The organism is Pleomorphomonas sp. T1.2MG-36 (assembly GCF_950100655.1).
Lineage (GTDB): Bacteria > Pseudomonadota > Alphaproteobacteria > Rhizobiales > Pleomorphomonadaceae > Pleomorphomonas.
Map to the genome: position 1 here is coordinate 283,368 of NZ_CATNLY010000023.1, position 115,343 is coordinate 398,710.

At 64.9% G+C, this 115,343-nt stretch carries 96 protein-coding genes, 2 pseudogenes and 1 riboswitch (1 of these 99 only partly in view); of the genes and pseudogenes, 54 read left to right on the top strand and 44 right to left on the bottom strand.

Annotated features, from left to right (window positions below; all coding sequences use genetic code 11):
• The 6 genes from QQZ18_RS12790 to QQZ18_RS12815 all read right to left on the bottom strand — a co-directional run.
• On the bottom strand, window positions 1–249 hold the 5' portion of the coding sequence (locus tag QQZ18_RS12790) for an allophanate hydrolase-related protein (RefSeq protein WP_284541307.1). 141 nt of this gene lie to the left of the window's left edge; 249 of the gene's 390 nt are visible here — the first part of the coding sequence; it begins with the start codon at window positions 247–249; the stop codon falls past the left edge of the window.
• Window positions 250–340: 91 nt separating this feature from the next.
• Window positions 341–1,291, bottom strand: a complete 951-nt coding sequence (locus QQZ18_RS12795; RefSeq protein ID WP_284541308.1) for a carbamate kinase — start codon at window positions 1,289–1,291, stop codon at window positions 341–343.
• Window positions 1,288–2,691: a DUF1116 domain-containing protein gene (locus QQZ18_RS12800; RefSeq protein WP_284541309.1), complete on the bottom strand. Its 1,404-nt coding sequence runs from the start codon at window positions 2,689–2,691 to the stop codon at window positions 1,288–1,290. The genes QQZ18_RS12795 and QQZ18_RS12800 overlap by 4 nt, the downstream gene beginning before the upstream one ends.
• Window positions 2,688–4,250, bottom strand: a complete 1,563-nt coding sequence (gene fdrA, locus QQZ18_RS12805; protein WP_284541310.1) for an acyl-CoA synthetase FdrA — start codon at window positions 4,248–4,250, stop codon at window positions 2,688–2,690. Before fdrA ends, QQZ18_RS12800 begins: the two co-directional genes overlap by 4 nt.
• Window positions 4,234–5,085 carry a DUF2877 domain-containing protein gene (locus QQZ18_RS12810; protein WP_284541311.1) on the bottom strand — a complete coding sequence of 284 codons (852 nt, stop codon included), beginning with the start codon at window positions 5,083–5,085 and terminating at the stop codon, window positions 4,234–4,236. Before QQZ18_RS12810 ends, fdrA begins: the two co-directional genes overlap by 17 nt.
• 7 nt (window positions 5,086–5,092) lie before the next feature.
• Entirely contained in the window at window positions 5,093–5,755 is a 663-nt protein-coding gene (locus QQZ18_RS12815; RefSeq protein ID WP_284541312.1) for a cysteine hydrolase family protein, read from the bottom strand.
• Window positions 5,756–6,122: 367 nt separating this feature from the next.
• On the opposite strand from QQZ18_RS12815, the gene QQZ18_RS12820 reads away from it, so the two are divergent.
• Together QQZ18_RS12820 and QQZ18_RS12825 are read left to right on the top strand one after the other, a co-directional pair.
• A complete protein-coding gene (locus QQZ18_RS12820) occupies window positions 6,123–7,100 on the top strand; it encodes a sugar-binding transcriptional regulator (RefSeq protein WP_284541313.1) in 978 nt (325 codons plus the stop codon).
• A gap of 8 nt (window positions 7,101–7,108) precedes the next feature.
• Complete coding sequence (locus QQZ18_RS12825; protein WP_284541314.1) at window positions 7,109–8,680, top strand: FGGY-family carbohydrate kinase; 1,572 nt, start codon at window positions 7,109–7,111, stop codon at window positions 8,678–8,680.
• A 99-nt stretch (window positions 8,681–8,779) separates the two neighbouring features.
• Here the strand turns inward: QQZ18_RS12825 and QQZ18_RS12830 are convergent, their stop codons facing one another.
• From QQZ18_RS12830 to QQZ18_RS12850, 5 genes are all read right to left on the bottom strand, one after another.
• Window positions 8,780–9,331: an SIS domain-containing protein gene (locus QQZ18_RS12830; protein WP_284541315.1), complete on the bottom strand. Its 552-nt coding sequence runs from the start codon at window positions 9,329–9,331 to the stop codon at window positions 8,780–8,782.
• A 145-nt stretch (window positions 9,332–9,476) separates the two neighbouring features.
• On the bottom strand, window positions 9,477–10,592 hold the full coding sequence (locus QQZ18_RS12835; protein WP_284541316.1) for an ABC transporter permease: 1,116 nt from the start codon (window positions 10,590–10,592) through the stop codon (window positions 9,477–9,479).
• Between the two features lie 13 nt (window positions 10,593–10,605).
• Window positions 10,606–11,685, bottom strand: coding sequence for an ABC transporter permease (locus QQZ18_RS12840; RefSeq protein WP_284541317.1), 1,080 nt, complete (start codon window positions 11,683–11,685; stop codon window positions 10,606–10,608).
• Window positions 11,686–11,745: 60 nt separating this feature from the next.
• Window positions 11,746–13,236, bottom strand: a complete 1,491-nt coding sequence (locus tag QQZ18_RS12845) for a sugar ABC transporter ATP-binding protein (RefSeq protein WP_284541318.1) — start codon at window positions 13,234–13,236, stop codon at window positions 11,746–11,748.
• A gap of 430 nt (window positions 13,237–13,666) precedes the next feature.
• A complete protein-coding gene (locus QQZ18_RS12850; RefSeq protein WP_284541319.1) occupies window positions 13,667–14,629 on the bottom strand; it encodes an autoinducer 2 ABC transporter substrate-binding protein in 963 nt (320 codons plus the stop codon).
• A gap of 436 nt (window positions 14,630–15,065) precedes the next feature.
• Here QQZ18_RS12850 and rpiA point away from each other — a divergent pair, with 436 nt between their 5' ends.
• The gene (gene rpiA, locus QQZ18_RS12855; protein WP_284541320.1) at window positions 15,066–15,788 is read left to right on the top strand and encodes a ribose-5-phosphate isomerase RpiA; all 723 of its coding nucleotides are present in this window, start codon (window positions 15,066–15,068) and stop codon (window positions 15,786–15,788) included.
• Between the two features lie 29 nt (window positions 15,789–15,817).
• On the opposite strand, the gene QQZ18_RS12860 is transcribed toward rpiA, so the two are convergent.
• Window positions 15,818–17,338 carry an MFS transporter gene (locus QQZ18_RS12860; RefSeq protein WP_284541321.1) on the bottom strand — a complete coding sequence of 507 codons (1,521 nt, stop codon included), beginning with the start codon at window positions 17,336–17,338 and terminating at the stop codon, window positions 15,818–15,820.
• A gap of 88 nt (window positions 17,339–17,426) precedes the next feature.
• Here QQZ18_RS12860 and QQZ18_RS12865 point away from each other — a divergent pair, with 88 nt between their 5' ends.
• On the top strand, window positions 17,427–17,963 hold the full coding sequence (locus QQZ18_RS12865; RefSeq protein ID WP_284541322.1) for a TetR/AcrR family transcriptional regulator: 537 nt from the start codon (window positions 17,427–17,429) through the stop codon (window positions 17,961–17,963).
• 75 nt (window positions 17,964–18,038) lie between these two features.
• Here QQZ18_RS12865 and QQZ18_RS12870 read toward each other — a convergent pair whose 3' ends face one another.
• A complete protein-coding gene (locus QQZ18_RS12870) occupies window positions 18,039–18,464 on the bottom strand; it encodes a VOC family protein (RefSeq protein ID WP_284541323.1) in 426 nt (141 codons plus the stop codon).
• Window positions 18,465–18,532: 68 nt separating this feature from the next.
• Between QQZ18_RS12870 and QQZ18_RS12875 the strand changes: the two genes are divergently transcribed.
• Window positions 18,533–19,114: a TetR/AcrR family transcriptional regulator gene (locus QQZ18_RS12875; protein WP_284541324.1), complete on the top strand. Its 582-nt coding sequence runs from the start codon at window positions 18,533–18,535 to the stop codon at window positions 19,112–19,114.
• A gap of 33 nt (window positions 19,115–19,147) precedes the next feature.
• Here the strand turns inward: QQZ18_RS12875 and QQZ18_RS12880 are convergent, their stop codons facing one another.
• Window positions 19,148–20,188 carry a threonine aldolase family protein gene (locus QQZ18_RS12880; protein WP_284541325.1) on the bottom strand — a complete coding sequence of 347 codons (1,041 nt, stop codon included), beginning with the start codon at window positions 20,186–20,188 and terminating at the stop codon, window positions 19,148–19,150.
• Window positions 20,189–20,232: 44 nt separating this feature from the next.
• A riboswitch (SAM-I-IV-variant riboswitch) is annotated at window positions 20,233–20,339 on the bottom strand.
• Window positions 20,340–20,701: 362 nt separating this feature from the next.
• Here QQZ18_RS12880 and QQZ18_RS12885 point away from each other — a divergent pair.
• Both QQZ18_RS12885 and QQZ18_RS12890 read left to right on the top strand, forming a co-directional pair.
• Complete coding sequence (locus tag QQZ18_RS12885; protein WP_284541326.1) at window positions 20,702–22,207, top strand: pyridoxal-phosphate dependent enzyme; 1,506 nt, start codon at window positions 20,702–20,704, stop codon at window positions 22,205–22,207.
• A gap of 3 nt (window positions 22,208–22,210) precedes the next feature.
• On the top strand, window positions 22,211–23,494 hold the full coding sequence (locus tag QQZ18_RS12890) for a PLP-dependent lyase/thiolase (protein WP_284541327.1): 1,284 nt from the start codon (window positions 22,211–22,213) through the stop codon (window positions 23,492–23,494).
• A gap of 69 nt (window positions 23,495–23,563) precedes the next feature.
• Here QQZ18_RS12890 and QQZ18_RS12895 read toward each other — a convergent pair whose 3' ends face one another.
• The 3 genes from QQZ18_RS12895 to QQZ18_RS12905 form a co-directional block, all read right to left on the bottom strand.
• Window positions 23,564–25,318, bottom strand: coding sequence for an NADH-dependent [FeFe] hydrogenase, group A6 (locus tag QQZ18_RS12895; RefSeq protein WP_284541328.1), 1,755 nt, complete (start codon window positions 25,316–25,318; stop codon window positions 23,564–23,566).
• A gap of 26 nt (window positions 25,319–25,344) precedes the next feature.
• On the bottom strand, window positions 25,345–26,979 hold the full coding sequence (locus QQZ18_RS12900; protein WP_284541329.1) for a NuoF family protein: 1,635 nt from the start codon (window positions 26,977–26,979) through the stop codon (window positions 25,345–25,347).
• Between the two features lie 62 nt (window positions 26,980–27,041).
• Window positions 27,042–27,587 carry an NADH-quinone oxidoreductase subunit NuoE family protein gene (locus QQZ18_RS12905; RefSeq protein WP_284541330.1) on the bottom strand — a complete coding sequence of 182 codons (546 nt, stop codon included), beginning with the start codon at window positions 27,585–27,587 and terminating at the stop codon, window positions 27,042–27,044.
• Between the two features lie 484 nt (window positions 27,588–28,071).
• Between QQZ18_RS12905 and QQZ18_RS12910 the strand changes: the two genes are divergently transcribed.
• Complete coding sequence (locus QQZ18_RS12910; RefSeq protein WP_284541331.1) at window positions 28,072–28,461, top strand: hypothetical protein; 390 nt, start codon at window positions 28,072–28,074, stop codon at window positions 28,459–28,461.
• 16 nt (window positions 28,462–28,477) lie between these two features.
• On the opposite strand, the gene QQZ18_RS12915 is transcribed toward QQZ18_RS12910, so the two are convergent.
• Together QQZ18_RS12915 and QQZ18_RS12920 are read right to left on the bottom strand one after the other, a co-directional pair.
• On the bottom strand, window positions 28,478–28,714 hold the full coding sequence (locus QQZ18_RS12915) for a thioredoxin family protein (RefSeq protein WP_284541332.1): 237 nt from the start codon (window positions 28,712–28,714) through the stop codon (window positions 28,478–28,480).
• A gap of 56 nt (window positions 28,715–28,770) precedes the next feature.
• Entirely contained in the window at window positions 28,771–29,898 is a 1,128-nt protein-coding gene (locus tag QQZ18_RS12920) for a permease (RefSeq protein WP_284541333.1), read from the bottom strand.
• Window positions 29,899–30,007: 109 nt separating this feature from the next.
• Here QQZ18_RS12920 and QQZ18_RS12925 point away from each other — a divergent pair, with 109 nt between their 5' ends.
• From QQZ18_RS12925 to arsN2, 4 genes and pseudogenes are all read left to right on the top strand, one after another.
• A complete protein-coding gene (locus tag QQZ18_RS12925) occupies window positions 30,008–30,385 on the top strand; it encodes an ArsR/SmtB family transcription factor (RefSeq protein WP_284541334.1) in 378 nt (125 codons plus the stop codon).
• Complete coding sequence (gene arsB / locus QQZ18_RS12930; protein ID WP_284541335.1) at window positions 30,382–31,437, top strand: ACR3 family arsenite efflux transporter; 1,056 nt, start codon at window positions 30,382–30,384, stop codon at window positions 31,435–31,437. The genes QQZ18_RS12925 and arsB overlap by 4 nt, the downstream gene beginning before the upstream one ends.
• Window positions 31,437–31,823, top strand: a pseudogene (gene arsC / locus QQZ18_RS23710) (arsenate reductase (glutaredoxin)); the annotation flags it as partial. The gene arsB and the pseudogene arsC, both read left to right, overlap by 1 nt.
• A 48-nt stretch (window positions 31,824–31,871) precedes the next feature.
• Window positions 31,872–32,264 (top strand): annotated as a pseudogene (arsN2, locus tag QQZ18_RS23715) (arsenic resistance N-acetyltransferase ArsN2); the annotation flags it as partial.
• A gap of 18 nt (window positions 32,265–32,282) precedes the next feature.
• Here the strand turns inward: arsN2 and QQZ18_RS12940 are convergent.
• The 14 genes from QQZ18_RS12940 to QQZ18_RS13005 all read right to left on the bottom strand — a co-directional run bounded on the left by QQZ18_RS12940 (window position 32,283) and on the right by QQZ18_RS13005 (window position 48,430).
• Window positions 32,283–34,514, bottom strand: coding sequence for a methyl-accepting chemotaxis protein (locus QQZ18_RS12940; protein ID WP_284541337.1), 2,232 nt, complete (start codon window positions 34,512–34,514; stop codon window positions 32,283–32,285).
• 323 nt (window positions 34,515–34,837) lie between these two features.
• On the bottom strand, window positions 34,838–36,061 hold the full coding sequence (gene chrA / locus QQZ18_RS12945) for a chromate efflux transporter (protein ID WP_284541338.1): 1,224 nt from the start codon (window positions 36,059–36,061) through the stop codon (window positions 34,838–34,840).
• A 240-nt stretch (window positions 36,062–36,301) separates the two neighbouring features.
• The gene (locus QQZ18_RS12950) at window positions 36,302–37,996 is read right to left on the bottom strand and encodes a flotillin family protein (protein WP_284541339.1); all 1,695 of its coding nucleotides are present in this window, start codon (window positions 37,994–37,996) and stop codon (window positions 36,302–36,304) included.
• 2 nt (window positions 37,997–37,998) lie between these two features.
• Window positions 37,999–38,649 carry an OB-fold-containig protein gene (locus QQZ18_RS12955; protein ID WP_284541340.1) on the bottom strand — a complete coding sequence of 217 codons (651 nt, stop codon included), beginning with the start codon at window positions 38,647–38,649 and terminating at the stop codon, window positions 37,999–38,001.
• Entirely contained in the window at window positions 38,649–39,758 is a 1,110-nt protein-coding gene (locus QQZ18_RS12960) for a PspA/IM30 family protein (RefSeq protein ID WP_284541341.1), read from the bottom strand. Before QQZ18_RS12960 ends, QQZ18_RS12955 begins: the two co-directional genes overlap by 1 nt.
• Before the next feature lie 136 nt (window positions 39,759–39,894).
• Window positions 39,895–41,151 (bottom strand): hydantoinase/carbamoylase family amidase, encoded by a 1,257-nt coding sequence (locus QQZ18_RS12965; RefSeq protein WP_284541342.1) that lies wholly within the window; start codon window positions 41,149–41,151, stop codon window positions 39,895–39,897.
• Window positions 41,148–41,990, bottom strand: a complete 843-nt coding sequence (locus QQZ18_RS12970) for a BtpA/SgcQ family protein (protein ID WP_284541343.1) — start codon at window positions 41,988–41,990, stop codon at window positions 41,148–41,150. Before QQZ18_RS12970 ends, QQZ18_RS12965 begins: the two co-directional genes overlap by 4 nt.
• The gene (locus QQZ18_RS12975; RefSeq protein ID WP_284541344.1) at window positions 41,987–42,883 is read right to left on the bottom strand and encodes a ribokinase; all 897 of its coding nucleotides are present in this window, start codon (window positions 42,881–42,883) and stop codon (window positions 41,987–41,989) included. The genes QQZ18_RS12970 and QQZ18_RS12975 overlap by 4 nt, the downstream gene beginning before the upstream one ends.
• Before the next feature lie 3 nt (window positions 42,884–42,886).
• Complete coding sequence (locus QQZ18_RS12980) at window positions 42,887–43,654, bottom strand: glutamine amidotransferase (protein WP_284541345.1); 768 nt, start codon at window positions 43,652–43,654, stop codon at window positions 42,887–42,889.
• A gap of 36 nt (window positions 43,655–43,690) precedes the next feature.
• Complete coding sequence (locus QQZ18_RS12985; RefSeq protein WP_284541346.1) at window positions 43,691–44,779, bottom strand: phosphotriesterase family protein; 1,089 nt, start codon at window positions 44,777–44,779, stop codon at window positions 43,691–43,693.
• A gap of 2 nt (window positions 44,780–44,781) precedes the next feature.
• Window positions 44,782–45,783 (bottom strand): ABC transporter permease, encoded by a 1,002-nt coding sequence (locus QQZ18_RS12990; RefSeq protein ID WP_284541347.1) that lies wholly within the window; start codon window positions 45,781–45,783, stop codon window positions 44,782–44,784.
• Window positions 45,780–46,577, bottom strand: a complete 798-nt coding sequence (locus QQZ18_RS12995) for an ATP-binding cassette domain-containing protein (protein ID WP_284541348.1) — start codon at window positions 46,575–46,577, stop codon at window positions 45,780–45,782. Before QQZ18_RS12995 ends, QQZ18_RS12990 begins: the two co-directional genes overlap by 4 nt.
• Window positions 46,578–46,721: 144 nt before the next feature.
• The gene (locus QQZ18_RS13000) at window positions 46,722–47,657 is read right to left on the bottom strand and encodes an ABC transporter substrate-binding protein (protein WP_284541349.1); all 936 of its coding nucleotides are present in this window, start codon (window positions 47,655–47,657) and stop codon (window positions 46,722–46,724) included.
• Between the two features lie 212 nt (window positions 47,658–47,869).
• Window positions 47,870–48,430, bottom strand: coding sequence for a cupin domain-containing protein (locus QQZ18_RS13005; RefSeq protein WP_284541873.1), 561 nt, complete (start codon window positions 48,428–48,430; stop codon window positions 47,870–47,872).
• 368 nt (window positions 48,431–48,798) lie between these two features.
• On the opposite strand from QQZ18_RS13005, the gene QQZ18_RS13010 reads away from it, so the two are divergent.
• The 12 genes from QQZ18_RS13010 to QQZ18_RS13065 all read left to right on the top strand — a co-directional run bounded on the left by QQZ18_RS13010 (window position 48,799) and on the right by QQZ18_RS13065 (window position 62,421).
• On the top strand, window positions 48,799–49,512 hold the full coding sequence (locus QQZ18_RS13010) for a FadR/GntR family transcriptional regulator (RefSeq protein ID WP_284541350.1): 714 nt from the start codon (window positions 48,799–48,801) through the stop codon (window positions 49,510–49,512).
• On the top strand, window positions 49,509–50,678 hold the full coding sequence (locus QQZ18_RS13015) for a PLP-dependent transferase (RefSeq protein ID WP_284541351.1): 1,170 nt from the start codon (window positions 49,509–49,511) through the stop codon (window positions 50,676–50,678). The genes QQZ18_RS13010 and QQZ18_RS13015 overlap by 4 nt, the downstream gene beginning before the upstream one ends.
• Window positions 50,679–50,856: 178 nt before the next feature.
• The gene (locus QQZ18_RS13020; RefSeq protein WP_284541352.1) at window positions 50,857–52,119 is read left to right on the top strand and encodes an ABC transporter substrate-binding protein; all 1,263 of its coding nucleotides are present in this window, start codon (window positions 50,857–50,859) and stop codon (window positions 52,117–52,119) included.
• A 196-nt stretch (window positions 52,120–52,315) separates the two neighbouring features.
• The gene (locus QQZ18_RS13025) at window positions 52,316–53,200 is read left to right on the top strand and encodes a carbohydrate ABC transporter permease (RefSeq protein ID WP_446728658.1); all 885 of its coding nucleotides are present in this window, start codon (window positions 52,316–52,318) and stop codon (window positions 53,198–53,200) included.
• A 1-nt stretch (window position 53,201) separates the two neighbouring features.
• Window positions 53,202–54,035: a carbohydrate ABC transporter permease gene (locus tag QQZ18_RS13030; RefSeq protein WP_284541354.1), complete on the top strand. Its 834-nt coding sequence runs from the start codon at window positions 53,202–53,204 to the stop codon at window positions 54,033–54,035.
• A 10-nt stretch (window positions 54,036–54,045) separates the two neighbouring features.
• Complete coding sequence (locus tag QQZ18_RS13035) at window positions 54,046–55,113, top strand: ABC transporter ATP-binding protein (protein WP_284541355.1); 1,068 nt, start codon at window positions 54,046–54,048, stop codon at window positions 55,111–55,113.
• Between the two features lie 402 nt (window positions 55,114–55,515).
• Window positions 55,516–56,406: a substrate-binding domain-containing protein gene (locus tag QQZ18_RS13040; protein ID WP_284541356.1), complete on the top strand. Its 891-nt coding sequence runs from the start codon at window positions 55,516–55,518 to the stop codon at window positions 56,404–56,406.
• Between the two features lie 108 nt (window positions 56,407–56,514).
• Window positions 56,515–58,029: a sugar ABC transporter ATP-binding protein gene (locus tag QQZ18_RS13045; protein ID WP_284541357.1), complete on the top strand. Its 1,515-nt coding sequence runs from the start codon at window positions 56,515–56,517 to the stop codon at window positions 58,027–58,029.
• Complete coding sequence (locus tag QQZ18_RS13050; protein WP_284541358.1) at window positions 58,026–58,997, top strand: ABC transporter permease; 972 nt, start codon at window positions 58,026–58,028, stop codon at window positions 58,995–58,997. Before QQZ18_RS13045 ends, QQZ18_RS13050 begins: the two co-directional genes overlap by 4 nt.
• Window positions 58,997–59,944, top strand: coding sequence for a tagatose kinase (locus QQZ18_RS13055; RefSeq protein WP_284541359.1), 948 nt, complete (start codon window positions 58,997–58,999; stop codon window positions 59,942–59,944). The genes QQZ18_RS13050 and QQZ18_RS13055 overlap by 1 nt, the downstream gene beginning before the upstream one ends.
• Window positions 59,945–59,948: 4 nt before the next feature.
• On the top strand, window positions 59,949–61,226 hold the full coding sequence (locus QQZ18_RS13060) for a D-tagatose-bisphosphate aldolase, class II, non-catalytic subunit (RefSeq protein ID WP_284541360.1): 1,278 nt from the start codon (window positions 59,949–59,951) through the stop codon (window positions 61,224–61,226).
• Window positions 61,227–61,251: 25 nt separating this feature from the next.
• The gene (locus QQZ18_RS13065; protein WP_284541361.1) at window positions 61,252–62,421 is read left to right on the top strand and encodes an aldose 1-epimerase family protein; all 1,170 of its coding nucleotides are present in this window, start codon (window positions 61,252–61,254) and stop codon (window positions 62,419–62,421) included.
• 78 nt (window positions 62,422–62,499) lie between these two features.
• On the opposite strand, the gene QQZ18_RS13070 is transcribed toward QQZ18_RS13065, so the two are convergent.
• A complete protein-coding gene (locus QQZ18_RS13070; protein WP_284541874.1) occupies window positions 62,500–63,516 on the bottom strand; it encodes a LacI family DNA-binding transcriptional regulator in 1,017 nt (338 codons plus the stop codon).
• Between the two features lie 521 nt (window positions 63,517–64,037).
• Here QQZ18_RS13070 and QQZ18_RS13075 point away from each other — a divergent pair.
• The 14 genes from QQZ18_RS13075 to QQZ18_RS13140 all read left to right on the top strand — a co-directional run bounded on the left by QQZ18_RS13075 (window position 64,038) and on the right by QQZ18_RS13140 (window position 78,244).
• The gene (locus tag QQZ18_RS13075; RefSeq protein ID WP_284541362.1) at window positions 64,038–65,018 is read left to right on the top strand and encodes an ABC transporter permease; all 981 of its coding nucleotides are present in this window, start codon (window positions 64,038–64,040) and stop codon (window positions 65,016–65,018) included.
• Window positions 65,019–65,146: 128 nt separating this feature from the next.
• Window positions 65,147–66,178: a sugar ABC transporter substrate-binding protein gene (locus QQZ18_RS13080; protein ID WP_284541363.1), complete on the top strand. Its 1,032-nt coding sequence runs from the start codon at window positions 65,147–65,149 to the stop codon at window positions 66,176–66,178.
• Between the two features lie 152 nt (window positions 66,179–66,330).
• Complete coding sequence (locus QQZ18_RS13085) at window positions 66,331–68,493, top strand: ABC transporter permease (RefSeq protein WP_284541364.1); 2,163 nt, start codon at window positions 66,331–66,333, stop codon at window positions 68,491–68,493.
• Window positions 68,494–68,495: 2 nt separating this feature from the next.
• Window positions 68,496–69,575, top strand: coding sequence for a hypothetical protein (locus QQZ18_RS13090; protein ID WP_284541365.1), 1,080 nt, complete (start codon window positions 68,496–68,498; stop codon window positions 69,573–69,575).
• Window positions 69,572–71,059: a sugar ABC transporter ATP-binding protein gene (locus QQZ18_RS13095; RefSeq protein ID WP_284541366.1), complete on the top strand. Its 1,488-nt coding sequence runs from the start codon at window positions 69,572–69,574 to the stop codon at window positions 71,057–71,059. Before QQZ18_RS13090 ends, QQZ18_RS13095 begins: the two co-directional genes overlap by 4 nt.
• Before the next feature lie 34 nt (window positions 71,060–71,093).
• The gene (locus QQZ18_RS13100) at window positions 71,094–71,939 is read left to right on the top strand and encodes a branched-chain amino acid aminotransferase (protein ID WP_284541367.1); all 846 of its coding nucleotides are present in this window, start codon (window positions 71,094–71,096) and stop codon (window positions 71,937–71,939) included.
• A gap of 9 nt (window positions 71,940–71,948) precedes the next feature.
• Window positions 71,949–72,353, top strand: coding sequence for a carboxymuconolactone decarboxylase family protein (locus QQZ18_RS13105; protein ID WP_284541368.1), 405 nt, complete (start codon window positions 71,949–71,951; stop codon window positions 72,351–72,353).
• 13 nt (window positions 72,354–72,366) lie between these two features.
• Window positions 72,367–73,341, top strand: a complete 975-nt coding sequence (locus QQZ18_RS13110) for a quinone oxidoreductase family protein (protein ID WP_284541369.1) — start codon at window positions 72,367–72,369, stop codon at window positions 73,339–73,341.
• A gap of 71 nt (window positions 73,342–73,412) precedes the next feature.
• Window positions 73,413–74,336: a LysR family transcriptional regulator gene (locus tag QQZ18_RS13115; RefSeq protein WP_284541370.1), complete on the top strand. Its 924-nt coding sequence runs from the start codon at window positions 73,413–73,415 to the stop codon at window positions 74,334–74,336.
• Window positions 74,337–74,441: 105 nt separating this feature from the next.
• Window positions 74,442–75,104 (top strand): amino acid ABC transporter permease, encoded by a 663-nt coding sequence (locus QQZ18_RS13120; RefSeq protein ID WP_284541371.1) that lies wholly within the window; start codon window positions 74,442–74,444, stop codon window positions 75,102–75,104.
• On the top strand, window positions 75,104–75,775 hold the full coding sequence (locus tag QQZ18_RS13125) for an amino acid ABC transporter permease (protein ID WP_284541372.1): 672 nt from the start codon (window positions 75,104–75,106) through the stop codon (window positions 75,773–75,775). The genes QQZ18_RS13120 and QQZ18_RS13125 overlap by 1 nt, the downstream gene beginning before the upstream one ends.
• Window positions 75,775–76,509: an amino acid ABC transporter ATP-binding protein gene (locus tag QQZ18_RS13130; protein WP_284541373.1), complete on the top strand. Its 735-nt coding sequence runs from the start codon at window positions 75,775–75,777 to the stop codon at window positions 76,507–76,509. Before QQZ18_RS13125 ends, QQZ18_RS13130 begins: the two co-directional genes overlap by 1 nt.
• 3 nt (window positions 76,510–76,512) lie before the next feature.
• A complete protein-coding gene (locus QQZ18_RS13135) occupies window positions 76,513–77,430 on the top strand; it encodes an isoaspartyl peptidase/L-asparaginase (protein WP_284541374.1) in 918 nt (305 codons plus the stop codon).
• A 16-nt stretch (window positions 77,431–77,446) separates the two neighbouring features.
• Complete coding sequence (locus tag QQZ18_RS13140) at window positions 77,447–78,244, top strand: transporter substrate-binding domain-containing protein (RefSeq protein WP_284541375.1); 798 nt, start codon at window positions 77,447–77,449, stop codon at window positions 78,242–78,244.
• Window positions 78,245–78,334: 90 nt separating this feature from the next.
• Here the strand turns inward: QQZ18_RS13140 and QQZ18_RS13145 are convergent, their stop codons facing one another.
• Entirely contained in the window at window positions 78,335–79,327 is a 993-nt protein-coding gene (locus QQZ18_RS13145) for a LacI family DNA-binding transcriptional regulator (protein WP_284541376.1), read from the bottom strand.
• A 182-nt stretch (window positions 79,328–79,509) separates the two neighbouring features.
• On the opposite strand from QQZ18_RS13145, the gene QQZ18_RS13150 reads away from it, so the two are divergent.
• Both QQZ18_RS13150 and QQZ18_RS13155 read left to right on the top strand, forming a co-directional pair.
• On the top strand, window positions 79,510–81,204 hold the full coding sequence (locus QQZ18_RS13150; RefSeq protein ID WP_284541377.1) for a hypothetical protein: 1,695 nt from the start codon (window positions 79,510–79,512) through the stop codon (window positions 81,202–81,204).
• Between the two features lie 141 nt (window positions 81,205–81,345).
• Entirely contained in the window at window positions 81,346–82,296 is a 951-nt protein-coding gene (locus QQZ18_RS13155; protein ID WP_284541378.1) for an aldo/keto reductase, read from the top strand.
• A gap of 99 nt (window positions 82,297–82,395) precedes the next feature.
• Here the strand turns inward: QQZ18_RS13155 and deoC are convergent, their stop codons facing one another.
• On the bottom strand, window positions 82,396–83,070 hold the full coding sequence (deoC, locus tag QQZ18_RS13160; RefSeq protein WP_284541379.1) for a deoxyribose-phosphate aldolase: 675 nt from the start codon (window positions 83,068–83,070) through the stop codon (window positions 82,396–82,398).
• 138 nt (window positions 83,071–83,208) lie between these two features.
• Window positions 83,209–85,437 carry an EAL domain-containing protein gene (locus tag QQZ18_RS13165; RefSeq protein WP_284541380.1) on the bottom strand — a complete coding sequence of 743 codons (2,229 nt, stop codon included), beginning with the start codon at window positions 85,435–85,437 and terminating at the stop codon, window positions 83,209–83,211.
• A 554-nt stretch (window positions 85,438–85,991) separates the two neighbouring features.
• Here QQZ18_RS13165 and QQZ18_RS13170 point away from each other — a divergent pair.
• The gene (locus QQZ18_RS13170) at window positions 85,992–89,627 is read left to right on the top strand and encodes a PAS domain-containing sensor histidine kinase (RefSeq protein ID WP_284541381.1); all 3,636 of its coding nucleotides are present in this window, start codon (window positions 85,992–85,994) and stop codon (window positions 89,625–89,627) included.
• Window positions 89,628–89,897: 270 nt separating this feature from the next.
• The gene (locus QQZ18_RS13175; RefSeq protein WP_284541382.1) at window positions 89,898–90,191 is read left to right on the top strand and encodes a (2Fe-2S)-binding protein; all 294 of its coding nucleotides are present in this window, start codon (window positions 89,898–89,900) and stop codon (window positions 90,189–90,191) included.
• A 60-nt stretch (window positions 90,192–90,251) separates the two neighbouring features.
• Here QQZ18_RS13175 and bfr read toward each other — a convergent pair whose 3' ends face one another.
• The 5 genes from bfr to QQZ18_RS13200 all read right to left on the bottom strand — a co-directional run bounded on the left by bfr (window position 90,252) and on the right by QQZ18_RS13200 (window position 95,060).
• Window positions 90,252–90,737, bottom strand: coding sequence for a bacterioferritin (bfr, locus tag QQZ18_RS13180; protein WP_284541383.1), 486 nt, complete (start codon window positions 90,735–90,737; stop codon window positions 90,252–90,254).
• Window positions 90,738–90,958: 221 nt separating this feature from the next.
• Window positions 90,959–91,780: an ABC transporter permease gene (locus tag QQZ18_RS13185; RefSeq protein WP_284541384.1), complete on the bottom strand. Its 822-nt coding sequence runs from the start codon at window positions 91,778–91,780 to the stop codon at window positions 90,959–90,961.
• 10 nt (window positions 91,781–91,790) lie between these two features.
• Window positions 91,791–92,675 carry an ABC transporter permease subunit gene (locus QQZ18_RS13190; RefSeq protein WP_284541385.1) on the bottom strand — a complete coding sequence of 295 codons (885 nt, stop codon included), beginning with the start codon at window positions 92,673–92,675 and terminating at the stop codon, window positions 91,791–91,793.
• A gap of 35 nt (window positions 92,676–92,710) precedes the next feature.
• Window positions 92,711–93,862, bottom strand: a complete 1,152-nt coding sequence (locus tag QQZ18_RS13195) for an ABC transporter ATP-binding protein (RefSeq protein WP_284541875.1) — start codon at window positions 93,860–93,862, stop codon at window positions 92,711–92,713.
• A 106-nt stretch (window positions 93,863–93,968) separates the two neighbouring features.
• Complete coding sequence (locus QQZ18_RS13200; RefSeq protein ID WP_284541386.1) at window positions 93,969–95,060, bottom strand: polyamine ABC transporter substrate-binding protein; 1,092 nt, start codon at window positions 95,058–95,060, stop codon at window positions 93,969–93,971.
• A 364-nt stretch (window positions 95,061–95,424) separates the two neighbouring features.
• Between QQZ18_RS13200 and QQZ18_RS13205 the strand changes: the two genes are divergently transcribed.
• From QQZ18_RS13205 to QQZ18_RS13245, 9 genes are all read left to right on the top strand, one after another.
• The gene (locus QQZ18_RS13205) at window positions 95,425–96,840 is read left to right on the top strand and encodes a glutamine synthetase family protein (protein ID WP_284541387.1); all 1,416 of its coding nucleotides are present in this window, start codon (window positions 95,425–95,427) and stop codon (window positions 96,838–96,840) included.
• 155 nt (window positions 96,841–96,995) lie between these two features.
• The gene (locus tag QQZ18_RS13210) at window positions 96,996–98,381 is read left to right on the top strand and encodes an aspartate aminotransferase family protein (protein ID WP_284541388.1); all 1,386 of its coding nucleotides are present in this window, start codon (window positions 96,996–96,998) and stop codon (window positions 98,379–98,381) included.
• Between the two features lie 207 nt (window positions 98,382–98,588).
• Window positions 98,589–99,884 (top strand): NAD(P)/FAD-dependent oxidoreductase, encoded by a 1,296-nt coding sequence (locus QQZ18_RS13215; protein ID WP_284541389.1) that lies wholly within the window; start codon window positions 98,589–98,591, stop codon window positions 99,882–99,884.
• Window positions 99,885–100,067: 183 nt separating this feature from the next.
• Window positions 100,068–100,358 carry a DUF2849 domain-containing protein gene (locus tag QQZ18_RS13220; RefSeq protein WP_284541390.1) on the top strand — a complete coding sequence of 97 codons (291 nt, stop codon included), beginning with the start codon at window positions 100,068–100,070 and terminating at the stop codon, window positions 100,356–100,358.
• A gap of 14 nt (window positions 100,359–100,372) precedes the next feature.
• Window positions 100,373–102,028, top strand: coding sequence for a nitrite/sulfite reductase (locus QQZ18_RS13225; RefSeq protein ID WP_284541391.1), 1,656 nt, complete (start codon window positions 100,373–100,375; stop codon window positions 102,026–102,028).
• Complete coding sequence (locus QQZ18_RS13230) at window positions 102,018–102,770, top strand: phosphoadenylyl-sulfate reductase (RefSeq protein ID WP_284541392.1); 753 nt, start codon at window positions 102,018–102,020, stop codon at window positions 102,768–102,770. Before QQZ18_RS13225 ends, QQZ18_RS13230 begins: the two co-directional genes overlap by 11 nt.
• A 3-nt stretch (window positions 102,771–102,773) precedes the next feature.
• On the top strand, window positions 102,774–103,319 hold the full coding sequence (locus QQZ18_RS13235; RefSeq protein ID WP_284541393.1) for a DUF934 domain-containing protein: 546 nt from the start codon (window positions 102,774–102,776) through the stop codon (window positions 103,317–103,319).
• Window positions 103,320–103,457: 138 nt separating this feature from the next.
• Complete coding sequence (locus QQZ18_RS13240) at window positions 103,458–104,657, top strand: efflux RND transporter periplasmic adaptor subunit (RefSeq protein ID WP_284541394.1); 1,200 nt, start codon at window positions 103,458–103,460, stop codon at window positions 104,655–104,657.
• Window positions 104,654–107,806: an efflux RND transporter permease subunit gene (locus tag QQZ18_RS13245; protein WP_284541395.1), complete on the top strand. Its 3,153-nt coding sequence runs from the start codon at window positions 104,654–104,656 to the stop codon at window positions 107,804–107,806. The genes QQZ18_RS13240 and QQZ18_RS13245 overlap by 4 nt, the downstream gene beginning before the upstream one ends.
• 6 nt (window positions 107,807–107,812) lie before the next feature.
• Here the strand turns inward: QQZ18_RS13245 and QQZ18_RS13250 are convergent, their stop codons facing one another.
• The gene (locus QQZ18_RS13250) at window positions 107,813–109,102 is read right to left on the bottom strand and encodes an ROK family transcriptional regulator (RefSeq protein WP_284541396.1); all 1,290 of its coding nucleotides are present in this window, start codon (window positions 109,100–109,102) and stop codon (window positions 107,813–107,815) included.
• A gap of 377 nt (window positions 109,103–109,479) precedes the next feature.
• On the opposite strand from QQZ18_RS13250, the gene QQZ18_RS13255 reads away from it, so the two are divergent.
• Window positions 109,480–110,499, top strand: a complete 1,020-nt coding sequence (locus QQZ18_RS13255) for a substrate-binding domain-containing protein (RefSeq protein WP_284541397.1) — start codon at window positions 109,480–109,482, stop codon at window positions 110,497–110,499.
• A gap of 15 nt (window positions 110,500–110,514) precedes the next feature.
• Here QQZ18_RS13255 and QQZ18_RS13260 read toward each other — a convergent pair whose 3' ends face one another.
• Window positions 110,515–111,123, bottom strand: a complete 609-nt coding sequence (locus tag QQZ18_RS13260) for an NUDIX domain-containing protein (protein ID WP_284541398.1) — start codon at window positions 111,121–111,123, stop codon at window positions 110,515–110,517.
• A 230-nt stretch (window positions 111,124–111,353) separates the two neighbouring features.
• On the opposite strand from QQZ18_RS13260, the gene glmU reads away from it, so the two are divergent.
• Together glmU and chvE are read left to right on the top strand one after the other, a co-directional pair.
• On the top strand, window positions 111,354–112,721 hold the full coding sequence (glmU, locus tag QQZ18_RS13265) for a bifunctional UDP-N-acetylglucosamine diphosphorylase/glucosamine-1-phosphate N-acetyltransferase GlmU (RefSeq protein ID WP_284541399.1): 1,368 nt from the start codon (window positions 111,354–111,356) through the stop codon (window positions 112,719–112,721).
• A 1,431-nt stretch (window positions 112,722–114,152) separates the two neighbouring features.
• On the top strand, window positions 114,153–115,214 hold the full coding sequence (chvE, locus tag QQZ18_RS13270; protein WP_446728646.1) for a multiple monosaccharide ABC transporter substrate-binding protein: 1,062 nt from the start codon (window positions 114,153–114,155) through the stop codon (window positions 115,212–115,214).
• Window positions 115,215–115,343 lie beyond the last annotated feature (129 nt).

Here is a 115,343-nt window from a genome sequence, read left to right on the forward strand (position 1 = left end):
CGGCTCGCGCATCAGGATGCTCGCCAGGCCCTCGGGCGGCACCGCCCAGAGCTCCAGAGCGACGGTACCCGACGGTTCGCGGGTTCGGACCATGCCCGGATGACGGTCGCCGATCGACCACGCCCGGTAGCAGGGGGCGGTATTGGCTTCGGCGACAAAACTGGCACCAGCCGCGATCATGTTGGGATTGAGTTCCAGTCCTCGCATGAGCGTGCCGTTGACAGCGAGCAGCACGGTTTCGTTCGGCATCGGTTGTTCTCCTCTTTATCGTTGGTGCGACCGGTTCGGGTCGTGAGCGGGGGTGGTGGGTGTTGTCGCTGTTCGCATCTCGAAGGGGAGCTCAGCGGACGAAGCGGGTGCCTGCCTCTCCGGCCACGGCACGCCCCATGGCCTCGGGCGTCGTGATGAGGCCGGTGCCGTCGGGACAGCGATCGAGATAGGCGAGCATGGTTTCGATCTTCGGCGCCATGCTGCCGGCACCGAAATGGCCTTCGGCCAGAAAGGCGCGCGCCTCGGCGACGGTCATCCGATCGAGCCAGCGCTCGGACGGGGTGCCGAAATGCACCGCGACGCGCTCGACGCCGGTCGGGATCAGCAGCATCTCCGCGTCCAGACTTGCAGCGAGCAGCGCCGAGGTCCGGTCCTTGTCGATGACGGCGTCGATGGCGTCGAGGCTGCCGTCGGCATTGCGCGCAACGGCAATGCCGCCGCCTCCGCAGGCGATCACCACCACGCCCTCGCGAACGAGGCGCTCGACCAGCGGCGCCTCGACGATCTCGCGCGGCGCCGGAGAGGCGACGACGCGACGCCAACCGCGGCCTGAATCCTCCGCGACGCTCCAACCCAGTTGGGTGGCAAGGCGCTCGGCCATCTCGCGGTCCATGTGGGCGCCGATCGGCTTGTCGGGAGCGGCAAAGGCGGGGTCGCCACGATCCACCACGGTCTGCGTCACCAATGCGACCACCGGACGGTCGAGCCCGCGCCGGCGCATGGCGTTGCCGAGCGCGTTCTGGAACATGAAGCCGATCGCGCCCTGGGTATCGCCAACGGCGTAGGGCAGACCGACGGCCGGCACCTCACCTTCGGCGATCTCCGACCGGCGCAGGATGAAGCCCACCTGCGGCCCGTTGCCATGGGTGACCACCACCGACCAGCCGGCGGCGATCAGGTCGACGACATGATCGGCCGTGGCGATCACCGCCCGATGCTGGTCGCCCAGCCCACTGGTTTCGCGCGAGCGGATGAGGGCGTTGCCGCCGACGGCAACCACGGCGATGCGGCGTTGGGTCATGGCGTTCTCTCCAGATCGGTCGCAAGGGCGGTGAGCGCGTCGATGAACGCGACGAGCGGCGCAGTCGTGATGCCGGCACCGATCTGACCGATACCGGCGCGACGGTGAGCAATGCCGGTGTTGATCACCGGAAGCATGTTGCGGTCGACCACAAGCCGGGCATCGATACCCGCCCCCGAGCCGGCAAAATCGAGAGCCGGCAGGGTGAAGGCCGGATGACGGGTCAGAGTGATCGCCTGCATGGCCCGGCTATGGGCGAGCGCGTCGGCCGGGGAGCCGCCCACGAACTTGACGATGGCCGGCGAGGCGGCCATGGCAAATCCACCGACGCCGGCGGTCTCGGTGATCGCGCTGTCGCCGAGATCGGCAGCCGCGTCCTCGACGCCGTAACCGGGGAAGAACAGTCCTTCGACCGGGTTGGCCGGCGCTTCGAACCAGCGGTCTCCGGTTCCCGAGAGACGAATACCGAAGTTGACGCCGTTGCGCGCCATCACCGTCACCATCGACGATCCCGGCACGCCGGCCGCGGCGTCGAGCATGGCCTTGCAGGCCGCCATCGACAGATTGAGGAAGAAGTGGTCGTTGGCCGCGATGAAGGCGAGTGCGTCCGCCCCGGCCGGGAGGCGGGCGAGAGCCGGCGCAAGACGGCGGATCAGCAACCCCGAGGCAGCCACGTTGCGATTGTGAATCTCGTCGCCCATGTGCAGCGCCTGGGCCATCAGCGGCTTCAGCTCGATCGGCCCGGTTGCATCGAGCGCGGCCGAGAGCGCCGGAGCCAGGCTGTCGCGCATGAAGGTCAGCCGCTCCAGAACCTCCGGTCCGTTGGCGCCGAAGCGCAGCACCTTGCCAAGACCCTCGTTGAGGTTGGAGAAAGCGCGATTGCCGCCGCTGCGATTTTCGACCACGAACACCGGCATGGATGGCGAGATGACGCCGGCCATGGGGCCGACGGCGCCATGATGGTGGCAAGGATCGAGCGCGATGTCGCCCCGCGCGGCCATGGCGACCGCTTCCTCGACCGACGCGGCCCAGCCCTCGAAGACGATGGCGCCGGCGATGGCTCCCTGCACCGGGCCGCACATGTCGGCCCAAGCGATGGGCGGGCCGGCATGCAGCAGGCGACGCCCTTCGGCGAGGCCGGCGATGGCGTCACGGGCCTGCCGAACGGCAACGAGCACCGGCTGCGCATCGAGATAGGCGGCGAGCGCCTTGGCGTTGGCGATATCGACGCGGGGATCGGACATGAGGCGCGCAAGGACGGCACCAACCTCGCTGTCCCCACGTCCGGGCGGTGTCCAGTCGACGTGGTGGACGGCGCATCCGGCGGCGGCGAGGGTTTCGGAAAAGCCCGATAGACCGAGGCCGATCACCTCCAGCGGTTCTGCGAAGAGCTGGTTCATTGTTGTTCTTCCCGAATGCAAGCGACGACATGGGCGGCGAGGTTGGCCGCCTCTGCGTTGGAACTGGCGACAAGGACGCCGGCGGCCTCCAGCGCGGCGACAAGCGGCGCGCGCGGTTGAGGATCGAGTTCCGTGCCGCAGACGTGGGCGATGATGGCGAGCTCGCGCCCTTCGGACCGGGCGGCCGCCCTCGCTCCTTCGACGATACCGAGAAGACCGCGCCCAGGATCGGCATCGGCGCCGTGACCGAGAACGACGTCGAACAGCAGGACGGCGGTCTCCGGATCGGCGGCTTCGGCGAGGAGGCGTGCGTCCCGCAGCGACGGGTCGATCATCGGATGGGGACGCCCTTCGGTGAAGGCGTCGTCGCCCATGTCGACGAGACTGTTGCCGTGACCTCGGGCGAGCTCGACCAGAGGCGTGGCACCGGGAGCCGGCGCGTTCGACTCGCAGGCATTGCCGCTGGCGAGGAGGATCAGTTGCGCCTCATAGCAGAATGTGCCGCCGGCAAAGACGCCGCGTACCCACCGTTGACAGGGAGCAAGGCTCCGGGCTGCGGCAGCGGCCGCCGTCTTGAGGTCTGGGGACAGCGCGGCCGGTGCGGGCGGCGTTTCGCCGGCCAGAAGGGCACCGGCGACCTCGGCCGCATGCCGCAGACTGTGAGCGCGGACCACGCCGTGGTCGGTTGCTCCGGCCGTCTCGCCGAGGAAATGAACGACGACCGGCTTGCCGCAGGTCCGCGCCGCATCCAGGACCTTCCTGGCAACGGCTGGCTCGGGAGGCTTGGAAATCAGCACGATCAGGCTGGTCTCCGGGTCGTCGGCCAGCATGCGGATCGCCTGCCGCATGGTGCGGCCATCGACCCCGGCATGCAGATCCCGACCGCCAGTACCGATCGCCTGGGAGATCCCGGTACCGAGATGGTGGAGCGCGCAGGTCACTTCCTGAAGGCCGGTGCCGGACGCTGCGACCACGCCGACGGGGCCTCGGCGGACGACGTTCGCAAAACCGAGCGGCATTCCGTTGATGATCGCCGTGCCGCAATCGGGGCCCATGAGCAGGCGATCGTTCGCTTCCGCCAACCGCTTGAGGTCGATTTCGTCGGGCTCGGCCACGTTGTCGCTGAACATCATGACGTTGAGCCCGGCAGCCAGAGCCTTCCGGGCCTCTGCCGCGGCATAGCGCCCCGGAACGGAAATCAGCGCCAGGTTGGACCCTGGGTGACGCTCGACCGCCATGCCGATGCTTTTGAGCGGCAAGGGGCGCATGCCGTCACTGCTGCCGTCGTCGCCCTTGGGGCTTAGCGCCGCGTCCGCGGCTGCAAGGGCAGCTTCTGCGACAGCCTCGTCGGCGGCGGTCAGCGCGATGACGAGATCGCCCGGTGAAGGCGCCATATCGAGGGCGAGACCCGCCTCTCGCATGCGCGCCAGATTGGCTTCCGTTGCCATGGCGACGGTCACCTCGCCGATGCCTTGCGTTCGACCGAGCACGGCCGAGATCTGCATCAGGGACACCGAGTCCTTGTAGAGGTTCGGGTAGCGTTTACTGAATAGAGCCATGGTCCGATCCGGTTGATCTGTTGAAGTCCGATCGGGCTGCGGCAAGCAGCCCGGCAATTCCGTCGGCGCCGGAGCTTGCGCCGATCACAAGGGCCGCCTCGACGGCCTTCCAGACCGGCAAGACCGGGCATGGGGCGTCGAGAGCATCGGCAAGCAACGCCATCGGCTCCGAGAAACGCCCCGCCAGCGCCTCGCGCAAATAGTGGCGGCTCACCGGCGTCGTGGTCGCGAGACGGGGCCGAAGCGCCTCGGCGAGGCCGTCGCGCCAAGCGCGCGCTTCCGGTCGGCGAGACAGCCAGGCGAGACAGCCGACCAGCAGGTCGTCGCCCGATGGCGTCAGGCCCTGCCCGAGGCCGACGAGGGTGGTCGCCGCGCGCTTGAGCCCATCGACATTTCCTCCTGTCAGCGCCAAGCCGAGACGCGTCGCAAGGGTTTCCACCTCGGGCGGCAGGCGCTTTTGCGGCCACCGGTCAAGATAGGTCTCAAGGTGGGCGGAAGCCGCCTCGACCCGAGCCCGCCGTCGGTCGTCCGACACCCTTTCGCCGATCGGAGGCGGCTGCCAGACAGAGGCTTCGAGAAATGTTCCGCTCACTCCTCCGCAGCGCCAAAGCCCACCGGACAGATGGAAGGCGGTACCCGGCTGGAACAGTTGATCGAGCGGCACGGAGACGCGCAGCTTCAGGGCGCGTGGAAGATGCGGTAGGTCGGCCGTCGTCAGCACCAGAAGGGTGCCGTCGTCCACTTCCACGTTACAGACCCGTCGGAAAACGGGGCCGATCCGCCCGTCGACCGAAGCCGGCCAGGAGGAGCCGAGCGACAAGCCCGGCAGCAGCATGATGGCGTCACCCGGCGAGAGCGCTGGAAACGGCCGCCGATCGGGCTACCCAACCGACAATTGCGCCCTGCGCTCGGATCATCTCGAGAGCGACACGATGGAACTCGGGGAAGTAGGAAGCGACGGCGTCTTCGACCACCAGCACCTCATAGCCACGGTCGTTGGCCTCACGCGCGGTGGTGTTGACGCAGACCTCCGTGGTCACGCCGCAGAGGATCAGTGACCGGATGCCGTTCGCCTCGAGAATGAGGTGCAGGTCGGTCTCGTAGAAGGCGCCTTTGCCCGGCTTGTCGAGGATCGGCTCACCCTCGATCGGATAGAGCTCGGGAATGAAGTCGTGGCCCTTCTCCCCTCGGACCAAGATGCGACCCATTGGCCCATCGGTGCCGATGAAGGTCTTGCCGCCGCGCGTCCGCTTGGCGGGATGCAGATCGGCGAGATCGGGACGGTGGCCCTCGCGGGTATGGATAACCAGAAGCCCGGACCGGCGCGCAGCGTCAAGCACAGCCTTGCAAGGAGCGATCGCAGAGCGGAGCAACGACACATCGTTCCCAAGCATCTCTCCGAAGCCGCCCGGCTCAATGAAGTCCCTCTGCATATCAATCATGATTAAAGCAGTTGACTTCAGGTCGAATTTGAAAGAAAAAGGTTGGGCGTCGAGGGTTTTCATCGGGGCAAATCCAGGGTGCCGTGTTGAGCGAATACGCTGATTGCCCTGACTATAGTAACGTCGGCAAAATTATCAAAATACAATGTTTTGACGCAGATCCGCAAACAATTTGCGGGTAAGGGCCACCTGCGGCGCGGAGTTCCGGCTCTCCCGTTCTGCGACGCGACCTCTTCCGGCATCGCAGACGCCCCGCGAGCCAAGTGGCAACTCGGTGCGGTCCGGCTTCGGAATGCAGTCTGCGTCCGCTCGGCTGCCGCGAGGCCGGAAAGACGGCGCGTTTCGTCCGATTGAAGATGTTTCGGACTTGAAACGGCCGCTCCCTTGCGGGATCACTGACACACGGGAGCTGCAATGAGCGGGGTTGGACGTGGGGCGGATCAACGAAGGGCCGGGGGATAATGATCGCGACATCCAGGAAACGGACGCCATGCGGGCGCGTGTCGCCTGGTATTATTTTGTCGGCGGCCTCACGCAGCAAGAGATAGCGCGCAAGTTCGAGATCACGCGGACGCGCGTCAACCGTATCGTCGGGCAACTCCGGGCCGAGGGTTCGGTTCGTACCGAGATCAAACTCCCCCTCGTCGGCTGCATCGAGCTCGAAAACAAGCTGGAAAGCCGGTTTGGCCTGCAATCGGCCCGGGTCGTGCCTCACCTGGAAGATGACCACGAGCAACAAAGGGTGCTTGGCGAAACCGCCGGAGAGCTCCTGGACTCGCTGCTCGAAGACGGGTCCAGGCTTGGCGTCGGCTGGGGCCGCACACTCGCCTCCGCCTTGCCGCGCATAACGCCGCGAAGCCAATCCAAGGGCTGGGTGGCGACCCTGATGGGCGGCATGACGCAGGGGCTCGGAACCACGACGTTCGAGCTGGCCACGGCGTTCGCCAAGGTCCTCGGGTCGGAGTGCTTCTATCTGGCCGTCCCCATCTACCTGCCGACGGCCGACAGCCGCCTTCTGCTCGAAGGCCACTACGGCATTGCCGACGTCCTGGCCCGCATCAAGCAGCACATGGACATCGCCTTCGTCTCCTGCGGCGACATGTCCCCGCGTTCCCAGCTCGTGGGTACGCGCGTGGTATCCGAGCACCTCGAGTCGCTTCTGGCGGCGGGCGCCGTTGGCGATCTGCTCGGTCTTTTCATCGACGAGAACGGCCGGCCGGTGAAGCACCCCCTCAACGAGCGGCTCATGGCGCTGGATCTCGAGGACCTGAGGGGCGTCCACCAATCCATTCTTGCATCCGGTGGCGTTCACAAGATGCCGATCATCAGGGCCGTGTTGCGCGCCGGCTATGTCAAGCATCTGGTGACCGACGAGCGCTGCGCAGATCTGTTGTTGCGTTCAGTCTGAGGGAAGCCATGCCGAAGGGAGTGATCGCGGTCGACGTCGGTTCGCGTCAGGTTCGGGCCGGACTTTTCGATCTCGCGGGAACGCTGGTGGCGCATGCCCGACACGACATCGCGCTCGGCCAGCACAGCAATGCCATGGCAACCTACCGGATGGAGGAAATCTGGGCGGCGGTTTGCGCCACCGTGGCCGACTGCGGCGCCCAGGCCCGCACCCACGACCTCACCGTCACCGGGCTCGCCTTCGACGCGACATCGTCCCTGTATGTCGACAATGCCGGATCACCGATCGCCGACGGGCAAGGGAATATCTTCGGATGGATGGATCATAGGGCTCAACAGGAATCGGCCGAGATCAACGCCACGCGGCACCCATACCTTCGGTTCTTCGGCGGAGCGATTTCCCCGGAAATCCACCTGCCTAAAATCGTCTGGTACGAGCGTCACCGCTCCGATGACCGGACCGGCACGGTCTGCTTTCGCGATGTCTGCGACGAGCTTGCCCGTCGCGCCACGGGGGTGGACGCCAGGTCGAGATCGGCGCTCGTCTGCAAATGGCCCTTCGTGCCGTCCGAGGACGCCCCCTGGCAACGGGACCTGCTCGCGGCCCTCGGGCTTGGGGGGCACGGCGGCCCGGATCTTGTCGAGGGGGCGGTGCGCGACCTTGGCGACGTCCATGGCCGACTGACAACCGCGGCGGCGCGTCAGCTCGGCCTGCCCGAGGGCGTGGTGGTCGGAGTTGGGGCGATCGATGCCGAGGCCGGCGTGCTCGGCAACGTCGGGGCCAATCTGGACGCCATCATCGGTCGCACGCTGCTGATGACGGGCGGAACCTCCACGAACTTCATGGCGTTCTCGGCCGATCCGCACTTCATTGCCGGCGTCTGGGGGCCGTTCCGTGATGCCGTCTTTCCCGGCTTATGGATGCATGAAGGTGGACAAAGCTTCTCCGGTGGCGCGCTCGATGCGGTACTGAGGCAGCATCCGGCCAGTCCGGGCGAACCGGCGGCCGACACTCACCGCCAAGCCGCCGCCGACATTCTGGCTCTGCTCGCCGAGGAAGGGCGGCAGTTCGCGGCCCAGAAACATCTGGTCCCCGACTGGCTCGGCAATCGCGCTCCGCTCAATGATAGCCGCGTGCGGACGATCATGAGCGGTCTCGGACAGGAGCTCGACTACCGGTCATTCCTGGAAAGCTACTACGCCACCGCCCGTGGGCTCGCACTGCAGATGCGGCAGGTCGTCGATCATCTCAATGCCCACGGATATGCGATCGACACGATCCATCTGTCCGGCGGGCACAGGCACAACCCCCTGCTCGTCCAGCTTTACGCGGACTGCTTCGATGGCGCACTCCATCTCTGCGAGGCGCCCGAACCGGTGCTGTCAGGGACGGCAATGATTGCCGCAGTGGCGGCCGGTCACTATCCGACCTTGCGCGCCGCCACCGCCAGGATGTCGACAAAAACCAGACTGGTGGAGCGGAATGCAGCCCGCGCCGCCCAGCTCGACGCCGACTACGGCGTGTACCTTCGCCTCTACGAGGTGAGAAACGAGATCTTTCGGGCCAGCCTTCCCATGTGATAGCAGGACGCCGGCAGCAGTCAGATCCGAACACGCTGTTGAACGGATCGTTTCGTCGGCCCAAGCCGCACGACCGGACCGCTCTACTCCAGAACCGGCCTATTCCAGATTGGTGTGATTGGCGCGCATAGCCTCCGGCGAAACGCCGAGATGGTCGCGCAGCTTCAGGATCATCACCTCGAACAGCACAAACTGCGCACCTTCATAGAGCGAGCCCATCGGCAGCACGGAGGCGGCGGCGCCATGGTCGTTGGCCATGGTCTGGGCGGGAAGCGTCAGAACGAGATCGGCCGCCTTGGCGCACCGGCCATCCGGTTGAGCGGTGATGAGCAGCGTCTGGGCGCCCGCCGACTTGGCGACCCCCATCAAGGCCTCCACGGTGGAGAAGAACCCCGGCCCTGCCGAGACGATCAGGAGATCGCCCTTCCCCACCGGCGGCGTGGTCATGTCCCCGACCATCGCGGCGTGACAGCCGAGATGGAACAGGCGCATGCAGAAGCCCTTGATCTGCAAGCCCTCGCGGCCGACGCCATAGAGCGCGATGCGCTTGGCCGAGGCAATCTTCCGGACCGCGAGATCGACTTGCTTGTCGTCCAGGCGTTCGAATACCCGCTCGAGATCGGTAATGGCGTCACGATAGAGAGTGGTCATGTTCCAGTTCCACAGTTTGCCGAAGGGTCAATGGCTTGGAACCCCGAGCCGGAAATCAGGCCCCGGAAGGAGCCGTCGGCGCCTGGAGCAGCCGCTGTTCGGCCTGATTGAACGAGATGCAACCCAAGTGTTCTTTTCATAAGCGTCATCCCGCCGGTCCTCGCTCCGCTCCGGCCGGAGGAGGAGCTGAAGAGGCGCGCTGACGCTTGACCGCAAGGGCCGTCAGATGCCGGACGACGATGCGGCGGAAGAAGAAGTTCAGGGCCATGAACAGCAGGAGCATGACGCCCCAGATCATCTTCTTGGCAAAGGGCGACAGGCTGGCGATGGTGAAGGCGTTCTCGACGCACTGCAGCAGCAACACCGTCGGCAATATGTTCAGCAGTCGGCCACGGCCGCCGTCAGGATCCATGCCAGCCAGTACCGCCACCAGAATGGCTTCCAATTGGAAGGTGTCGCCGAAGCCGACCTTCATGGAGTTGAAGCGAGCCAGCATGATCAGCCCGGCAAGCGATGCCAGGACACCGCAGACGGTGTAGGAGATCAGGATGGTGCCTTCGAGCCTTAGGCCGCCGAACAGAGCAGCCACCTTGTTCTCGCCGTAGAGATACAGGCTCTTGCCGAAGACCGAGCTGTTCACGACGAACGCGATGACGACGAAAATGACGAGCACCAGGCAGAACGACGTGGGAATGACGCCGAAGATGGTGGACGACATGACGTTGACGTAGGCCTCGGGCATGCCCGTGATACCGGCGCCGCCGGTCAGGCCGGTGCCGAGGCCGGCGAACACCATCATCGAGCCGAGGGTGGTCAACAGCGGCGGAATGCCGAAGCGGACGATGACGATGCCGTTCAGCAGCCCGGCTCCGGCACCGACGCCGAGCGCCACCAGACAGGCCAGCGCGATCGCCGCGTCCTGGCCGAGGGCGGCCAGCACCGGCTCGGAGGTCATCAGCCGGGCGGCGAAAATGCCGGCGAGGTTGGCGACGGCGATGATCGACAGATCGATGCCGCCCGACACCATCGACAGCCCCATGGCAAGGGACAGGAGGGCGAACTCCGGCGTCTGCTGGAGAACCGAGACGAGGTTCGTCGGGTTGAAGAACGCCGTTCCCAGGCAAAGGAAGATGAGAGCCAACACGCCGGCGATCATCGCGTAGAGAACGCTCTGGCTGAGGCCCTCCTCGTCCAGACGGGCCGGGAGGAGCCATCGCCAACTGATGCCGAGGGGCGACGTGGTGTGGTATTCGCCATTCATCGCGGCGTTCCCCCTAAATGTTTTCGAAGTTGATCTGGCGAAGATTGCGCTTCTTCGCCCGGTAGTGCGAGATGGACGCGATGAGCACCAGCGCACAGCCGATGAAGAACCGGTTCCACGACGCCGAAAGACCGATGGTGACCAGCGTGTTGTTGAGAAGGGTGACCAGCGTCATGCCGAGCAGCACACCGGAAACCGACCCGGCGCCACCACTGAGCTTGGCGCCACCGATAACCACCGCCGCGAGAACGAGCAACTCGTTGCCAACCAGCGTGACCGGATCGACCAGACGAATGTCGGAGACCATCATCACGCCCATCAGCCCGGCGAGCGCTCCGGCATAGGCGTAGATGACGAGGTTGACCTTCAGCAGATTGACGCCGCAGCGCAGCGCGGCCAGCCGGTTGGAGCCGATCGCGTAGGTGGCGCGACCGATGGCGGTCCGGTTCAGCAGGTACCAGGTGGAGACGACGGCAAGAACCAGCGGTACGACGAACACCGACAGTCCGACGAAGCCCGGCCCATCGGGAAACTCGAACAGAACGTCGGTGCCGAAGTAGCGCAGGGACACCGGCATGCGGCCGGCGGTGATCGGGCCGGCGCCGAGGAAGACCATCAGAACGCCCTGGATGACGCCCTGCATGGCCAGCGTGGTGATCAGCGTCGGCAGGGAGAACAACGAGATGATCAACCCGTTGACGGCTCCAACCAGCGCCCCGAGCGTCATCGCCACCAGTAGGGCAAAGGCGAGGCTGTCGAGGCCGGTCCATTTGGTGATCACGGTCGCGACGTAGGCGGACAGGATGGCGTTGGCCAGGAACGACACGTCGATGCCGCCGGAGACCATGACGACCAGCACGCCGAGCGCGACCACCGTCCAGGCCGCACCGCTGCGGATCAGGTCGAACAGGGAAGCGAGCGACAGGAAGTCGGGCGACCGCAAGGCAACCATGATGACGTAGACGACAATGAGGAAGGCGAGCAGGGACAACCCTCCCTGACGCCCGTCCTCCCGGCCCAGGAGACGGGCCAGCAGCCCGGTTCTGTTCGGCTCGCCCGCCTCGACTGTCTTATCGTTACCGTGCGGCTTCATGTTCACACCTTGTTGGTTCTCTTGTCTTTTCTTGTGCTTCGGCGCCCAGCCCGAGAGGCCTCAGCTTGCCTGGCGAAGGCCGCTGGACAGCATCTCGACGGTCAGCGTCTCGCCGGAGAATTCGGTGGCCAGCGTTCCGGCCTGCATCATGAAAACCCTGTTGCAGCTCATGACGAGCTCTTCGAGGTCGTCGGAGATCATGATGACGCCGCGCCCCTGGCGAGCCAGTTGGCGAACGATGTCGTGGATCTCCATCTTCGAGCCGACGTCGATGCCAACGGTCGGGTTGTCGAGGATCAGGATCTTGGGATCGGTGGCGAGCCACTTCGCCAGCACCACCTTTTGCTGGTTGCCGCCCGAGAGACTCTGAACGGGCTCCTCGCCGGATGGCGTCTTCACCCGGACCTTGCGGATCCAGGTGTCGCCAATGGTGCGCTCGACCGTGCGCGACAGCAGGCCGAACCTCCCCTTGCTGACCTCGAATGTCGAGGATGCGATGTTCGTCATGATGGGCTTGCGGGCGAACAGACCCTGGCTGTGCCGATCCTCCGACACCAGGACGACGCCGTTGCGGATCGCCTCGCGGGGGGATTGGGGGCTGAGCTGGCGTCCGGCCAGGGTTATCTTGCCGGCGTCCGCCGGGTTCAGGCCAAACAGCGTCAGGGCGATCTCGGTACGCCCCGCCCCGGTCAAGCCGGCAAAGCCGACGATTTCGCCCGGCCGCAACGAAAACGACACGTCGTGGTACTGATCGCGGCGGCACAACCCCTCGACGACGAGCAGGGGCTCGCCGGCCCGATGGTACTCCTGCGGCGCCTTCTCACCCTTGAACTCGATGCCGGTCATCAGATAGCTGAGTTTGGTGGTGGTCAGGTCGGCGGGGGCATATTCACCGATTTTCCGACCGTCTCGCAGCACGTAGAAGCGATCGGCGATCTCGAACAACTCATCGAGCTTGTGGCTGATGAAGATGATCGCCATGCCCTTGCTCTTGAGGCGACGAACCATGTTCAGCAGTTGGGCGACATCCCGGCTTGGCAGCGCGGTCGTCGGCTCGTCCATGACCAGAAGGCGGCAATCCTGCGTGAGGGCGCGGGCAATGGCCGCCGTCTGCCGTGCACCGATCGGCAGATCGCCCAGCCGGGCGCGCAAGGGAAGGTCGGCGCCGAGCTCGTACAGCGCTTTCGCAGCGATCCGGTCCACCTCGCTCCAGTCCACCCAGCCGCGACGCCGGGATTGCACGACGTGGAAGGCGATGTTCTCCGCCACGGTCAGGTCGGGGAAGATGGACAGGTCCTGGTAGATGATCTCGATGCCGAGCGCCATGGACTGCGCCGGCGTCAGTCTCTCGAACGCCTGTCCCTGCCAGATGATCCGGCCGCTGTCCGGGGCCTCGCCACCGGCGATGCATTTCATCAATGTCGACTTGCCCGAACCGTTGGCGCCTGCCAGGCACAGGACCTGTCCGGCCTCGATGGTCATATCCACGGCATCGAGAGCCTGGGTGCCGATGTAGCGCTTGCTCAGCCCCTCAAGACGTAGCAGTTCCATTGTCTGGTTCTCTCCAACGAATCCGAACAGGCCAAGCTACGCCCGGAATGCCCGGCCCGCGACCATCATCGGTCCGGCACGGCCCGTCCATTCGGAGCGCGCCAGTTGCCGGACACCGGTATGTTTCGTATCGATTTTCCGGAGCCCTGCCGCTGAAAGCCGGATCTTCCGAAACGCCCCCGCATTTTCGGTCCAAGCACCTTCGGACGAGCCTCGCCCCCGGAAGTCGGAGACGAGGCGCGGCGTTCGATGCGAGAACCTTGCTGGCTCGTTTTGTCACGAGGACGCAAGTCGGCGACCAACCGTCTGGTCAGGTTCGAGACCTAGAGCGCATCCGGCGAACCTTGGTTCGCCAACGTGCTCTATCTATTTGTTTTTACGCAACTCCGGACGCAAAACCGGTTCCCACTTTTGCTGGAATTGCTCTAAATCAGAACGCGTATTCCTGATAGTTTTCCTTGGTCAGAACCAGGGTCGCGTTGCCGTAGATGACGCCGTTCTCGATGGTCACCTTCTCGTAGCCGGGCCGCTTGAGGTCGATACCAGCCTCGATCGCTTCGCCCTTGAGCGCCTTGTAGGCGACGTGGGCAGCTGCATAGCCGGCGTCGGCGGGGCGCCAGCACTGGGCTTCGGCCTGGTAGCCTTCCTCGAGGTAGACGCCATTGATGCTCGGCAGGCCAAGTCCGACCACCTTGATATCCTTGCGGCGCAGCTTCTCGACCGCGAGGGCGGCCATCGACGAACCGGAGACGGAGCAGCCGAAGAAGCCCTTCAGGTCGGGATACTTCTTGAGCGTCTCGTTGACCTTGTCGAGCGCGGTCTTCTCGTCGTTGTTGTCCTCGAGCGGTTCGGACAGCACGAACTCGAGCTTGGGGTAGTTCTTCTTGGCGTGTTCGAAGCCCGCCTTGAACCACTGCATGTGGGTTTCCATGGTCAGGGCGCCGACGATGCCGGCATACTTGCCTTCTCCGCCCATGGCCTTGGCGAGGTTCTCGAACATCAGGGCGCCGAAGTCCTCGTTCTTGAACGCTTCCACGTCGTAGTTGGAGACGCCGGCGAGGCTTTGGGCCTCGTGACTGATGACGATGATGCCGGCCTTGCGCGCCTTTTCCAGGATCGGCTTGATCGACTGGGGATCGTTGGGCACGACCAGAATGGCGTCGACGTGCTTGGCGATCAGGCTTTCGACCATCTGGGCCTGCTTGGCCGGATCGCCGGTCTCCGGCGCGATCTGGTAGGCGTTGACGCCGAAGTCGGCGGCGAACTGCTCGACGCCCTTACGCATGTCATCGAACCAGGAGATGCCCTCCTGCTTGGCGCACATGACGATCTCGAACTTCTTGCCGGACTCAGCGCCGAAAGCCGCCCGTCCTGCCGATCCCAGAGCCAGCATGCCGGCTCCTCCAACGAGGACAGCTCTTCTCGTGATCATTCTAGGTCCTCCCTATGCACATATGTGCTTCGAAAAACACATGTGTGTTACGCCTCCGTTCGGGGAGGTGTCAATAGGCTCTCCAAGGGTCCGAAATGATGCGCAACAACCCGTAGTTTCGGGGTGAGACGACACCCATCCGAAGGATGCGGAGGCGTCCATATGGAACCGGGTAAAGACATCGATCGACCGAGAGCGGTACCGCCCGTTGCGCGTCACGTGAGGATGCGGGCCGGGCTGCGGCGTCACCCCAGGGCACGCCCCTTTCCGCAGGCACCGGACAAAATGGTGGCTTCGCCGACCTTGTATTTTCTGCGCATCCGGCTTTCCCTCGTTTCCCGGACGAGACTCAGACCGGCAAACCAAGACAGCGTTGCGACAAGGCGCGGAGATCCCGATGACATCCACTCCTGCCGATCCCGAAGCGCATTTCAAACAGCAGGCCGGGGAGTACGCGGCCTCGCTAGTGCTGCCCGGCATGGTGGTCGGTCTCGGCACGGGGTCGACGGCAATCTTTGCCACTCGCAAGATCGGCGCTCGCCTCAAGGCGGGCGATCTCCGGGACATCGTGGCCGTCGCGACGTCGCGCGCCACCGACGCTGCCGCTCGGGCGCTCGGACTCCCCATGTTGACGGACGACATTCCACGCGAGATCGACATCACCATAGACGGCGCCGATGAGGTGGATCCCGAGGTGAATCTCATCAAGGGCGGTGGCGGCGCCTTGTTGCGCGAGAAGATCGTGGCCCAGTCCAGCCACCGGGTGGTCATCGTCGTGGATGCGGAGAAGCTGTCGCCCCGGCTCGGCACACACTGGCCGCTGCCGGTGGAGACGCTCGCGTTCGGTTGGCGGTCGCAGGTGCGCTTCCTTGAAAACCTTGGCGCGACGGTCGTGCCGCGACCCGGTCAGGGCGATCTCTTCCGCACCGACCAGGGCAACATCATTCTCGACAGCCGCTTCGGCCCGATCGACGATCCGCAGGCCCTGGCCGGCACGCTCGACGCGCGGGCCGGGCTCGTCGGGCACGGCTTGTTCATCGGCATGGCCACCGACCTCGTCGTGGCGGGAGAGGATGGGGTGCGCCACATCGAGCGCAGCCCACGGCAAGCCACACCTTGAGCCGTCATGGGACGGGAGGGCACCGCCCCCTATCGATGCGTACCGCCCTTGTTCCGATAGGTCTTCAGCATGAAGAAGACGACCACGCCCAGCATCCCGATCAGGCCTGAGGCGGTGGACAGCAAGACCGAATGGGTCGCGGAAAAGGCCGCCTTGCCGGCCTCGATCAGCGCCGCGCCGTGCTCTTCTGCAAGCTGACCGGCCACCAGATAGGTATCGCCGATCGAACGCGCAGCCTGGTCGGCAAGCGGTTGCGCCAGCCCCGGCGGCACCTTCATAGTGTGTCCATAGACGCTGGACATGAAGACGCCGAACAGCGTTATTCCGATGCCGGTGCCGAGCTCATAACCGGTTGCTTCGAGCGAGCCGGCCGCCCCGCCCTTGCTGGCCTCGACCGACCCCATGATCGCGATGGACGACGCCGTCAGCCCCGTGCTGAGCGTCAGGCCCAGAACGGCCAGCATCGCGGGGACGACCACGCCGGGGCGGCCGAAATCGCTCCAGGCAAGACAGCCAAGGGCTACGGCAGCGACGACCAGCGACAGGCTCGCGAGAAGGCGCAGGCCGAGCAGGTTCGACATGTAGCCGGCCACCGGTCCGCCGACCGCCGACGCCGCCATGATCGGAATCATGAACATTCCGGCCTGAAGCGGCGTCTTGCCGAGCACGTATTGCAGCTCTTGCGCCAGCGTCAGCTCGACACCGGCAAGCGCGCCCGTCGCCAGAACGGCCATGACGATGCCGGCCAGGATTGCCGGGTGCGAAAATAGTGACAGATCGAGCATCGGATCGCTCGACCGAAGCTGCTGCCTGACAAACAGCATCAGCATGACCAGGCCGAAGGCGAGAACAAGCGCGGCAACGGCAAGCGGCTGCTTGGCGCCGAAGCCGGCCTTGACGGCATAGACGACCGAAATCATGCCCACGATGAGCAGGATCGCCTGGCCGATGGCCCACTTGCCGGGAATGGTCGTCTCGGTGCGCGGCAGCAACAGATAGCACGCCGGCACGATGGCCAGCATGACCGGCACGTTGATGAGAAAGACCGAGCCCCACCAGAAGCGTTCCAGCAAGGCACCGCCGACCAGCGGGCCGACCGCCGCGCCGGCCGCGCCCACCATGCTCCAGAGGCCGAGCGCCATTGCCCGTTCGCCCTCGTCCTCGAACGTCTTGCGAACGATGCCCAGAACGCAGGGCATGATCATGGACCCGCCAAGGGCCAGCAGCATGCGCGCGCCGATCAGCATCGTCGCACTTTGGGCGAAGGCGGCCAGACCGGAGGCAAAACCGAAAACGGCGAGGCCGACGAGCAGAATCCGTCGATTGCCGATCCGATCGGCGAGCGTTCCCATGGGAACCAGCAAGCCCGCCATCAGCAAGGGATAGATATCGATGATCCAGAGCACCTCGGTGCTTGTGGCACCGAGTGCCTGGGTCAGGGTCGGAATCGCGACGTGCAGGATGGTCATGTCGAGCACGACTGGCAGAAAGGCCAGAATGACGGCGATCAGAACGAGCCAACGCTTCGGAAAGACAGGGATAAAGGACATGACAAACCCAAATGACGCATTGCGCGTCCTCATATAAATACATACGTATGGATTTCAATCATATGTCCATCAAACTTGGTTGAAGCACATGGGCAGGAAACCGACGATCACCCGCAATCTCTTGCTCGACATTGCCGAGGATATCGTCCGCAGCGACGGCGCGAAGGGGCTGACGATCGAGGCGTTGGCGCGGTCGGCCGGCGTGTCCAAAGGCGGCGTGCAATACTCCTTCGCATCCAAGGACGACCTGGTTCGTGCGCTGATCGATCGTTGGACCAATCAGTTCGATGAGATGCTGAAGGAGGATGAACCGACCACGGCGGTGGCGTTCGTTCGCCGCTACATCCAGGCGATGCGCGCCTCGCAAGAGGCGATGAATGCCAAAATGGCCGGGCTGATGATCGCCTACATGCGGAACCCCGAAAACCTGCGGGAAGTTCGAGAGTGGTACCACGCCATGTTCGAGCGGCTTGGAGCCGGAACGCCGGACAAACAGGCGGCCCGCGTCGCCTTCCTGGCGGTCGAGGGGCTGTTCCTGTTGCGCATCGTCGGCGTCGATGACGATGACACCTGGATGACCCTGCTGGATGACGTAGAATCCACGCTGGCGCGCCTGGCTGGCTGATCAGACCACCCGTCGCCGGCTTCGCTTGCCGACGACCGGTGTCGAGTGGGATGATCGGGCATCGGTCACGGACGATCAGCCCGGCAGCGCATCCGGCTGATAGAGGGCGGCGAACTCGCCCTTGGGCGGGATCGGCGTGATGATGTCGATCAGGACGCCATTCGGATCGGCCGTAATGAAGTGACGCTGCCCGAAATCCTCATCGCGCAGCGGCAGCAGAACCGGCAGGCCGGCTGCGGCAAGTCGGGCATGCTCCGCATCGACGTCCTCTACCTCGAAGTTGAGGATCATCCCGGAAACGCGCCCCCGACCAACCTCCGGAATCGTTGCATGGTTGCCGTCGAGAATGGCGAGATTGACGGATGGGTCGGTCGCCGACTGGAGATGGACGTACCAGTCGGCCGAGAACATCGGCTGGAATCCGAAATGATCCTGATAGAAGGCGGTCGTCGCCGCAACGCGATCGGTCATCAGGACTGGATAGACGCTGGTCGTGTGCATGGGTTGCCTCCAAGTTGGAACAGACATACAGTCTGTATGTAAATTGAAATAACATACAGGCTGCATGTATGCAAGAGCGGCGTACGAACAGAGAGCGGAGCGAAGGCACCACGGCCACCCTGATCGCCGTTGCACGGCAATTGTTCGTGGATCGAGGCTACGCGGAAACAGGCACGCCCGACCTCGTCGCGGCGGCCGGGATGACACGCGGGGCGCTCTATCATCACTTTGCCGACAAGCGGGCCTTGTTCCGCGCCGTCGTGGTTGCCGAGAGTCGAGCCGTGGCGGACGCTGTCGAGCGCTCGGCTCCAGGAGGCCATGACCCGGTGGCCGATCTCGTGACGGGCGGCGAGGCCTATCTCGACGCCATGGCCGAGCCGGGCCGGTCGCGGTTGCTGCTGATCGAGGCGCCAGCGGTGCTGGGGCCGGCGGATGCGGCGGCGATCGATGCCGAGCACGCCGGACGGACGCTGCGCGAGGGGATCGAGGCGGCGCTTGCCGCCGGGGCAATCCGGCCGCTGCCGATCGCAGCCCTCGTGACGCTGCTCGGCGCCACCTTCGATCGCGCCGCGCTGGCCGTGTCCGAAGGCATGTCCCGGTCCGACTGCGCCGCCGTTCTCGCCGAGGTGCTGAACGGCCTGCGGAGTTGAGAGCCGCGTCCGCGCAGCGAGGAGGACCAAGCCTTAACCGGCGGCTGTGGCGGATCGAATATCGGCCGCCAGTTCGTCGACCCGCGCCGGATCGGCATCCCAGGCGAACATGAAGCGGGCGCCGCCGCCGATGAAGGTGTAAAAACGCCAACCTCTCGTGCGCAGCTCGTTCAGCACGGCCTCGGGAGCGCTCAGGAACACCGAGTTGGCCTCCACGGGAAAGAGAAACTGGATGCCGGGCTCAGCGGCGATGGCCGCCGCCAGGCGCGCCGCGCAGGCATTGCCGTGCTGGGCGTTGCGAAGCCAGGCGCCGCTTTCCAGCATGCCGACCCACGGAGCCGACAGGAACCGCATTTTCGACGCCAGTTGCCCGGCCTGTTTGCAGCGATAGTCGAAGTCTTCTGCCAGAGCCTTGTCGAAGAAGATGACCGCTTCGCCGACCGCCATGCCGTTCTTGGTGCCGCCGAAGCAGAGCACGTCAACGCCCGCTTTCCAGGAGAGATCGGCCGGCGAGCAACCGAGCGCCGCGCAGGCATGGGCGAAGCGAGCGCCGTCCACGTGCAGCTTGAGCCCCAGTTCCCGGCAAGCCGCCGCAATGGCCCGCACCTCTTCGATGCTGTAGACGAGGCCGGTCTCGGTCGGCTGGGTGATGGTCACCACCCTGGGCTTGGGGAAGTGAATGTCGGAACGGCTGGTGGCCATGGCCCTGATGATGGCCGGCGTCAGCTTGGTCGCCGTAGGCGGCGCAACGAGCAGCTTCGATCCGTTGGAGAAGAACTCGGGAGCCCCGCACTCGTCGGTTTCCACGTGCGCCGACGAAGCGCAGATGACGCTGTGGTACGACTGGCAGAGGGCCGAGAGCGCCAGCGAGTTGGCCGCCGTGCCGTTGAACACGAAAAAGACCTCGCAGTCCTTTTCGAACAGGCGCCTGAAGGCGTCGGCGGCGCGTTCGGTCCATTCGTCGTCGCCATAGGCGATGGCCGACCCGCCATTGGCGCGCTCCATCTCGGCCCAGGCCTCGGGGCATATGCCGGCGTAGTTGTCGCTTGCGAACTGCTGGGCGGAACTGGTCACGTCAACGTCCTCTCTTCCCGATGAAGCGGAGCGACGCGCGTGGCTGATGTCCCGTTGGTTGCCGGTCGGCCACATCCCCCTCTTGCGAGGAGCACCACCTTGCCCGGGAGCAGGTTGGTGTCGGGCGTCTCCCCGACTCTTGATGCATCAATGGCAATTAGCACCCTGCCCTGAGCTCGGCAACTGCTTGTCGGTGCCTGAAGACAAACGGATGGCATCTGCACTCGCTTTTCCGTCCGGCGGCTCCCATACGGGACACAGCGTAGGCCGTTGCGCGCGCTGAGCTTCCAGCCTATTCCATGTTCGTGTCGCGACGGCCGGCCTCCTAATTTCTGCGCTTTCCGTGAGGAACAGGGCTTGCGGCATATCATGTCGCCGCTTGCGGAACTGCGCCATTGTGGACCGTGACAGGCATGGTTTGCCGAGGGCATTGCCATCGGCAGACGGAACACGTGGCTCGGCACTGCCAAAGCGCGCAGTCGGCCATCAAGAACGAGCAAGGGGACACAGAACATGGCGCGGTTAGGTTTGGAGCGGAATGTCGTCGATACTCAGGTTCTGGACCGGACCATCGCCCGTCTCGGACAGGAGGGCGTCCTGCTGCCCACGCTGGGACAGCTTGCCAACCCGGCGGCCATTCCCGACGGAATCCGCGCGCGTCTCGCCGGCGTCGACCCCGATGTCGCCGATCCGCTCAACCTCTTCCGTGTCCACTGGTTCAACGACGCGGCCCGCAGCGGGCTGACCGACGTGCCCGTCCACGTCGAGCTCCCGAGCGAGCTTACCGGCGTCAAGGCGCGCATCGTGCTGGCGCTGGGCAACCGCTTCCCGATGATCCGCGCCCACAAGGTGCTCGCCGCCTATGGCTGTCTGGTGCCGCGTCTCGTCACCGGACAGTTCGACCCGAGCCATCACAAGGCAGTCTGGCCGTCCACCGGCAACTACTGCCGCGGCGGCGTCGCCATCTCGCGCATTCTCGGCTGCCATGGCGTGGCCGTGCTGCCCGAGAACATGAGCCGCGAGCGCTTCGACTGGCTCGACAAGTGGGTGGTGGACAGCTCCGACGTCATAAAGACGCCGGGCTCGGAGAGCAACGTCAAGGAAATCTACGACGAGTGCGCCCGCCTCGACAGCGACGCCGACAACATCATCTTCAACCAGTTCTGCGAGTTCGGTAACTATCTCGTCCATCGCACCTGCACCGGCGCGGCGCTGGAGACGCTGTTCAAGGCCCTCACCAAGGATCGTCCGGGCTCGAAGCTGGCGGCCTTCGTGTCGGCGTCCGGGTCGAGCGGTACGCTGGCGGCCGGCGACCACCTCAAAGAGCATCACGGCACCAAGATCGTCGTCGTCGAGGCGACCGAGTGCCCGACGCTCCTGGAGAACGGCTTCGGCGAGCACAACATCCAGGGCATCGGCGACAAGCACGTGCCCTACATCCACAACGTCATGAACACCGACATGGTGGCCGGCGTCAGCGACAGCGACACCGACAGGCTGATCGTGCTGTTCAACACCGAGGTTGGCCGCAACTATCTGATCGAGCGGCGCGGCATCGACCCGAAGCTGGTCGCCGACCTCAGCAATCTCGGCCTGTCGTCGATCTGCAACATGCTCGCGGCGATCAAAACCGCCAAGTATTACGACATGGGGCCGGACGATGTCATCGTCACGCTGGCCACCGACGGCGCCGCCATGTATGGCAGCGAGATCGACAAGGTGGTCAAGCGCGACTTCGGCAACCGCTTCGACGCGGTCGCCGCCGGTGAAACCTGGGGCCGCTCGCTGGCCGCCGCGTCGACCAGCGACCTTCTTGAAATGACCTATGTCGACCGCAAGCGCGTGTTCAACCTCGGCTACTTCACCTGGGTGGAGCAGCAAGGCGTCTCCATCGAGGAGTTCAAGGCCCGCGCGAAGCAGTCCTACTGGGACGGTCTGCTCGATCTCGTGCCCGCCTGGGACGAGATGATCGCCGACGTCAACGCCAAGAGCGGCGTCGCCAAGACGCTGGGCCTCTAGGCCATGGTCGGGTTTCGTTGCCACGGCTGTGGCGCCAAGGTCGACGCCGGCCTTCAGCTGGCGTTTCGCTGCCCGAACGACCGTGTCGGCGGCGATGACATCGACCACGTTCTCGTGGTCGACAGCGAGGCGGTGTCGCCCTCGATCGGCAGCGAAACCGACCCGTTCCTGCGCTACCGCGCCTGGCTGTCGCCCTATCGGCTGGCGCGGGAAGCGGGCCTGCCCGACACGGCCTGGATCGATCTTGTCGGCCAGCTCGACCACGCGCTGACGGCCGTCGACGGACACGGCTTCCGCGTCACGCCGATGGCCGAACGGCCTGCTCTCGCGGAGGCCATAGGCCTTTTGGGACCGCTCTTCGTTAAAGACGAGACCGGCAACGTCTCGGGCTCCCACAAGGCGCGCCACCTGATGGGCGTCATGCTCTATCTGCGCGTTCTGGAAGCAGCCAGGCTGCCGGCCGGCGAGACCCTCAGGTCCAGGCGTCTGGCGATCGCCTCTTGCGGCAACGCAGCGCTCGCCGCCGCCGTCGTGGCGCGGGCCGCCGACTGGCCGCTCGACGTGTTCATCCCCCCCGACGCCGATGCGTCCGTGAGGACGAGGCTCGGGGAGCTCGGCGCCCAGATCACCATCTGCGAGCGACGCCCCGGCGAGACCGGGGATCCCTGCTATCTGCGCTTCCGCGAGGCGGTGGCCGCCGGCGCCATCCCCTTCGGCGTGCAGGGAACCGACAACGGGCTGGCGATCGAGGGCGGCCGCACGCTGGCCTTCGAAATGGCGGAAGAGTTCCATCGGATCGGCACGGTGCCGGATGCGCTGTTCGTCCAGGTGGGCGGTGGCGCTTTGGCCAGCGCGCTGGCGCAGGGCTTGGCGCTCGCCCGCGCGAACGGGCTGCTGTCCTCGCTTCCCAGGCTGATCGCCGTCCAGACGGCTGGATGCGCGCCTCTGGCCCGCGCCTGGGAGCGCCTTGGGGGCATCGACCTCGCGGTGGCGGCGAAGACGCGATCCAGGTTCATGTGGCCATGGGAAACGACCCCGGCCAGCCTGGCGCACGGCATCCTCGACGACGAGACCTATGACTGGTGGGCGATCGCCGAGGGCTTGCGGGCAAGCGGCGGATCGACCGTGGTGGTCGACGAGACGCAGGTCGCGGCGGCGCACAGGGCCGGCCGCATGCACACCGATATCGCGGCTTCGGCGACCGGCACGGCCGGCCTTGCCGGCGTGATCGCGAAACCCGAAGCCGGCAAGCGGATTGCCGTTATCTTTTCGGGCAAAGAGAGATAGACGAAAAACAGAAGACTGCCGCGCCAGTCCCTTGTGGCGCGGCAGTCGATGCAAGCTTGGGCACCCAACCTAGCGTTTGTACTCCGGCAGAACCTGATAGCCGGTGTGAAGAAGATCGTGGGCCTTGTGGCCGCCGATCTCGCCAAGGAACTCGGCGTAGAGCTCCTTGATGTAGGGATTGTGGTGCGAACACCGCCACAGCCCGGCCTGATCCTCCTGATACAGCCCGGCGGCCCGTTTGGTGCGCAGTTCGTTGGTGGCGCCATAGGGCTGTCCGCCACCGCCGACGCAGCCACCGGCGCAAGCCATCACCTCGATGAAGTGATAGGGCAGCTCCTCGCCGGCCTCGCGGGCGGCCCGCACCTTTTCGATCACCTGCTCGACGTTGGCGAGGCCGTGGGCCACCGCGACGCGGATCTCCTTGCCGGCCACGTTGAGCTTGCCTTCTTTGACGCCTTCGAGACCGCGCGTCATCTCGAAGTCGACGCGCGGCGCATCATGCCCGGTGACGTAGTAATGGGCCGTGCGAAGCGCCGCCTCCATGACGCCGCCGGTGGCGCCGAAGATGGTGCCGGCGCCGGTGTAGGCGCCCAGCATGTGATCGGGCTGCTCTTCGGGAATGGTCACGAAGTCGATGCCCGACTGCTTGATCATGCGGGCGAACTCGCGCGTGGTCAGCGACACGTCGACGTCCTGATAGCCCGAGGAACTCATCTCCTTGGAGCGGATGATCTCGGACTTCTTGGCCGTGCAGGGCATGACCGACACCACGAAGATCCTCGCCGGGTCGACACCCATCTTCTCGGCGTAGTAGGTTTTCGAGAGAGCGCCGACCATTTCGTGCGGCGACTTGCAGCTAGAGAAATGGTCGATCATGTCGCCATGGAACTTCTCCATGAAATCGACCCAGCCGGGGCAGCAACTGGTGATCAGCGGCAGCGCACCCGTTCCCTCAAGCAGGCGGTTCTTGAACTCGGAGGCCTCCTCCATGATCGTCAGGTCGGCGCCGAAGTTGGTGTCGAACACCGCCTTGAACCCCATCCGGCGCAGCGAAGCGTAGATCTTGCCGGTCAGGTTGGCGCCGATCGGGAAGCCAAAGGCCTCGCCGACCGCGACACGAACGGCCGGCGCGATCTGCACCACGCAGTAGGTCTCCGGATCCTGCAGCTTGTTCCAGACGACGACCGTCTCGTCGTATTCGACGATGGCGCCTGTCGGGCAATGGGCCGAGCACTGACCGCAACGCACACAGGGCGAGTCGGCCAGCGGAATGTCGCCTGCCGCCGCGATGCGCGTCTTGAAGCCGCGATTGAGGAAGCTCAGCGCCCAGACGTTCTGGTGCTGCTGGCAGACGGTGATGCAGCGGCCGCACAAGATGCACTTGCGCGGATCGAGCACGATGCTCCGGGTTGAGGTGTCGAGCGGCAGGTCGGGCACGATGTTCGGCAGCTCGGAGGCGGCCATGCCGAAGTCGGCCGCGAGGGCCTGCAGTTCGCAGTTCTGATTGCGAAGGCAGGTGAGACACTCGTTGGGATGACGCGACAGCGTCAACTCCAACACGCCGCGCCTCACATCGACGATTTCCGGCGTCTCGGTCAGGATGTCCATTCCCTCGTCGAGGGGGGTACAGCACGAGCGCAGCATCTTGCCGGTGTTCTTCACCTTGACGATGCAAATGCCGCAGGCACCGGTCGCCTCAAGGTCAGGATGCTTGCAGAGCGTCGGAATTTTCACGTGAACCTTGCGGGCCGCATCCAGGATGGTGGTTCCCGGGGCGACCGCGACAGGCACGCCATTAATCGTTGCGTTGATCATATCTGTCATTTCGACCACTTTTCGATCTCGGGACGTCAGGCTTCCGCGGCCGCGGGCTGCTTGAGACGCTCGGTGAATTCCGACGGGAAGTGCTTGAGCGCCGACAGCACCGGGTTCGGCGCGGTCTGTCCGAGCGCACAGAGCGACCCCTTCTGCATGGCCTGGGCGATCTTCCTGATGTTCGAGATATCCTTCTCGGTGCCGTCGCCGGCGACGATCTTGTCGAGCAGATGCAGCATCTGCGTTCCGCCGATGCGGCAGGGCGCGCACTTGCCGCAGGACTCATCGACGCAGAAGTCGAGGTAGAAGCGGGCGAGTTCGACGACGCTGTCGTGATCGTCGATGACGATGAGACCACCCGACCCCATCATCGAGCCGAGCTGCTGCAGGTGCTCGTAGGAGATCGGCGTATCGAACTGGCTCTCCGGGATCATGCCGCCGGAGGGCCCACCGGTCTGCACGGCCTTGACCCTGCGATCGGTGCCGGTGCCGCCGCCGATCGTCTCTACGATGTCGCGAATGGTAGTGCCCATCGGCACCTCGACGAGGCCGTTGTGGGCGATCTTGCCGGTCAGTGCGAAAACCTTGGTGCCCTTCGACTTCTCGGTTCCCTTGGCGGCAAACCACGCCGCCCCCTTGAGCAGGATGCGCGGCACGTTGGCGAGCGTCTCGACGTTGTTGACGCAGGTCGGCTTGTCCCAGAGGCCCTTGACGGAGGGGAACGGCGGGCGCGGACGCGGCGTGCCGCGCTTGCCTTCCACCGAAGCGATGAGAGCGGTCTCCTCGCCGCAGACGAAGGCGCCGGCGCCGAGGCGGACGTCGAAGTCGAAGCTCCAGCCCGAGTTCAGGATGTTGCGACCGACCAGACCGGCCTGACGGGCCTGCCGGATGGCCTTCTCGATGCGATCGACGGCCAGCGGATATTCCGCCCGGATATAGAACACGCCATTGGTGGCGTTCATGGCGCGGGCGGCGATCATCATGCCTTCGAGGACGGCGTGTGGGTCGCCTTCCAGCACCGAGCGGTCCATGAAGGCGCCAGGGTCGCCCTCGTCGCCGTTGCAGATGACGTACTTGACGTCCGACTGCATGCGGCGGGCAAAGTCCCACTTGAGGCCTGTCGGATAGCCGGCGCCACCGCGACCGCGCAGGCCGGAGGCCAGCACTTCCTGGCAGATCTCCTCGGCAGACATGGTCAGGGCCCGTCGAAGGCCCTGGTAGCCGCCATGCACGAGATAATCGGCGAGCTTCTCCGGGTCGGCATGCCCATTGTTGGAGAGGACCACGCGCTCCTGCATGGCGAAGAAGGCGGCGTGCAGATCGACGACGTGCGCACCCAGCGGGCCGACGGGATCATGGACCTCGGCACCATTGGCGACCGGAGCGACGACCTCCTCGATGAGGCACGTTGCGAGAGCGGGCGTCATCTCGCTGAACAGCACATCCTCGTGCCCCTTGCAGGTCATGCGCACCAACGGCCCCTTGCTGCACAGGCCCATGCAGCCCGTGCCGCCAACCTGAACTTTGGCGTCCAGGCCTCTTTCGGAAATATCGGTCTTGATACGCGCGACGATATCCGCCGCACCGGACGACTGACAGCCCGTGCTCGAGCAGCAGACCAGGCGCACGTCCATTGCTTGCTGTTTGGCAAGCTCGGCGGCGGCTTTCACTTCAAGCTCTTCCGGCTTCATAACGGTCCCACTTGTGTCTGGAATTGTTCGATTTCGGCGGCCTACTCGGCGTCGGAAGACTCGGCGGCAACGTGCATCGGCCGATCCTGCGTGACGTGTTCGAGCAACCCGTGGGCGTCGGTTACGTCCTGCTTGCCGTAGACCTTGCCGTTAACGGAGGCGAGAGGCGCAAGGCCGCAGCAACCGAGACAGCGCACGCCCTGAAGGTGATACTCGCCGTCCGGTGTGCTTTCGCCCTCCTTGATGCCGAGTTCGTCCTCGACGCCATGCAGGAGTTTCGGTGAACCCTTGATGTGGCAGGCCGTGCCGGTACAGACGGAAATGATGTATTTGCCGGGGCTTTCCAGCTTGAAGTAATTATAGAAGGTCAACACCTCGTAGATGTTGGCCAGCGGAATGCCCATTTCGCGACCGAGCTTCATGGCCGACTCGCGCGGCACATATCCCAGGCGCCCCTGAAGCTCGTGCAGCGCCATGATGAGGCTGCCCCGCTTCTTCTTCCACTTTTGAGCCAGGACGATTATTTCATCCTCTGGCGCCTCTTCGACCTCCGCCTCAACATCGTCCACTGCGGTTTGTTCGCTCATCGTCTTTGCCCGTATAGCTTTTATTGCGCTTCAATCGATTTAGAAGGCATGCGTGTTATTTTGATTTCGGCCTGTTTCCAACGCTGCATGAGTTTTCCAACCGACTCGGCTTCCGGTCGCGTCCGAATATTTAGATTTTTGCTTTCATATTTTCGGAGCCACCAAGTATTCGATCGCACCAAAGCTTTCACATGAGCGGCTGCTCATCAAGAAGTAGAGTTCCCTATGTGACGATATAAATGTTCGATCCGAAACGTTTTCAGGATTGTGCGTTCTATTTCTGAACCCAACATCGGACTTGGGCGGTCTTTTCAGGGCCACGCCCATCCGGGAAGGCCCTTCCGGTCATCGGTACGGTGCGGGCCGTCCGGCAGGCTGCCCTACGACGCGCAACCATGATGACGATTCAACGGTTGGGAAGCGGTCCCGCAGAAATGCCGCAAACGCCGGGTATCGAGCTCCCCGGAAACGATAAGGTCACACGATGAACCAGCATGCGCGCGACATCGAGCCGGATCTCGGCCCACTCCTCGACATGACCGACGATCTGCCGGATCAGGATGGCTCGGGATACGGCAAGACCGAGCCTAGCCTGGATGGCGAGACTCGGAAAAAGCCCGGACTGACGCTTGGGCCCATGGACCGCATCGGTCCGGTGGCCGCTCCATCCATGGAGCGATCGCCCAAGCGAAATGCCAAGACGGCCCCCTCCTCCACGCCGGGGGTCTGGGGCGGGTTCTGGCGCGCCGTCGTCATCGGCGTCGTCTCCGGAACCATCGGCGGCATGGTCGGCGCCTTTACCCTCGTCTGGCTGACAGGCGAGGGCTGGAGTGTTTTCGCCAAGCTGCTCGTCGACGCGATCGGGCATCTCTGAGCTTGTCGAACAGGTTTCAGGCTCGAAGCCAACCGTCGACGTCGGCCGCCTTCGGCAGCCCTCCGGCGTGCACCACCCTGCCATCGACCACGACGCCGGGCGTCGCCGCGATGCCGTAGCCGGCGATGACGGCGTAGTCGGTGATCTTCTCGACCGTGACGGGCACACCGAGCTTTTCGGCCTCGGCCTTCAAAAGATCGGCAGTGAGCTGGCAGGTTTTGCAGCCGGAACCGAGCACCTTGATATCTTTCATGATTGTCTCCGGATCGCGTTCAGGTGGGCGAAGAACCCTGCTGATGGTCGCGCCCTTCATGCGAACAGCAGGTTGAACAGGTAGCCGACGGCCAGGATGCCGAGACCGACGATGCCGACGAAGACGGCGATCAGCTTCATAGTGAGCACCTTCTTCAGGATGATCATTTCCGGCAGCGACAGGGCGATCACCGCCATCATGAAGGCGAGCACCGTGCCGAGCGCCGCGCCCTTGTCGATGAGCGCCTCGATGATCGGCAGGATGGTGGAAGCGCCGGCATACATGGGGATGCCGATCACCACGGCGGCCGGTACCGACCACCAGGCATCCTTGCCCATGATGGCGACGAGCAGTTCGGTGGGCGCATAGCCGTGGATCAGAGCGCCGACGCCGATGCCGAGCGCCACCCATAGCCAGACCTTGGCGACGATTTCCCGGACCGACGACCAGCCCGCTTCCAGACGGTCGGCGAGCGTGAGGCGGCGATCGGGCAGAACCGCGACGCCCATGCGCACGTCGCGCACCCAGGGCTGCAGCCAGCCTTCAAGATGCAGTTGGCCGAGGATCAGGCCGGAGAGGATGGCGATGGTGAGCCCGAAGGCGAGATAGGTGAGCGCCACCTGCCAGCCGACCAGTGCGAACAACAGGCCGAGGGCTACCTCGTTGACCATCGGTGCGGCGATCAGGAAGGAGAAGGTGACGCCGAGCGGCACGCCGGCCGAGACGAAGCCGAGGAACAGCGGCACCGCCGAACAGGAGCAGAAGGGCGTGGCGACGCCCAGCGTGGCGGCGGCGACGTTGCCTAGCCCCTCGCGCTTGCCGGCCAAGAGGCGGCGGGTATTCTCCACCGAGAAGTAGCTTCTCAAGAAGCCGGTGGCGAAGACGATGGCGACGAGCAGCATCATGACCTTGGGCAGGTCGTAGAGCACGAAGGCCAGAGCGTCGCCGAGGTGGCTTTGCCTGTCGATCGGCAGTTGAGCGACGATCCACTCCGCAAGGGTCTCGAGCCAGGGATAGACAGCAACCCAGACGATGGCGGCGAGCGCCGTGGCAATGAGCCGGCGGGTCGGCGACGCGACGATAGGGACCGGTTCGGCCTTGCCGCAACCGCAGGCGACGCCGGATGTCGCCTCATCGCAGCCGGACGCTGCCGGGCGGGCTTCTTCGGAACAACATGCGCTCATCACGAGCCGTCCTTGAATGTCATATTCGATAATTCGACGAATATCGATATATTGGGGCGCCGGCTATCCGGATGTTGCCTGATATCCATATTTCGTCTAACGTCGATATATGGAAAAACTCCAAGCCCTCGATGCCCTCTCCGCCCTGGCGCAACAGACGCGCCTTGATGTGTTCCAGCTACTGATCCGCCATGAGCCCGAGGGTCTGGCGGCTGGCGACATCGCCGAAAAGCTGGGCGTGCCGCAGAACACGCTCTCCACCCACCTTGCCATCCTGGTGCGTGCCGGCCTTGCGGCATCCGAGCGGCGCAGTCGGCAGATCATCTATCGCGCCCTCGTGCCGACGGTGCGCGACCTCGTGCACTATCTCGTCGATGACTGCTGTGCCGGCCACCCGGAGCTCGGCCGCCGGTTCGACTATGGCGGCGGCACCTGCGCGCCCAGCGCTTGCAAGACCTCCCCAGTTCCTGAAAGCGAGCATAAATGACCTCGGTTGCCAGCCGCCTTTCCTTTCTCGACCGCTATCTCACCCTCTGGATCTTCGCGGCCATGGCCGTGGGCATTGCCATCGGCTACGCCTTTCCCGCCGTCGAGGCGGGGATCAACGCGGGCACGGTGGGCACCACCAACATTCCCATCGCCGTCGGCCTGATCCTGATGATGTATCCGCCGTTCGCCAAGGTACGCTACGAAGACCTGCCGAAGGTGTTCGCCGACGGCAAGGTGCTGGTGCTGTCGCTCGTGCAGAACTGGCTGATCGGGCCGGTGCTGATGTTCGCGCTGGCCATCATCTTCCTGCCCGACAAGCCCGAGTACATGGTCGGCCTGATCCTGATCGGCCTTGCCCGCTGCATCGCCATGGTGGTGGTGTGGAACGAGCTGGCCAAGGGGTCGACCGAGTATGCCGCCGGCCTCGTCGCCTTCAACTCGATCTTCCAGGTGCTGTTCTATTCGGTATTCGCGTGGTTCTTCATCACCGTGCTGCCGCCAGTGTTCGGCCTGACGGGCTCGGAGGTGGACATTTCCATCGGCGAGATCGCCAAGAGCGTGTTCATCTACCTCGGCATTCCAGCCATTGCCGGCGTCATGACGCGGGTGATCATGCTGCGCTTCGTCTCGAAGGACTGGCACCACGGCCATTTCGTGCCGAAGATCGGGCCGATCACCCTCATCGCGCTTCTCTTCACCATCGTGGTCATGTTCTCGCTGAAGGGCGAGCTGATCCTCACCATTCCCGGCGACGTGGTCCGCATCGCCATCCCCTTGCTCATCTACTTCGTGGTGATGTTCGCGCTGAGCTTCGTGCTGTCGCTGAAGGCAGGCACCGATTACAGCCGCTGCACCACGCTGTGCTTCACGGCGGCCAGCAACAACTTCGAACTGGCGATCGCCGTGGCGGTGGCCGTCTACGGCATCAACTCCGGCGCGGCGTTTGCCGCCGTCATCGGGCCGCTGGTCGAAGTGCCGGTGATGATCGGCCTCGTCAACGTGGCACTGTGGACCCGCGGACGCTACTTCCCCAATGAGAAGGTGGCCTGATGGATGTCGTCATCTACCACAATCCCGCCTGCGGTACCTCGCGCAACGCGCTGGCGCTGATCCGCCACGCCGGCATCGAACCGCATGTGATCGACTACCAGAGGTGCCCGCCGAGCCGGGAGTTGCTGGCCGAGATGATTGGGCGCATGGGCATGGCGGTGCGCGACGTGCTGAGGGTAAAGGGCACGCCCTATGAGGAACTGGGGCTCGGCAATCCGGCGCTCACCGACGACCACTTGCTCGACGCCATGGTGGCGCACCCCATCCTGATCAACCGACCGATCGTGGTGAGCCCGCTTGGAGTCAAGCTGTGCCGCCCCTCCGACATGGTGCTGGATCTGTTGCCGGAGAAGCCACTGGCAGACTTCGTCAAGGACGACGGCGAAATCTGCTTGCGCGATCAGGAGATTGCCGACACCGACGCCGGGCTCGCCGCCGCACTTCGTGACGAAGGCCTGCCGACCGGCGATCTCTCCGACCCAGGCCGGCGGTTCCATGCCTATCGCACGTTATCCGGCGAGATCGTCGGCTATGCCGGATACGAACTTTATGGCGAGGCAGCATTCCTTCGCTCGCTGGTGATCCTGCCGGCGTGGCGGGGCAAGGGCGCGGGCAAGGCCATCGTGGCGCGGCTCGCCCGCCGCGCGTTCGACGAGGGAGCACGGACGGCGTGGCTGATGACCACGTCAGCGGCCGCCTTCTTCGAGGCGATCGGCTTCAAGCGCACCGAACGAGCGATGGCGCCGCAAGCCATTCTCGACACGCGGCAGGCCAGGGAGCTGTGCCCGTCGTCGGCCGTCGTTCTTTCAAGGCCGATCAGGCTTTAGGCACTTCGGGGGCGCTCGTCACGCGGCAAGCCGGCGGGCAACCAACTGGTCCACTTCGTCGTCCGTCAGCATGCGATCGACCAGTTGGACGCCCATCACCTGATCGTTGCACCAGACAACCTTGACGTCCAGCGGGCCGAGGACGGGATGATAGATCCGCCCCTCGGTGCCGGCGTTCAAGCCATCGAGCCTTGCGAACCGCATGCCGGACCGCGAGGCGTCATGCAGGCGAAGCGCGCGCCTGGCACCGTTGGCGAAATCCACCGTCACAGTTACGTCCGCCTGTTTGCGCGGGTGCCGGCGCTGGTCCATCAGGTCGTGAACGAGCGCATCGACCTCCCGTTCCAGGCTCTGCACCTGCCCGACGAGCGTGCCGCTCATGTCGGCCAGCTTCGCCGCCGCCTGCTCGGTCTGGGAGGCGAGCGTCGGCAGGCAGTTGAGGCTTTCGACCACGTCATGGTTAGCCGCCGTGGAGCGGTCCAGGCTTTCGTTGATGGCCGAAGTTGCGGCGCTTTGCTGCTCCACCGCACCGGCGATGGTCGAGCTCAACGACGATATCGCCTCGATCGATCCCGTGATCTCGTCGAGCGAAGAGGCGACCTCCTGAGCGGCGGCGCGGATGTCCTCGACCTGACGCGTGATTTCATCGGTGGCGCCCGCCGTCTGATTGGCGAGTTGCTTGACCTCGGCGGCCACCACGGCGAATCCCCTGCCCGCCTCGCCGGCCCGCGCCGCCTCGATGGTAGCGTTGAGGGCGAGAAGGTTGGTCTGCTGGGCGATGGCCGAGATCAACGTCGTAACCTGGCCGATTTTCTCCGACGCCTGGGTGAGCTTGCCACCGAGCGCTCTGGCCGCCTCCGAGTAGGAGCGGGCCGTCGCCGCATCCTTGGCCGAAACGGCGGTCTGCTGGGATATCTCGGACAGGGACGTTGCGAGCTCGGTAACCGCCGACACGACGCCGTTCATGTCCTTGTTGGTGAGGTCGAGGCGCGTCAGCGACGTGTCCAACTCGCTGCGCGTCGTCGACGCATTGGTCGCGACGGCATCGATGACCACACTGACGTTGTTGGCGAGACCGTTGATCGCACCCACCACGGAGTGGACCGACAGACGCAGGCGATCGGCGACGCCGGCAAGAGCCGCCCGCTTGTTTTGCAGGATCTCGCGCTGCCGTTCCTCGGAGTTGGCCTCGTTGAGCTTCTCGATGGTCCGGTCGCGGAAATAGGCGACGGCTCGTGCCAGCTGACCGACTTCATCGGTGCGGTCGGCCTCAACCAGATCGCTCGATATGTCGGCATCGCCGAGTTCCCGGATATGGGCGTCGAGGCTCGATATGCTGCGGACGATAGAGCGGGACAAAAGCGCCGCCGCCGCGATGGCCAAAACGGCTATGCCAAGCGCGAGGCCGAGCATCATGAACATGCGCGCCCAGAAGCCTCCGACGCGCACGCCAAGCAGTTCGTCGAGCTGATCGGTCGACTGCCGCCAGTAGTCATCCGCCGCCACGACGAGCATTCTGTTCGCCGTAGAAAGACCGGCCGTGTCGGCGTTCGCCCGCTTGGCATCGTTGCGGAGATCGGCGGCCACCTTGTTGGCTGTCCGGGCGAAGTCCTCGACCTTGGCGACGAAGGCAGCGGTCGGGCCTTCGAGCGCGGCAGCCACCGAACCGGATGCGTTACTCTTCTTGGAGACCTCGACCGACGCCTTGATCGTGCTCATGTCGGTTTCGATCTGCCCGAGAAGCACGGTGAAGGCTGCACGAGCCTCATCATCGAGCGCTTCGAGCGTCGACTGGTGGCGAGCCAGCATGTCCAGTTCGGCGGCGCGCGTAATCAAGTCCGGCAGCCGTACCACCACCGTGTCCATGACGTAGAAGCTGTCGAGGTCGGGATCGAGGATCAGGTTGCTGTCATTGCCCGCCGCCGTCGCCAGATCGCGGAACAGCGCCCCCACTTCGGCCGGGCTTTTGCCGGACAGCGAAAGCCGTCCGGCCGCTTCACGGACGGACTGCGGATACTCCGGCGAGGTCAGCGCCTTGGCGGCTCCGAGTGCCGTCTCGTCCCCGCCATCGGGCTCCGACGCCCAGGAAATGACCGACGGCCACATCTGTCGAAGCCAACCGGTTCCAGCCAGTTCCGCGTCGGAAAAGGCAATGTCTTTCTGGCTTTGGAGCACGAACAAGCCGGACATCAACCCGAGAGGCAAAAGCAGCATGACAACGACGATCGCCAACTTTCCACGAATGGACATACGACTGCTCCGTCCCGTGTATACGCGCTCGCGACTTTTCTACGTTGACGGCCCACTATTTAGGCAAATGCATCAATAATGGGCCGATACAGTCACTAAGTCGCAAATACGACTCCAATTTATGCCGGTATATTTTCAATCAAAGTCGTTAATGGCGTATTTATTCCGTATTAATCGAACTCAACATGTTCATATTGTTTATTGCATATGTTGACGCTCAGGTTTTCTTTGGCAAAGCATCGGATGATTGGCGACGTCTGGCGCAACGACACTTGGGACCTGCGGTGGCGCAGCTCTTCGCAGTCGTCATCTCGTCGTTGGTCTCAGCCAAGCAGCGCCACCACGATGCCCACTACGGCGGACAGGGCAACGACGCTCCATGGCGGAGCCTTCCAGACCATGAGAGCCACGAAGCCCGCAGTCGCCAAGGCAAAGTCGCGCAGATCGGTTACCGCGCTGGTGAAGACCGGAGAATACAGGGCCGCGCCGAGAATCCCCACCACGGCCGCGTTGGCGCCCCGCATCAACGACTGGGCGACGGGCTTGGCGCGGAACCGGTCCCAGAACGGCAGAACGCCGACAAGCACCAGAAAACCGGGAAGAAAGACCGCCAGCAAGGCAATGGTCGCGCCGAGAAAGCCATTCGGCTCCGGCCCCAGGATCGCGCCGAGATAGGCGGCAAAGGTGAAGAGCGGCCCCGGAACGGCCTGAGCCGCACCGTAGCCGGCCAGAAAGGCGTCCGGCGTCACCCAACCGCTTCGCACGACTTCGGCATCGAGAAGCGGCAACACCACGTGGCCACCGCCGAACACCAGCGCGCCTGCCCGATAGAAGCTGTCGATCACCGCGAGCGTCTGCGAATGACCGGCCAGCAATGGTAGCACGGCCAGCAAAGCGACAAAGGACAGGATGGCGCCGCCGGCCATAGGACGCGACACCGATACGGCAAGACGGCCGCCGGTGGGCTTGGTCTCACCCTGCCCCAAGGCCAGCCCGACCACCGCCCCCATGACGATCGCCGCCAGCATGCCGCCGCTGCCCGGCACCCAGGCCAACAACGCAACAGCGGCCACGGCGATCGCCGAGCGGCCACGGTCGGGACACAGATTTCTGGCCATGCCCCACACCGCCTGGGCCACGATGGCGACGGCAACGATCTTGAGGCCGTGCAGAGCGCCGCCACCCACCGTCCCACCGATCGCCGGGGCGAGCAGAGCGAACGCCGTCAGGATCAGGGCCGAAGGCAAGGTGAAGGCCAGAAAGGCCGAGAACGCGCCGAGCCAGCCGGCCCGCATCATGCCGAGAGCAAAGCCGACCTGGCTGGAGGCAGGACCGGGCAGAAACTGGCAAAGCGCCACCAGATCGGCATAGGCGTGATCATCGAGCCAGCGCCGACGAACCACCAGCTCGTCCCGAAAATATCCCAGATGGGCGATCGGGCCGCCGAAGGAGGTCAGGCCGAGTTTGAGAAAGGCGAAGAAGACTTCCGACGGCCTCCCACGCGGCACATCTCCATCAGAACCGGCAGCCTGCTCCGTCATCGCCATTCGCCCCCTCATGTCGGCATAGTGTCATGGTGACGGGGGATGACAAGTTCATGACAGCGGCCAGCAGGGCGAATGCGCTCTGAATGACGGAGATGACCGACAGCGCCAGTTTGCGGCTCTCCGATCTTCCGCGAGAGACTGACGATTGCCGAGGCAATCGCCAGTCTCAACGCGGCAATGTCACTCATTCCGGATTGCAGTCGCAAGCGGCACGGGGCCGCTTACACCCGTCGCTCCGGCTCAGGACCTCGGCTTCGCGGCCGCCTCGGGCCTCAGGGCTTTATCGACCGAAGCCTCAAGGGAAGCGGCGAGCAAGGCCTGTGTGGGGTCGGCGCCCTTGAAACCGGCCTGAGCCAGGATCTCGTCCAGGATCGGCTTCTGCGCGGTGAAGCTCAGCAACTGACCGGCCAGGTCGTTCATCGGGTTGCCCCCCTGATCGCCGGGCCTGCCCCCGAGTGCGCCGGACAACCCGCCGGTGCTGAAGATCCTGATGTCGGAGATCTTCTCGATCGGCTTCATTGCCTCGGCAAGGGCCTGCGGGATGATCTCGACCCTTGCCTTCGCCAACTCGAAGTCGATGATGCTGGCGGCAAGCGCGTTGCGGGCCTCATTCTTGGCCCGCTCCGCCCGCGCCTCGGCCTCGCCGAGCTCGATGACGCCGGCAGCGCGAACCTTGGCGGCCTCGGCCTCGGCGTTGGCCTGGATGTTCAAGGCAGCGGCAAGGTTCTCCGCAGCCTCTCGCTCGGCCTCGGCCTTCACGGTGATGGCCGTCGCCGCCTGCTCAGCCTCCTGGCGGGCGGCGATCACGGCAATGCGCTTGGCGCGTTCGGCGATCTCCACCTCCCGCGCGGTCACCACCTGCTCCTCCGCCGTGATGGCGCCGGCCTTGGCCTCGTCGGCCCTGGCGCGCGCGGCCTGCTCTTCCTCGGTTTTCTGGGCAACGGCAATGGCGGCTTCGATGCGCGCGGTCTCGGTGACCTTGCGAGCCTCCGCCTCACGCTCGGCAATGCCGCGCTCGGCCACGATGCGGGCGGATTCGCGCGCCTGACGCGCTTCGGCGTCGCGCTCGGCAATGCCGCGCTCGGTGTCGAGACGGGCCGTCTCCTCGGCAAGACGCGCCAGCTGTTCGGCCTTGGCCGCCTCGGCCCGCGTCTCGGCGGTCTTGTTGGCGATGTCGCGTTCCTGCGTCAGCTCGGCGTCGCGCTGCTCGCGTTCGATGGTCAGTCGCCTCAGGGAGGCCTCACGATCCTTGGTCGCGATTTCGACCTCGTTGTCACGAACGATCTGGTTGCGCTCGCGCTTGCGCTCCTCGGTGATCTTGGTGAGGGCGGTCAGGCCCTCCGCGTCGAAGGTGTTGTTGGGATTGAAATGTTTGATGTCAGTCTGGTCGAGCCTCGTCAGCGAGACCGACTCCAGCTCCAGGCCGTTCGACTGGAGATCGTGGGCGACTGCGGCCTGCACCGACTTCACGAATTCGGCGCGCTGCTCCTGCAGGTCGCGCAAGGTCATGGTGGCGGCCACCGAGCGCAGACCGTCGACGAACTTGGCCTCGACCAGCGCCTTGAGGGCGTCGGCATCGTTGGTGCGGTCGCCGAGGGTTTGCGCCGCCAGGGCGATGTTTTCGAAGTCCGGCTTCACGCGGACATAGAACTCGGCGGTTATGTCGGCCCGCATGCGGTCCTTGGTGATCAGGGACTCGTTCTCGGCGCGCTTCACCTCAAGCCGCAACGTGCTGAGCGACACCCAGGAATACGAATGGAAGACCGGCAGGATGATGGCGCCGCCATCGAGCACGACCTTCTTGCCGCCGAAGCCGGTCCGCACATAGGCCTTGTCCCGCGTCGACCTGATATAGAGCGACGAAATGATGATACCGATGACGGCAACCGCCATGACGATGACGCCGGCGATGATGCCGAGAGAAATGAACTCCATAGTCAGCCCCTCTTGATATCCACGTCGCCGAGTTCCTGTGGCGCCGGAATGGCCTGAAAGAGACCGTCAGAACCGTCAACGACGATGACGAGCGTTCCGGTCTCGATAACGTATCCCGGCGCGGCCTGGGCCCGCAGGGTGTGAATGTTGTCGTGTACGTCCTTCACGCGCACGATCCCGGGATTTCCCTGGTCGAGCGGTCCGATCGTGACCGTGCCCACAAGACCGATGAAGCCGGCTTCGCTGAGGACGGACGTCTCGTCGCGCGGCATGATCCGGGCGATGCCGCGGCTGAGCCATCGCGTGGCCGGAACGGCCAAGACCAGCGCCACCGAACCGGCCGCCAATGAGGGCAGCGGCGAAAGCATGCTGGAGGCCATCGCCTGAAGGGCGAACCCCAACACCGCAAAAGCCGAGAGCAGCAGGACCGCTAGAACCAGGATCGGCACTCCGCCCGCATTGAGCCACGACATCCAGGCGCCAAGCAGCCCGGCGTCATGGTCGCCGAGGCCGTGATAGCCGAGGCCGTCATCCAGCAATCCGGAAGCGGAAACGCCCAGAAGCAGGGACACGAGCTCGACAAGCCCAAGGCCGGCCACCACCAGAAGCGCCACCCAGAAGAGTTCCGTTCCGGGCTGGATGAACGAGTCCATCAGCGCTGCCCCTCGCGAAACACCTTGAGACGCGCCTCGATGGCATCCTCGCGCTGCATCTTGCCCAGTTCCTCGATCTCCGCCGTGCCCTGGATCGGCGGCCTGGCGGGAACGCCGGTCACCCTCTCGACCGCCGAGAGGGCCGCCGCAAGTCGCTGATCGTTGCGCTGCGACGGCGTCGCGGCCTGGACGGCCGTCCGCTCGGCGCGTTCGGCATCCTCGAGGCGCTTCTTGGCGTCGGAGCGAGCCGAGGCAATGCTGCGCAACGTGGCCTCGGCCTCGGCAATCTCGCTGGCATTCTCGGCGATCGCCTTGTCGATGGCGTTACGCTGAGCCTCGAGGTCGATCTGCACGCCGGTCGCCACGCGAGCGAGATCCTCACGCCCCTTGGCAAGGCCGGTCTTGATCTTCTCGTCGAGGTCGCGGATCTCGGCATCGAGATCCTCGGCCTTGGCCTTCAGGCGATGCCCCGACGCAATCGCGACGCCCAGCACGGCGCGCGCCTCGTCGGTAATCTTGTCGATCTCCCTCAGGGCCTGCTGGGCCACGGCGATCGGGTTGGAGCTTTCCGCCGCGTCGACCGCGTTGTTGACCACACCGGCGATGACGCGCCCGAGACGGGCCAGAATACCTTCGTTGGACATCGTGATCTCTTTCTGGAGTTGAGGGCTGGTCTGGACTCCGACGAGGACGCTGATCAGCCTTTCACCAAAGCTGAGCCGCGCCTCCGCGAAATCGCTCCAACCATTGCGATAGCCATCCACAGAATAGGGAACAACAACCCGGCCACTGATCGTGGCGATGCTTAGGCTGTCCGGGCCCTTCAGCGAAAACAGTTTGGAATCGAGGGGAATATCGTCGATCGAGACCGCGGCGTTACGCCGGCTCCGATCACGCAGCGCCAAGGTGACCATGCGCGAGGGCAAGCCAGTCCTGGAGCGGATTTCCTCGTAAGCCTCTTCATGGAGTGCAACCAGATTCGCGCCTTTGGTTCCGTCGAGGATTTCCATCGCCCGGCGATAAGCGTCGAGCGTTCCAAGAAGCGCTTCAAGGCTTTCCGACGACGGCGACAGCGTGAGAACCATCGCAAATTGTGGTTTGTCGACCATGCACGATCAGATAAGTCACTTCTTTGGTGCTTTCAAGGTTGCACAACCACCCCTTCGACCAAAGGTTGAGACTCCCTGTCTCAAAAGACAAGGGCATGACAAGACGGGCGTTCGATGCTTTCCAACTGCGCTCGGTCTATCGATGCTTGCCGAGTTGCATGGCCTCGAGCGTGGCGTCGCACAGGACCTGTGTGCCGGCTATCGCCTGGTGCGGCTCGACATACTCGGCCTCATTGTGGCTGAGGCCATTGCGACAGGGCACGAAGATCATTGCCGCCGGGCCGAGACGCGCCATGAAGAGCGCGTCATGGAAGGCGCCGGAGAACATGCGGCGCGTTGGAAAGCCACGCTTCTCCGCAACGCTTTGGATGATGCCGGTCAGCCGATCGTCAAAATGGGCCGGCGCCACGTCCATGCTGCGACGCAAGGACACCCGGCAGCCCCCGCTCGCGGCCGTCTCGGCGGCCAGGGCGCCAATCTCGGCCTCCAGGCGATCGATTTCACCGCCGTTCGGATGGCGGAGATCGATGGAAAACGTCACTTCGCCGGGAATGACGTTGACGGCGCCGGGCACAAGGGTCAGGCGGCCGACGGTGAGGCGCGCGTCCGAGTCGGACGGCATGACGGTTGCCTGCAACCGGGCGATGATGGCTGCCGCCACCGCCATGGCGTCGCGGCGATCGGCAAGCGGCGTCGTACCGGCGTGCGCCACCTGTCCCTCGATCACAACCTCCAGCCAGCGCGTGCCCTGGATGCCTTCGACGACGCCGATCAGCGCACCCTGGCGTTCGAGCAAGGGGCCTTGCTCGATGTGCAACTCGATATAGCCGGCGGCCGGAAGGCCAAGCGGCCGCTCGATCGCTTCCGGCAGAGCCGCCAGCGTCGCGGCCAGTTCGTCGGCAAGGCGGATGCCATTGCCATCCACCGTGTCTTGCCAGCCGTCCGGAAAGACGCCGGTCGCATGGACCTGCGAGCCAAAGGCGCCGGGCGAGAAGCGGCTGCCCTCCTCATTGGTCCAGGCCACCAGTTCGACCGCGCTGGCGGTGACGATGCCGTTGTCCTCCAGCGTTTCCAAGACTTCCAGCGCCGCGAGCGTGCCGAGCGCGCCATCGTAGCGTCCGCCGGTCGGCTGACTGTCGAGATGGCTGCCGATCATAAAGGGAGGACGGTCATTGTCGGCACCGGAGCGCCGCAGGAACAGGTTGGCGGCCGCATCCTGGAAAACCGAAAAGCCGCGCGCCGCACCGAGACGGGCCAGCAGCGCCCGCGCCGCCCGGTCCTCGACACTAAGTGCCGGCCGGTTGACGCCACCTGCCGGCGTGCCGCCGATCGCCGCGAAGGCGTCGAGCCGGGCGAGCAGGCGGCCGCCATCGATCGTGGGGCCGAGGGTCATGGGCGCAGCCCGGCCATGAACGCCTTGACGCGATCGGGATCGACCGTGTTCCACCAGACCCCGTCATGCTTGAGAGCGCTGGCGACGATAACGCCGTCGACGATGCCGAGAATGTCGCGCGCGTTGTTCGGCGTGACGCCACTCCCCACCAGCGTCGGCAGATGCGACGCCTCCTTGATCAGCCGGATATAGCCGAGGTCGGCGGCGTGCCCGGTCCGCTGGCCGGTGGCGATCACGGCGTCGGCGTCGAAGAAGACGAGATCACGCACCAGTTCCTCGACCGGCCGGTCGGCGACGATGGCGTGTGCCCCATGCTTGACGTGAGCGTCGGCGAAGATGCGAATGCCGTTCGCCCGGAGACGGGCGCGATAGCGCATGGCGCGCGCCGCCTCGCCTTCCATGAAGCCTTCGTTGGCGACATAGGCGTTGGCCCACTGGTTGACGCGGATGAAGCCGGCGCCGGACGCGCTCGCCACGGCAAGCGCCGGCAGGGCGGCGTTGGCCAGCACGTTGATGCCGATGGGACGACCGAGCTCGCGGCGGATGCGGTCGGCGACCACGGCCATGTGGGCGGCCGTCTCGGGACCGATATCGTCGGGCTTGGAAAATGGCACGTCGCCGTGGTTCTCGACGATGACGCCATCGCAACCGCCGGCGAGATAGGCGCGAGCGTCAGTGAGACCGCGCTGATAGATGTCCTCGACGGGTTCGCCGTCGTGGCGCGGCGCGCCGGGCAACGGCGCCAGGTGGACCACGCCGATCACGACCTTGGTGCGGCCGAACAGATGCTGCAGGGCGTCGCCGGCCGTCTGGCCAACCGGTTTTGCGGCTTCGGTCATGAAAGATCCCTCGATATCCCTGCAAGCAGGGCATTGATTTCCGAACGGCTCGGGCAGGCGGCGAGCGTTCCGCGCCGGGTCACGGCGATGGATGCCGCCCGAACGCCGACGGTCGTGGCGACAACGAGCGGCATTCCGCCTGTGAGACAGCCGCTCAGCACCCCGGCAAACACGTCGCCCGCCCCGCTGCTGTCGACGGCCGCGACCGCCGGAGCGACGATGCGGTCGACATCCGTCGTGCCCCTGTCGAGACAGATGGCCCCGGCGGCACCGAGCGTGACGACCACGGACGTAGTGCCGCCCCGCGACAGGCGGCGAGCGGCCTCGGCCGGATCGGAGCAACCGGCCATCGTCTCGGCCTCGCCGGCATTGACGACAACGACGTCGGCCTCCGGCAACGGCCCCTCGCCCAGCGGACTGGGGTTTAGGATGGTGGTGGCGCCACCGTCTTTCGCCCTCGCAAGGCAAACCCTGGTGACATCGGCACGAAGGTTGCCTTGCATCAGCAGGTAATCTCCCCGCCCAGGCCAGGAAGGCTGCCCTGTCGGATCGAAAGCCGTGGCCGAGGACGCCGCCGTCACGATCAGGTTCTCGCCCGTCCGGTCGACCAGAATGGTCGATTTGTCGGTCGGCGTGTCGAGCACGACCAGCCCGTCGATAGGCAGTTCGGCGCCAAGCGCCGCCCGCAAGAACATGGCATCGGCATCATCCCCGAGCGCGGCGCGGAAGACCACCTCGGCGCCGGCGCGCGACGCCGCCACCGCCTGGTTGGCTCCCTTGCCGCCGACGCCACGGACCGTCGCGACGGCATTCACCGTCTCGCCGGGCCGCGGCAACCGTGCGACATAGAAGGTGTCGTCGACGCAGATGTTGCCGACCACGTGGAGCGCCATCGCTCAGTCCCGTCCGGTCGCCCAGGCCAGCATCTGCTCGAACAGCGTCTTGTAGCCCTTCCAGGCGACGAAATCGGGCGACAGCCAGTGCGGCCCGACGTCGGACGTCCAGGCGACCGTGCGCCCCTTGCCGTAGGTGCCGGTGACGAGCAGCGGCAGGGAGCCGTATTCGGACGATACGGTCGCGAGCACCTCGGCGCCCGGCTTGACCTCGACCTCGTTGAACCCGAGGAGCACCGGCCAATCCTTGCCGATACCCTTGAGGATCGGATGATCGGGCTTGCCGGTGATCTCGGCGGTAAACCCTTCAGGCACCTCGACGCGGTCGTCATAGGGAAGGCAGGCGACCGGCAGCACCTCCTCGACGGCGGTCTTGCGGTAGCGAGCGCCACCGTTGATGCCCTGGAAGGAGTAGTAACCGCCGAACATCAGCAGGCCGCCACCGCTCCGAACGTACTCGCGGATCAGCTTCAGCCGGTTGGGCGTGGTCTGCGACTTGATCCAGGTATCGGGATGCAGCAGCAGCGTGTTGGCGCCGATGTCGGAGAGCACCACCGCGTCATAGGCCGATAGCGCATCCATGCTCTGCGGAAAGTCGCGCTGCGCCTCGTGCGAGGGCATGAAGGTGACATCGAAAGGCCCGCCCTTCAGCGCCTTCAGGAGTTCGTCGGCGCCGGTATGATAGGTGACGGTGGCGAACTGGTCGAACCCCTTGATGTGGGTGGCCGTAGAAACCCAGGATTCGCCGGCCAGCAGGATTTTCTTGGTCATTTTGCTTTCCTTGCCCGTGTGGCTTGTGACCGCCGTTCAGGCGGAGAACACCGATTTGGGATTGTCCGTGAGCATGCGCCGGATCACCGACTCGTCGAGGCCGTGACGCTTGAGGCGTGGCACGAAATGGCGCAGCACGTGAGCGTAGCCGAAGCCGCCGTAGCGGGTCAGCATCATTTTGAGGAAGACGTCCTGCGACATCAGGATGCGGTCGGCATATCCCTTCTCGACCAGCGTCAGGATGCCGCGGGCATTGTCCTCGTCGGAGGGCGATTGGGCGTCCTGGTCGGCGTAGTAGTAGTCCATGCCGATCATGTCATATTCGATGAAGGCGCCACGGGCGGCGAGCGAGGTCTGGTAGGCCGTGTCGCTCCAGCTCGGATTCATGTGGCAGAGCACGGTATGGCTGAGATCGGCCCCCTCGGACTCCACCACGTCGAGCACCTCGTGGGCCAGGCGCTCCCAGCCGGGCAGATGAATGGTCAGCGGCACGCCGGTGCGGGCGGAGGCTCGCGCGGCGCCCCTGAGCGAACGTCGTTCGGCCTCGGTGAAATCCTTCGAGACGCCAATCTCGCCGATGATGCCGGCCATTACCGGTGGCTGCGTTTCACCGCCGCCGACGTCGTCGACGATGAACTGGGCAATGGCCTCGACGTCCATCGTCTTCATCCAGTCGGGATGGCTGAATTCGAGATAGAAACCGGTCCCCATGACGATCTTGAGGCCGGAGAGGCGGGCGATGCGGGCAAGCGCCTCGGGGTCGCGACCAATCCCGATGGTGGTGGCGTCGACCACCGTGTTGCCGCCGAAGCTCCGGTAGCGCTCCAGCTCGCGCAGGGCGACGTCGGCATCGTCCAACGAGACGTTGTCGCGATTGAGATAGGGGTTCATTCTGAGCTCGCCGATGATCTCGATGTTCACCGGCTGCTCGGACACGCGGCGCCCCTCGTCGTCGATGTCGCAAGGGCAGCGCCACGCCTTGCCACCGTCGAGCAGGATGTGCTCGTGCATCAGCGTGACGCCCATCTCCTCGACCGGAATGGGGCCGGTAACGGTCATCACCGTGCCCGATCGGACGCCGATGGGCGAACGCTCGCCCTTTTTGCCTGCGAACAGGTGCTCCATGGTCAGCGCCCCCTCGATCCGCCCTTGAACAGGCGGAAGTTCAGCCAGATGGCGATGAGGATGATCGAGCCGGTCACGATCGGCGTCAGGAATGGCGACAGGTGGGCGAGGATCAGGCCGTTGGCGATCACCGCCACGGTCAGGGCGCCCAGGACGGTGCCGACCACCGAACCGCGACCGCCGAACAGCGACGTACCACCCAGCACGACGGCGGCGATGACATCGAGCTCGAAGCCCTGGCCGGAGTTGGACGAGCCGGAGCCGAGCCGCGAGGCGAGAATGATGCCGGCGAGCGCCGCCGCCGAACCGGTCAGCACGTAGACCATCAGCGTGACGAGGCGCGTGTTGACACCCGCCCGCCGCACCGCCTCGGCATTGGCGCCGACGCCCGTGACGTAGCGGCCGAACGTCGTCTCGTTGAAGGCAATATAGGCAAGGACCAGCATGACGACGGCGATCAGTGCCGGCACCGGCATGCCCATGAACCAGGCGCGGCCGATCATGTTGAAGCCGCTCGCCGGATCGACGGGGATGGAGTAGCCGCCAGTGATCAGAAGCGCGATGCCGCGGATCACCGACAGGCCGGCCAGGGTGACGATGAAGGCGGGGATACCCTCGTAGGCGATGAAAAAGCCCTGCAGCGCGCCCACCGCGGCGCCGAGGCAGAGGAGCACCAGCACCACGACCGGCCAGGGCACACCCCATTGCAACAGCACGGCCGACAGCGTCGCCGTCAGCGCCAGCACCGAACCGACGGACAGGTCGATGCCGCCGGTGGTGATGACGAAGGTCATCGCCGAGGCGACGATCAGCAACGGGGCCGACTGGCGCACGATGTTGAGAAGATTGGGGGTGGTCAGAAAGGCATCGGTCGCCAGCGAGAAGACGATGCAGACCGCCGCGAAGAACAGGGCGATGGACACGACGCCGCCCCGGGCAATGGCCTTTTCGTGCCAACTGGCCTTGACGAGCCGCGAGGAGGCATCCGTTTTGACGGCGCTCATGCCGGAACTCCCGTGCTTGCAGCCGCCCCGGCCGAACGGGCGGTGAACTTGCGCCCGACGATCAGGTTGACCACTTCCTCGATGCTGGTTTCGGACACGTGGCGTTCGGCGACATTGCGCCCCTCGTACATGACCTGGATGCGATCGCAGACCAGGAACAGGTCCTGCAGGCGATGGGTGATCAGGATCACCGATACGCCGCGGGCGCTGACGGCGCGGATCAGGTCGAGCACGGCCTCCACTTCCGCGACGGCCAATGCCGCCGTCGGCTCGTCCATGATCAGGACGCGCGGATCGAAGGAGGCGGCGCGACCGATGGCGATCGACTGCCGCTGTCCGCCCGACAGGTTCTCGACCTTGAGGCGGGTGTCGGCAATGACGATGCCGAGGCGATCGAGCATAGCGCGTGCTTCGGCATGCATGCGCGCCTTGTCGAGGAACGACAGCCCGGCGATGCGGCGGCGCGGCTCGCGGCCGAGAAACAGATTGCCGGCGACGTCCACCGTGTCGCACAGGGAGAGGTCCTGATAGACCATCTCGACGCGAGCGACGCGCGCATCGGCGGGCGAGGCGAAGGTGACCGGCTCGCCATCGATCTCGATGATGCCGGAATCCGGAATGATCGCGCCCGACAGGACCTTGCTGAGCGTCGACTTGCCGGCGCCGTTGTCACCAACCAGGCCAAGCACTTCGCCCGGCTTCAACGTCAGCGACACGTCGTCGAGCACCTGAATGGGATGGTAGCGTTTGGAGATGCCGGTCATCCGCACGCGATAGGGTAAACTGTCCGTCATGCTGAAATCCACTCGGGAGCGGCCAAGGCACACCCCATGGGCATGGCATCCCGCCGGCAGGTCGATAAGACGGCCGACGGGACGCAGCGACGCACGGAGACGCCGAGGATCGCCTCGACGTCCCGACCGTTCACAGAGCTCGGCTCACTCGAACATCGACTTGAAGCCGGCCACGTTGTCCTTGGTGACGATGGTCACGGGAACGTTGATGATCGGGTCGACGGTGCCACCCTTCTTGAGCGTCATCAGCGCGTCGACGGCGGCCTTGCCCTCGCCGGCCGGATCCTGCTGGACGACGGCGACGACCCAGCCTTCTTCGATGCCCTGCGCGGCCTGCTTGGTCAGGTCCCAACCGAACACCTTGACGCTGTCGGTATGGCCCTGGGCGGTGACGGCCGAAACCGCGCCGATCAGCGCCGGCTCGCCGGTGGCGTAGAGCGTGCCCATGCTCGGGTTGGCGGTCATCAGGTTCTCGGCGGCCGACAGCGCCACATCCTGAACATTCTGGCCGTCGACCGTGTCGAGGAAGGTCACATCGACGCCGCTGGCCGTGACAGCCTTCTTGAAGCCGTCGAGGCGCTGGTTCTGAATGAACGAGTTGAGCGCGCCGACGACGCCGACCGTCGCCTTGCCACCCATGCTCGCCTTGACGTAGTCGGCGTAGAACTTGCCGATGTCCTCGCCAGCCTTGGTGTTGTCGACACCGACGAAGGCGACGTTGTCGCCATCCGGGATCTGGGCGTCGATGGCGATGACCGGGATGCCGGCGGCCTTGGCGGCGGTGATGGCCGGCTTCACGCCGTTGACGTCGATGGCCACCAAGATGATGCCGTCGACCTTTTGCGTGATATAGTTCTCGATGGCGTCGTTCTGCGCGGCCGGCACGTTGTTGGCGTTGAAGATGACAAGGTCGACGCCGGCCGCCTTGGCGGCTGCCGTGGCGCCGTCGTTGATCTGGTTGAAGAACAGCGCCTGCTGATTGATGTTGACGAGCGCGAAGGTTTCGGCGGAGGCCGGCGACAAGCCGGCTACGAGAGTGGACGCGAGAAAGCTGCCCGCGAGAATCCTGGAAAGACGCATTCGGAATCCCCTTTGGTTTATGTGCCCCTTTGGGGCTTGTTGGCGTCGGATGACACGGCGCGATGATTCAAGATTGTTGATTTTGTGTCAAGTAACTTGAATGACGATTTCGGCGGCAATTCGGCCATTTCGCAGGCGTTCGCGCGGGCCGGCCATGTCGGCAGGTACCGACAGCCACCCAACATGCGGATCGAGTTCGACGATCGACGGATCTAGAAAGTCGCGGGCGTGTTGACCCAGAAAATGCTGGCTCGACGATCGCCGGCATTGCGGTAATGGTGCGGCAGATCGGAGTTGAAGGCGAAGGCGTCGCCCTCCACCAAGTGGAAACTCCGCTCGTCGACGATCAGCTCGACCTCGCCGGCAATGACGTAGCCGACCTCCTCGCCGACGTGCTGGATGGGACCGGCGCTCTCCCCACCTACCTCGACGTGGTGAATGTTGCACTGCAACAGATGGCCGGGCGAATAGGGAATGATCCGTTCGAGCGCGATGCCCTTGCCACGGCGCAACGGATCGAGCGTCAGCACGGGCCGCGTGCCGGCCCGGAAGATCATCCCTTCCTCGCCGTGGGACTCCTCGAAGAACCAGCCGATGTTCTTGTCGAGCACCTTGATGATCCGGTGGAGCATGGGCAGGGAGGGCGAGGCCTTGCCGTTCTCGATCTTCGACAGCAGGCTTTCCGAGCAGTTGGCAGCATCCGCCAGCGCCTTCAGCGTCATGCCGCGCGTCTGACGCGCCAGCTTGAGGCGCGTGCCGAGCCCGGCCGGCATGCCATGACGGATGTCTTCGGGCTGTGCGCCGGCGGCATCAACAACGACCGTGTCGTCCGTCTTCATAAAACACTTTCCTGGACAGGCAGCTCATCCCGCTGAAGCCAGCATGGAGCGAACTCGGGCGTGACGAGCCGGCCCGCGCCCTCGGGTCACCCCGCAGGCTAAGACCGTTCAGATTGAGACTCAACTCGCGGCATTCGTCAATGTGGCGGCCTGCCACCATCGAGGGAGAGATTGCCACGGCAATGCATTGGCCCATGCGCCGATCGAGCGCAAGCGGCTTGACAGGCTTCTGCCCCGTCCTCTTAATGTCAGATGTCAGACCAATTTGCCGGATGGGCTCCGGCGGTCAAAATGGCGGGCAGATGGCGGGCGACACTTCCTCCTTCGAGCGCATTCCTCGCGTCGATCGCGTCCGCAGCGTCATGAGTGCGCTCGCCGATCACATCGAGCGCGCCGGCATGAAGCCGGGTGACAAGCTGCCGACCGAGCGCGAGCTATCGCTGGCGCTTGGCGTGGGCCGGTCGACCGTGCGCGAGGTGATCCGGCAGTTGCAGGCGCTCGGCGTCGCCGAACCGCGCGTCGGTTCAGGGACCTTCCTCATCCGGACGATCACGCCGGGTACGGTCCACATGCCGCTGTCGCTGGACATGTCGCATCTGAGAGATGCGCTGTTGCAGACGTTGGAAGTGCGGCGCGGCATCGAGGTGGAGGCATCGGCGGTCGCCGCCCTGAAGCATACCCTTGAGGACGTTCCGCTGATGGAGGCGGCGCTGGTCGAGATGGAACGCGTCCACCTCGACAAGGGCACCGCCGGCCGGGAGGACCTCGCCTTTCACCTGTCACTCTACGACGCCACCCACAACCCGCTGTTTCCCCGCCTGCTCGAGCAGATGCGCGAGACGTTCGAGGGGTTCTTCGATCAACCGTTCGACCGGCCGGATTTCGCCCGGCGGTCCTTCCCGTTCCATCGCGAGCTGTTCGAGGCGATCGTCGCCCGCAACGTCGCGCTGGCGCGCGAGAAGACTTACGCGATCCTCGAAATCGTCGAGGAAGACATCAAGGACATGTCCAGATGAGTGAGGAAGCCGACCCGATCAGGCGCGCCAGCCTGATCGTCGCCCATGACGAGGCGAATGCCTACGACGCCGTGGTGCCCCCGATCGCCCAGACGTCACTGTTCACCTTCTCGTCCTACGACGAGATGAATGAGACCTACATGGGCAAGAAGACGCGGCCCACCTACACGCGCGGCCTCAACCCGACCGTCCGCCATTTCGAGGACATGATCGCGCGGCTCGAGGGCGGTGAGGATGCCATCGGCTTCGCCTCCGGCATGGCGGCGATTTCCTCGACGGTGATGACCTTCGTCCGCCCCGGCGACAAGCTGCTCTGCGTGCGCCACGTCTACCCCGATGCCTACCGTCTGTTCGAGATCCTCTTGAAGCAGTATGGCGTTCACACCGTCTATGTCGACGGTCGCGACGAGGCGGCGGTGGCCCGCGAATTGCCCGGCGCCGCGCTGTTCTATCTCGAGAGCCCGACCAGTTGGTCGATGGACGCGCTCGATGTCGCCTCCCTCGCCGCTCTCGCCCGCAAGCACGGCGTCGTCACGGCGATCGACAACAGCTGGGCGTCGCCCGTCTTCCAGCAGCCGCTGTCGCTCGGCGTCGATCTCGTGCTTCACTCGGCCTCCAAGTATATCGGCGGCCACTCGGACGTGGTCGCCGGCGTGGTGACCGGATCGAAGGCGCTGATCGGCAAGGTCCGCTCGACGACCTATCCCTATCTCGGTGGCAAGCTGTCGCCCTTCGAAGCCTGGCTCTTGATCCGTGGCCTCAGGACCCTGCCGGCCCGGATGAAGGCGCATGAGGCGGCGGCGCTCCACGTTGCCCGCAAGCTCGCCGCCCATCCGCTGGTCGAAAACGTCTTGCATCCCGGCCTCGGCAACAGTCTGCCGCCCGGCCTTCACGGCACGTCGGGCCTGTTCTCCTTCACCTTCGCCGAAGGCGTCGACATTCCGAAGTTTGCCGATGGACTGAAGCTATTCAAGCTCGGCGTCAGTTGGGGCGGCCACGAGAGCCTGATCGTTCCGGCAACCGTCGTCCACAATCAAGCGGCCGGACCGAACTCGGCGGTCGATTTCGGCATCAGCCCGCGCGTGGTGCGCCTGCACGTCGGCCTCGAAGGCGCGGAAGCGCTGTGGGCCGATCTCGGCGGGGCCATCGACGCGGCGCGCATGTAGGAGATCCATCTCCTCAACGATTTTCCGGCTTGGAGGGGCCGGCAAGGGCATCGGTGCAAATCAAAAAAACAGGGGCATCGATGCCTGATCGGCCGGGAACCGGCCGGACAAAGAAGACCGCACGGCGGGGCCTCCAGCACCCCGCCCTCATGTGGCAACCAAGGAAAGGGGAACTTTCATGAACAGGATTTTGGCTATCGCGTCGCTGTCGACGCTGCTCATGGCCGGCACAGCCCTCGCCGATACCACGCTGAAGCTGGTCGAAGTGATTACCAGCCCCGAGCGCACCGAAACGCTGAAGGGCATCGTCAAGACCTTCGAAGACGCCAACCCCGGCACCAAGGTGGAGATCATCTCCCTGCCGTGGAACCAGGCTTTCGAGAAGTTCGCCACCATGGTTTCGGCCGGCGAGACGCCCGACGTGGTCGAGATGCCCGACACCTGGCTCGCCCTCTACGCCAACAACGGCGCGCTCGAGAGCCTGGAGCCCTATCTTGCCAAGTGGGAGTATACGTCCGGCTTGACGGCGCGCGCCCTTGAAATGGGCCGCACGGTGAAGAACACCGCCTACATGCTGCCCTACGGCTTCTATCTCCGGGCGATGTTCTACAACAAGAAGCTTCTGTCCGAGGCCGGCGTCGCCGAGCCGCCGAAGACGCTCGACGAGTTCAAGGCGGCAGCCGAGAAGGTGTCGAAGCTGCCCGGCAAGTCGGGCTACTGCCTGCGTGGCGGCCCCGGCGGCCTCAACGGCTGGGTGATGTTCGGCGCGACCATGGCCGGCGACAACACGTTCTTCAAACAGGACGGCACGTCGACGTTTGCCGATGAAGGCTGGGTCAAGGGCATCAGCTACGTCATCGACCTCTACAAGTCCGGTCTTGCTCCGAAGGATAGCGTCAACTGGGGCTTCAACGAGATCGTCGGCGGCTTCTACTCCGGCACCTGCGCCTTCCTCGACCAGGATCCGGACGCGCTTATCTCCATCGCCGAGCGCATGAAGCCTGAAGATTACGGCGTCGCGCCGTTCCCGAAGGGACCGGCCGGCAAGGCCTTCCCGACCATCGGCTATGGCGGCTGGTCGATGTTCGCCAACAGCGAGCACAAGGACCTCGCCTGGAACCTGATTGCGACGCTCGAAGCGCCGGAGGGCAACATCGCCTGGAACAAGCGCATCGGCGCGCTGCCGATCCACACGGCGGCCGAAAAGGATCCGTTCTATGCCGGCGACCAGTTCAAGGGCTGGTTCCAGGAACTCAGCGATCCCGATGTCACGCCGACGGTGATGCCGACCCATCTTGAGGAGTTCGCCTTCTTCAAGGACTCGCTGGTGATCAACACTAGCCAGAAGGCGTTGCTCGGCGAGATCACGCCCGAGGACCTCGCCAAGCAGTGGGCCGACTACATGACGGCGGCGCAGCAGAAGTTCCTCGCGGCCAAGTAAGGAACGGCCTTCGCATCGGCGTTCGGCGGCCTCAGGGGCTGCCGAACGTCGTATTGCCCGCCGGCGCCTCGGCTGCGTCGGCGACCGCACCGTCGTGCTCGGCTTTTCCCGAAGTCGACCGAACACATCTGCGAGTTTCCGTCCGATGACTTCCTATTCCGCTTCGGCGCCGCCCGCCGGCGATCGCCGAACGACCATGCAGAAGGTCGCCGCTCATCTTGAGCCCTGGCTCTACTCGGCTCCGGTGCTGATCCTGATCGTCGCCATCATGCTGGTGCCGTTGGCGCTCGGCGTTTCCTATGCCTTTCGCGATATCCGTCTGCTCAACCCGTTCAGCGGCGGCTTCGTCGGCCTCAAGCATTTCCGCGAGCTCGCCAGCGACGGCGCCTTTCGCGGTGCGCTGGTCAACACGCTCTGGTGGACCTTCAGCTCGGTCATTCTGCAATTCATCTTCGGCCTGATCCTGGCGCTGCTGCTCAACCGGCCGTTCAAGGGCCGGGCTCTGGCGCAGGCGCTGTGCTTCCTGCCCTGGGCCGTGCCGAGCTTCCTCTCCGGCCTCGACTGGGCGTGGATGTTCAACCCGGTGGTCGGTCCCATTCCGCACTGGCTTTATGCGCTTGGCATCCTGTCGGAGCCCAACAACATCCTGTCCGATCCGGAAACCGCCATGTGGGGACCGATCGTCGCCAACGTCTGGTGGGGAATCCCTTTCTTCGCCATCACCATGCTGGCGGCGCTTCAGGCCATTCCGAAAGACCTCTACGAGGCGGCCGAGATCGACGGCGCCGGCCCGATCGAGCGCTTCCGGTCGATCACCGTGCCGTTCCTGGCGCCGACCATGGCCATCTCCATCCTGCTGCGCACCGTGTGGATCGCCAACTTCGCCGATCTCATCATCGTCATGACCAACGGCGGCCCGGCCGACCGGACCCAGATCGTGGCGAGCTACATCTTCACCCAGGCCTTCCGCCGGCTCGACTTCGGCTACGCCTCGGCGATCGCGCTGGTGCTCCTGGTGCTGCTGCTCGCCTATTCGATGCTGATTGTGGTCTTGCGCCAAACCATGCTGACGAGGCACTGACATGACCAGAAAGCGCATCGTCCTCACCGTGCTGCATCGGCTGGCCGTCCTCGCCTATGTGGCCTTCGCCCTGTTCCCGCTGTTCTGGCTGCTCAAGGTGTCGGTGACGCCGACCAGCCTGCTCTACACCGAGGGCATCCGGCTCTGGCCGTCGCGGGCGAGCCTCGAACACTACCAGTTCGTCCTGACCCACTCGAGCTTCCCGACCTTCTTCCTGAACTCGACCATCGTTTCGGGCGCGACGGCGGTGATCGTCACCATCGTCGCCTCGCTGGCCGGTTACGCCATGTCGCGCTTCGTCTTCCGCGGCAAGTACTGGATCGTCGGCCTGTTGCTGCTGACCCAGATGTTCCCGCTGGTGATGCTGATCGCGCCGATGTTCAAGATGCTGTCGCCGCTCGGCCTCACCAACAGCCTCACCGGCCTCGTCATCGTCTACGTCGCCTTCAACGTGCCCTTCGCCACCTTCCTGATGCAGTCGTTCTTCGACGGCATCCCGAAGGACCTCGAGGACGCGGCGATGATCGACGGCGCCACGCGTTTCACGGCGTTCCGGCAGATCATCCTGCCGCTGACGCTGCCCGGCATCGCCGCGACGCTCGGCTTCGTCTTCACGGCGGCATGGAGCGAACTGCTGTTCGCGCTGATGCTGATTTCCGGCAACCAGGCAACCACCTTCCCGGTTGGCCTCCTGTCCTTCGTCTCCAAGTTCTCCGTCGACTTCGGGCAGATGATGGCCGCTGGCGTACTGGCACTGATCCCGGCCTGCCTGTTCTTCCTTCTGATACAGCGCTATCTCGTGCAGGGCCTGACGGCCGGCGCGGTGAAGGGCTGAGGAGCGTTCCATGGCTTCCATCACCATCCAGTCGATCACCAAGACCTTCGGCACCGTGCCGGTCCTCAATGACATCGACCTCTCCATCGCCGACGGCGAGTTCGTCGTGCTGGTCGGCCCCTCCGGCTGCGGCAAGTCGACGCTGCTCAGGATGATCGCCGGGCTCGAGGACATCACGGCCGGCGAGATCCGCATCGACGATCGCCGCATCAACGAGGTTGCGCCCAAGGATCGCGACATCGCCATGGTGTTCCAGTCCTATGCGCTCTATCCGCACATGACGGTGGCCGACAACATGAGCTACAGCCTGAAGCTCAGGAAGACGGCCAAGGAAAGGATCGCCGACGCGGTCGGCGCCGCAGCCGGCAAGCTCGGCCTCGATCCGCTCCTGGAGCGCCGGCCGAAGGCGCTCTCCGGCGGCCAGCGCCAGCGCGTTGCCATGGGCCGTGCGATCGTCCGCCATCCCAAGGCCTTCCTGTTCGACGAACCGCTCAGCAATCTCGATGCCCGCCTGCGCGAGCAGATGCGCGCCGAAATCAAGCGCCTGCACAAGTCGATCGGCGCCACCTCGGTCTACGTCACCCATGACCAGATCGAGGCGATGACGCTCGCCGATCGCATCGTCGCCATGCATGGCGGCATCATCCAGCAGGTCGGCAACCCGCTCGATCTCTACGACCGCCCGGCCAACCTGTTCGTCGCCGGCTTCATCGGCTCGCCGGCCATGAACTTCGTGGAAGGACATTGCCGGTCCGGCGCCATCGAGACCGACGACGGCAGCAAGATCGCCATTCCCGACGGCATCCGGTTGACCGAGGGACAGGCGGTGACCGTCGGCGTCCGTCCCGAGCATGTGCGCGTCGTCGCCGGCCCGGAGGCAGACAGCTACGCGGCGCGCGTCGATCTGGTGGAGCCGACCGGTTTCGGCACCATCGTGCACGTTCGCCTGCTCGGCCAGGACCTCAAGATCTACACGCTGGAGCGCGGCGCCGCCGAAGTCGGCCAACCGCTGCACATCGCGCTCGACGGTACGCGCCTTCACGTCTTCGATCGGGAGACGACCAACCGCATCGGATGATTGGAAAACGGGGCTTGAAGCTCCATTGATATGCGCAAACGGTCGGCGTGAGAACGCCGGCCGTTTGCGCATCTGACCTGCCGTGTTTTGCCGTCCCAGGGAGCGACTGGCGGGCTCTCCGGGCATCTCCGATACCACAACCAAAGAACATCTCCTGCGGTGTCCGAAATTATTACGCGCGTAAAATTTCTATGTTGACATGCGACAAGATTCCATGGTGTGTTGGGCTCGCTGAAACGGAGGGCGCACCTCCGTTGGAGCACGTTCGTCAACGGGCCTTTCAAGGCCCCAACGGGCAGAGTTCCGCCATGCGGGGCTTGTCTGCCCAACCGTTCAACACCGGCCGACATGTCTCCCGACCCCGAGGATGGGTCGGAGCGGCGGCCATGTGGGAGGAACAAGATGACCATTCGTTCGCTTGCTCGCCTGGCTCTCGCCGGCTCCGCCTTCGCCTTCCTCGCCACGTCGGCCATGGCCGACGGTATCGGCGCCTCGCTGCTCACCCAGCAGCATCCGTTCTACATCGAGCTCGCCGACGCCATGAAGGCCGAGGCGACCGCTAAGGACGTAAAGCTCGAGGTGGCGATCGCCAATCAGGACCTCAACAAGCAGCTCGCCGACGTTGAGGACTTCATCGTCAAGGGCGTCGACGTCATCGTGCTGTCGCCGGTCGACAGCAAGGGCGTCAAGGCCGTGATCGAGAAGGCCCAGAAGGCCGGCATCAAGGTGATCACCGTCGACGTGCCGGCTACCGGCGTCGACGTCACGTCCTACATCGGCACCGACAACTACGCCGGTGGCGTCAAGGCCGGCGAACTGATGGCCAAGGAGCTCGGTGACAAGGGCAAGGTCGCGATCATCGACTACCCGACCGTGCAGTCGGTGGTGAACCGCATCGACGGCTTCAAGAAGGCCATCGGCGAGCACAAGGACGTCGAGATCGTCGCCCAGCAGACCGGCATCACCCGCGCCGAAGCGCTGGCCGCCGCCCAGAACATGCTGCAGGCCAATCCCGACATCCAGGGTATCTTCGGCTTCGGCGACGACGCCGCGCTGGCCGCCGCCGTGGCGGTGAAGTCGGCCGGTCTCGAGAACCAGGTCAAGGTGATCGGCTTCGACGGCATGGAAGAAGCCCGCAATGCGGTCGACACCAACCCGGTCATGGTCGGCGTCATCCAGCAGTTCCCGGGCGAGATGGGCAAGCGGGCCGTCGACACGGCCATCGACGTCATCGCCGGCAAGGAAGTTCCTGCCGAGCAGCCGATCGAGCCGGGCGTCTACACCCGCAAGTGATATAAGCTGAAGGAGCGCGGGGCAGTCTTTGGGCGGTCCCGCGCCTTTCTCAACGGCCAATCCGGCGTCAGTCGCGCCGAGGGCACTCGCGTCGGAAAGGAGGCGGGCATGTCGGCCGCGACCAGCGACGTCATTCTCAAGATCAACAACGTATCCAAGCTGTTCGGCCCGGTCGCCGCGCTCAAGAACATGCACCTCACGGTGCGCGCCGGCCGCGTTCATACGCTGCTCGGCGAAAACGGAGCCGGCAAGTCGACGCTGATGAAGATCCTGGCCGGCGTCTATTACGCCACGACCGGCGAGGTCGAGTTCTGCGGCAGCCCCTACAAGCCGGAAAATCCGCAGCAGGCGGCGGCCCGTGGCCTGACCATCGTGTTCCAGGAGCTCAGCCTCTGCAACAACATGACGGTGGCCGAGAACATCCTGGCGACCCGCGAACCCGCGGTCTACGGCTTCATCAACGATCAGGCCCTCGAACGCCGCGCTGCCGAGATCGTCCGCGACCTCGGCCTGCCGATCGACGTCACCGAGAAGGTCGGCAATCTCTCCATGGCCCAGCGCCAGCTCGTCGAGATCGCCAAGGGGCTGTCGATCCCCAATCCACGCCTCGTCATTCTCGATGAACCGACCTCCTCTCTCACCGATGCCGAGACGGAGATTCTGTTCTCGATCATCGGCCGCCTCAAGGCCAAGGGCGTCGCCGTCATCTACATCTCGCACCGCATGGAAGAGATCATGCGGCTTTCCGACGACATCACCGTCATCCGCGACGGCGAGTTCATCGCCACCCGGCAGCGCGAGGACGTCACCATCGACGAGCTGATCGCCATGATGGTCGGACGGCAGATGAACGAGATCTACCCGCCGCGCCTCACCGCCGCGCCGGCGACAAGCGAAGCGCCGGTCCTCTCCGTCGAGGGGTTCAGCCGTTCGGGCGAGTTCGAGGATGTCTCCTTCGACGTGCGCAAGGGCGAGATCCTCGGCTTCTTCGGCCTGATCGGCTCCGGCCGTTCGGAGATGATGAACGCGTTGTTCGGCATGAAGGCCGCCACCGGCAGCATCCGCATCGATGGCGAGACGGCAAACATCTCGTCGCCAGTCGACGCCATCGGCCGTCGCATCGCCTTCGTCACCGAGAACCGCAAGGAAGAGGGGCTCGTCCTCGCCCATAGCGTGGAATGGAACATCTCCATGGCGGCGCTCGGCCGCTTCGCCGCGTCGCTCGGCTTCATGCGCAAGCGGCAGGAGCGCAAGGCGGCGCTGGACGAAGTCGGACGGCTGACCATCAAGACGGCGTCGGTCGACACGCCGGTCGGCTCGCTTTCCGGCGGCAATCAGCAGAAGGCGGTCCTCGCCAAGTGGCTGTTGACCCAGCCGCGCATCCTGATCCTCGACGAGCCGACGCGCGGCGTCGACGTCGGCGCCAAGTTTGAAATCTACAAGATCATCCGCCAGCTGGCGGCCGAGGGTACGGCGATCCTGCTGGTCTCCTCCGAGCTGCCGGAAGTCCTCGGGATGAGCGATCGCCTCGTCGTCATGCACGAGGGCCGGCTCAGCGCCACGCTCTCCGGCGGCGCGACTCCCGAAACGGTCATGGCCCACGCGACAGGTATCACGTCATGAGCGAAGAGAAACACGTAAGCCTCGCCCAGAAGCCCTATGCCAAGCTGCTTCGGCAGTATGGCGGCATCCTGGTTTCCCTGGTCGTCCTCTGCATCATCTTCTCGGTGATGAACCCGCGCTTCATGACGGTTGCCAACTTCATGAACGTGCTGCAGCAGATCGCGGTGATCGCCATCGCGGCCTTCGGCATGACCTGGGTGATCCTGCTCGGCGAGATCGACCTCTCCATCGGCTCGATCATCGCCGTCGCCGGCATGGCCGCCGCGCAGGCCTTTCTGGCCGGCTTCGGCTTCATGCCGACGCTGGTGCTGACGCTGCTGGCCGGCGCGGCGATGGGTCTTGCCAACGGCGTGCTCACCGCCAAGCTCGGACTGCCATCGTTCATCGTGACGGTGGCGACGATGGGCATCTTCCGCGGCCTCGTCAGTCTGCCGACCAACGGCGCACCGGCGATGATCGAGGATCCCACCTGGATCGCCATCGGCGCAGAGAGCTTCGTCGGCCTGCCGATCATCATCTGGATCGTCGTGGTGCTGTTCGTCTTCAACCATGTGCTCCTGTCGAAGACGACCTTCGGTCGCCGTGCCTATCTCACCGGCGGCAACCGCGAAGCGGCTGTCTATTCGGGCATCAAGGTCGACCGGGTGAAGATCACCATCTTCATGATCTCCGGCATCATGGCGGCGATCTCCGGCATCCTCCTGTCCTCGCGCCTCTATTCAGCGCAGACCAACGCCGGCACCAGCTACGAGCTCGACGCCATCGCGGCGGCCGTCCTTGGCGGCACCAGCCTTGCCGGCGGCGTCGGCACCATGATCGGCACCCTCATCGGCGCGCTGATCATCGGCATCATGAACAACGGCATGAACATGCTGTCCGTTCCCTACTTCTATCAGTTGATCGTCAAGGGCATGGTCATCCTGCTGGCCGTCTGGCTTGACGTTCGCTCCAAGCGGGCCAAGCAGTAATGGGTCAGAGCAAGGTTCTCACCATCGGCGAAGTGCTGGTGGAAATCGTCGCGACCGAACGCGGCAACGGATTCCGCGAACCGGTCAAGCTGATCGGCCCCTTCCCCTCCGGCGCGCCGGCCATCTTCATCGATCAGGTCGGCAAGCTCGGGCAGGCGTCGGCGATCATTTCGCGGGTTGGAGAAGACGATTTCGGCCACGTCAATCTGGAGAGGCTGAAGCGCGACGGCGTGGACGTCTCGGGTATCGAGGTCGATCCGCTCGGCACCACCGGCAGCGCCTTCGTGCGCTACCGCGAGGATGGCGGTCGCAACTTCGTGTTCAACATCCGCCACAGCGCCTGCGGCACCATCGCCCTCAAGGGGCCGGCCGCGGCTCTGGTCGAGACCTGCACCCACATGCATGTCATGGGCTCGTCGCTCTACGCGCCGAGCGTCGTCGAAGCGGTTCTCAAGGCGACGCGGACGATCAAGGCCAAGGGCGGCACCGTGTCGTTCGACCCCAACCTCCGCGCCGAGATCCTGAACAGCCCCGGCATGCGCGAAGCGCTGGCCGTCGTACTGGCCGAAACCGACCTGTTCCTGCCGAGCGGCGAGGAACTGTTCCTGTTCTCGCCGGCCGACAGCGAGAAGGAAGCCGTCGCCAACCTTCTGAAGGGCGGCGTCAAGGCGGTGGTTCTGAAACGCGGCGCGGCCGGCGCCACATACTTCGATGCGACCGGCGAGGTCAGCCTGCCGGGATTCCGGGTGACGGAAGTCGATCCCACCGGGGCCGGCGACTGCTTCGGCGCCACTTTCGTCACCTTCTGGCTTGCCGGCGCCGATCCCGAGACGGCGCTCCGCTATGCCAATGCCGCCGGTGCCCGCGCGGTCACCCGTTCCGGCCCGATGGAAGGCGCGTCGACCCGCGCCGAACTCGACGCATTGATTGCCGAACAGAGGAGCTGAAGACATGGCTACCAACCCGCTCAGCGACATTTCCACGTGGCGCTTCCGTGCGTCGGGCCTGCGCGGCATTCCGTCGATCTGCTCGGCCCACCCCGTGGTGATCGAGGCGGCCATGCGCCATGCCGCCCGCCTCGGCCTGCCGGTGCTGATCGAGGCGACCTGCAACCAGGTCAACCAGGATGGCGGCTACACCGGGATGACGCCGCGAGACTTCCGCAACTTCGTGGAAGCGATCGCCAAGCGGGTAGGCTTCCCGTTCGACCGCGTCATCCTCGGCGGCGACCATCTTGGTCCCAACCCGTGGAAGAAGCTGCCGGCCACCGAGGCCATGGACAAGGCCAAGGTGATGATCGACGCCTTCGCCAGGGCCGGGTTCACCAAGCTTCATCTCGACACCTCGATGGGCTGCGCCGGTGAGCCGGTGGCCCTCGCCGATGCGCTGACCGCCGAACGGGCGGCGGCGCTCGCCACCGTCGCCGAAGCGGCAACCAAGGATGCCGCCGTCAAGCCGGTCTACATCGTCGGCACCGAGGTGCCGATCCCCGGCGGCGCCATGGAAGAGATCGAGGAACTGGAAGTCACCAAGCCCGAGGCGGCGCGCGAGACGATCCGCGTCCACCGCGAGGCCTTCGCCAAGGCCGGCATCGCCGACGCCTTCGACCGCGCCGTCGGCGCGGTGGTGCAGCCCGGCGTCGAGTTCGGCAACCACAATGTCGTCGCCTTCGATGTCGACAAGGCGGCTTCTCTCTCGGCAACGCTGTCCGAACTGAAGGGGTTCGTCTTCGAGGCGCACTCCACCGACTACCAGACGCCCGAGGCGCTGAAGGCGCTCGTCGACAACGGGTTCTCCATCCTCAAGGTCGGCCCGGCCCTGACCTTCGCGCTGCGCGAAGCGCTCTACGGCCTCGACCACATCGCCGAGGTTCTTTACGCCGGACGCCGCAAGGAGACGCTCGCCGCCACCTTCGAGCGGGTGATGCTCGCCCATCCCGACAACTGGGCGAAGTATTACTTCGGCACGCCCGACGAGCAGCGTCTGCAGCGGCACTTCAGCTACTCGGACCGCATCCGCTACTACTGGCCGGAGCCGGAAATCGCCAAGGCCGCCGAGGACCTCCTCGCCCTCTTCGGCACCACGCCCATTCCCGAGACGCTGATCTCCCAGTATCTGCGTGGCGTCTATGAGGGTGTCCGGCGCGACCGGGTCGAGCCCACCGCCCACGGCCTCTCCCTGGCCATGGTCGATCTCGTGCTCGACGACTACTTCAAGGCCTGCCTCTGAGGCGGCCAAACAGGACGCAAGGCAAATGGATGACATCATCTTCACGCTGACCGACACGGCCGGCGGGCTTGAGGTTGCCGATTGGTCGGTCACCTCCGGCGAGCTCGGTCTCAAGGGCGACACGCCTTTCGAGATCGTCAAGAGGACGCTGCACGGCGGCCGGCAGGAGGGCAGCACGCTCGTCACCATTCGGGCCGGACGCCTCGCGGTGACCGTCATCCCGACGCGCGGCATGGGCATCCTGAAGGCGAGCCTCGACGGCGTCGACTTCGGCTGGGCGTCGCCGATCGACGAGGTCGTGCATCCCTCGTTCATCCGCCTCGGCGAGCGCAATGGCCTCGGTTGGCTCGAAGGCTTCAACGAGCTGATGGTGCGCTGCGGCTACGAGTGGACCGGCCACCCGATGGTCGACGGCGACAAGGTCTATACGCTGCACGGCCGGGCCGGCAACACGCCGGCCTCCAAGGTCGAGGTGCGCATTTCGCGTGAGGCGCCTCATCGCATCACGCTGTGCGGGCTCATCAAGGAGAAGGCATTCAAGAACGTCGAGTTCGAGACCTTCACCGAATTGACCGTCGTGCCAGGCGACACCGGGTTCTCGCTCGACGACCGGTTGGTCAACCGCGCCGACTATGCCCACTCCTACGAGGTGATCTACCACACCAACGTCGGGCGTCCGGTGCTGGAGGAAGGCGCCCGCGTCGTCGGGCCGTTCACCCACGTCACCCCGTTCAACGACGCCGCCAAGCCCGACCTCGCGAGCTGGGACCTCTATCGCGGTCCGACGCGCGATTTCGACGAGATGCTCTATGCCTGCGAGCTTGCGGCCGGTGCCGACGGCCGCACCGAGGTGGCACTGATCAATGCCACGGAAACGCTTGGCTTCTCGGTGACCTACCATGTCGAGGAAATGCCGGCCTTCACGCTCTGGAAGAACACCGACACCGACAGGCAGGGCTATGTGACCGGGCTGGAGCCGGGCTCCAACTACCCATATCCGCTGCCGGTCGAGCGGGCCGCCGGCCGGCTCAAGACGCTGGAGCCGGGCGGAGAAGCCCGCTTCCGCATTCGTTTCGATCTCCTGACCGGCACGTCCGCCGTCACGGCCTGCGCCGCCCGCATCGACAAGCTCAAGGCTGGCGTTGGCGTGACCGTGCACAACGAACCTATCCTGCGCAGCCAGACAAAAGCCTGACAAATAGACCGCTAGCCGCGCACCCTCCCCATGCCCAGGCATGGGGAGGGTTCTTTTTTGTGCGGAGAAGGAAACCGGTCAGGCCGACGTGCGCAGCATGATCTCGGCGTTGAGCAGCACGCGCTCGTTCGGCCGGGGTTCGACGTCCTCATCGAAGCGGGCATTGATCTTGTGCAGCAGCAACTCCACGGCGATGCGGCCGATTTCGTTGTAGTTCTGCGCGACGGTGGTCAGCGGCGGGCAGGTGTAGCGCGACAGCGGATGGTCGTCGTGTCCGGCGATACGCAGGTCGCAATCGTCGCCCCGCCCGACCTTGAGGCCGGCCTGATAGGCGGCGGCGAGAACGCCGAAGGCGATACGGTCGTTGGCGCAGAGTACCGTTCGCGTGGGAAAACCGCCCTCTGCCAGAATGCGGCACGTCTCGGTGAAGCCGAAGCGCTCGAAGTCCCAGGAGGTGTCCGGCAGCGTCGCCACGTAGCGCGGCTCCAGCTTCAGGGCCTCCATCGCCAGACGATAGGCTTCCCGACGCTCGCCGGCATTGCGGTTGACCGAGGGCATGCCGAAATAGCAGGGCGCGTCGCCCGAGCGCGACAGATAGTCGACGATGAGACGGAAGCTCTGACGGTTGTCGGTGCCGACGAAGGCCGAGGCGGCGTCGAGCTGCGAGTCGACGTAGATGAGCGGGATGCTGGCACCCAGCCGGGCCAACTTCTCGAGATGGGACTGCACGCCGAGCGGCGCGATGACGGCGCCGGCGACGTTCATTGCCTTGAAGGTCTCGATCGCCCGTTCCTCGAGCTTCGGCTTGCCATCGGACGAGAGAACGAAGGCAAGATAGCCGGCTTCCTCGGCCAGAACCTCGACGCGCCTCGTCAGCGCCATGTAGAACACGTCGGTCGAGTTGGGGATGATGATGCCGAGGATGTTGGTGCGCCGGCGATTGAGGTTCACTGCGAACAGGTTCGGCCGAAAACCGGATTCCTTGATCGCCTTCTCGATGGCTTCACGCGTCTGGCGCCGGACGGAGTTGGGGTCGTTGAAATAGCGGGAAACGGTTGGACGCGACAGACCGACGTAGTCGGAGAACTCTTCCATCGTTCGGATTGTCGTGGTCACTCTGCCATCCCCGTTCCACCCGCAACCGGAGCACCACAGCCATTGTAAATGCTTCCATGGCGGGGCGCCATTCATGAGATTGCCGCCCAGAAGTCGGAACGAGCAAGTGCGCTTTTCAACTGAGGAATCTTGCAGTCACCATTCCTCACGTCAAGTTCATTTTTTTCGCGCGTAAAAATACTTCTTCGGCGTCACTGATGCGAATCTTGCCTTGATGCGGCGGGCGCATGCACCCCGTAACCTGTGCACAAAATTGAAACGGAGTTGATGCTCGCGCCTCTCCCCGTTCGCGGTCGCCCACAAAAACCTACTGCTCTCAATCGCCTTTTCCGCGCAAAGACATTCCGAAAAATTCGCCTCCAGCGAACCTCCTTTCCGTTCCTTGCGCAATTCGCCCCTCTTATTCCCATTTCGCATCATTCTTGATCCGAAAAATGCATTGGACGCATTTATGCCGGCCTTTTAGGCTGACTTTGTTTTCAGCAGAGAGAGTTGGCGGCATGTCCGTTCTGAAGTCCGGAACGCTCAGCCAGGAGCGCATCGTTTTCCTGTTCGCCGTCGTATTGTTCGCCGCTTATGCCGTTCTTCTCGACGGCTTCCTGGCGCCGAACAATTTGGTGGCCATCCTGCGGTCGGTATCGGTGCTGGGCATTCTCGCCGTCGGCATGGGCATCGTGGTGATCGGCCGGGGCATTGACCTCTCGATGGTCGCGGTGATGGCCATGGCCACCGCCTGGCAGCTTGCGATGATGAACGCCGGTACGTCGCCGCTTGTCGCCACGGCCATCGTATTTGCCGGTGTGGTGGCGGTGGGCATCATCAACGGGCTGCTGATCGCCTATGCCGAAGTGCCGGCAGTGTTTGCCACGCTCGCCACCGCCAGCTTCGTGTTCGGCCTCGTCCGTTCGCGTTTCATCGTGCAGGACGCCGTGCCGGTGCCGCCGTCGGCTTCATTCATCCTGGAGTTCGGACAGGCACGGTTCGCGCACATGCCGATCGAAGTGTTGATGTTCGCCGCTGCCGCCTTCCTGAGCTTTGTCGCGCTACGTTTCACCAAGTTCGGCCGTTACGTCTACTATATGGGCGACAACTATCAGGCGGCCCGCACCATGGGCATCCCGGTGCGGCCGATGATCATCGGCCAGTATGTGGCATCGGCGCTGATCGCCTGGCTGGCCGGCCTGATCACCGCCGCCGGCCTGCAGTCGATCAATACCCGCGTCGTCAACTCGACGCTGCTCTATGACGTCATCCTCGTGGTGGTGATCGGTGGCATCGGCCTTTCCGGCGGCAAGGGCGGCATGCGCAACGTCGTCATCGGCGCCTTGCTGATCGGCATCATGCTCAATGGCATGACCATTCTCGACCTGCCGAACATCTACCAGAACCTGATCAAGGCTACGATCCTGCTCGTCGCCCTGGTCATCGACAGCCGCCTCAACCCGCGCGACGAACAGGTCGGGCAGCAAGGAGACATATGATCCTCTTCCGGCCGTCGCGACGCGACGTACCACCGGAAAACGGGCAGGAATTGGAAAGCCATCGCTTGGCTCGAGGGGGGCGAAGCGATGCACTCACCGGGTAGGAAACCCTTGAAAAGGAACCACTCATGACGATCAAGACAAAGCTGGCGCGGACACTTGCCGCCGCCCTCTGCCTCGCCACCCTGCCCGCGTTCGCCCAGGAAACCGGCGACCCCGGCCCGGCCTATGTCCAGCAGTCGCTGGCCGGCAAGAAGGTGGTGCTGATCCCGCTCGCGCTCGGCTTCGACCTGGCGCAGGGCTGGAACCACTATATCGGCAGCGAGGTGCGCGGCTTCGGCGGCGTCTGGGAAACCCGCGATCCCAACTGGGATACGGCGGCTGGTGCCCAGGCGATCACCGATCTGATCTCTTCGGCTGACAAGCCGGCGGCGATCCTCGTCCACACGCCCGACCTCACGTCCTATTCCAAGCTGTTCAAGCGCGCGCAAGACGCCGGCATCTTCGTGATCCAGGTCGACAACCGCTCGAACTTTGCCTCCGACGCCTTCGTCGGCTCCAACTGGGAGACACTGGGCGAACTTGAAGCCAAAGCTGCCGTCGCGGCTTGCGGCGACGGCTCGTCGAAGAAGATCGGCCTCATCCAGGGCGACCAGGTCAACTCGTCGTCGCTCGACCAGTATGCCGGCATCGCCAAGGTGCTGAAGGACCATCCCGACTTCGAGATCGTCGGCGCGCCGGACAGCAACTGGGACGTCACCACTGCCCGCAACGTCGCGACGACGCTGCTGCAGCAGCATCCGGAAGTCTGCTCGATCATCGACTTCTGGGACAACACCGCCGCCGGTACCGCCGCAGCGATCCGCGACGCCGGCCTTCAGGATAAGGTCAAACTGGTCACCACCGGCGGTGGCGAGGAGCTCGACTGCAAGGCGCTGGAAGACGGCACCTTCCACGCCGTCGTCATGACCGACGTCAAGGGACAGTCGCGCGACATCTCGGCACTGCTGAAGTTCCTGCTTCAATCCGGTCTCAAGCCGGGTCAGGCCAAGAGCTGGATCTACACGCTGGAGACCGCCACCACCAAGGCCGACCTCAAGCCCGGCACCTGCTGGAGTCTCAAGGACGTGCAGGCCGCCGAAGCTGCGCTTGCCAAGTAAAGGTGCAGACGACCGCTCTTCCTCTTCGAGCCGGGAGAGCGGCGTGCGTCAAGCGGAGGCGGCCGAGCCAGCGGCCGCCTCCATCCCTCGTTTCGAATGCGGACTATCCGATCCGGTAGCACCGGCCGGATGATCGATCAGGTGGAAGTCTCATGCGCCTACCCGAGAGCCTGTCGCGCTTTTTCTACAACGCGATTCCCTCCCACCTCGTCGGCGAGATTCTAACCAAGCGCTGGGCCGATAACCTCGTGCCCTTCCTGCTGCTGTCGGCCGTCATCGCCATCTTCGGAACAGCGATCAATGGCTTCTTTGCGCCCGCCAGCCTGCTGGACACGACGCGCCAGCTCGGCGAGTTCCTGATCGTCGTCATTGGTCTTACCATCGTCATGCTCGGTGGCGGCATCGACCTCTCGGTCGGCTCGATCTACGCACTCTCCGTGTTCATGTCGGTGGTCGGAATCTATCTCTGGGAGCTGCCGGCATCGCTCGCTCTCGTCCTGGCGATTGCCACCGGCGGCCTTTGCGGCGCCTTCAACGGCGTGCTGATCGGCTATCTGCGCCTGCGCGCCTTCCTGACGACGCTGGTCACGCTGATCATGGGCAGGTCGCTCTACGACATCCTGATCATCGCCTGGGGCAAACAGCTTCAGATGTCGCCGATCCTCAACGATCAGTTCGATTACATCGGCACCGGCTCGCCCGTCGGTCTGCCGGTGTCGATCCTGATTGCGGGCGCGTTTGCGCTTTTGGCCCACGTGCTGCTCAGCCGCTCACGGCTCGGCTGGCACATTTCCGCCGTCGGCGGCTCGCGCCGCTCGGCCTTCAACGCCGGCATTCCGGTGCGCCGTACGGTGTTCCTCACCTATGTCATCTCCGGCCTCAGCGCGGGCATTGCCGGCTTCCTGTTTGCCGCCCGGCTTTCGGGCGCGGGGCCTGGCACCGGTTCCGGGCTCGAACTTGCCGCGCTGACCGCCGCCGTGGTTGGCGGCAACTCGCTGGGCGGAGGCCGAGGTTCGATCGCCAAAGGCCTGATGGGTGCCATTGCCGTGCTGACCATGACCAACGGCCTGATCCGCCTCGGCTACGGCACCGGCTCCAACCAGTTGGTCCTCGGCTTCATGCTGGCCTTCGCCGTGGTGCTCGATATCCGTTGGGCGAAGAACCGCCACAAGGTGCTGGCCGAGGTCTACGTCGCTCCGGTTCATCACCGGATGAGCGGCGACGAGTCGGCTCTGCCCAACGGCGGCGGCGCCTACGCCCTCAATGACCATCTGTCGGAAGCCTCGCCTATTGCCCTTGGCGAGGTGGAAGGGCCCGAGGACGTCATTCTCGACGAGGACGGCAACCTCTATGCCGGCACGCGCCATGGCGAGATCGTTCGCTGGTTCGGACCCGACTACAAGCGCTCGGAAGTGTTCGCCCATATCGGCGGCTTCCCACTTGGTCTCGCCATGGACAGCGATGGCTCGATCAAGACCTGCGTTGGTGCCATGGGTCTGTATTCCATCGCCAAGGACGGCGAGGTGACGCGGCTTTCCACCGAGACCAACCGATCCTGGGTTTCCGTGGTCGATGACGCTCGCCTGCGCGACCCCAATGACTGTGACATCGGCCCGGACGGGCGCGTCTGGTTCACCGACTCCACAACCCGCTACGACGCCCACGACTGGGTGCTCGACTCCATCGAGAGCCGCCCGACCGGCCGCCTGCTGGTCTACGATCCGAAGACCGGCCGCACCAGGACCGTGCATGACGGATTGCGCTATGCCAACGGGGTCTGCCTCGCTCACGATGGCCGGTCGATCCTGATCGCCGAGAGCTGGGCCTGCTCGGTGCATCGCTACTGGATCGAGGGACCGAAAGCCGGCACCCTGGAGTGCCTGATCGCCGACATGCCCGGCTATCCCGACAACATCAATCGCGCCTCCGATGGCTGCTACTGGATGGCTTGGCTTGGGGTGCGGACGCCCACCTTCGATTTGTCGCTGCGCCACCCCGGCTTCCGCAAGCGCATGACGCGCCGCCTGCCGGGCGACGACTGGCTATTCCCCAACATCAACACCGGCGGTGTCATCAAGTTCGACGAGACCGGCCGCATCGTCGGCACGCTCGGCGATCTCACCGGCAAGAACCACCCGATGGTCACTTCGATGCGCGAGCACAAGGGCGAACTGTTCGTCGGCGGCATCCTCAACAACCGTATTGGCCGGTTCAAGATTCCGGGCGCCGACCCGAACTGGACCAGTTGGAAGTCCTACTGGGACGGCAAGACGCCATCCGTCGCCGAGATCGCCCTTCCCCAAGGGAGGGCCTGAACATGTGGTGGGACGCTCTTCTGGATCCCTTCCGCGGCAAGGCTGTGACCATCCCGCCGATGGATGGTGCCTTCCGGCCCAACACGCTTCTTGAGACCGCCGAGACCTTTGCCGAAGTGGCGCATCCCGAGGCTCTTCTCGTTTACGAGGGACGGCTTCTGGTCGCCTCGGGAGCCGACCTTCTCGCCTTCCCTCTGGAGGGCGGCGCGCCGACCCTATTTCGCCGCTTCGAAACCACCATTTCTGCCCTGGGGGCCTTTCCGGACGGTGGTCTGGCTATTGCTCTTGTTGCTGGCGAAATCCGCTTCTTGGGTGGTCGCTTTGACGGACGCATCATCACCGAGGTGGCCGGCCGCCGCATCCATGCACCGACCGCGCTTGCGACGGCCGGCGAAGGCGTTGTCTACGTGGCCGACGGTTCGACCCGTTTCGCCGCCGACGACTGGCAAAGCGACCTGATGGCCTACGGGACGAGCGGCGCCGTGCTTCGGCTCGACCTTGCGGAAGGGGAAGGCCGGATCCTTGCCGATGGGCTTGCCTGGCCAGCCGGCCTGCTCGTCGAACCCGACCGGTCGGTGATCGTGTCCGAAGCTTCGCGCCACAGGCTCCTCCGCATCACCGGCGACGGTCGCTCAAAACCCCAGCCGGTGCTCTCCAACCTGCCCGGTTATCCGGCACGACTGGCACGCGCCACCACCGGTGGCATCTGGCTGACGCTGATGGCGCCGCGCAACCGTCTTGTCGAACTGGTGCTGACCGAGCGCGCTTATCGCGAGGACATGGTCGCGACGGTTCCCCGCGATCTCTGGATCGCGCCGCAGATGAGTTCAGGCAACTCCTTTCTCGAACCGCTGCAATGCGGCGGCGTGGTCACCATGGGTGTGCGCAAGCCCTGGGCGCCGGGACGCTCCTATGGCCTGATCGCCCGCCTCGACGATCACTTCCGCCCGATATCCAGCCTGCATAGCCGGGCCGACGGCAGGCGGCACGGCATCAAGGACATGGTTGAAATCGGCGGCGTGCTGTTTGCCGCCTCGCGTGGCGGCAACGCCGTCCTCGAGATCGAGACAGGTGCGGCATGACGCTGATCGAGACGCGCGCCCTTTCCAAGAGCTATCGCGGCAACCTCGCCGTCGACGCCGTCGATTTCGATATTGCCGAGGGCGAAGTGCATGCGCTTCTCGGCGAGAATGGCGCCGGCAAGTCGACGCTGACCAAGATGATCGCCGGCGTGGTGCCGCCGTCGTCGGGCGAGATCCTGCTCGACGGCAAGCCGGTCACTTTCGACGGCCCGGCGGATGCGCTGAAGCAGGGCATCGCCATGGTGTTCCAGGAAACCTCACTGGTACCGTCGATGACGGTGGCGCAGAACCTCTATCTCGGCGACGAGAAGTTCCTGAACCGGCTGCGCGGCGTCGCCATCTCGGCGCAGCAGTTCCTGCAATCGCTGAACTTCACTGTCGATCCGACGGCGACGGTGGCCACCTTGGGCGCCGCCAAGCGGCAGATGGTGGAGATCGCCCGCGCCGTGCGCCTCAAGGCGCGGATCATCATCTTCGACGAACCGACGGCAACACTCACTCCCGAAGAGAAGCGTCACTTCTTTGCGCTCGTTCGCCGGCTCAAGGAACGCAAGGTGGCGGTGATCTTCATCAGCCACGCGCTCGAAGAGGCGCTGCAGATCTCCGACCGCATCACGGTGATGCGCGACGGTGCTCGCGTCGTCACCGACGTCACGGCCAACTTCACCCGCGAGACCATCGTTCGCGCCATGGTCGGCCGCACGCTGGCCGGCAGCGATGCCAAGCGCAAGACGACCGTCCGGCCGGTCGGCGACAAGGTGCTGTCAGTTCAGGACCTTTCGATGGGAGCGATCGTCAAGAACACCTCCTTCTCTATCTTCGCCGGCCAGATCACCGGCCTGTTCGGCCTCGTCGGCTCCGGGAGAACCGAAACGGCCAAGATCATCGCCGGCGTGATGAAGCGCGACTTCAATCGCGGCGGAGAGGTGGCGCTGGATGGCCAGCCCGTGCGCTACAACACGCCGCGACCGGCGATGCAGGACGGCATTGTCTATGTCACTGAGGACCGGAAGCTCGAAGGCTTCTTCGAAACCATGTCGATCGCCGAGAACCTCTATTCCGGCCATCTTGCAGCCGGTGAAAACAAGATACCGGTGGTCAGCCGGGCCGAGATGACGCGTCTCGCCGAGAGTTGGAGCCGCACGCTCAACATTCGGGCGATCAATCCCGATGCGCGCGTCGTCGAACTCAGCGGCGGCAACCAGCAGAAGGTGGTGATCGGCAAGGGCCTCGTGCAGAAGCCCCGCCTCGTCATCTTCGACGAGCCGACGCGCGGAGTCGACGTGGCGGCGATCGCCGAGATCCATCACCTGATCGAAAAGCTCGCCGACGACGGGCTCGCGGTGGTGGTGATCTCGTCCTATCTGCCGGAAATCCTGAAACTCTCCGACCGTATCCTGGTCTGCCGCCAGGGTCGCGTGGTCGAGGAATTCTCCCCGCTGGACGCCAGCGAGGAGCGCATCATGTACGCCTCCGTCCATTGACGAGAAGCGCAAAAACAAGAGGAAAGCCAAGACGATGTCCCGTATCTGGACCTATTATCACGGCGCCTGGCACGAGGGCGACGTCCGCGTGCTCGGGGCCAACTCCCACGCCACCTGGCTCGGCTCGCTGGTGTTCGATGGCGCCCGTGCCTTCGAGGGTGTGGCCCCCGACCTCGATCTGCATGCGGCGCGTGTCAATCAGTCCGCCCGGAACCTTGACCTCGAACCGACGCTTTCCGACGCTGAGATCATCGGCCTGACGCATGAAGGCCTCAAGAAGTTTGGTCCCAATCCGGCCGTCTACATTCGTCCCATGTACTGGGCTGAGGAAGGCGACTCTTCGGTGGTTGCCGCCGACCCCGCTTCGACCGACTTCGCGCTCTGCCTCGAGGAGATGCCGATGGTCGAGCCGAAGGGCTTCACCATCACCACCACGCGCTTCCGCCGGCCGACGGTGGAATGCATGCCGACCAACGCCAAGGCGGCCTGTCTCTACCCCAACAATGCCCGCATGATCCGCGAGGCGCGGGCCAAGGGCTTCCACAACGCGCTGGTGCAGGACTTCGCCGGCAATGTCGCCGAGCTGGCCACGGCCAATGTGTTCCTGGTGAAGGGCGGCGAATACTTCACGCCGGTTCCGAACGGCACCTTCCTGGCCGGCATCACGCGCAAGCGCGTCATCGGCCTTCTGCGCGATGCCGGCGAGACCGTCCACGAGATCACGCTGTCGATCGACGACTTCCGCGCCGCCGACGAGATCTTCTCGACCGGCAACATCTCAAAGGTGGTTCCGGTCATCGGCTTCGACGACAAGACGCTTGCCTTTGGCCCCAAGGGGCGCAAGGCGCGCGAACTCTATTGGGCCTGGGCCCATCGCTGAGGATAGATCATGACAACCGTGAAACTCTGGACCGACGCCGAAGTCGAGGCCGACCCGCGCATCAAGGCGGTGTTCGACGATATCCGCGCCACCCGCAAGTCGGACTTCGTCAATAACTTCTGGCGCGGCCTCGCTAACCAGCCGCAACTTCTCGAGCGCACGTGGGCAAGTCTGAAGGAAGTGATGGTCGCACCCGGCGAGTTGTCGCCGGTAGTCAAGGAAATGATCTACGTCGCGGTGTCGACGGTGAACGGCTGCAGCTATTGCATCCATTCGCATACCGCTCAGGCCAAGGCCAAGGGCATGACCGAGGGCATGCACGCCGAACTGCTATCGGTCATCGGCATGGCCTCGGAGACCAATGCCGTCGTGCAGGCCCTGCAAATCCCGGTCGATCCGGAATTCCAGGTCTGACGGGGAAGATAAAATGTCGAAAGCCATGCTGCTCGGCGCTCCCGGTGGTCCGGAGGCGCTGAGCTGGGAGGAGGTTGCCGACCGTGCGCCGGCAACTGGCGAAGCCGTCGTCCGTCACACCGCCGTCGGCGTCAACTTCATCGATACCTACTATCGCTCCGGTCTCTATGCTTGGCCGGAGGCGCCGCTCGTCGTCGGCGCCGAGGCGGCCGGCGTGGTGGAAAGCATCGGACCGGGCGTCAAATCACTGAGAGTTGGCGACCGGGTTGCCTACACGACGCCGCTCGGCGCCTATCGCGAACGGCGGGTGATTGCCGCCGACCGGCTGGTGAAACTGCCCGATACCATCTCGGATGAAATCGCCGCTACCGTCATGTTGAAGGGGCTGACGGTGCAATATCTCGTCACCTCGACCTTTGCCGTGAAGGCCGGCGACGTGGCGCTGGTGCATGCGGCGGCCGGTGGCGTCGGTCTCCTGATGGGGCAGTGGCTGAAGGCGCTCGGCGCCACGGCCATCGGCACGGTCGGCTCGCCGGAAAAGGCCGAGCTAGCGCGTGCCCATGGCTATGACCATGTCATCGACTATCGCCGCGACGACTTCGTAGCGGCGGCGCTCGGCGTTACGAACGGTCGCGGCTGCGACGTGGTCTATGACAGCGTCGGTCGCGATACCTGGGCCGGTTCGCTGAAATCCTTGCGAAAGCGCGGCACTTTCGTCTCTTTCGGCCAGTCGTCGGGACCGATCGAGGGGTTTTCGCTGTCGATGCTGGCGCAAGGCGGTTCACTTTCCGCCTCCAGGCCGATGTTGTTCCACTTCATCGAGGAGCGGGCGGAACTGGAGGCACGCGCCGCCGACCTGTTTTCTCGCCTGGCCTCCGGCGCGGTAGCGGCAGAAGTGCGCCAGCGCTTCCCGCTTGTGGCAGCCGCCGAGGCCCATCGTGCCCTCGAAGGACGGGCCACCACCGGCGCATCGGTCCTTACGGTGTAGGACGGCCGCCCTTGAGGGCGGCGTCTCGCGCGTGTACGACGTAAGGCTTATCCCCAACCTGGGAGCGGGCCATGGACGACAGGCTGCTGCAAAGCTTCATGACGGTTGCCGAATGTGGCAGCTTCACCGTCGCCGCCGACAAGCTGTCGATCACCCAGTCGGCCCTGTCTCGCCAGATCCAGAGCATTGAACAAACGCTGGGGGTGGAGCTGTTCGAGCGAATCGGCAAGAGGATCCGCGTCTCGCCCGCAGGCGAAGCGTTGCGATCCCGCATCAACGAGGTGCTGATCGCCACCAAGAACCTGCGCCTCTCCGCCGAGGAACTGAAGAAGGGTGAGGCGGGCGTCCTCAAGATCGGCGCCTGCTCGCAGTTGATCGAGCGCTACTTCCCCGACTTCCTGCGTGAGTGGCAGGCCGAGCACCCCGCCGTCGACATTCGTCTCGAAGAGGGTGGCGGCGCCGATCTCGACGCCAAACTGATGTCCGGCGTGGTGCAGCTCACCATCAACGCGTCGAGCTACGCCAGAACGCCGGAAGTCGAGGCGAGGCCGCTCTGCCACCTCGCCGTGCTGGCCATCGGCACGGCGGAGCGCATCGGCAGGACGGGCGCTCCGATCGACATCGCCGACGTCTGTGCCCATCCGCTGCTGCTGCTCAACCGCCGGCACGTCAGCCGTGAGATGTTCGATGCCGCCTGCCGCCTGACAGGCCTGGAGCCACGCATCGCGCTGGAAAGCGGCTCCCCTCACACGGTGTTTTCCATGGCCATCGGCGATGTCGGCGTCGCCGTGTTGCCCTCATCGATCCGTGCTCTGAAGACCGATCTCACGGTGCGGCCGATCGCCATCGAAGCACGGCCGGTGGAGTTCGAAATCTCCGCCATCTGGTCGCGTTCGACGCCGCTTCCAGCCTATGGCCGCCGCTTCGTCGATGCGCTGGCCACCCATATCGCGCGCGAGCAGGACCAAGGATCGGGGACGGCAGCGGTGGCGTAGTCAGCTCGCGAAACAGAGACCACTGGCCCTTGCTTGACAGTCCTCGGAATCGTCCCTACAAAAAGTGAAACCGCTTTCACAAATAAAAACGGCGGGGGAACACGGGTGCGTTTCTGGAGGGTGATCGAGCCCCATATCGGCTTTCTGTTGCAGGGCTTTGCCCTGACGATAGCGGCTTGTCTGATTGCCATCGTCGGTGCGGTGCTGCTCGGCGCCCTGACGGCGTCGATGCGCTCGTCCGGCAACAGGTGGGTGCGAGGCACCGCCAACGCCTATGGTGACGTCTTCCGCAACGTCCCCTTCCTCGTCCAGCTGTTCTTCTTCTTCTACGGCCTGCCCGAACTCGGCATCTACATCGGCGCTTTTGAGACCGGCATCATCGCCATGTCCATCGCCGGTGGCGCCTTCGTTTCCGACGTCATCCTATCGGGCATCATGACCATCGACCCCGGCGTGATTGACGCCGCCAAGGTGTCCGGCCTCAGCCGGATCAAGATCTTCACCCGCATCGTGCTGCCGATTGCCTTGCGCGTCTCGGTGCGGCCGATGGGCTCGGTGCTGATCAACCTCGTGCTGACCTCGTCGATCCTCTCGACCATCACCGTCAACGAGCTGACGGGCGCCGCCAAGATCGTCGCCGCCACCACATTCAAGCCGTTCGAAGTCTATGCGGTGCTCCTGGTGCTCTATGCCTCGCTGACGACGCTGTTGTCCTTCGCCATCTCGGCGACCCATCGTCGTCTCAACCGCTTCATGATGGGGGGCTGATGCGCTACGCCGACTTCACGCCCTATGACATCATCCTGCTGCTGCAAGGCCTTGGCGTCACGCTGGCCCTGTTCATCGGCACGACGCTGATCGGCCTTGCGATCGGCCTCCTGCTGGCCGTCGTCCATCATTACCGGATACCCGGTTGCCGTCCGGCGATCGTGCTGGTCACCGAAGCGCTGAAAAACTCGCCGGTGCTGGTGCAGCTGTTCCTGGTGTTCTTCGGTATTCCGGCCTTCCTGCATATCCGGATGACGCCAGTCGAGGCGGCCACGCTGACCATCAGCCTCAACACCGCCGCCTTCGCCTTCGTCGTCTTCCGGTCCGGCATCGAATCCATCGACCGCGACCAGATCGAGGCTGCCAAGGTCTTCGGTCTCGATCGGTCTCAGATTCTGCGGTTCGTCATCGCCCCGCAGGCGGCCGCCTTCTCGGTCGGGCCTCTCGTCGGCATCCTGGTCAACCAGTTGCAGGTGACCTCGTTGATTTCGGTGATCGGCGTGTTCGATCTCACCAAGATCGGCAACATCCTGAATCTCAGGACGCTACAGCCCTTCATCGTCTGGGCGGTGATCGGCCTTATCTACTATCTCGCGGCGAAGACGCTCGCCCATGCCGGCGGCCGCATCGAGGCGGCGCTACGCAAGTCCGTGAAATGGGGAGGCATCTGATGATCGTCGCCGAAAACGTCGAAAAGCGCTTCGGGGACGCCCTCGTGCTGAAGCGCGTCAACCTCAGGGTCGAGCCCGGCGAGGTGGTGACCATTCTGGGCGCCTCGGGCTCTGGCAAATCGACACTGATCCGCTGCATCAACGGCCTTGAGGCCCTGTCGGGTGGCAAGATCACTGTCGACGGCCATGACGTCTCCACCAAGGCTGGTCTCGTCGCCGCCCGCCGGGCGTCGGCCACCGTCTTCCAGCTGTTCAACCTCTATCCGCACATGACGGCGCTGAAGAACATCACCCTCGCGCCGATCGAGGTCCTGAAGCTGCCGAAGGCGGAAGCCGAAGCGCGCGCCCGCGCGCTGCTCGACAAAGTGGGGCTTGGAGCGCATGCCGATGCCTATCCGCAGCAACTGTCCGGCGGTCAGCGCCAGCGCGTCGGCATCTGCCGGGCACTCGCCATGCAGCCGCGCTATCTGCTGCTCGATGAGGTGACCTCCGCCCTCGATCCGGAGATGACCGGCGACGTGCTGCGCATCCTCGCCGAGCTCGCCGCCGACGGCACGACCATGGTGTTCGTCACCCACGAGATCGAGTTCGCTCGCCACATATCGAGCCGCATCGTCTTCCTCGAACAGGGCGAGCTGATCGTGGACCTGCCGACGGCGCAGTTCTTCGCCGAGGACGGCGGTCTCGCCGTGCCGCGCATCCGTCAGTTTCTGTCCAAGATGAAAAAGGACTGAGCCTTGATCCTGCTTGCCAACACCGAGGCCGAGCCCGGCTTTTCCCATGCCGTCAACACCTTGCTCGCCGGGGGCGCCGCCCTCGACGCACTGGTCGAGGGCATTGGCTACGTCGAGGCGGCGCCGAGCGTCCGTTCCGTCGGCTATGGCGGCTGGCCCAACATGGTCGGCGACATGGAGTGCGACGGCGCCGTGATGGACGGGACGACGCTCTCCGTCGGGTCCGTCGGCGCCGTGCCGCGCACGCTGCACGTGGCGGCGCTGGCACGCGAGGTGATGCGTCGCCTGCCGCACGTCATGCTGACCGGTGAAGGCGCGCGCCGTTTCGCAAGTGAAATCGGTTTCACCGAAGACGACGTGCTCTACCCCGACAGCAAGCGCATCTGGCGCGAAAAGCTCGACGGCCTGCTCGACGAGACGGCGCGCGCCGCCTTCCCGGATGTGCCGCTGATCCCGCTGTCCAATGCCATCACCGATCCCGAGCGGGTGCGCGATACCACCGTCTTCCTCGGCATCGACGTCGGCGGCAACGCCGCCGTCGTCACCTCGACGTCCGGCTGGGCCTGGAAATACCCCGGCCGGCTCGGCGACAGCCCCATTCCCGGCGCCGGCTTCTATGCCGACAGCCGTTACGGCGTCGCCGCCTGCACCCACACCGGCGAGATGACCATGCGCTGCGCCACCTCGCATGCCGTGGTGCAGGGTTTGAAGTTCGGCCTTTCACTCGATGCGGCGGTAGAGCGCGCCGCCGAGGACCTCCTCGCCCTCAAGGGTGGCTTCATCGGCGAGGTGGTCATTCATGCGCTCGACAACAAAAACAAGCATCGCGTCGTCACGCTCAGGGGCGAGAAGCCGGTATCCTATTGGTTCTGGGAACCCGGCATGCCCGCACCCGAGCGGCGGCAATCGGAACAGCTTTGATCACAGGAGAGACATCATGCATCGGCTTCTGAAGACATCCCTTGCCGCCGCGGCCATGTGCCTTGCGCTGGCGAGCACGGCGAGCGCCGGCTCCAAGCTGCAGGAAATTCTCGACGCCGGCACCATCCGCATCGGCGTTTCGCTCGGCGGCGAGCCGATCGGCTTCCGCGACGACCAGAACAACCCGGTCGGCTACGACGTTGACGTCGCCACCATGCTGGCCGAGAAGCTCGGCGTGAAGCCCGAGTTCACCGACGTCTCCGGCGACGCCCGCGTGTCCATGCTGGTGTCCAACCAGCTCGACCTCGTGGTTGCCAACACCTCGGCGACGCTCACCCGCGCCAAGGCGGTCAGCTTCTCGATCCCCTACAACCGCGCCGGTCTCCGCATCATCGTGCAGGCCGATGCCGGCATCACCACGCTGGAAGGCCTCGCCGGCAAGAAGGTGGTGGTCGGTCGCGGCACCACCGGTGAAACCTTCCTGAAGCGCGCCGTGCCGACGGCCGAACTGGTCTACACCGACAACTTCTCGCCGGACGGCGTGCTGCTCCTCAAGCAGAAGCGCGTCGATGCCGGCATCGAGGACTCGTCGATGCTCGACTACCTCGCCACCAAGGATTCCTCGCTCGCCACCCTGCCCGGCCTTTACTCCAACGATCCGATCGGCATCGCCATCGCTCAGGGCGACCCGGATTTCCAGCGTTGGGTCGACATGTTCGTGTCCGACTACATCCAGTCGGGCGCCTATGAGGCCAACTACAAGAAGTGGTGGGGCGAGAAGGCCAATCCGCCGGCGCTGACGCCGCTCTGGTAAGGAGGCGGCTGAAGACCGCCAACTCAGGACCGCAGACCCGCCTCGGCGCCGGTGACAACCGGCGTCGAGTTTTTCTTTATGTGGGAGGCCTCAGCCCGTGCTGCGGGACATGAAGCGGGTGGGGATGTCGAGGCCGGCTCCGGGAAACTCATCCGGCGCCTTGAGGAAGGAAAGAATGCCGGCAACAAGGGCCGAACGGTCGAAGCCGACGCTGGAAATGTCGTAGGCGGCGAAGTTGCCCTTCTCCACGGCGTCAAAGCCATAGAGCAGATAGTCGGCCGGCGGTTGCCTGCCTTCCCGGCGCAGGCCATCCATCACGCCCATCGCCATGGAATCGGATGTGCAGAAAACGGCATCCGGTCTCGCCTTGTCGATGGCCGCGACCGCACCGAAACCCGACCCATAGGAATAATCGCCGCTCATCTCGGCGACGAGGTCGATGCCGGCGGCGGCACAGGCCGACCGGTAGGCGGCGATGCGCGCCTCCTCCACCAGCGAACTGGCGCGCCCCGTGACCAGCGCGGCACTCTCGACGCCCCTCGCGCGGGCGTGGCGCACCAATTCGCCGATACCGCTCTCCTCGTCGATGTGAATGCGAGCGCTCTCGGCGTCGGACCGCCCGTTCAGCATCAGCACGTTGTCGCTATGGAACAGGGCGCGGACTTCGCCGGCATCGGCGAAGTCGGAAAACACCAGCGCGGCATGCACGTGATAGGTCAGCGAATTGCGCAGGAAATCGTCGATGCGCTTGGTGCGGCCGACGCGGATCAGGATGGCCTGTTTGCCAAGCGACTGGATGCCCTCCAGCAGCGGGTCGAACAGATCGAGATCGGAGAGATCGCTGAGATAGTTGATGATGACGGCGACCAGATCGATCGACTTGGTGGCAAGCCCACGCGCCAGCGGGTTCTGATGATAGCCGAGCTCCGCCGCCGCCTTCAGAACCCGCTCCTTCTTCTCCAGCGAAACCGGGCGGTGGCTTGGGGACAGGGCTCGCGAGACGATGGCCGGCGCCACACCGGCGACGCGCGCCACGTCGGCAATCGTCGGGCGCTTGCCCTCGCGAGGCGGCTTCTCGGTCATGATCTGCGGAGTCCATTCCGGAAAGGATGCAAGGGCTTATCGCACGTTTGGCGACAGAGTGGAAAGCACCGTTGCACTCCATGTCCGGCGATGATCGCCGGACCGGCGAACAAACGGCTGCGAGCGATGAACCGATATTTCACTCTTTTCTGGAACTATCCGCGCAGGACAGGAGTGGCAGAGTGATTTCAGAAGGCACGTCCCGCCAACCCGATCTCCGCGCGGTCTCCGATCAGCTTGAGGCGGCCCGTTCGCAGATCGAGGAACGTTTCGTTGAAGGCGGCAAGGCCCTGATGGCCGCCTATGACATCGTCGCCCGACTTCTGGCGGCAATCGATGGCATAACCGGCGCCCTCGACGACCATGCCTGCGATGAGGCGGCTGCTCGGCTGACCGCCACGCTGAAGGGCCTCGCCGACCTCGTCGAGACCGAAGTCGCCGCCGGCCAGCGCCTCTCCTCGGTTCTTGAGGACAGCGAAGCCATCGCTCCGCGCATCCGCGACATGCAGCGCTCGCTGCGCTATCTCAATACCTGCGCCATGGAGACCCGCATCGCCGGGGCCGGCGTCACCGAGTTTGCCCAGTTCGCCGATGACGTCGACAAGTACGTGGGATCGGCGATCGAGCAGATCGAAATCTTCGCCGACAAGGTGGGCCAGCTCGGCGTTCAGGTCGCGGTGGCCTGCTCGGGTGGCAAGGGAACCGGCATCGCGAACCAGGTCACGACGGTTTCGTCCACGCTGACCGAAGCACTCGAGGCCGTGCGCGATCGCCGCTCGGGCCTCAGAAAGCTTGCTGTCGGCGCAGCCGACGTGGCGAAGTCGGTGCAGGAAAAGGTCGGCAAGGTTCTGTCGGCACTGCAAGCGGGAGACGTGGCCCGGCAGCGCATCGAGCACGTTCAGGCCGGCATCGCCATCCTCCTCGACGAACAGGCCAAGTGCGGCTCGGATCACCAGGCCGAGGTTCTCTCCCAGGCCGGCATACGCCTGCTGGCCGCCCAGACATCGGCCCTGATCAAGGACTTCACCGAACAGACGCGCGTGGTCGTGGCCACGATCGAAGGCCTGGCAGGCGAAGCCTCACGCGTGCTGACGCTGACCGGCAAGGCAGGCTGCAACGGTGGCGGCGAGATGCAGGCCATCGAGGAAGGTGTCGGTCTGACGCGAGGCGTCGTGGGCGATATCGAGCAATCGGGAACCCTGGCGGCGGCGGCCTATGCCTCCACCAAGCAGGTCGCCACCGAGTTGCTCAGCAACATGGGCAACATCGGCAACATCCGCAGCGTGCGCGACGACATTCGTTGCCTTGCCATCAACGCCTATCTGCGCAGCAACCGACTGGGCGCAAATGGGCGCGCCGTTGGCGTGGTGGCCGCGGAAATGAACACCTATGCCGCACGGCTCGGCGTCGCCGCGGAGGACATCCTGCAACGCCTGTCGACCATGCGGGAAACCGCCGCCGGTCTCGACGGCGAGCGCGCAAACCAGAGTGTCGACATCGTCGGCGAGATCGACGGCGCCGTAGCAACGTTGCGCGAGGCCAGCGCCCGAACCAGCCTTCACCTGAAGGAAGCCGAGGAAAGCGGTCACGCGGTCGCCGAGCGCATCGGACACATTGCCCGTCATATCGATTTCAGCAAGGACCTCGGCGAGCACCTTCACACCTGCCACCGGATGTTCGGCAACGTCGCAAGTGCCGGTCCACTAGAGGGTTCCCAGGAATACGCTGGATTTTCCGAGCGTCTTTTCGCCGTCTACACGATGGCAGCCGAGCGCGACACCCATCATGCGATCCTTGGCGGCAGTCCGCGCGTCGCTCCCGCCCCCATCGTTCCGACCTCGCAGAGCGAAGATCTGTTCGACGACGTGCTGTTCTGACTTTCGCGCGCAACGCCCTCGGGACATTGGCCGAAGCGCGAACATGACGGGCGCCGAACGCGCTCCTATAATCCCTCCGAGGAAGTGGCGCCTCCAGAGCATTCGCTTGCTGGAACCGCCACTGAATAACCGGAGAGGAAAATGAAAAAGCGCCCGCTCGGGAAAACCGGCTTCGACATCGCGCCACTGGTGTTCGGTGGCAATGTCTTTGGCTGGACCATCGACGAGAAGGCCAGCTTCGACGTGCTGGACGCCTTCGTCGACCATGGCTTCGACGCCATCGACACCGCCGACGTCTACTCCCGCTGGAAACCGGGCAATCGGGGCGGCGAATCCGAGACCATCATCGGACGCTGGCTGAAGGCCCGCCCGGGCGTTCGCGACAAGCTCAAGGTCTTCACCAAGGTCGGCTCCGATCTTGGCGAGCCCGGCGAGAAGGGACTTGGAGAGAGGTGGATTCTTCAGGCGGTAGACCGCTCTCTTTCAAGGCTCGGCATCGACCGGATCGACCTCTATTTCTCGCACTGGCCGGATCAGACGCCCTATGAGGAGACGCTCGGCGCCTATGACAAGCTGATCCGCGCCGGCAAAGTGCGCGCGATCGGTGTCTCCAACGTCACCGCCGAGCAGTTGGCGGAGTCGCTGTCGGTGTCGCGACAGCGGTATCTGCCGGCCTATCAGGTCCTTCAGCCCAACTACAGCCTCGCCGAACGTTCGCTGTTCGATGGCGCGCTTCGCGACCTGTGCATGCACGAGGATATCGGCGTCGTTCCCTATTACAGCCTCGCTTCCGGCTTCCTCTCCGGCAAATACCGATCTGCCGACGATCTCAAGGGCAGCAACCGGGCGGGCGGCGTCGAGAAGTACATGAATGAACGCGGGTTCCGCATCCTGGCGGCCCTCGACCAGGTCGCCGAAGCTCATCACGCCAAGCCGGCCGAGGTGGCGCTCGCCTGGCTGATGGCGCGGCCGGGCGTCACCGCCCCGATCGCCAGCGCCACCAAGGTGGCGCATGTCGAGAGCTTCGCCCACGCCGCGACGTTGCACCTGACCCCGGCCGAAATCGAACTGCTGGGCAAGGCCAGCGCCTGACGCTGAGCAAACCAAGGCGTCGTGGCTAACCCGTCATGGTGGCCACGGCGCTGCTCCCTGGGCGACCGTCGATCCGTTCGGCTGGATCCGGCGGCGGATTCAGGTTCCGAAATGGGCCTCGCGCATCAGGGCGACGCCACGGCTGGTGCCGATACGGTTCGCTCCCGCCTCCACCATCGCCATGGCCTCGGCGAAGGAGCGGATGCCGCCTGACGCCTTCACACCCATTTCGGGCCCCACGGTGCGGCGCATCAGGGCCACCGCCTCGACGGTCGCTCCCTTCTGGGTGAAGGCGGTCGAGGTTTTCACGAAGTCGGCGCCTGCCCTCTTGGCGGCAAGCGAGGCGGCGACGATTTCCTCGTCGGTCAGGAGCGAGGTTTCGAGGATCACCTTCAGCGGCACCGGACCGCAGGCAGTCTTGAGCACGCCGACCTCGTCGCCGATCGGGCCCGCGCCGACGCTTTTCAAGGTACCGATGGCGATCACCATGTCCACCTCGGTCGCCCCTTCGGCAAGCACCCATTCCAACTCGCGACGCTTGAGTTCGGTCGGCGTCGCGCCAAGCGGGAAGCCGACGACCGAACAGGCCTTGACCGCCGAACCGCGCAAGGCGGCCGCGGCGCGCGGAACATGGAGCGGGTTGACGCAGACGGCGGCGAAGTTCCACTGCATCGCCTCGGCGCAGAACCGCTCGACGTCCGCCTCGGTGGCGTCCGGTCGCAAGATGGTATGATCGATGATGGCAGCGAGCGCAGCTAACGAGGTGACGGACATGAAGCCTCCCATCGCACATTTTTCGCGGCCGCGACGGAGAGCCAAACCGGCCCACTTCGACCTTACAAACGGTCGCGCAGTCGTTCCGCAGTTTGGTACCACGCTTTCGGCCACCATCCCAGACGGAGCCGGACAGACTTAAGCCGCGATGCCAGTGTTGGCCCGGATGTAGTCCAGGCAGGGGCCGCTTTCGAGCGGTCTTGAGAACAGATAGCCCTGGAAGCGAGCGCAGCCGAGATCGATGAACCTCGGAAGCTGATCGGGTTGCTCGATGCCTTCCACCACGGCGCGCAGGCCGAGCGTGCGACTGAGGGCGACGATCGACCGGATCACGTGCTCGTTGAGATCGCCCTGGCTGGTAAAGGTGAGCGAGCGATCGATCTTCAGTGTGTCGAGCGGCAGTTCGCGCAGATAGTGCAGCGACGTGTGACCCATGCCGAAATCGTCGAGAGCGATGCGGACACCGGCATTGCGCAGGCGGAGCAAGGCCCCGATCGACTGAACCGCCGGTGCGAGCGATGTCGACTCAGTGATTTCCAGTTCGACGAGATGCGGATCGAGCTTCTCCTCGGCGAGAACGCGCAGAACCCTCAGGTCGAAGTCGGCGTCCCGCAATTGGAGGGGCGACACATTGACGGAGACGATGAGGTCGTCGGGGACCGATGTCCCCCAGGCGACGCGCTGCCGGCAGGCAAGACGCAGCACGTGCTCGCCCAACCGGTCGATGATGCGCATGTCCTCGGCCAAGGCCACCGTTACCGACGGCGGGATTCGGCCGTAAACCTCATGATCCCAGCGCAACAAGGCCTCGACGCCAAACACCCGGCATTCTTCGACGCAGACTTGCGGCTGATATTGAAGGAAAAGCTGATCGGTCTCTCCCAGCGCGTCCGCGATATCCCGGGCAAGAACATTGGCGAGATCCCCCGCGGTACCCTGCAAGTCGATCAGCCGATGCCCATGCACGACCTCGTCGGACTCCGAGGCGGTTACCAGCGTTTGCATCGCCTTGGCATTGGCGATCATCCGCAGCCGTCGCGCAATCCGCACGAAGGGTAGATAGAGCCCCGCTCCGACGGCAACCGTCAGGACCTGCAAAAAGGCCCCGGCCGACGAGCCGGTGGCCAGATAGCCGCTGAGCGGCGCCGGCATCGTCCATGAGACCGCTTCGGTGGCCACGGGAACGAAACCGGCGGCCGTCGCGGCATAGGCGATGAGCGACTGAACGACGGGGATCAAAATGAAGGGGATGGCGTAGATGGGGTTCAGGATCAGCGGCAGACCGAACAATAGGGGTTCGTTGACGTTGACGAGCGCCGACAGCAGCGACAGCCAGGCAAGACGGCGGATCGCCGGCTCCTTGTCGGCATAGAGAAGAGCGATGATCAGACAGAGGGTCGAGCCGGAGCCGCCATAGGCCGAATAGATGGGAAAGAAGCTCCAGGAAATGACGCTGGCCGCCCCCGTGACAGTGGTCTCATCCACCGACGCCATCATCTGTTCCATGACCGGCGCCAGCATGTTGCTGCCATGCCCGCCAAGGAACCAAACGAGTTGCCGGACCAGAACGTAAGCCGCCGCGAGCGGCGCCGAGGGTTCGGCTCCGGCAAAGGGGGCCGATATGGCAGCCGACAGCGTCGTCGCCAGATCCGGCCCACCGAGGCTCACCTGTATCTGGCGAACCGTGGCGAAGACGATCAGCGTAACCATCCCGGCCGGAAGGACGGAGAAAAGATCGCCGACGAGCGGATCGGCGCCGAAGCCCTGCAGGCGGAGGCGGAACCACGGACGGCGCGCGAGGAAAAGGAACAGGTAGCTGGCGCTGATGGCAACGACCAGTGCCGACGGCAATCCGCGCGACGACGAGAGAGCGGCCTTCCAGCCCTCCATCGTCTCGGGCGCCACCACAATGAAAAAGCACGACAGCACCACCACGGAAGCGCTGGCCGGGCTGACCGGATAACGATCGGCGCGCGCTCCGGTCAGAGTGGCCAGCGAATGGGAAAAGCCGGCAACCACCACCAGGGCGACAAGACCAAAGGTGCCGCCGACAAGGGTGGCGCAGAGGGCACGCAGGGCCTCGACGGCCTCGGCGGGAAATGCTCCGACAAAGGGGAAGGAGACAAGGGCGTTGACGAAGTGGGCGAAAGCACCGACCAGCACCAGCGGCAAGGACAGCAACAGGGTGCGCCGGAGAGCGACCATCAAGGGCCAAGCGGCAAACCGCCCCATTGCGTCCACGATGGTGTTCGACAGACGACGAGCAAAGAGGCCGTCGCCAAGCAACGCGGCGGCGAACGGCGCTGGCGCCGATTGAGGCGTCGCAAGACGCACTCGGTTTTCCTCTGCGATCGGCTCATTCGTCATGGCGGTCGCCTGTCCTGTTACATCGCGTTCACTGCTCTTCACCGGCAGCTGTACGGACAGCATCCTTGACCAAAATCCTTGCCGAAATACTGAATAGGCGGTCGAAGGCCCGTATTGTTCAACGAAAACGAGTACTCGGGCTTGTGCGGCTGGTCGCGCCCCGAGGTTCCAATGGCCGTCCTCCGCAAGACCGTCATTTTCCGGAGATTTCCGCCATTTGGAATACAATAGTGCGGCGAGTAGCCAAACTCGCCTCACATCCTGTTGACGCAAAACGATGTTCCACCGGTGGGCGTAGGACACCTAGTGGCAATCGCCATTGTGGTAAACTCCCCCAGATCTTGAAGTTAAGGTTATTGAAAAGTTGCCGGCCCACCCTCGCATTCGACTGTGGCGCTCGCACCGACGCCATATTATTAACGTATCGTTGACTGAAGAAGTTGTACGGGCCGCACCTTTGTTGTTCGGCCCGGCCAGCCGACCGGGAACAGCGGGTTTGGCTGTTGATGCCACCGGTCGAAACGCCCCCGTAGTGGGAAAGTTGGAGACGCGGCATGTCCGGCGGAGCAGATCTGTTCAGAGTCCTCGGCCAAACCGAAAGCCTCGGCGCGCTCGTGGCCGATAGTCGGCCATCTCTCGTCGTGGACCGAACCGGCAGCCGGCTGCTGTGGGCGAACGCCGCAGGCGCCGCCTTTTTCGGCGTGGCGTCGGTTGAGAAGCTGACGGACCTGCGCTTTGCCACCTCCTCGCCGTTTGCCCGGCGCATTGCCATGTTGGACGAGATGCTGGTCAGCGGCCAGGACCGGATCGAACGTCTGCCGCTGCAACGCGGCATGTTACCCCGGCCGACGGTCTGCAAAGCCAGCCGCGTCTCTACCGACGGCGTCAAGGCGATCCTCCTGACCATTGTCGACGGCACGGGTTCCTTCGCTGGCGACCCGATCGCAGCCTTCGCGACGCTGAATGCCACGGCTCAGCCCGTCCCCGATGCGGATATCCCGGCGATGGCCGAGGAAGCCGAGCCGGCCGAAGCCGCCGACGCCCAGCAGCCCGATGACGCCGCACGGATTGAAGCCGTCAGCGACGACATCGCGACCGACGAGATCGGGGCCGACGGAACAGCGCCCGATCTTGCCGCGGACGATACCGAAGCCGTCATGGACGCTCCCTTGCCGGAGACGGAGGAAACCACCGAAGCGGCTTCCGAGGAGACTATCCCCGACAGTCTCGAAGAGGACACAGCGTTCGAGCAGGAAGCATCCGCCGAGAGCATCGTGGCGGAGGCGGTCGATACGAACACTGAGGACGCCCAACGCGCACTGTCCGCGGCAGTTGCCGAAGAAGCCTTGCCGGAACCGACCGAGCATGCCGAGGACGTTTCGGAGGAATCAACGTCGGAGGCGGTCGACGCCATCGAGCCGCAGACCGAAGACGCTCCGGTCGAACCCGACGAAGCGCTGCCGACGACGGCCGCCGAGCAGGCATTCATCTTCCCCGCCCACGGACGGGCGGTGCGCTTCGTCTTCGAACTGGATCCGCGCCTCGCCTTTACCTTCGTTTCGGCCGACCTCGCCGCGACGGTCGGCCCCGACATGGCGGACATTCTTGGCCGAACCTGGTCCGAGGTCGCCGGCCGTCTCGAGTTCGACCCGGCTGGACGGATTGCCGAGGCGCTCGGTCATCGCGACACGTTCACCGGGCTCACCGTCGACTGGCCGGTGGAGGGCGAGAACCTCAGGGTTCCGGCCGATCTGGCGGGCATGCCGGTGTTCGGGCGCGAACGGGCCTTCCGGGGCTATCGCGGCTTCGGCGTCCTGAAGACCGGAGCCGCCTTCGAGGCTCCCGTACCCGCCGAGCCGATCGCCGCCTCCGAGCCCGACGAGGTCGCTCCACTGCCGCTGGTTGGCAGCGCTGCACCGGCCTCTCCCTTCGACGAGACGACCGCGAGCGAGGAAACCGTCGCACCGGACGAGGTTCTCGAACGCCCCGTTGCCGGGGAGATCGAGGCCGCAGGCGAGGTCCCGACGGATGAGGTGGTACCCGAGGGCGACGCGCCGATCGCGGCCGAAACGGCCGTCGAAGACATCGACGACTCGGCCGACCTGACGCCCGAGATCGACGCTATCGAACCGGACACCGCCGACATGGAAGTTGCGGTCGAGCAGACGGCCGATACGCCCGAGGAAGCTGTCGGAGTTGATGCCGCGCCGGAAGAAGTCGAACTGGTCGAGGACGCCGACCAAACGCTTGCGGACGAGACCGAAACGTCCGACCCCATCGAGATCGCAGCCGTCGAACCGCAGGTGCTTGCGCCCAGCGAGGCCGTGCGCGAGGCGGCTGCCGAGAATGCCGGGACGTCGCCCGAGCCCATCGCCGATGTGGCCGAGCCTGCCCAGACGGAGTTGTCGGACGAGTCCGGCGCCGAGGATGACACCGACGAGTTGCCCGAACCGCTGCCGCTGGTTGCGCCTCCGGTGGAAGAAGACACAGTGGAGTCGGCCGAGCCCGAGTTGGCGGCACCGACGGTTTCCGACGTGGCCGCGTCGCCGGCTTCCCATCACACGACCTTCAGCAGCCTGACCGGCGACAAGGCACGGGCTCTTTCAAAGCCGGAGCGTGACGCCTTCGACAAGATCGCAGAGGCGCTTGCCGATGCCTTCGGGCCGCGCATCATCGCCGATTCGGCGGATCGGTCGCCCGCCCATCCGACACCGTTGGTCGGCCGCAAGCCGGACGTTCCGGCCGAAGCGGGGCCGGTCGTCGACATCGCCTTGCTCGACAAGCTGCCGGTGGCGCTCGCCATCCTGAGGGGCGGCGACATCATCCACGCCAATCGCGCCTTCCTCGACCTCTGCGGCTATCCCGACATTGCCACGATAGATGCCGACGGCGGCTTCGCCCAGGTGTTCGAGGGGGCCGCCCTCAGCCGCGACGCGGCCATTCCCGCCGTTCGCCGACGCGACGGCGTGGAGATTCCCGTGTCGGCCCGGTTGCACTCGATGCCCATGGAAGGCGGCATCGCCTCGCTTCTGGTGGTGCAGGAGACGGCGGCCGCCACGAGCCGCGATCGCCTCGCTACGGCCGAGCAGCGGGCTGAGGATATGGAAGCCATCCTCGACACCGCCACCGACGGCGTTCTGGTGCTCGACCACAAGGGGCTGGTCATCGGGGCCAACAAATCGGCCGAAGCCCTGTTCGGCAATGAGCGATCGCACATGATCGGCATGACCTTCGTCGACTTGCTGGCGCCGGAAAGCCACCGCTCCGCTCTCGACTATCTCGACGGTCTTAGCCGGAACGCCCTTTCAAGCGTGCTCAACGACGGACGCGAAGTGATCGGCCGTGTGGCCGGTGGCGGGCTGGTGCCGTTGTTCATGACCGTGGGGCGGGTGTCGACGACCAAGTTCTGCGCCGTGCTGCGCGACATCACCCAGTGGAAGCGGGCCGAGGAGGAGCTGACCTCCGCCAAGAAGGCCGCAGAAAACGCCTCGTCCCAGAAATCCGACTTCCTGGCCAAGATGAGCCACGAGATCCGGACGCCGCTCAATGCCATCATCGGTTTTTCCGAGGTGATGATGGAAGAGCGCTTCGGTCCGGTGGGCAACGACCGCTACAAGGAATACCTGCGCGACATCCACGTGTCGGGCACCCACATCATGAGCCTGGTCAACGATCTTCTCGATCTTTCGAAGATCGAGGCGGGCAAGCTCGAGCTGACATTCGAGGCGGTGGGGCTCAACGACGTGGTGCGGGAATGCGCGGCGCTGATGCAGCCGCAGGCCAACCGCGAGCGGATCATCATCCGCACGTCGCTGTCCTCGAGCCTGCCGCCCGTGGTGGCCGACAACCGCAGTCTCCGGCAGATCATCCTGAACCTGCTGTCCAACGCCGTGAAGTTCAACTCGGCCGGCGGACAGGTGATCGTCTCGACGCTCTATGAAGAGTCCGGCGAGGTGGTGCTCAGGGTGCGCGACACCGGCCAGGGCATGAGCGAGGGCGACATCGTCAAGGCCATGGAGCCGTTCCGCCAGCTGTCGACGTCGCGGACGGGTGGCGGCACGGGGCTCGGCCTGCCGCTGACCAAGGCGCTGGTGGAAGCCAATCGCGCCTCGTTCCAGATCGACTCGACGCCCGGCCAGGGAACGATGATCCAGATCACCTTCCCCTCGACGCGCGTCCTCGCCGAGTAACGGCGAAGCCAAGAACGGTCGAAATACGACGCCCGGCGGACACTCCGCCGGGCGTTTTGCTTTTGGGGCGTGGCGACCGGCGACACGGGTTGCGCAGCTCTGCATCCATCGACCGGCAGGCCTGCGCCGCCGATAGCGGGTTTTCACGTGCTTGAAAATGAAGTTGAGAATGATTATCAACAAGGACGTGGCGGCGAGGAGTTCAATCTCTCCTTCCCGAGCGAGCCACGGAGAGCCACGGGCGCCCACAGGCACCCCCGGAGTTCATCGATGATCGTCTGTCATTGCAACGTCCTGACCGTCGAAGACATCCAGGGAGCCGTCGACGAACTGCTGACCGAGATGCCGCTCCGCGTGATCACGCCGGGCCTTGTCTATCGTCGGCTCGGAACCCGCGGCCGCTGCTGCGGCTGCTTCCCCTTGGCCATCGACGTCATCAACGCGCATATCGAAAAGCGTCTCGCCACCGACGATCTGGCCGAACGCCGGCAGCAGATCGTCGAGCAGCAGCGCGCCTATCGCGAGAACATGCCGACGCGCCGACGCGTTACCGCGCCGGCTTGAGCCGGACACCGAAACGAGGGCGCGCCGCGACCGAAGCCGAGGCCGCCCTCCTTGCGGGGATCAGTCTGCGCTGTCGGTGCTGCCTGCATTGAGCTGGATGTAGGCGGCTTCGCCGATCTTGTCATAGAGGGAGATCTGCGACTCCAGGAAGTCGATGTGTCCTTCCTCGTCCTTCAGAAGATCGGTGAACAGCTCCATCGATACGTAATCGCCTTCCTCGGCGCACAGCAGCCGCGAGGCGCGATAGGAGTTGCGCGCATCGAGCTCTCCCGCAAGGTCGGCTTCCAGGATCTCGCGAACCGTCTGGCCAATGCGAAGCGGCGGAATGGTCTGAAGGTTGGGGTGACCCTCAAGAAAGATGATGCGGGAAATCAGCCTGTCGGCGTGCTGCATCTCCTCGATCGACTCCTCGCGCTCCTTCTTGGCGAACTTGGTGACGCCCATATCCTCAAGGAGACGATAGTGGAGCCAATATTGGTTGACGGCGCCGAGTTCGAGGAACAACGCCTCGTTCAGCCGCTCGATGACCTTCTCATTCCCACGCATGAAAACCTCCTTGGTTAGAATTCTTCTAACTTACGGCAAGTCGGCAGAAATGCAAGCTGTCTTCGCGGGGCGCTCCCGTCCGGCTCACCCGACCATCACTCTAAAAGCAAAAGACCACCCCGGGCAATTGATCCGAGGTCGGAACCACTCCGGCAGCACCGGGTGCGGAAGCCACTCCGTGGCTCTCGGGTCGGGGCCGGACTCCGGCCGCCGCCTCAGGCTCAGCCGCCAAGGAATACGGCCCGCTCGGCCTTTTCCCTCTCCACCTGCGAGCGGTGCGACAGCACCGAAGCCACGATGACGCCGACAGCGATCACCGAGATCAGGATGGTGGAGATGGCGTTGATCTCCGGCGTCACGCCCAGGCGGACCATGGAATAGATCTTGATCGGCAGCGTGGTGGCACCGGGGCCGGTGTTGAACGAGGCGATGACGAGGTCGTCGAGCGACAGCGTGAAGGCCAGCATCCAGCCCGCGACCACGCCGGGCAGGATCAGCGGCAGGGTGATCAGGAAGAAGGTCTTCACCGGTGGGCAGCCGAGATCGAGGGCCGCCTCCTCCAGGCTGCGATCGAGCGTGACGAGACGCGACTGCACCACGACGGCGACGAAGCACATGGTGAGCGTCGTGTGGGCGATCACCACCGCCCAAAAGCCACGGTCGAAGCCGATGGCGACGAACAGCAGCAGGAGCGACAGGCCGGTGATCACCTCCGGCATGACCAGCGGCGCATAGACCATGCCCGAAAACAGGGCGCGACCATGGAATTTGCTGTAGCGGTCGAGAACCAGCGCCGCCATGGTACCGAGGACAGTGGCGAACGACGCCGACAGGATGCCGACGCGGATGGTCACCCAGGCGGCGTCGATGATCGCCTGGTCGCGAACCAGCTCGACGTACCAACGCGTCGAAAAGCCACCCCAGACCGTCACCAGCTTGGACGCGTTGAAGGAGTAGACCACAAGGATGAGGATCGGCACGTAGAGGAAGGCGAAACCGAACACCAGGGAGGTGACGTTGAACCAGCTCGTCGACTTGTTCATGGCGCGCTCCTCAAACCTTCTTCTGCTGGTTCTGGAAGATGACGATCGGCACCACCAGGATGATCAGGAGCACCACCGCCACGGCCGACGATACCGGCCAGTCGCGATTGTTGAAGAACTCGGCCCAAAGCGTCTTGCCAATCATCAGCGTCTCGGAGCCACCAAGCAGGTCGGGGATGACGAACTCGCCGACGATCGGGATGAAGCACAGGAAGCAGCCGGCAATGACGCCGGGCAGCGACAGCGGAAAAGTGATCACCCAGAAAGACTTGGTCGGCGGACAACCGAGGTCGGCGGCCGCCTCGAGCAACGTCGTGTCGAGCTTCTCGAGGGCCGCGTAGAGCGGCAGCACCATGAACGGCAGGTAGGAGTAGACGATGCCGATGAACACCGCGATCTCGGTGTTGTAGACGTGGATCTGCTCGTTCGGCCCGAGGATGCCCAGGCCCTGGAGGGCGATGGTGATGAGCCCTTCAGGCTTCAGGATGCCGATCCAGGCGTAGACGCGGATCAGGAAACTCGTCCAGAACGGCAGGATCACCGCCATGACCAGGGCGTTGCGTAGGCTCTTGGGCGCGCGCGCCATGCCATAGGCGATCGGATAGCCGACGATGAGCAGCAGTATCGTCGAGACGAGAGCGATCCGCAGGCTGGAGAGATAGGCCGAATAGTAAAGCGGGTCTTCGGTCAGGAAGACATAGTTGTCGAAGGTGAAATCCGTGAGCTTCGACCAGAGATCGCCGAGGCCGCCGATCACCGGCACGTAGGGCGGCATGGCGATCGCGGTCTGCGACAGCGAGATCTTGAAGATGATCAGGAACGGCGCAAGGAAGAACAACAGGCTCCACAGATAGGGAACCGCCACCAACGCCCACTTGGCGAGGAAGGGCCTCATCTCTTGCGTCCAGCGCTCCGCCATGGCCGGGTCCTTCACTTCAGCAGGATGATGCCGGCGTCGGCCGGCCAGGTCAGGTACACCTTGTCTTCCCAGGTGATCGGCCGTTCGACGATGCGGGTCAGGTTGGCAACGGTGGCCTTGACGATGGAACCACCGGCAAGGCGGACGCGATAGACCGAGATGTCGCCGAGATAGCCGATATCCCATACTTCGCCGGAGAGCACATTGGATGCGCCGGCCGGCGGCGCCTCGAGCGAGATCTGCACCTTTTCCGGGCGGATGGCGAAGCCGGCCTTGGCCCCGACGGCGACCTCGCCCGGCCCGGCCTCGGCGACGATCAAAGTCTCGACACCGGCACAGTGGAGCGTGACGGTTCCGTCGCCGACGGCCGCTACCGTCCCGTCAATCAGGTTGATGTCTCCGACGAAATCGGCGACGTAGCGGGACGATGGCTGTTCGTAGATTTCGGAGGCCGTGCCGATCTGGGCGATGACGCCGTGGTTCATGACGGCAATGCGATCTGAGACCGTCATCGCCTCTTCCTGATCGTGGGTGACGATCAGGAAGGTCATGCCGAGCTCCATCTGGATGTCCATGAGCTCGAACTGCGTCTCCTCGCGCAGCTTCTTGTCGAGTGCGCCGAGCGGTTCGTCGAGCAACAGCACCTTCGGACGCTTGGCAAGCGAACGGGCGAGCGCCACGCGCTGGCGCTGCCCGCCGGACAGCTGATGCGGCTTGCGCTTGGCAAACTTCTCAAGCTTGACCAGCTCCAGCATCTCGGCGACGCGGGTGTTGATGTTGGAGGTGTCCATGCCTTCCTGCTTGAGGCCGAAGGCGATGTTGCCTTCCACCGTCATGTGCGGGAACAGCGCATAGGACTGGAACATCATGTTGGCCGGCCGCTTGTAGGGCGGAATGCCGGACAGATCCTTGCCGTCGAGCAGAATGCGTCCCTCGGTCGGCTGCTCGAAGCCAGCGAGCATGCGCATCAGCGTCGTCTTGCCGCAGCCCGACGGCCCCAGAAGGGCAAAGAACTCGCGCTCGTAGATGTCGAGCGTCAGATTGTCGACGGCGGTGAAGTCGCCGAACCGTTTGGTGACGTTCTCAAAGCGGATGAACGGCTTGAGCGTCGGATCGTCCCAGGGCGCAAACTTGCGTTTGATCGGCCCAACCGCCTCGATCATCATCGGACCCTCGTTTTAACCAGCCTGACGTGCCACCGCCATCCGTCACATGCAAGCACCCGGCCAGACGGCCGGGCGCTTTTCGACAGTTCCTTGTGGACTGCTCTTACATGCCCGTCTTGACCGAGGTCCAGACGCGGGTCAACACGCGCTGTGCCTTGGCGTCGTAAGGCGTGGTCGAGAACAGGTTGGCCAGGGTGTCCTTGTCGGGATAGATCGAGGCATCCGACAGGATGGCCGGGTCGACGAACTTCTGCGAGGCGAGGTTGCCGTTGGCGTAGGCGACGTAATTGGTCGACTTGGCGATGACGTCAGGCTTCATCATGAAGTTCATGAAGGCATGGGCGGCATCCGGATTCGGCGCATCCTTGGGGATCGCCATGATGTCGAACCACATGTTGGCGCCCTCCTTGGGAATGACGTAGTTGACGGTGACGCCGTTCTTGGCCTCGGCAGCCCGGTTGCGGGCTTGCAGGATGTCGCCGGAGTAGCCCACCGCCAGGCAGATGTCGCCGTTGGCGAGCGCGTTGATGTACTCCGACGAATGGAACTTCTGCACGTAGGGCTTGACCGACGCCAGCAGCTTGCCGGCTTCGTCGATGTCGGCGGCATTCTTGGAATCGGGGTTCTTGCCGAGATACTTGAGAGCGGCCGGGATCAGCTCCTCTGAAGCGTCGAGGAACTGCACGCCGCAGTCCTTGAACTTCGAGACGATCTCCGGCTTGAACACCATGTCCCAGCTGTTGACCGGAGCGTCGGGCATGATCGCCTTGATCTTCTCGACGTTGTAGCCGATGCCCGTTGTGCCCCACATGTAGTCGATGCCATACTGGTTGCCCGGATCGTACTCGGCAACGCGGCTCGTCACTTCCGGCCACATGTTGGAAAGATTGGGCAGCTTGGACTTGTCGAGCGGCTGGTAGACGCCGGCGGCGATCTGGCGAGCCAGGAACGGACCGGTGATCACCACGACGTCGTAGCCCGAGCCACCGGCCAGCATCTTGGTCTCGACGATGTCCTGATTGTCGAACACGTCGTAGACCACCTTGATGCCGGTCTCCTTGGTGAACTCTTCCAGCACGGATTCGTCGATGTAGTCCGACCAGTTGTAGACGTTGACGACCTTGTCCTGGGCCGCGGCCCCCGTCGCGAGCGCGACCGTCAGCGCGGCGGCACCCAGAAGACGCTGTCTCACCATTTTCGTCATGCTCCCTGTTCCCTGTCGCGGCCGCCCCTCGCCCTCGCAATCGCAAAGCTGGCGGGGTCGCTCCGGCACTCTCATTCGTAGACCGGCGGGGGAATCCGGCGTTCTACGCACTCGGTAGTCGCGCGCATTTATGCACAGCGAGGGGGGGACGACAACTGGTCGCTGCCTATTTTCTGGCACGTGGCATTTTGTCACCACTGCCGGCACCGGCCGCATCCAAAATGCGATTGCGCCAGCGGGAAAATGTCATCACAAATAAAGGGTCTGCATTTTCCGAAACACAAAGGCGTGCGTTCGGACGGGCGGGATGGAAGAGGCTCCCGCCTTCGCGCGCCAGCAACGAAAGAAAGCGATCATGAGTCTGATTTCGGCCGAGCCCAAGGACACGCCGAGGGTCGGCGAACGCAACCCGGAGCGGGGCGTTGAAACCCTCGCCGAGGCCAAGATGTGGCTCAAGGAGCGGGGCATCGAAGATATCGAGTGCATCACGCCGGATCTGGCCGGCGTCGCCCGCGGCAAGCTGATGCCAGCCGACAAGTTCTTCTCCTCCACCGTCATGGCGATGCCCTCGTCGGTCTTCACCACGACCATCACCGGCGAGTATCCCGAGGAAGACGACGCGTTTCAACACGACCCGTCCGACGGAGACGTGTTCCTGAAGCCGGACTTCTCGACGCTGACCGCCGTACCCTGGGCATCGGAGCCGACGGCGCAGATCATTCACGACGCCTTCCACCGCGACGGCCGGCCGTTCGATCTCGGGCCGCGCCAGATCCTCAGACGGATCATCGGCCTTTACGAGCGCGAAGGCCTTCGGGCGGTGGTGGCGCCGGAAATTGAGTTCTATCTCGTCAAGCAGAACCTCGACCCGGACTATCCGCTGGAGCCGCCGATCGGCCGTTCCGGCCGTGCCGAAGCGAGCCGGCAGTCCTACTCGATCCAGCACGTCAACGAGTTCGACGACCTGTTCGACGATATCTACGAATTTTCAGAGAAGCAGGGCCTGGAGATCGATACGCTGATCCACGAGGAGGGGGCCGCGCAGATGGAGATCAATCTGCGCCATGGCGAACCGCTTGCCCTCGGCGACCAGGTGTTCAGCTTCAAGCGAACGATCCGCGAGGCGGCGCTCCGGCACAACATGTACGCCACCTTCATGGCCAAGCCGATGAGCCGCGAGCCGGGATCGGCCATGCACATCCACCAATCGGTCGTCAACATCGAGACCGGGCGCAACATCTTCTCCGACGACGAGGGAAATCCCACGCCGGCCTTCTTCGCCTTCATCGCCGGACAGCAGAAATATCTGCCGGCGGTGATGTGCATCCTCGCCCCTTACGTCAACTCCTTCCGTCGTCTGACGCGCGGCACGGCAGCGCCGATCAACGTTCACTGGGGATACGACAATCGGACCGTCGGCATCCGGGTCCCCAACTCGGGGCCCGGCTCGCGGCGGGTCGAGAACCGGGTGCCGTCTTCGGACGCCAACCCCTATCTCGCCATTGCCGCATCGCTGGCCTGCGGGCTCCTCGGGATGCAACAGCGCCTCGGTCCGGAAGAGCCGATCGCCGGATCGGCGCGTGACCTGCCCTTCGGGCTGCCGCGCGGTCTTCTGGAAGCGCTGGCGCTCTTCGAGGACAATGACGATCTCGCCGAGGTATTCGGACCGCGCTTCATGGCCACCTACCGGGCGATCAAGCAGCAGGAATACGAGACCTTCATGAACGTTATCTCCAGCTGGGAGCGGCAGCATCTCCTGCTGGCGGTTTGAGAATGTGCCGGCGCGCGCGAGCGCAAGGGCCGGGCATCTGATGCGGCGGTTGCCGTGATTGCCCTCAACACAAATGCCGGCGTCCCCATCAAGGACGCCGGCGACGCTTATTGATCTGCCGCCCTGCGAGCGGCCGCCTTTATTCAGAGGCTTCCATGCTTACCCACAACAAGTATCCCACCGAGCACTATCGCGCCCTCGACGCAGCGCATCACCTTCACCCGTTCTCCGACACCCGTTCGCTCAATGCCGGCGGCGTCCGCGTCATCGTCAAGGGTGAGGGCGTCTGGCTGACCGACAGCGAAGGCAATCGCATTCTCGACGGCATGTCCGGCCTGTGGTGCGTCAACATCGGCCATGGCCGGCCGGAGATCGCCGAGGCTGTGCAGCGGCAGATGGGCGAGATTTCCTACTACAACACCTTCTTCAAGACGACGCACCCGCCGGCCGTCGAGCTCGCCGCGCTGATCGCCGAGGTGACGCCCGAAGGGTTCAACAGGGTCTTCTTCTGCGGCTCGGGCTCGGAAGCCAACGACACCATCTTGCGGATGGTGCGAACCTACTGGACGACGCTCGGCAAGCCGGGCAAGCAGGTGATCGTCGCCCGCCGCAACGCCTACCATGGCTCGACGGTGGCCGGCGCCTCGCTCGGCGGCATGACGCCGATGCACGCGCAGGGCGGCCTTCCCATTCCCGGCATCCAGCACATCGGCCAACCCTACTGGTTCGACCACGGCGGCGACCTGACGCCGGCCGAGTTCGGCCTCAAGGCGGCGCGCGAACTCGAAACGGCAATCGACGAGATCGGTGAAGACAAGGTGGCCGCCTTCATCGCCGAGCCGATCCAGGGCGCCGGCGGCGTCATCATTCCCCCGGACACCTACTGGCCGGAGGTCGCCCGCATCTGCCGCGAGCGCGACATCCTGTTCATCTCCGACGAAGTGATCTGCGGCTTCGGCCGGCTCGGCACCTGGTTCGGCGCCGAGCATTTCGGCATGAAGCCGGACCTGATGCCGGTCGCCAAGGGGCTCTCGTCGGGCTACCTGCCGATCGGCGGCGTGCTGGTTTCCGACAAGGTGGCCGGGGTGATCGAGGACACCGGCGAGTTCAACCACGGCTTCACCTACTCGGCCCACCCCGTCTGCGCGGCGGCGGCCATCGCCAACCTCAAGATCCTGCGCGAGGAGAAGCTGGTGGAGCGCGTCCGCGACGACATCGGGCCCTATCTGCAAGAGCGCTGGCTGAAGCTCGCCGACCATCCGCTGGTCGGCGAAGCGCGGATGACCGGCCTGATGGGAGCGCTGGAGCTCGTTCCCGCCAAGCCGGCGCGCAAACGCTTTGCCGGCGACGGCAGCATCGGCCTCCGTTGCCGCGAGCACTCCTTCCGGAACGGTCTCGTCATGCGGCACGTCCACGACACCATGGTGATCGCGCCGCCCTTCGTGCTGAGCCACGAGGAGGCCGACGAGTTGATCCGGCTTGCCACCCTGACGCTCGACATGACGCACGCCGACCTGAAGCGCGACGGCCTCATGGGCTGAACCTGCACATGGCTTGGGCGGCAATCGCCGCCCCTGCCCAACTTTCGGATTCCTTAGCGCCGAGCGTTTCGGCTAGGGTGCGGCCAACGTAACGCGGACGACGCTGATGCGACCGGGAGGACGGCCCCGTGGCGCAGTTTTGGCCGGCCTTCCAACCGATGACGGAAGCCCAAAGCTTCCGGCAGACATGACTTCGAGACAACTCGCATGTTTTCCGCGCCAACCTTCATGCCCGCCGAGGGGCGGGCTCCGCATGCCGCTTCCTGGTATGCCGCCTCCTCGGGGGAAATTCCGACCTATCCGTCCCTGAAGGGCCATTGCCGGGCCGACATCGCCATCATCGGCGGTGGCTATACCGGGCTTTCGGCGGCTCTCTCGCTGTCGAAGGCCGGCTACAAGGTCGTCGTGCTCGAAGCCAACAAGATCGGTTGGGGGGCCTCGGGGCGAAACGGCGGCCAGATCCATCCCGGCCAGCGCCAGGATCCCGACTGGCTGGCAGCGCGGATCGGCGAGGGAGCGACGCGCGACCTTCTGCGGCTCGCCGACGAAGCGCGCGCCCATCTCGATCGGCTGATCGCCGAGCATGCCATCGACTGCGACTTCCGGCCGGGGCTCATCCACACCGTTCACAAGCCGCGCTGGGTCGAGGCGGAAAAGCGCCACGTCGATCACCTCCAGAAAAAATGGGGCATCGAGCGCCAGTTCCTCGATCGGGATGAAACGGCGCGACGGATCGGCACGGACATCTATCACGCCGGCACCTTCGACCCGCAGGGCGGCAAGCTGCACCCGCTGAAATTCGCTCTGGGCCTTGCCAGGGCGGCGGTCGCAGCCGGTGCGACGCTTTACGAAGACAGCCGGGTCACGCAAATCAGGCACGCGGCGAAGCCTATCGTCGTCACCGCCGACGGCGAGGCGATGGTCGACACGGTCATCGTGGCCGGCAATGGCTATCTCGGCGGCCTCGACGCCGAGACCGACGCCAGCGTTCTGCCGATCAACAACTTCGTGGTCGCTACCGAGCCGCTCGACGAGGTGCTGATCCCCGGCGAGGAAGCGGTGAGCGACAGCCGCTTCGTCGTCTACTACTGGCACCAGACGCCCGACCGGCGGCTGGTGTTCGGCGGCGGCGAGACCTACAGCCACGCCTTTCCCGAGGACATCGCGGCCTTCGTCCGGCCGCATCTCGCCCGCGTCTATCCGAAACTCGCCAACACGCCGATCAGTCACGCCTGGGGCGGCACGCTGGGCATCACCTTCAACCGCATGCCGTTCATCCGCCGGCCGAAGCCCAACGTGTTCATCGCCGCCGGCTACTCCGGACAGGGCGTGATGCTGGCCCCCTTCGTCGGGCACGTCATCGCCGAGGCGGTGGGCGGCAGCATGGGTAGGTTCGATGCGTTCGCCAAGGTGCCGGTGATGCCGTTCCCCGGCGGCACGCTGCTTCGCTGGCCGACCCTCGTTGCCGCCATGACCTGGTTCAAGCTGCTCGACAGCATCTGACCGAATCCGGCCATTTTTTCGAGATAAATAGACTATACACCTTGTAGTCTTTCAATAATGCGGCGGCGGCGGGATGTTTTTTTCGCCGCCGTTGCGCTTTTTGAAATGATGACGCAGGCCCTTGGCGAAGCAATCGACTATGTGTCAGTCAGGATTGCTAGCTTCGCGGACACCGGAATGCCAATGCCCGAGATTCTGACCGCCAACAGACTTTACGACGGCGACGTCGTCTATCGCACCGCCTTGGGCGAGTGGGTCGCCGATGTGGACGCCGCCGAGCTGATCGACGACGCCGCGCAGCTTGCGGTGGCCGAGACCGCCGCGCAGGCCGACGTCAAGGCGTCCAGGGTGCTCGATGTCGTCACCATCCCCGTCGAGGTGACGAACGGGCGCATCGTGCCCAAGCGCCTCCGCGAGCGCATCCGCGCCTTCGGCCCCACCGTCAAGTCCGACCACCGGCCCGGTGCCGTCTGAAGAAGGAGGCCGCCATGTATCGCTATGACGAGTTCGATGCCGCCTTCGTCCAGCAGCGCGTCGCCCAGTTCGCCGACCAGGTGGAGCGCCGCCTCAAGGGCGAGATCACCGAGGACGAGTTCAAGCCGCTGCGCCTGATGAACGGCGTCTATCTGCAGCTCCATGCCTACATGCTGCGGATCGCCGTTCCCTACGGCACGCTGTCGTCCGTGCAGATGCGCCGCCTCGCCCACATCGCCCGGACCTATGACAAGGGCTACGGTCACTTCACCACCCGGCAGAACATCCAGTTCAACTGGCCGGCGCTCAAGGACGTGCCGACCATCCTCGCCGAGCTGGCCGAAGTGGAGATGCACGCCATCCAGACATCGGGGAACTGCATCCGCAACGTGACGGCGGACCACTTCGCGGGCGCCGCCTTCGACGAGGCCGACGATCCCCGTCCCTATGCCGAAATCCTGCGCCAGTGGTCGTCGCTGCACCCGGAATTCTCCTTCCTGCCGCGCAAGTTCAAGATCGCGGTGACCGGCGCCGCTCACGACCGCGCGGCCATCCGCCTGCATGACATCGGCCTTGAGGTGAAACGCGGAGACGACGGCGGCATGGGCTTTGCCGTCCATGTCGGCGGCGGCCAGGGGCGGACGCCGATGCTGGCTCGCGAGATCGCCGGATTCGTGCCGGAGGCCGACATTCTCGCCTACGTCGACGCGATCCTGCGCGTCTACAATCTGTTCGGCCGGCGCGACAACAAGTTCAAGGCGCGCATCAAGATCCTCGTCCACGAGACCGGCATCGACGAGATCCGGCGGATGGTGGAGGAAGAGTTCCAACAGATCCGGGGCGGCGTTCTCGGCTTGCCGACCGAGGAAGTCGAGCGTATCCGCGCCTATTTCGCGCCGCCCGCCTTCGAGGATCGGCCGGCGGTTTCGGCCAAGCTGGACGCGGCCCGCGCCGCCAATCCAGCGCTCGACCGCTTCGCACGGCAAAATCTCCATCGCCACAAGGCGCGCGGCTACACCTCGCTCACCATTTCGCTGAAGCCGATCGGCGGCATTCCCGGCGACGCGTCGGCCGACCAGATGGACGCCGTCGCCGACATCGCCGAGAAATGGGCCTTCTCGGAAATCCGCGTCAGCCACGAGCAGAACCTCATCCTGCCGCATCTGGCGCTCGACGACGTGCCGGAGGTCTACAAGGCGCTCGCCGCCGCCGGGCTCGCCACCGCCAACGCCGGCGCCATCACCGACATCATCGCCTGTCCCGGCCTCGACTACTGCGCACTCGCCAACGCCCGGTCCATCCCGATCGCCTCGGAACTGTCCGAGCGGTTCGGCGCGCCGGAACGGCAGGACGAGATCGGGCCGCTGTCGATCAAGATTTCCGGCTGCATCAACGCTTGCGGCCACCACCACGTCGGCCACATCGGCATTCTCGGCGTCGACCGCAAGGGCGAGGAGTTTTATCAGATCAGCCTTGGCGGCAACCCGGACGAAAGCGCGTCGATCGGCGAGATCATCGGGCCGGGCTTTTACGCCGACGGCATCATCGACGCGGTCGAGACAGTTGTCGACACTTACATCAAGCTCCGCACCTCACCGGAGGAAACCTTCCTCGCCGCCTATCGCAGGCTCGGCGAGGCGCCGTTCAAGGAGGCCCTCTATGGTGCTTGACGCGCTCGGCCTTGCCGTCGATCCCGATCAGGGGCTCGCCGCCGAGGCACGCCTCCTCTCCGCTCGCCACGAGGGAGAGGAAGCGGAGGCGATCGTCGCCGCCGCGCTGGATCTTTACGCCGGCAGAATCGCCCTGGTCTCGAGCTTCGGGGCCGACAGCGCCGTGCTGCTGGCCATGGTGGCCGACATCGACCGGTCCCTGCCCGTGATCTTTCTCGACACCGGCAAGCTCTTTCCGGCGACCTTGGCCTATCGCGACAGATTGCTGGAGACGCTCGGCCTGACCGGCACCGTCTCCCACGGTCCGGACACCTCGGACCTTGCCGCCGCCGACCCGGCCGGCGCGCTGTGGATGGCCGATACCGACGCCTGCTGCGACATCCGCAAGGTAAGGCCGCTCGCCGCCGCCCTCGCGCCCTATGACGCCTGGATTTCCGGCCGCAAGCGCTATCAGGCCGAGACGCGGACGCACTTGCCGCTGTTCGAGGCGGCAAGCGGGCGCATCAAGGTCAACCCGCTGCTCGGCTGGGACCGGGCGCGCATCGAGGCCTATCGCGAGGCGCGCCACCTGCCGCCGCATCCGCTGGTTGCCGAGGGTTACCCGTCGATCGGGTGCCTGCCCTGCACAGACAAGGTGCGGCCGGGCGAAGACGAACGAGCCGGCCGTTGGCGCGGCAAGGCCAAGACCGAATGCGGTATCCATCTCGGCCAGCCGTCGGGCGCGGCCATTCCGGGGATTTGAGCCATGGTTGCCACCGCCATCGTGCCGCAAGGCGCCGCCACCAGCAGCTCGACGCCGGACGTCTATCGGGCGGGGCGATTCGAGCCCAACGACTTTGCCATCGCAGGCGAGGACAATGGCGGCGACGGCCTGATCCTCCCGCTCGCGGCGCTCAGGGCGACGCTCAATGGGAACAGCGCCGGCAATCGTCGGCTGGGACTGCTGTTCTCGCCGGCCGATCGCTTCGATGAGGTCTTGCCGCTCCTCGGCAACATCGCCGTCGTTGCAGTGGACTTCCCCAAGTTTGCCGACGGGCGTGGCTTCAGCCATGCCGCCCGCCTCGTCCGAGCGGGCTTTGCCGGAGAGATCCGGGCGGTCGGCGACATTCTGATCGACGAGATCCCGCTCATGCGGCGCGTCGGCATCTCGGCGTTCGAGGTCAGGAACGCGACCGCCCGCCGCTACCTCTCAGAGAAGCGCGACCCGTCCCCCAACCTTCACTACCAGCCCGGCGCCCTGCCCGAACCCGCGGCCGGCACGCGCCCCTGGCTTCGCCGCCGCACAAACTGATATCCGCGAGCCCTTGCACAGGCTGATCCGATGGAGCCGCACAGGCTTCACGTGTTACACTTGCGTACATTTCGCCGCTTTCATAACTCAAGTTATCCGGATTATCCCTTGGGCTACATCGCCGAAACGGAGCCGGACATGGCCTTCTGGAAACAACTGGTACTCGCCCTGCTCCTGGGGTTGGCCGGGATCATCGGCTGGGGCGCATTCGACCCGGCTGCGCGTCCCCGACTGACCGAGGCCGGCGTGCCGGGCGCCTTGCTGCCGGAATGGCTCTTTCTGGCGGCGGCCGACAACGCGGCGGCCGCGACGCCAAGGCCTGAAGGTGGGCGCAACGGAGCCGCGGGCGGCGGCGGTGGCAGGACCGCTCTGGTCGTGACGGCTCCCGTCGTCTTGACCGAAACCGCCGACCGCGTCAGCGCCATCGGCACCGCCGAGGCCGCGCGCACCGTTGTCGTCTTCCCGCGCGCCACCGGCATGGTGACCGAGGTCGCCTTCACCTCGGGCGAACGGGTCGAGGCCGGAGCCACGCTCGTCCGTCTCGACGACGACAGCGAGAAGATCGCGCTGGAGCAGGCGAAGGTCGCCTTGCAGGATGCCGATGCCAAGGCGACCCGTAACGAAAGACTTGCCGAGACGCGGGCGATTTCCGCCGCGGAGCGCGACACAGCCCGCTTCGAGCTCTCCAAGGCGCGTCTGGCGTTGCAGGAGGCCGAACTCAACCTCAGCCGCCGCACCATCACTGCGCCTTTTGCCGGCATCGTCGGCCTGACTTCGGTCGAAGTGGGTGACATGGTGTCGACGTCGACCGAGATCGCGACGGTCGATGACCGCTCGGACATCAAGGTGGAGTTCCGTGTTCCCGAGGCTTTCGCGGCCCGCGTCGCCATCGGCCAACCAATCGAAGTGGCGACGCCGTCGCAGCCCGGCGCCACCTTCAAAGGCAAGGTCACCGCCGTCGGCAGCCGCATCGAGGCCGACAGCCGGACCCTGGTCGCTCAGGCGACTGTGGACAATCCCGACGACGTGCTCCGGCCCGGCATGTCATTCGCCGTCACCCTCCGCTTCCCCGGCCAGCAGAAGCCTGCCGTGCCGGCGACCTCCGTGCAATGGGACCGGGACGGTTCCTATGTCTGGTCGATCGACGACGGCAAGGCAAAGCGAACCGGCATCGCCATCATCGAACGCAATGCCGACACGGTGCTGGTCAGTGGCGACCTCAAGCCAGGCGATCCGGTGGTGATCGAAGGCATTCAGTCGGTGCGGGCCGGCGCACCCGTGCGGATGGCCGGCGAGCCCGAGCAGCTCGCCGACAAGGCTCGGGACACAAAGCCATGAGCGGCCGCAGCCATGCCCTCACCGCGCTGTTCGTTCGCCGGCCGGTATTGGCGCTGGTGGTCAACGCCCTGGTGATCGTGGCGGGCCTTGCCGCCTACCGCGACGTGGAAGTGCGCGAGCTGCCCGACGTCGACCGCCCCGTGGTGACGGTGACCGTCGGCTATGACGGCGCCGCACCGGAGACCATCGACACCGACGTGACCGCCCGCGTCGAGTCGGCAGTGGCGCGGGTTGCCGGCGTCACCTCGATATCCGGCCGGTCGAGCTTCGGCCGATCGCGCGTCACCATCGAGTTCTCGGAAAACACCGACCTCAACGTCGCCGCCAACGACACGCGCGACGTGGTGAGCCGCATCCGAAATCAGTTGCCGGACGGCATCAACGAGCCGCAGATCGTCAAGGCCGACGCCGATGGCGATGCCATCATCCGGCTCGCCGTCACGTCCGACCGCGTATCGCTCGAGGAGTTGACCAGCCTCGTCAACGACAAGATCGCCGACGCGCTTGCCGCCGTCGACGGTGTCGCCGACGTCCAGGTGTTCGGCGACCAGGAGCCGGTATTCCGCGTCGACATTGACCAGACGGCGCTGGCGGCGCGCGGCCTCACCGTCGCCGATCTCACTCAGACGCTGTCCACGGTATCGATGGACAGCCCGGCCGGCGCACTGGCCAACCGCGACCTCAGCATGGTGGTGCGCGCCGACGCACGCGTCACCGATGCCGCCGGCATGGCCCGCCTCATGATCAACGGCACCACGCGCCTCGGTGACGTGGCGACCGTGTCGCTGGCACCCGACACCGGCACCTCGCAGCTCAAGATCAACGGCAAGGCCGGCATCGGCATGGGCATCGTCCGCGCCGCCCGGTCCAACTCCATCCAGATTTCCAGCGATGTCGCCCGTGTGGTCGCCAACCTGAAGCCGACGCTGCCGGACGGGGTCGAACTCGCCATCACCTCCGATGAGGCGCGCTTCATCAACGGCGCCCTGCACGAGGTGATCCTGGCCCTCGGGCTCGGTGTCGTCATCGTGGTCGCCGTCATCTACCTGTTTCTCGCCAACTGGCGGGCGACGCTGATCCCGGCCATCACCATTCCGGTGTCGCTCATCGGAACGCTGGCCGCGATGTGGCTGGTCGGCTTCTCGATCAACATCGTGACGCTTCTGGCCCTGGTGCTCGCCACGGGCCTTGTGGTCGACGATGCCATCGTCGTCCTGGAGAACATCGTCCGTCGGCGCCACATGGGCATGCAGCCACGCGCCGCGGCGGTGCTCGGCACCGAGGAAGTGTTCTTCGCCGTGCTCGCCACGACGGCAACCCTCGCCGCCGTGTTCGTGCCGATTTCCTTCCTGCCGGGAACCGCCGGCAGCCTGTTTCGCGAGTTCGGCTTCGTGCTGGCCATCGCGGTCACCATTTCAGGCATCACGGCGCTGACGTTCGCACCGATGCTGGCCGCGACCATCCTGCCGGCGGAAGACAAACAGAGGCGGGCGATCATGCCGCGTCTGCTCGGCTCGATCGGCCGGCCGCTCGCCGCGGTCTACGGCCGGGTGCTCCATGCGGCGCTGGCCGCCCCTCTCGTGGTGGTCGCCCTGTCGGTCGGCTTCGCCGCCGTTGCCTGGGGCGTCTTCCAGAGCCTGCCGAGCGAGCTGACGCCGCGTGAGGACCGGGGTTCGGTGATGCTGATGGTCACCGCCCCGCCCGGGATCTCCATCGACAACATGGGACGGCAGATGGACAAGGTTGCCGCCGTCGTCCAGCCCTATCTCGACAGCGGGGAGGCCACCGCCAGCTTCGCTATCGCCGGGCGCGGCGACGCCAACTCCGGCTTCATGATGCTGACGCTCGCCCCATGGGAAGAGCGGTCGCGCAGCCAAGCGGCGATCGCCGCCGAAATCAACGGCAAGCTTGCCGCCATCCCGTCCATCCAGGCGCGAGCCTTGAGCTCCAACTCGCTCGGCATTCGCGGCGGCGGCCAGGGCTTGCGCCTCTCTCTCGTCGGTCCCGATTTCGAGGGCCTTGCCAAGGTCGGCGACGCGTTCATCAAGGCGCTGGAGACGCGGCCGGAGGTCCGGAATGCCACCCTCGACTACCAGCCGACGCAGCCGCAGCTGTCCGTCCGCATCGACCGCGATCGGGCGCAGGATCTCGGTATTTCCGTCACCGGCCTCGCCCAGGCCTTGCAAGCCGTTCTGGACGGCCGCGAGGTGGCCGACGTTTCGATCGGCGACCGGATCATTCCGGTCAAACTGGTGTCGTCCGCCACGCCGATCGACGACCCGACCGACCTCGGCAACGTCTTCCTCCGGACCGGCGATGGGCGGATGGTGCCGATGAGCGCCATCGCCACGCTGGTCGAGGGCTCCACGGCGCCCGGCCTGTCGCGCGACGGCCAGCAAAGGGCGGTGCCCATCTCCATCGAACCGGCTCCCGGCGTGGCCCTGAGGCAGGCGATGGCGGTGGCCGATGACGTCGCGGCCTCGGTCCTGCCAGCCGGCTACGGCATCAAGCAGACCGGTGAGGCGGCGGCGCTCGCCCAGACGTCGGCCGGGCTTGCCACCACCTTCGGCTTCGCGCTGATCGTCGTGCTGCTGGTGCTCGCGGCCCAGTTCGAAAGCTTCGTGGCGGCCTTGATCATCATCACAACCGTTCCCTTCGGCCTCGCCGCCGCCGTATTCGCCATCCGCTTCACCGGTGGCACGCTCAACATCTACAGCCAGATCGGCCTCGTCATGGTGGTCGGCATCATGGCCAAGAACGGCATTCTGATCGTCGAATTCGCCAATCAATTGCGCGACGAAGGTCGTAGCGTCCGCGAAGCGATCGAAGCGGCGGCCCGCATCCGGCTGAGACCCGTGGTGATGACCATGATCGCCACCATCGTGGGAGCGGTGCCGCTGGTTCTCGCTTTCGGCGCCGGAGCCGAGGCGCGCGTCGCCCTTGGCTGGGTGCTGGTGGGCGGCCTTGGCTTTGCGACCGTGTTCACGCTGTTCCTGACGCCGGTCGCCTACCTGATGCTGGCGGGCCTTGCCAAACCGCGCGGCCACATCGAGCGCCTGCTGTCGGGCGAGCTCAGCGACGCCGAAAAGCTCGGCCTCACCGAGGACGAGATGGTTGGTCCGGAAAAGCCGAAGCTCGCCGCGGAGTGAAGCGGATCAGCCGATCCGGAACCGGCGAGCCTCGGCGGGATTGGAGAAGACCTCGCGGTCGAGGCGCGTCAGCATGTAGGAGATGAGGCCGGTCATGATCATGTCGGTCTGCCAGGGCAGCGTCTCGATCACCGTCGATCGGCGCAGATCCTCGACCAGCGCCGCTTCGATCGCCGTCTTCAGCCCCGTCTCGAACAGCGGATAGGCGCGAACCGAGCCGCCGGTCAGCACGATGCGGCTGGGGTTGATCAGCGCCATCAGCCGGGCGAGCCCGTAACCCAGCGTCTCACCGGCCCGATGATAGATCGCCCGCATGGTTTCGTCGCCGGCATAGGCGGCCGCCTCGTGGGCGATCAGTTCCCCCTGCGTGGGGCGGACACTGAGCGGAGGAGCATCCTCCGGCAAGCCAAGCGCCTGACGATGAATGGCGTAATCGGCGATATAGGCTTCAAGGCAGCCGCGCCGGCCACACTGGCAAAGGGCTCCATCGGGCAGGTGATTCATATGGCCGAACTCGGCCGCCGAGCCGGCGGCGCCATGGTGCAGCCGGTCGCCGACGAACAGGCCGGCACCAACGCCCTGATCGACGAAGATCACGGCGAAGGTGCCGCTATAGATATCCGGGTTGGCCTCGTGCAAGGCCTGGGCGATCATGTTGGCGTCATTGGAAAGAATGCAGTTGCGGCCCGTCAGCACCCTGAGCGGCTCGACGAGGCGCATGTCGCGAACGTTGAAGGCCGGCGACCACATGACCGATCCGGTATTGGTGTCGACGAAACCTTGCGCGCCGATGGCAATCTCGGCCACCTGCCGGAAATCGATGCCGTTGTCGGCGACGATGCGACCGAGGAGATCGGCGAGCTTGACGGGAAAGCTGTCGCGCGTCTCCTCGAAGGTCGGCACGATGGCTTCCTGACGATCGATGAGGCGGCCGTCGAAATCGGCGAGCTGCAATACGACGCTGTCGCGCGAAATCTTGGCGGCCAGCACGTAGCCCGCCGTCGGATCGAGGCGCAACATGACGCGAGGACGACCGCGCCGCACCGGTTCGGCCTGGGCCTCGCCGCTGTCCACCTCGTCATCGCTGGCCTCGACCAGTCCCTCGGCGATCAGATCGGCGGTGATGGCGGTGATGGTGGCCGGTGACAGATGCGTTTCGGCGCCGAGATCGACGCGGGCGATCGGCTCGCGTCGACGCAGCGCCGACAGCACCAGGGATCGGTTTTGCCGCCGAACATGATCGCTGTCGGCCTTGCCGACGGAAGCGCGCCGCGATCCATCTCCACGCACGGTCATAATAACGCCTGTCCTCCGCCATCGGCAGGGGACATCCCTGGCCTCGGCGCCCATTCTCTATTTCATCGAAGCCTTTCCCAGCCTGACAGATCAGACGGGATGCTCTGGGGCCGAAACCTTTTCGGATTCCTCCGCCCCCTCCCCTTACCGCACGACCCCGGGTGGAAACCACCCCGAAGTCCGGTCCGCTTCCCCCAAAGCGGCCGGCCAGATCGGCACGGGATATTGACATTGCCCATGGCCCCGGTCCACGCTTTTTTTGGGCTTCAAAGATAATCAATGGGTCAACTGGGCCAAGCGGCCCGCTTCACAATCCCCAACCCGACGCGTATTGTCCGCGCGCCCATGGGAACGACATTCGGGGGGACGTCTTCGGCATGTGGAGGGTGCTTCCGACAATCGTCTTCGGCCTGTTCTGCCAGGCGGCAACCGCGGCGCCGGTGATCGGCGTGAGCTGGCCGGGCGATACCACGCACCAGTGGAAAGTGGATTCCGAGGCAATCCGCGACGCGATATCCGCCGGCGCCGGCGCGGTGATCGAAACCGATGCGCGCCTGTCGGCGGGCAAGCAGATCCTCGACGTCAAAAGCCTGATCGATGCCAAGGTCGACGTGCTGATCGTCGCCGCGGTCGATGCCCGCGCCCTGGAAATGCCGATCAAGGCGGCGGTCGCGGCCGGCATCCCGGTCATCGGCTATGACCGGCCCATCAGCCTCGACGGCGTGCTTTCGATCGGCTTCAATCAGGCCGATGTGGGACGCCTGCAGTCGCTGGCCCTGTACGCGGCGCGGCCGCGCGGCGACTGGGTGCTGCTCAAGGGCGATTTCGACGACCCGCAAACCGCCCGCCTTTACGCCGGACAGATCGGCGTGCTCAGGGATTCGATCAGTGCCGGTCTGATCCGGATCGCCGGCGAGGCCTACACGCCCGGCGGATTGTCGCTGAATGCCCGCCGCGCCTTCGGCAACATTCTCGATTCCACCCGCAACGCCGTCGATGCCGTGCTGACGCCAGACGATGCCAGCGCCGGAGAGGCGATCTCGGTTCTCGAAGAACGGGGCCTCATCGACAAGGTCGCCGTCGTCGGTCAGGGGGGAGATCCGGAAACGCTGAACCGCATCGCGCGCGGCCAGCAAACCGCCACCATATGGGAGGACCATGAGGCGTTGGCCCGCAAGACAGCGGACGTGGCGCTGCAACTGGCCGCCGGCCGAACGCCGCACGAACTCGGGGTCACAAGACAGCTCGACGACGGACAGGGGACGACCTACGAGCTGCATCTGCAGCCCTTCACCATCACCGTCGATGCGCTCGGCCTCGCGCTGACGGCGGGCTGGATCGATGCCGAGCGCCTCTGTCGTCACGTACCGGCCGGCCGCGTCGTCGATTGTCCCTGACAGATAGAAACAGGTTCAGGCAAACAGCTCCGGACGGCGCCGACGCAGCGCCTCGACCAGAAGACGCGTCTTGAGATCGAGCGCCTCGCCGGTGTCGGCAATCTCGGCCAGTTCCGCCAAGGGCAGCTCGACCACTTCGATCTCCTCGCTTTCCTCCGCGAGGCCACCGCCCTTGCCGCGCTGTGCCGATGCGTCGATCTCGCCGAGATAGAGCCAGACCCGTTCGGTAAGCGATCCCGGAGAAGAATAGGGCCGGCCGAGATACTCCAACTTGCCGACCACGCATCCCGCCTCTTCCCAGGCTTCGCGGCGCACCGCCGTTTCGCCGTCTTCACCGTCGTCGACGATGCCGGCGATCGCCTCGAGCGTTACACCCTTGCCGTCGGCCAAAAGCGCGGCGGCACGCACTTGCCGGACCAGAATGGCCGTCCGGTGAACCGAATCGTAGACAAGAACCGCCGCGCCATCGCCGTGGTCGTGCACCTCGCGCCGCACGAGCCGGGGCTCGCCATGCACCGTTGTTTCGAGAACCGCGACTTCCAGCGTCAGCCAGCCATCGTAGACGGTACGACGCTCCTTGACCGACACGGGAGGCAAGCGGTTCTCGGTCAATCGGTCCGCCATACTGGTGTCTCCCTGTCGTCAGCGATCCGCTCCTTGATAGCCGCCCGCCACCGGGCTCGCCAGCATCCAAGGCCGGCCGGCGCAACCATGCACCACCGGTGGACCATCGCTGTCGCGCGCGAGCAACAGTCGGCTCTCCGGCACCGCTTTGCGAGCGTTGCACTGTCTACGCTTGACCGGCGGCCCTCGCCTCGGCCAAATGCGGCAACCGTCGTTTGGGAGCCCCCACCATGATCGATCCGTCCTGTCTCGCCGTCATCCTCGCGGCCGGAGAAGGCACGCGCATGAAATCCGACCTGCCGAAAGTGCTGCACGCAGTGGGCGGCAGGCCGCTCATCGACGCAGTCCTGGAGAGCGCCCGAGCCGGTGGCGCGAACCGCGTCGCCGTGGTGATCGGCGCCGGCGCCGACAAGGTGCGCGCCTATCTCGGGAACGCGGCTCCCGACGCGCAGGTGTTCGAGCAGCGGGAGCGTCTCGGCACGGCGCATGCGACGCTGGCGGCGCGCGAGGCGCTCGCCGACCACCGAGGACCCGTGCTCGTCCTGTTCGGCGACACGCCGCTCGTCCGCCCGGCAACCATTTCCGCCCTGACGGACCGCCTGTCGACCGGCGCCGACATCGCCCTTCTCGGCTTCAAGACCGAGGTGCCGACCGGCTATGGCCGGCTGATCGTCCGTGACGGGCGGCTCGTCGCCATCGTCGAGGAGAAGGACGCCGACGCGGCAACCAAGGAGATTCGTCTCTGCAATTCGGGAATCATGGCCTTCAGGCCGGGCCTGTTGCCGGAGCTGCTCGAAGCGATTGGCAACGCCAATGCCAAGGGCGAGTACTACCTGACCGACGCCATAGCGGTAGCCGCGGCTCGCGGTCTCAGGGCCGAGGCGGTCATCGGGGATGACGAGAGCGAGTTCGTGGGAATCAACGACCGCGCGCAGCTCGCGGCGGCCGAAGGCATCTTCCAGCACCGGATGCGCGCCGAGGCGATGGCTGCCGGCGTGACGCTCGCAGCGCCCGAGACGGTCTTCTTCTCCTTCGACACCAAGCTGGATCGAGACGTGGTGGTGGAGCCCAACGTGGTGTTCGCCCCCGGCGTCAGCGTGGCGTCCGGCGCGACAATCCGCGCCTTCAGCCATCTCGAAGGCGCAAAGGTCGCCGGCGGGGCGATCGTCGGCCCCTATGCCCGACTGCGGCCGGGCGCCGACCTTGCCGAGAACGTTCACGTCGGCAACTTCGTGGAGATCAAGAACGCCCGCGTCGACCGGGGAGCCAAGGTCAACCATCTCACCTATATCGGCGACGCCTCGATCGGCGCCCGCACCAACGTCGGCGCCGGCACCATCACCTGCAACTATGACGGCTTCTTCAAGCACAAGACGGTCATCGGCGCCGATGTCTTCGTCGGCTCCAACACCGTCATGGTGGCGCCGGTCACGGTCGGCGACAACGCGCTGACGGCGGCCGGCTCGGTGATCACCTCCGACGTGCCCGGCGACGCCATGGCGTTCGGGCGTGCCCGCCAGGAGGTGAAGGAGGGAATGGGAGCGGCAAAGAAGGCCATGCTGGCCGCCAAGAAGGCGGCAGCGAAGTCCGGCGGCTGACCGGCGGTCCTTTTCGCGCCGTTTCGGTGCTTGAAGACGGCCGGGAGCGTCATCGGGTGCTCTCGGCGTGACGGACTCATTCCCTTTTGTCCCAATTGCGGTGTCCGGCAAGGCGGTCGCGTACACGCTACGCGCGCCTTCTATCGGTCATGAAGAACAATTTTCAGTAGAACGTTTCGACAGGACACCGTCTCCATAGCGGAGCGGGACAAGGGCCCGATCGACCCGCGATCAAGCCCGACAAGCGCAAATCCCGGCCCAGCCCTGCTACCTTCGAACGCCCGCCAACGTTTCCGGAGCGAGGACTTGACCGAAACGTTCATCAAAACATGGACGATCCTGCGCACTTCAGTCTGACGACTGCAATTCTTCGAGCCAACCTTCCCGGAAAAAACTCCATCCGAAGGGTGGCTGGGGACACCTCTTGGAAGCCCCGTCAACACCTTTAAGTTTTAATCAATCTACAAATCTCCTCCATAGATTGATGAATTGTATTTTACCTATAAAAATTTTGTTCGATATTCGAATTTATAATTGAAACTACCCGCAAAACCGCTCAAGATTCTCCTAAAGTGGAATTTTCTCTTTTAGTTACGGTAGTTTGTGAGAGCACCGTATTCCCCGTCCTGGAAAATGCAAGGGATTGCACGGATAAAAGCAGGCTTGCAGAGCCGTAGGCGCTTGGCTAAACTATTACATAAAGTCGATCCGGCGCCTGGGAAGAGGACCGGAGTTCTCGGCTGATTTGGGGGAAAAATCAGGTATGACAGGGAGTTGCGAGCGTGATGCCTGCGGCGGTGCGCGGCCTCGGCGCAATACCGTACGGTTGTTTACGGCGCATCGTCCCAACAGGCAGCAGTCGACCTCGATCTGGCAAGGCATTTCGTCCACGGACAAAGATGTCATCCCCAATGTCCCGAAGGTGAGGGTGGCGGGAGGATTATCCTCTTTGCTCCGTAGCGAAGGGGCCGGCGGTGTCGGCCGAGTTGAGATCACCCGGACCCCGATGGCCGACGTCGCGTTAGTCGATGGTCGGTACCGGCGAGGTCTGGACAGCGGCCTGGTTTCGGTGAAACTGCCGCTGGGAGTGCAGGATGCGTGCGCCGTCCCCGTGGCGGGTTTGGCACACGTCCGGACGAGTTCCGGAACAGGGGATTCGCTGCCCCCGGGGCAGCTTCGCGACGGCGGCCGAACGGCCGTCCTTCGCGTCAAGGAGGTCCTTCCGCCCGTTCGGCACCAGCCGGTTCGGATGGAAGGTATGGATCCGGTGGCGCCCGTTACCGGACCCGAAATGGGAATAAGGCGGGGATGTCCTGCTTTATGAGGACGTCAGGAGCGGAAAGCGCCTGACGAAATTGGTCACCAACTCACACGGAGTTCCCGAAGAGGCGTGGCAGGTCGCCAACCCTCGCGGGATTGAAGGGGGAGAGAATGAAGCTTACCAAGATTCTGGCTGCCACGCTCGTGATCGGCGTTTCCGCCATGGCCACCGCGTCCTACGCCGCCGAGAAGGGCAAGGTTGGCATTGCCATGCCGACGCAGTCCTCGTCGCGCTGGATTTCCGACGGCCATAGCATGGTCGAGCAGTTCAAGGCTGCCGGCTTCGAGACCGACCTTCAGTACGCTGAAGACGACATCCCGAACCAGCTGAACCAGATCGAGAACATGGTGACCAAGGGCGTCAACGTCCTCGTTGTCGCCTCGATCGACGGCACGACGCTCACCGACATTCTCGCCAAGGCCCACGAGGCCGGCGTCAAGGTGTTCGCCTACGACCGCCTGATCCGCAACTCGCCGAACGTCGACTATTACTCGACCTTCGACAACTTCCAGGTCGGCGTGCTTCAGGCCTCGTCGCTTGAGACCCCGCTCGGCCTCAAGGACGGCAAGGGCCCGTTCAACGTCGAACTGTTCGCCGGCTCGCCCGACGACAACAACGCCACCTTCTTCTTCAATGGCGCCATGAGCGTCCTGAAGCCCTACATCGACAGCGGCAAGGTCGTCGTTCAGTCGGGCCAGACGGAGTTCGCCCAGGTCGCCACGATGCGTTGGGATGGCGCCACCGCCCAGGCTCGCATGGACAACATCCTGTCGGCCAACTACACCGACAAGCATGTCGACGCCGTGCTGTCGCCCTATGACGGCATCTCGATCGGTATCATCTCGTCGCTGAAGGGCGTCGGTTATGGCACCGAAGGCACGCCGATGCCGTACGTCTCCGGCCAGGACGCCGAGCTGCCGTCCGTCAAGGCGATCATCGCCGGCGAGCAGTATTCGACGATCTTCAAGGACACCCGCGAGCTCGCCAAGCAGACCGTGAAGATGGTCTCGCAGGCTCTTGAGGGCAAGGAAGTCGAAGTCAACGACACCAAGACCTACGACAACGGCGTGAAGGTCGTTCCGTCCTTCCTGCTGAAGCCGGTTCTGGTGACCAAGGACAACTACAAGGAGATCGTGATCGACTCCGGCTACTACAAGGAATCGGACCTCTGATCAGGTCCTGATATCCCGACATTCCGCGCGGGGCACGTTCCCCGCGCGGTCTTCAAAATCTGCCCGCTGCGCGGATCGGCGCGCCCTTGCGGCGCCCTGGCGGCAACACACCAACAACAAGACTATTCT

Excerpts from the sequence above, each read along its gene's own strand:
- QQZ18_RS12795 (WP_284541308.1), bottom strand. The coding sequence starts at position 1,291 with ATGACCCAACGCCGCATCGCCGTGGTTGCCGTCGGCGGCAACGCCCTC.
- QQZ18_RS12800 (WP_284541309.1), bottom strand. The coding sequence starts at position 2,691 with ATGAACCAGCTCTTCGCAGAACCGCTGGAGGTGATCGGCCTCGGTCTA.
- fdrA (WP_284541310.1), bottom strand. The coding sequence starts at position 4,250 with ATGGCTCTATTCAGTAAACGCTACCCGAACCTCTACAAGGACTCGGTG.
- QQZ18_RS12810 (WP_284541311.1), bottom strand. The coding sequence starts at position 5,085 with ATGCTGCTGCCGGGCTTGTCGCTCGGCTCCTCCTGGCCGGCTTCGGTC.
- QQZ18_RS12815 (WP_284541312.1), bottom strand. The coding sequence starts at position 5,755 with ATGAAAACCCTCGACGCCCAACCTTTTTCTTTCAAATTCGACCTGAAG.
- QQZ18_RS12825 (WP_284541314.1), top strand. The coding sequence starts at position 7,109 with ATGCCGAAGGGAGTGATCGCGGTCGACGTCGGTTCGCGTCAGGTTCGG.
- QQZ18_RS12830 (WP_284541315.1), bottom strand. The coding sequence starts at position 9,331 with ATGACCACTCTCTATCGTGACGCCATTACCGATCTCGAGCGGGTATTC.
- QQZ18_RS12835 (WP_284541316.1), bottom strand. The coding sequence starts at position 10,592 with ATGAATGGCGAATACCACACCACGTCGCCCCTCGGCATCAGTTGGCGA.
- QQZ18_RS12840 (WP_284541317.1), bottom strand. The coding sequence starts at position 11,685 with ATGAAGCCGCACGGTAACGATAAGACAGTCGAGGCGGGCGAGCCGAAC.
- QQZ18_RS12845 (WP_284541318.1), bottom strand. The coding sequence starts at position 13,236 with ATGGAACTGCTACGTCTTGAGGGGCTGAGCAAGCGCTACATCGGCACC.
- QQZ18_RS12850 (WP_284541319.1), bottom strand. The coding sequence starts at position 14,629 with ATGCTGGCTCTGGGATCGGCAGGACGGGCGGCTTTCGGCGCTGAGTCC.
- rpiA (WP_284541320.1), top strand. The coding sequence starts at position 15,066 with ATGACATCCACTCCTGCCGATCCCGAAGCGCATTTCAAACAGCAGGCC.
- QQZ18_RS12860 (WP_284541321.1), bottom strand. The coding sequence starts at position 17,338 with ATGTCCTTTATCCCTGTCTTTCCGAAGCGTTGGCTCGTTCTGATCGCC.
- QQZ18_RS12865 (WP_284541322.1), top strand. The coding sequence starts at position 17,427 with ATGGGCAGGAAACCGACGATCACCCGCAATCTCTTGCTCGACATTGCC.
- QQZ18_RS12870 (WP_284541323.1), bottom strand. The coding sequence starts at position 18,464 with ATGCACACGACCAGCGTCTATCCAGTCCTGATGACCGATCGCGTTGCG.
- QQZ18_RS12875 (WP_284541324.1), top strand. The coding sequence starts at position 18,533 with ATGCAAGAGCGGCGTACGAACAGAGAGCGGAGCGAAGGCACCACGGCC.
- QQZ18_RS12885 (WP_284541326.1), top strand. The coding sequence starts at position 20,702 with ATGGCGCGGTTAGGTTTGGAGCGGAATGTCGTCGATACTCAGGTTCTG.
- QQZ18_RS12890 (WP_284541327.1), top strand. The coding sequence starts at position 22,211 with ATGGTCGGGTTTCGTTGCCACGGCTGTGGCGCCAAGGTCGACGCCGGC.
- QQZ18_RS12895 (WP_284541328.1), bottom strand. The coding sequence starts at position 25,318 with ATGACAGATATGATCAACGCAACGATTAATGGCGTGCCTGTCGCGGTC.
- QQZ18_RS12905 (WP_284541330.1), bottom strand. The coding sequence starts at position 27,587 with ATGAGCGAACAAACCGCAGTGGACGATGTTGAGGCGGAGGTCGAAGAG.
- QQZ18_RS12910 (WP_284541331.1), top strand. The coding sequence starts at position 28,072 with ATGAACCAGCATGCGCGCGACATCGAGCCGGATCTCGGCCCACTCCTC.
- QQZ18_RS12915 (WP_284541332.1), bottom strand. The coding sequence starts at position 28,714 with ATGAAAGATATCAAGGTGCTCGGTTCCGGCTGCAAAACCTGCCAGCTC.
- QQZ18_RS12920 (WP_284541333.1), bottom strand. The coding sequence starts at position 29,898 with ATGAGCGCATGTTGTTCCGAAGAAGCCCGCCCGGCAGCGTCCGGCTGC.
- QQZ18_RS12925 (WP_284541334.1), top strand. The coding sequence starts at position 30,008 with ATGGAAAAACTCCAAGCCCTCGATGCCCTCTCCGCCCTGGCGCAACAG.
- arsB (WP_284541335.1), top strand. The coding sequence starts at position 30,382 with ATGACCTCGGTTGCCAGCCGCCTTTCCTTTCTCGACCGCTATCTCACC.
- QQZ18_RS12940 (WP_284541337.1), bottom strand. The coding sequence starts at position 34,514 with ATGTCCATTCGTGGAAAGTTGGCGATCGTCGTTGTCATGCTGCTTTTG.
- chrA (WP_284541338.1), bottom strand. The coding sequence starts at position 36,061 with ATGGCGATGACGGAGCAGGCTGCCGGTTCTGATGGAGATGTGCCGCGT.
- QQZ18_RS12950 (WP_284541339.1), bottom strand. The coding sequence starts at position 37,996 with ATGGAGTTCATTTCTCTCGGCATCATCGCCGGCGTCATCGTCATGGCG.
- QQZ18_RS12955 (WP_284541340.1), bottom strand. The coding sequence starts at position 38,649 with ATGGACTCGTTCATCCAGCCCGGAACGGAACTCTTCTGGGTGGCGCTT.
- QQZ18_RS12960 (WP_284541341.1), bottom strand. The coding sequence starts at position 39,758 with ATGGTCGACAAACCACAATTTGCGATGGTTCTCACGCTGTCGCCGTCG.
- QQZ18_RS12965 (WP_284541342.1), bottom strand. The coding sequence starts at position 41,151 with ATGACCCTCGGCCCCACGATCGATGGCGGCCGCCTGCTCGCCCGGCTC.
- QQZ18_RS12970 (WP_284541343.1), bottom strand. The coding sequence starts at position 41,990 with ATGACCGAAGCCGCAAAACCGGTTGGCCAGACGGCCGGCGACGCCCTG.
- QQZ18_RS12975 (WP_284541344.1), bottom strand. The coding sequence starts at position 42,883 with ATGGCGCTCCACGTGGTCGGCAACATCTGCGTCGACGACACCTTCTAT.
- QQZ18_RS12980 (WP_284541345.1), bottom strand. The coding sequence starts at position 43,654 with ATGACCAAGAAAATCCTGCTGGCCGGCGAATCCTGGGTTTCTACGGCC.
- QQZ18_RS12985 (WP_284541346.1), bottom strand. The coding sequence starts at position 44,779 with ATGGAGCACCTGTTCGCAGGCAAAAAGGGCGAGCGTTCGCCCATCGGC.
- QQZ18_RS12990 (WP_284541347.1), bottom strand. The coding sequence starts at position 45,783 with ATGAGCGCCGTCAAAACGGATGCCTCCTCGCGGCTCGTCAAGGCCAGT.
- QQZ18_RS12995 (WP_284541348.1), bottom strand. The coding sequence starts at position 46,577 with ATGACGGACAGTTTACCCTATCGCGTGCGGATGACCGGCATCTCCAAA.
- QQZ18_RS13000 (WP_284541349.1), bottom strand. The coding sequence starts at position 47,657 with ATGCGTCTTTCCAGGATTCTCGCGGGCAGCTTTCTCGCGTCCACTCTC.
- QQZ18_RS13005 (WP_284541873.1), bottom strand. The coding sequence starts at position 48,430 with ATGCCGGCCGGGCTCGGCACGCGCCTCAAGCTGGCGCGTCAGACGCGC.
- QQZ18_RS13010 (WP_284541350.1), top strand. The coding sequence starts at position 48,799 with ATGGCGGGCGACACTTCCTCCTTCGAGCGCATTCCTCGCGTCGATCGC.
- QQZ18_RS13015 (WP_284541351.1), top strand. The coding sequence starts at position 49,509 with ATGAGTGAGGAAGCCGACCCGATCAGGCGCGCCAGCCTGATCGTCGCC.
- QQZ18_RS13020 (WP_284541352.1), top strand. The coding sequence starts at position 50,857 with ATGAACAGGATTTTGGCTATCGCGTCGCTGTCGACGCTGCTCATGGCC.
- QQZ18_RS13025 (WP_446728658.1), top strand. The coding sequence starts at position 52,316 with ATGCAGAAGGTCGCCGCTCATCTTGAGCCCTGGCTCTACTCGGCTCCG.
- QQZ18_RS13030 (WP_284541354.1), top strand. The coding sequence starts at position 53,202 with ATGACCAGAAAGCGCATCGTCCTCACCGTGCTGCATCGGCTGGCCGTC.
- QQZ18_RS13035 (WP_284541355.1), top strand. The coding sequence starts at position 54,046 with ATGGCTTCCATCACCATCCAGTCGATCACCAAGACCTTCGGCACCGTG.
- QQZ18_RS13040 (WP_284541356.1), top strand. The coding sequence starts at position 55,516 with ATGACCATTCGTTCGCTTGCTCGCCTGGCTCTCGCCGGCTCCGCCTTC.
- QQZ18_RS13045 (WP_284541357.1), top strand. The coding sequence starts at position 56,515 with ATGTCGGCCGCGACCAGCGACGTCATTCTCAAGATCAACAACGTATCC.
- QQZ18_RS13050 (WP_284541358.1), top strand. The coding sequence starts at position 58,026 with ATGAGCGAAGAGAAACACGTAAGCCTCGCCCAGAAGCCCTATGCCAAG.
- QQZ18_RS13055 (WP_284541359.1), top strand. The coding sequence starts at position 58,997 with ATGGGTCAGAGCAAGGTTCTCACCATCGGCGAAGTGCTGGTGGAAATC.
- QQZ18_RS13060 (WP_284541360.1), top strand. The coding sequence starts at position 59,949 with ATGGCTACCAACCCGCTCAGCGACATTTCCACGTGGCGCTTCCGTGCG.
- QQZ18_RS13065 (WP_284541361.1), top strand. The coding sequence starts at position 61,252 with ATGGATGACATCATCTTCACGCTGACCGACACGGCCGGCGGGCTTGAG.
- QQZ18_RS13070 (WP_284541874.1), bottom strand. The coding sequence starts at position 63,516 with ATGGAAGAGTTCTCCGACTACGTCGGTCTGTCGCGTCCAACCGTTTCC.
- QQZ18_RS13075 (WP_284541362.1), top strand. The coding sequence starts at position 64,038 with ATGTCCGTTCTGAAGTCCGGAACGCTCAGCCAGGAGCGCATCGTTTTC.
- QQZ18_RS13080 (WP_284541363.1), top strand. The coding sequence starts at position 65,147 with ATGACGATCAAGACAAAGCTGGCGCGGACACTTGCCGCCGCCCTCTGC.
- QQZ18_RS13085 (WP_284541364.1), top strand. The coding sequence starts at position 66,331 with ATGCGCCTACCCGAGAGCCTGTCGCGCTTTTTCTACAACGCGATTCCC.
- QQZ18_RS13090 (WP_284541365.1), top strand. The coding sequence starts at position 68,496 with ATGTGGTGGGACGCTCTTCTGGATCCCTTCCGCGGCAAGGCTGTGACC.
- QQZ18_RS13095 (WP_284541366.1), top strand. The coding sequence starts at position 69,572 with ATGACGCTGATCGAGACGCGCGCCCTTTCCAAGAGCTATCGCGGCAAC.
- QQZ18_RS13100 (WP_284541367.1), top strand. The coding sequence starts at position 71,094 with ATGTCCCGTATCTGGACCTATTATCACGGCGCCTGGCACGAGGGCGAC.
- QQZ18_RS13105 (WP_284541368.1), top strand. The coding sequence starts at position 71,949 with ATGACAACCGTGAAACTCTGGACCGACGCCGAAGTCGAGGCCGACCCG.
- QQZ18_RS13110 (WP_284541369.1), top strand. The coding sequence starts at position 72,367 with ATGTCGAAAGCCATGCTGCTCGGCGCTCCCGGTGGTCCGGAGGCGCTG.
- QQZ18_RS13115 (WP_284541370.1), top strand. The coding sequence starts at position 73,413 with ATGGACGACAGGCTGCTGCAAAGCTTCATGACGGTTGCCGAATGTGGC.
- QQZ18_RS13125 (WP_284541372.1), top strand. The coding sequence starts at position 75,104 with ATGCGCTACGCCGACTTCACGCCCTATGACATCATCCTGCTGCTGCAA.
- QQZ18_RS13130 (WP_284541373.1), top strand. The coding sequence starts at position 75,775 with ATGATCGTCGCCGAAAACGTCGAAAAGCGCTTCGGGGACGCCCTCGTG.
- QQZ18_RS13140 (WP_284541375.1), top strand. The coding sequence starts at position 77,447 with ATGCATCGGCTTCTGAAGACATCCCTTGCCGCCGCGGCCATGTGCCTT.
- QQZ18_RS13145 (WP_284541376.1), bottom strand. The coding sequence starts at position 79,327 with ATGACCGAGAAGCCGCCTCGCGAGGGCAAGCGCCCGACGATTGCCGAC.
- QQZ18_RS13155 (WP_284541378.1), top strand. The coding sequence starts at position 81,346 with ATGAAAAAGCGCCCGCTCGGGAAAACCGGCTTCGACATCGCGCCACTG.
- deoC (WP_284541379.1), bottom strand. The coding sequence starts at position 83,070 with ATGTCCGTCACCTCGTTAGCTGCGCTCGCTGCCATCATCGATCATACC.
- QQZ18_RS13165 (WP_284541380.1), bottom strand. The coding sequence starts at position 85,437 with ATGACGAATGAGCCGATCGCAGAGGAAAACCGAGTGCGTCTTGCGACG.
- QQZ18_RS13170 (WP_284541381.1), top strand. The coding sequence starts at position 85,992 with ATGTCCGGCGGAGCAGATCTGTTCAGAGTCCTCGGCCAAACCGAAAGC.
- QQZ18_RS13175 (WP_284541382.1), top strand. The coding sequence starts at position 89,898 with ATGATCGTCTGTCATTGCAACGTCCTGACCGTCGAAGACATCCAGGGA.
- bfr (WP_284541383.1), bottom strand. The coding sequence starts at position 90,737 with ATGCGTGGGAATGAGAAGGTCATCGAGCGGCTGAACGAGGCGTTGTTC.
- QQZ18_RS13185 (WP_284541384.1), bottom strand. The coding sequence starts at position 91,780 with ATGAACAAGTCGACGAGCTGGTTCAACGTCACCTCCCTGGTGTTCGGT.
- QQZ18_RS13190 (WP_284541385.1), bottom strand. The coding sequence starts at position 92,675 with ATGAGGCCCTTCCTCGCCAAGTGGGCGTTGGTGGCGGTTCCCTATCTG.
- QQZ18_RS13195 (WP_284541875.1), bottom strand. The coding sequence starts at position 93,862 with ATGATCGAGGCGGTTGGGCCGATCAAACGCAAGTTTGCGCCCTGGGAC.
- QQZ18_RS13200 (WP_284541386.1), bottom strand. The coding sequence starts at position 95,060 with ATGGTGAGACAGCGTCTTCTGGGTGCCGCCGCGCTGACGGTCGCGCTC.
- QQZ18_RS13205 (WP_284541387.1), top strand. The coding sequence starts at position 95,425 with ATGAGTCTGATTTCGGCCGAGCCCAAGGACACGCCGAGGGTCGGCGAA.
- QQZ18_RS13210 (WP_284541388.1), top strand. The coding sequence starts at position 96,996 with ATGCTTACCCACAACAAGTATCCCACCGAGCACTATCGCGCCCTCGAC.
- QQZ18_RS13215 (WP_284541389.1), top strand. The coding sequence starts at position 98,589 with ATGTTTTCCGCGCCAACCTTCATGCCCGCCGAGGGGCGGGCTCCGCAT.
- QQZ18_RS13220 (WP_284541390.1), top strand. The coding sequence starts at position 100,068 with ATGCCCGAGATTCTGACCGCCAACAGACTTTACGACGGCGACGTCGTC.
- QQZ18_RS13225 (WP_284541391.1), top strand. The coding sequence starts at position 100,373 with ATGTATCGCTATGACGAGTTCGATGCCGCCTTCGTCCAGCAGCGCGTC.
- QQZ18_RS13230 (WP_284541392.1), top strand. The coding sequence starts at position 102,018 with ATGGTGCTTGACGCGCTCGGCCTTGCCGTCGATCCCGATCAGGGGCTC.
- QQZ18_RS13235 (WP_284541393.1), top strand. The coding sequence starts at position 102,774 with ATGGTTGCCACCGCCATCGTGCCGCAAGGCGCCGCCACCAGCAGCTCG.
- QQZ18_RS13240 (WP_284541394.1), top strand. The coding sequence starts at position 103,458 with ATGGCCTTCTGGAAACAACTGGTACTCGCCCTGCTCCTGGGGTTGGCC.
- QQZ18_RS13245 (WP_284541395.1), top strand. The coding sequence starts at position 104,654 with ATGAGCGGCCGCAGCCATGCCCTCACCGCGCTGTTCGTTCGCCGGCCG.
- QQZ18_RS13250 (WP_284541396.1), bottom strand. The coding sequence starts at position 109,102 with ATGACCGTGCGTGGAGATGGATCGCGGCGCGCTTCCGTCGGCAAGGCC.
- QQZ18_RS13255 (WP_284541397.1), top strand. The coding sequence starts at position 109,480 with ATGTGGAGGGTGCTTCCGACAATCGTCTTCGGCCTGTTCTGCCAGGCG.
- QQZ18_RS13260 (WP_284541398.1), bottom strand. The coding sequence starts at position 111,123 with ATGGCGGACCGATTGACCGAGAACCGCTTGCCTCCCGTGTCGGTCAAG.
- glmU (WP_284541399.1), top strand. The coding sequence starts at position 111,354 with ATGATCGATCCGTCCTGTCTCGCCGTCATCCTCGCGGCCGGAGAAGGC.
- chvE (WP_446728646.1), top strand. The coding sequence starts at position 114,153 with ATGAAGCTTACCAAGATTCTGGCTGCCACGCTCGTGATCGGCGTTTCC.